The organism is Williamsia deligens, from assembly GCF_024171765.1.
Classification (GTDB): Bacteria; Actinomycetota; Actinomycetes; order Mycobacteriales; family Mycobacteriaceae; genus Williamsia_A; species Williamsia_A deligens.
In genome coordinates this window covers 1-114,307 of record NZ_JAMTCI010000003.1, presented here as the reverse complement: position 1 = coordinate 114,307, position 114,307 = coordinate 1, and the positions used below count along the sequence as shown (strand labels likewise).

The following is a 114,307-nucleotide window of genomic DNA, read 5'->3' as shown; positions in this document are numbered from 1 at the left end:
ATCCTGTCGCTGGTCCGCCTCGCCCGCAGCCCCGCCGAGACATTTCGCCGCCACCCGGCGTCGGTCGCGACACTGGTTGCAGAGTCGGCGATCGTGGGACTCCCGCTGCCGCGACCCGTCGCCACGCTCATCGCCGGATCACCGCGACTGCGACGTGCCGCCCTGGGGGCGTTCGTCGCCCGGCCCGACCTCCTCGATCCCGAGGTGGTGCGGGCGACGATGCAGGACCTGGGTGCGCCGGCGACCTTCCCGGTCCTGGCGTCGGCGGCGTGGGTCGATCCCGGCCGCGACCTCGCCGAGGTGCGTTGCCCCACACGGATACTGCGCGGTGACGGTGACGCGTTGTCGCCGCCGGAGGACGTCGAACTGTTCCTGTCGAGAGTGCCCTCGGCGGACGAGGTCCGCTTCGATCACACCGGCCACTGGCCGCACATCGAGCGTCCGCGCCGTTTCCTGGAGGAGGTACACCGGTTCGTGTCGCCGGAGGATGGACCTCTGGACTTCTGACGGCGATCGCGAGAACGCCTCGGCTGACAGATCACGACCCCGGGTCGTCACCGACCATCGCGCTCAGTCGGCCCACCATCTCGACAGCCACGGCGGCGTCGGCCCCGTCGAACACCGCGGCGTGGATGCCCCGCATCGCCCCGGTGATCACCGCGGCCGACGCGCGGACGTCGACGCCGGCGGCGATCTGACCGTTGTCGACGCCGGCCGCGATCAGCGCCGCCACGGCCTCGAGGAAGGCGGTGTGCCAGTTCTCCGCGGGCCCGTCCACCCGCGGGACGCCGGCGTCGCGGAACAGCACGTGCGCGGTCGGCGTCTCGTAGATGCTCCGGGCCGCGACGGTCAGGAACACGCTCAGCTGCCCGAGTGGGGTCTCCGGCCAGGAGACCTGGCCGGCCGCGGTTTTGATGACATCGACCAATCTCGCGGCGGCGTCGTCCACAGCCGCCTGGAACAGGTCCGCCTTGCCCGCGAACGTGTGGAACGCCGTGCGCGGTGCGACGCCGCTCCGGTCGGCAACCGCCTCGACGGTGACAGCCGCATAGGTGTTGTCGCGCAACATGTCCTGCGCCGCGCGGATGAGACGCACACGCGCCGAGCCGCCGGGATCGCGCTGCGATTCCTTCGCCCACCGGTACAGCGTGGCGCTGTGCACGCCCAGTTCCCGGGCGACCGCCTCGGCGTCCTCGGCGCCCCCGAACGCGCGGAGGACCGCCGAGTGTCGTTGGGCGGCGGAGAACCGCGACTGGCGTGCCACGACGACAACCTACGAGCCGGACAGCCCCACCCGCAATGCGCGAACTATTGCATGATGACTGCAGTTTTTGCATTATGGGTGTGCCCCGCCCTGCCGACACGCGAACCCCAGAGGAACCCCATGACCTTCACGCCGACGCGATCGCTGATCACCGGCGCCAGCTCGGGGATCGGCCGGGCCCTGGCACGTCAACTGGCCGATCGTGGGTCGGACCTCGTGCTGGTCGCCCGGCGCGAGGACCGATTGCGGGAACTGGCAACAGAACTCGAGGCGGCGCACGGCATCACCTGCGAGGTCGTCACCGCGGACCTGGCCGGGCACCGATCGGGTGCGCGATTGCGGCAGAGGATCGGCGGTGACGTCGACCTGGTCGTCAACAACGCCGGGGTCGCGACGCAGGGACCGTTCGTCGACGCCGGCGCCGCCGACCTCGACCGCGTTCTCGCCGTCGACGTGGCCGCGCTGGTCGACGTCTGTCACGCGTTCCTGCCCGAGATGGTCGCGCGGGGCTCGGGCACCATCGTCAACGTCTCGAGCACCACGGCGTTCCAGCCCGTCCCCACACTCGCTGTCTACGCCGCCGCGAAGACGTTCGTGCTGAGCTTCACCCAGGCACTGTGGGCCGAGGCCCGACCCCACGGCGTCCGCGTGATGGCTCTCGCGCCCGGTCCGACGCAGACCGAGTTCTTCGACGTCATCGGTGACAACGCCGCGATCGTCGGGGCGATGCAGACGCCCGACCACGTGGCCCGAACAGCTCTGGCGGCCCTGGACAAGCCTCGTCCACCGCTCTACGTCATCTCCGGCCGACGCAACACCCTCGCCGCAACAGGCGCCCGCGCGGTACCGAACAGGGTCCTGCTGCCCATGCTGCAGCGATCCATGCGCGCCTCCAGCTGACCCGACGTCGTCCCCGATCCCCACTCGTCCCGATCGACTCACAGAGGAGCCCGACCATGTCCACCGTTCTCGTCACCAGCGCCGCCGGCGGCGTCGGCCGACCCCTCGTCCGCGCCCTGAGCGCTGCGGGATGCACCGTCCGCGCACTGGTGAAGAACGAGGCGCAGGCATCGATCGCACGCCGGGACGGGGCCACCGAGTTCCGCGTGGGCGACATGCGTGAACCGACGACCCTCGACAACGCGATGCGAGGCGCGGACAGCATGTACCACGCTGCGCCGACCCAGATCATCGACGAGGGTCCGATCGCCGAGCGCATCATCGATCTGGGAGCGCGACATGGCCTGTCGCATCTGGTGTTCCACTCCGTCATCCACCCCGAGATCACCGACCTGTCCCACCACACTCAGAAGGAATCCGTGGAGAAGCTGCTCGCCGGGCAGCCCATCCCGACGACGGTCCTGCGGCCGTCGCACTACATGCAGAACTACCTGGAGTTCTGGCAGTTCATCCGCGGAGGCTTGATGCCCTACCCGGTCTCGACGACCAGCTCGATGGGCGTCGTCGACGTCGAGGACGTCGCCCAGGCCGCCGCCACCGTCCTCCTCGCACCCGACGAGCACGTGGGCAGGACCTACGACCTGTCGACCGAGACACTGACCCGCGACGCGATGGCAGAGGCGTTCGCCGACGCGCTGGGCCACCCGGTCACCGCGGTGCGACTCCCCCCGACGGTGGTCGTCTCACCTTTGTCCGCCGCCGGTGCCCTCGCCGGCGGGATCGCCCGGGCCATTCCCACGCTCTCGCCACGACGCAGCCCCCACCTGGTGCGGGGAGCACTGGAGGCGTCGAACGCGCGCGGCATCTCTTCCTGGCCGCGCGAGGCACGCGACAACTACGTGCAGATGATGACCTACTACGACACCCACGGCCTGGCCGTCGGCGACCTGACGCACCTCCCGGCGCTGCTCGGCCGCGCCCCGACCGGCTACCGCGAGTTCGCCCGACGCGAGGTGGCTCGACGCGTGCAGAACACCCACCGCTGACACTGTTCGTCCCGGTTCACGGCGTCGAGCGCGAGGCGACCACTACTGAACTGCTGTTTAATAGTGCTACGCTCGCCGTGCCACACAGTGATCGAAGAATCCAGGAGGCAGTCGATGCCCAGTCCCCTGCAGTCCGCACGTCGACGCGTGAACTGGCTGGCGACCCACGGTGTGGTGCGCGCCGTCGCTCCCGTCGGTGCACGGCTGGGTGATCTCCAGGCCCGCCTCATCAGCGACCCGCAGGTCCGTGTCGATCCCGGGCCCGTACACCGGGAGATCCGGTCGCGGGGGCCGGTCGCCCGGGGCAGGCTCGCGGACGTGACCGTCGACCACGGCGTGGTGCGAGATGTGTTGCGGTCCGACGACTTCCGCACCACCGGGTCGGGCCCGCAGGGGCCCAGGCTCATCGCCGCCGTCGAGCAGTGGACGCGGTCGGGCGGACTGCACCCACTGCGGCCGCCGTCCCTCCTGGCCACGGAACCCCCGTCGCACACCACCTACCGCAGGTTGGTGTCCTCGGTGTTCACGGTACGAGCGGTGGCGGCCATGCGCGACAACGTCGAGCAGACGGCGCACCGCCTCCTCGACGATCTCGAGGGCGACACGGGCGTGGTCGACATCATCGACCGGTACTGCGCGAGGCTCCCGGTGGCGGTGATCGGCGACATCCTCGGAGTGCCCGAGGACGAGCGCGACCTGGTCCTGCAGTTCGGCGAACTCGCCGCACCCAGCCTGGATCTCGGTCTGTCGTGGTCGGAACACCGCCGTGTCGACGAGGGCCTGAGCAAGTTCGTCGAGTGGCTCCACGGCCACCTCGCCCGGCTGCGGGACACCCCCGGCGACGACCTCATGAGCCAGCTGATCGCCGCGCGTGACGACGGCGTCGCCCTCACCGAGGAGGAGCTGCTGGCGACGGCCGGCCTCGTCCTCGCCGCTGGCTTCGAGACGACCGTGAACATCCTCGGCAGTGGCATCGACCTGTTGACCACGCACCGCGACCAGCTCGAGATCCTCTCCGCGCAGCCCGATCTCTGGGCCAACGCAGCCGACGAGATGCTGCGGTTGCGATCACCGGTGCAGATGACGGCCCGGACCGCCGTCCGCGCGACCGACGTCGCCGGGACCACCCTGCCCGCGGACCGGTTGATCCTGCTGGTGTTGGCCGGCGCCAATCGTGACCCGTCGGTGTTCCCCGACCCCGACCGGTTCGACGTGTCGCGTGAGAACGCCAACAAGCACCACGCATTCTCCGGCGGTCGGCACTTCTGCCTGGGTGCCGCACTGGCCCGCGCCGAGACCGAGGTCGGCCTGCAGACGTTGTTCGAGCGGTTCCCCACCCTCGTCCGAGACGGCGAGCCGGTCCGTCGCACCACGCGTGTGCTGCACGGGTACTCGTCGTATCCGGTGCGTCTGCGCGGATGACCGCGGTCATCCGGATGTCACGGGCTGTCGGTCGAACGGGTCGGCGGCGATGGCGGTCTAGCCGAAGACCCCGACCGCACAACGGACTCCGTGCGTCGGGTGACGGCCGACCGGGATGTCAGGCGAGGTGGTTCGTGTCGTTGACGAGACGGACGGACGAGCCGCCGTCGGCGTAGAACTCGGCGGTGGAGAGGGACGCCAGGTCGAGGTGGAGCTTGAAGAGGATCGACGGCCCGACGTCGAGGGCATGTCGCAGAACGGTTTTGATCGGCGTCACGTGACTGACCACGACGACGTTGCCGGGGCCGTACTCGTCGACCACCTGCGCGGTCGCAGCGCGGACGCGGTCGGTGACCGCGTCGAAGCTCTCGCCGCCCGGAGGGGCGACCGACGTGTCGGACATCCATGCGCGGTGCAGCTCCGGATCGCGCTGCGTCGCCTCCATGAACGTGAGGCCCTCCCACTCACCGAAGTCGGTCTCGGTGAAGCCCTCCACCTCGTGGACCGGCAGCCCGACGCGACGGGCGATCGCGTCGGCGGTGGCCCGCGCGCGGGACAGCGGGCTGGACACGATGGCCGCGATGCCGCCCTTCGACGCGATGCGATGGGCCACACGATCGGCCTGCTGCACACCCAGTGCCGTCAGCTCGGGGTTGCCGCGCCCGCTGTAGCGGCGATCCACCGACAGCGCCGTCTGGCCGTGTCGGACCAACAGCAGCCGGGTCGGCTTGCCCATGGCACCTGTCCAGCCGGGGCCGGTCTCGGTGGCGGGCTTCGTGGTCGGCGCAGACGGTGCCGTCTGCGCGGCCTTCTCGGCGGGAGCGGCCGTCGGTGCAGGGGCGGTCTTCTCGGCGGGGGCGGCCGGCTCGGGCGTCGTCGCGACCTGACCGTCTGCCTGAGCGTCCATGGCCTCGTTGGCGAGGCGGTCGGCGTGGGAGTTCTGCTTGCGCGGGATCCACGTGAAGTCGACATGCGAGAGGTCCGCGACGATCGCCTGGGCGCGCTGCGCCAACGGGATCATGTCCGGGTGCTTGACCTTCCAGCGTCCCGACATCTGTTCGACGACGAGCTTGGAGTCCATCCGGACCGACACCTCGTCCGCACCGAGTTCGAGCGCGGCCTCGAGTCCCGCGATCAACCCGCGGTACTCGGCGACGTTGTTGGTGGCGCGCCCGATGTACTCCTTGCGCTCGGCGAGCACAGCGGAGTGATCGGCGTCGAAGACGACCGAGCCGTAGCCCGCGACACCGGGATTCCCGCGCGACCCACCGTCGGCCTCGACGATCACCCGCACGCTCAGACCCCGGACTCGTGGGTGCGGACGATCACGGCGCCGCACTCCTCACAGCGCAGCACCTCGTCGGCGTCGGCCTTGGCGTAGCGGGCCAGCGTGCCCCGGTCGATCTCCATGCGGCAGGCACCGCACCGGGCCTGACGCAGCAAGCCGGCGCCGACGCGACCGCGGGCGGCCTGACCGTCGTAGATCGCCAACAACGCGGGCTCCACGCGCTCGCGGATCCCGTCGCGCTGTCGTGCCGCGGACGCCACCTGCACGTCGATGTCACCGACCACCGCATCGGCGCGCTCCCGCGCCTGCGCCAGCTGCTCCTCGGTGTGGGTGACCAGCGCGCCGGACCGCAGTTCCTCGGCGGCGGTGGCCTCCTGCTGCTCCATCACCTCGAGCTGCTCCTCCTCGAGCAGTCCGCGACGGCGGGCGAGGCCGGTGAGCTCGTGACCGATCTCGACCAGCGCCTTGCCCTGGAGCGTCCCGCTGTCGCGCAGGGCGGTGTCCTTGCTCTCCCGCGTCGTCAGCACGGCGATCTCGTTCTCGATCCGACGCACCTCGCGGTCGAGGTCCTCGGATGCGATCTGCGCAGCGACGGCGGCGTCACGATGCACGCGCAACGCCTCGACGAGTTCGTCGACGGCGGCGACCTCCGGCGCGTGACTGCGGCGGTGCGCTGCGCGCGCCACCTCCGCGTCGGCGTCGGCGAGTTCGAGCAGTGCGCGCTGGGCGGCGGGATCGGCCCTCATCGACGACAGGGGTCCTCTCGGTTGCGGAGATATCGGTGCAGGTACGGACCCGGCGACACTACTCGCCGTAGTCCGTCTCACCGGCGGCGTGGACGGTGAACGGATCGGTGGGCGCGGTGAACACGTCGACGACGAGCGACGCATCGTGCCCGCGCACCACACCCGCCACCTGCGCGCACCACGGGAACTCGGTGGCCCAGTGGCCGGCGTCGACCAACGCCGGACCGCCGGCGCGCAGGTGCTCGTCGGCGGGGTGGTGGCGCAGGTCGGCTGTGACGTACACGTGCGCGCCCGAGGCGGTGGCCTCGTCGAGCAGCGAGTCACCGGCCCCGCCACACACCGCGACGGTGGTGACCTCCGTGTCGGGATCGCCGGCCACACGGACGCCCCACGGCGCCAGACGCAGCGACGCCGCGACGTGCTCCGCGAACGCGCCGAGTGTGGTCGGGGCGGCGAGCCTGCCCACGCGGCCGAGCCCTCGGTCCTCGACCGGGGCGGCCTCCACGAGAACGTCGTAGGCGGGTTCCTCGTAGGGATGGGCGTCGCGCAGTGCGGCGCGGATCGCCTCGCGACGGGCGGGGTCGGCGACCATCTCGACGCGGTCCTCGGTCACCTCCTCCTGCTCGCCGACGGTGCCGATGTGCGGGGTGGCGCCGTCACCCGGCAGGAACCCGCCGGTGCCGGTGACCTGCCAGCGACAGCGGCTGTAGTCACCGATCGACCCGGCGCCGGCACGGAACATGGCGTCGGCGACAGCCTCGGTGTCGTCGACGGGGACGAAGACCACCCACTTGTCCAGCGGGCGTCCGGTGGTGGGCTGCAGCGGCCGGGTGTCGAGGACGCCCAGCGCGTCGGCGAGAGCGTCGGACACGCCGGGCCGCGCGATGTCGGCGTTCGTGTGCGCGGTGTAGAGGGCGCACCCTGCGCGCACGAGCCGGTGGATGATGCGTCCCTTGGGCGTGTGGGCGCCGACGGTGTCGACCCCGCGCAGCAACAGCGGATGGTGCGCGACGACCAGTTCGATGCCGTGGGCGATGGCGTGGTCGACGACGGCGTCGGTGACGTCGACGCAGACGAGCACCGCCGTGACCGTGTCCAGCGGGTCGCCGCAGACCAGTCCGACGCTGTCCCAGCTCTCGGCGAGGTGCGGCGGGTAGTGCGCGTCGAGCAGGTCGACGAGTTCTCCGACTGCGGCCATCGGGTGCGCCTTTCGTGAGCTGGGATGAGGTTGGGAACGGGTGAGCTGCTTCAGGACAGCGGCCAGGCCCGCAGGAGGGTGGCGACATCGTCGGGCGGACGCACCGCGAGCCGGAGGTGGCCGGGCCCGAGCCCGGGGAACGTGTCGCCGCGTCGGACCGCGATGCCGGCCGCCGCCAGGTGATCCCGTCGGCGCTGCGCCGACGCGTCCCGGACGAGCACGAAGGACGCCGACGGGTCGCCGCACACCTCGATCCCGCTCCCCCGCAACGCGTCCACCATCGCCTCGCGCTCGACGCGCACCGCGCGCGCCTGCTCGCGGGCATGGGCGTGACCCCGCTCGGAGAGTGCGGCGGTGACCACCGCGAGCTGCAACGTCCCGACAGGCCAATGCGGGCGCCCGGACACCAACCGCGACACCACGTCGCGGTCACCGATCACGTACCCGGCACGCAGTCCGGGGACGGCGAAGGTCTTGGTGATGCTGCGCAGGACGACGAGCCCCGGCAGCCGGCGGTCCGCGACGCTCTCCGGCTCGTCCACGAACCCGTCGACGGATCGTCCTGCCGCAGAACCCGTCTCGGCGAGGGTGACGTCGGCGAAGGCCTCGTCGACCACCACCACCCGGCCGGGACGGCACATCCCCGCGACCACATCGGCGGCGTGCAGCACGGACGTGGGGTTGGTCGGGTTGCCGATCACCACGAGGTCGGCGTCGTCGGGGACCACGGCGTCCTCCAGGTGCCACGGCGGCGGCAGGACCACCCGCGTCACGGGCACCCCCGACGCGCGCAGCACGCGTTCGGGCTCGGTGAACGACGGGGCGATGACCGCCGCGAGTCGAGGCCGCAGCGCGGCGGCGAGTGCGAAACCCTCCGCGGCCCCGGCCAACACGGCGATCTCGTCGGCGTCGCGACCGTGGGCGACGGCGATCGCGTCGACCGCCGCCTGCTCGTCGTCGGGAGTCGGGTACACCGACAGGTCGTCGATGCGGTCACGCAGGATGTCCCGGATCCACGACGGGGTACGGCCGCGGACGTTCACGGCGAAATCCAGCATACCGGGACGGACGTCGACGTCACCGTGGTGGCGGAGGTCCTCGACCCCGGCGTGATCGACCCAGCGGTCCCCGAGATCGTCGGACCTCGTCACACCGGGCGTCACGGCAGCCCAGCCTACGGGGACAATGGGACCGTGCCCGTACCCGCCGACCCTGCCGCGCCGTCCACCACCGTCCTCTTCGACCTCGACGGCACCATCACCGACTCGTTCGACGGCATCGCCGCCAGTTTCCGCCACGCACTGTCCGAGATCGGCGCGCCCGAGCCCGACCCCGAGGTGGTGGCAGGGATCGCCGGACCGCCGATGTCGGACACGTTCACAGCACTCGGTCTCGACGACGACACCGTCGAGGCGGCCATGACCGCCTACCGCGGCCGCTACACGACGATCGGCTGGCGCGAGAACTCCGTGTTCCCCGGGATGGACGACCTCCTGCGCGACCTCCGCGCGAGCGGACGCCGGATGGCCGTGTCGACGTCGAAGAACGAGACCACCGCGCGACGCATCCTCGAGCACTTCGGCCTCGACGGCCACTTCGACGTCATCGCCGGCGCGAGCGACGACGGCACCCGCCGCAGCAAGAGTGACGTCGTCGCCCACGCCCTCGCCGAACTCGGGGTCACCGCCGCCGGATCCGGGGACCCGACGGCCGACGTCATCATCGTCGGCGACCGTTCCCACGACGTGCACGGCGCCGGTGAGTTCGGGATCCCGGCGGTCTTCGTCGAGTGGGGGTACGCGCGCCCGGGCGAGGTCGACGACGCCCAGTGGTCGGTCGCCTCGGTCGCGGACCTGCGCGCGATCCTCGGCCTCGACGAGGCCACGACCTCCGGGGCGGCGACGCGATGACCGCACCGCTGCACATCACCTTCGTCTGCACCGGCAACATCTGCCGGTCCCCGATGGCCGAGCACATCGTCGCGGCGGCAGTCGAGCAGGCCGGACTCGCCGACGAGGTCCGCGTCGACAGCGCGGGCACCGGGTCGTGGCATGTCGGCGACCCCGCCGACGACCGCGCCCGCGCAGAGCTGCGCAAGGGCGGCTACGACGACACCCACAGCGCGGCGGTGCTCGGGCCGGAGCACGACGACGCCGATCTGTTCGTCGCACTCGACTCGGGCCATCGCCGCGCGCTCGCGCGCCGCGGCGACGGAGACCGGACCCGCCTGCTCCGCAGCTTCGACCCCGACGCCGACGGCGACGACCTCGACGTGGCCGACCCGTACTACGGCGACGCCGACGACTTCGCGGTCGTGCGGGATCAGGTGGAGGCGGCCACGCCCGGGATCGTCGACTGGATCCGAGAGCAGGTCAGGACGCGTCCGGACCCGGCGCGATGAGCTGGTGCAGGAACGACATCTTCTCCAGGACCTTCGCCGGCAGGACGAACGGGTAGAGATCCTGGTGGCCCATCGAGCGGTTGATCTGGTTCAGCGACCAGGACAGCGGTAGCCACAGCTCGATGATCCGGTCGAACCCGACCGCACCCGGCAGGTCCGCGTCGAGAGTGGCACCGGCGGGTGCCATGGCGAACGCGGCGGCGGTGTCGAGGGTGTCGCGGATGTGCAGGTAGTGCGCGAACGTCTCGGCCCAGTCCTCGAACGGGTGCATCGTCGCGTACGACGAGACGTAGTCGCGCTTCCAGTCCTCCGGCGGACCCTGGTTGTAGTGACGGTCCAGCGCGTCCTGGTAGCTCGCGTCGGGGTCGCCGAACAGCTCCTCGTAGCGCGGCCGGTGCGGCCCGTCGCCGACGAGCACCATCTGGTAGTAGTGCCCGATCTCGTGCCGGAAGTGGCCGATCAGGGTGCGGTAGGGCTCGTCCATCGACACACGGAGCTGCTCGCGGTGCACGTCGTCGCCCTCGGCGAGGTCGAGCGTGATGACCCCGTTGGCGTGACCGGTGATGACCTTCTCGTTCTCGCTCGACAACAGGTCGAAGGCGAGACCGGTCTCGGGGTCCTCGTCACGTCCCTCGATGGGCAGCCCGAGCTCGTCGAGCTCGAGGATCACCCGCCGCTTGGCCTTCTCGGCGCGGGCGAACTCGGCGAGCGCGGTGGTGTCGCCGTCCGCGGGACGGGTGCGCGTGAGACGGCAGGACTCGCACAGACCCTCGGGAGCGTCGGCGTCGACCAGCCAGTTGCACTTGGCGATGACCGTGTTCGCGCAGCGCGTCACCGTGGTGCCGTCGACCTCGACGTTCTCGTCGGCGTCGAGGACGTGGATGATCCGCGTCGGCAGGTGGAACCCCAGTGCGCTGCGGCACTTCAGGCAGAGGGTGTTCTCGAAGGAGAGTTGCTGACCGCAGTTGCGGCAGGAGAAGTCGCGCACAGGAGCGCTCCGTTCGGCAGGGGGCGGGACCGACGGGTCCGGACGAGACGCGGACCACCTCATGCGGAGGCTGGGTGCACGGGATCGGTATCGGTGACGCCTGCGTCACGACGTCCCGCCGGTCGGCTGCAGCGGGTGTGTCGGGACGGTCGGTGGACCGGGCGTCGAGGAGAAGCCTAGTCGACCTGCCGGGTCGCTCCTCCCACGTGCGCGGGGACCGCCCGACGGGCGCAGCAGTATCGTTGTGACATGCGGTTCCTGCGCACTTTCGCCCGCCCCGGATGGGTGGCGCTTGCCCTCGTGGTGGTCGCGTTCGCGGCCGCGTGCTTCTGGGTCCTCGCGCCGTGGCAGCTGGGCAAGAACTCGCGGACCGAGCACCAGAACTCGTTGATCAAGAGCGCCGTGTCCAAGGACGCCGCCCCGATCGACTCGGTGTGGCCCGGACGCGGGGCGTTCCCGCGGGATTCCGAGTGGCGCGAGGTGACCGTCTCCGGCCGGTACCTCCCCGCCGACCAGGCCGTCGTGCGCCTGCGCTCGGTGTCCGACGCACCCGCCTACGAGGTGCTGACACCGTTCCGACTCGACGACGGGCGAGTGTTCGTCGTGAACCGCGGATACGTCCGGCCCGCGCAGGGCACCGCACTCCCTGCGGTCCCCGATGCCCCGGACGGCACCACCACGATCTCGGCCCGCCTGCGCGCGTCCGAGGGGACCGCACCGGACCGGGGACCACGGGTGGAGGCCGGAGCGCTGCAGGTCTACACGATCGATCCCACAGCTCTCGGACGCTCGGTGGGTCTCGACGCGATGCCCGCCTACCTCCAGCTCTCCCCCGACCAGCCGGGCAGCCTCGGTGAACTCCCCATCCCCCAGCTCGACGCGGGTCCCTACCTCTCCTACGGCCTGCAGTGGATCGCCTTCGGCGTCATGGCGCCGCTCGGACTCGGCTACTTCGTGGTCTCCGAGGTGCGGCACCGGCGGGCCGCCGCAGCGGCGGCGAACGGATCCGGTGACGACGTCGCGGCCGGCGAACCGCCCCGCGACGACGGTGTCGCCGCCCGTGCCCGCAAGCGTCGTGACGAGCTCGTGTCCGCATCGTCGGCCGGACTGGGCAGCACCCGCGTGAAGACGGGTATCGGCGCCGGGCCGCGCCAGGAGCAGACCACGGCGTCGACACGCAGCAAACTCAGCGACCGCTACGGGTCCTGACGCCTCTCGCCCCGCCGCGGTCGGGCACGGCGAGGGCCGCCGCGCAGGCGATGGCGGCGACCACCGTCTGCGTGCGTCGCGACAGGTCCACCGCACGGCGGAGATCGGCGCTCGTCGGCGACGGCCCGTCGCCCAGGCGCGGCCGGTCCTCCACACCATGCGCGTAGACGGTGATCCCGCCGAGGCCCACGCCCAGCGCTCCGGCGAACGCGGCCTCGACGACGCCGGCGTTCGGGCTGGGATGGGCGGCGGCATCGTCGCGCCAGGCACGCGCCGCGGCCCGGCGATCCGGTCCGAGCGCGACCACCACCGTCCCCATGAGCCGCGCGGGCACCAGGTTGGCCAGATCGTCGAGGCGCGCGGACGCCCATCCGAACCGTCGATACCGGGGCGAGCGGTAGCCGACCATCGCGTCGAGGGTGTTCGCCATCCGATACCCCATCGCGCCGGGGGCACCGGCCAGGACCGCCCACACCAGCGGCCCCACGGTCGCGTCGGAGGTGTTCTCCGCCAACGACTCCACGGCCGCCCGCACCATCCCCGGACCGTCGAGGGACGCCGGGTCGCGTCCGCACAGGCTGGGGACCAGCACCCGGGCACCGTCGAGATCCCCCGACTCGACCCGAGCACCCAACTCGCCGGCGACGCGGGTGAGGGTGGTGCCGCCGAGCGCCGTCCAGGTCGCGGCCGCGGTGGCGAGCCCGGCGACCACCGGCGAGCGACGCTCCACCGGCGCGAGCAGGCCGACCGTGCCACCGACACACACGGCGGTGTGGATCGCACCGGCGAGGCGGTTGTCGGCGTAGAGGACTCGCTGCAGCGCGCCCGCGGCGGTGCCCATCCCGGCCACAGGGTGCAGGCGGGCAGGGTCGCCGAGGACGCGGTCGGCGGCGACACCCAGTGCGATCCCCACCGCTCGCGCCACACCTCGTCGTCGCGTCATCGCCGCCAGCCTGCCACGCCCCGCTCGGAGCGTGGCAGGGTCGTCGCCATGGCCCGTCGACGACAGTCCCGCCGCGCGGCGCCGGCCGACGCCCGCGACGACGCCGTCGCCGGGGAGTTCCCCATCGACACGGGGACGGCGCGGATCACCACCGACGCCGACGGACAGGGATGGCTGCTCGAGGTCAACGGGGTCCAGAGTTCGCATGTCGCAGCCGATCCCACCCGACTCGACTTCGAGTACATGCGGTGGATCGCGGCCGTCGTCGCCGACCGGCACGGTGAGGACCGGGCCGGGGCCGACCCGGGCATGCGTGTCCTGCACCTCGGTGCCGCCGGATGCGCACTCCCCCGCCACCTCGCCGCGGTCGACCCGTCCTCGCGCCACGTAGCCGTCGAGGTCGATGCCGCACTGGCCCAGCTGGTGCGGGACCGCTTCGACATCCCCCGCGCGCCGATCGTCCGCATCCGTGTCGGGGACGCCCGGGCGGTCACCGAGTCGTTGACACCGGACAGCCGCGACGTCGTGGTCGTCGACGTCTTCGCCGGCGCCACCACGCCGCCCCACCTGACCACCGTGGAGTTCGTGGACGCGGTCCACCGCGTCCTGCGACCGGGCGGGCTGGCCGTGATGAACATCGCCGACACCCGCGACCTGCGCTACGCGCGGCGCCAGATCGCCACGTTCGCGGCGCGATTCGACGAGCTCATGCTCGTCGCCGATCCCGCGATGCTCAAGGGTCGTCGGTACGGCAACGTCGTCCTCGCCGCCTCGGACGAGCCGATGACGGCGTCGGCCGCACTCACCCGGGGGCTGTTGGTCGACGCGGTCCCCGCGACGACCCGCGACACGGCACAGACACGGGACTTCCTCGCCGGAGCCCGACCCTTCACCGACGCCGACCCGGCCGGGGATCGGCCGGCCCCGTCGATCACGATCTGACGCAGACGATCTCACGTCGGGTCGAGCAACACCTTCTTCTGCACCTTGCCCATCGCGTTGCGGGGCAGCTCGGCGACGAACCGCACCTCCCTGGGCCGTTTGTGTGCCGACAGGTTCTCTGCGACCAGCGCGACGAGGCGCTCGGCGAGTGCGTCGTCCGCGTCGACGCCCGCCGCCGGCACCACCACAGCGACCACACGCTGACCCAGATCGTCGTCGGGGACGCCGATCACCGCGACCTCGGCGACAGCCTCGTGGGAGAGCAACGCACCCTCGATCTCTCCGGCGCCCATGCGGAATCCGCCGCTCTTGATGAGATCGGTCGACATCCGGCCCACGATGCGGTGCATCCCGTCGGGAGCGACGACAGCGGCGTCACCGGTCGCGAACCACCCGTCGGGAGACCAGGACTGTGCGGCGGCGTCCGGACGGCGGTGATACCCCGACGCGAGCATCGGTCCGCGCACGAGCAGTTCCCCCACCGACTCGCCGTCCGACGGCAGCTCGGTGCCGTCGTCGGCCCGCAGGCGCGTCTGCACCCCGTCGAGCGGCAGCCCGACCCACCCCGCCCGTCGCTCTCCGTCGACACGTGAGCTGAGCGTGATCAGGGTCTCGGTGCTGCCGTACCGCTCGACGATCCGGTGACCGGTGAGCTCCTCGATCCGGGCGAACACGCTCTCGGGCAGCGGCGCACTGCCCGAGACGAGCAGGCGCGCCGACGTCAGGGCGCGGGCGCTGTCCGGGTCGGCGGCGACCCGCGACCACACCGTGGGGACCCCGAAGTAGACCGAGCCGGGCGCCGCGGCGTACGCCTGCGGTGTCGGCGTGCCGGTGTGGACCAGCCGACCGCCGAGGCGCAGCGGTCCGATGACACCGAGGATCAGTCCGTGGACGTGGAACAGCGGGAGGCCGTGCACGAGAACGTCGTCCGCGGTCCACGCCCAGGCCGACGCGAGGGCGTCGATCCCGGCAGCGATCGCCCCGTGGGTGGTGACCACGCCCTTCGGGGCGCCGGTGGTGCCGGACGTGTAGAGGATCATCGCGGCGTGATCGGCGCCCGGTCGGGGATGCGCATGCCACGACCGCGCGTACAGACGCACCGGCAGATGCGGCAGGCCCGCGGCGTCCGCGGGTACCGGACCGAGCCAGCCCTGCGCGCCCGAGTCGTCGAGGATGTGACGCCGCTCCGCGTCCCCGGAGTCCGGCGGGACCGGGACCACCACGACACCGGCCGTCAGCGCGGCGACGACAGCGATCACGGTCTCGATCGACGGTGTCGCCTCCACCGCGACGACCCGCACACCGCCCAGGCGTTCGGCGGCGGCGGTCGCCGCACCGGCGACGTCGGCACGACTGAATCGGGTCTCGCCGATGACGACGGTGTCGGGGACATCGGGGTACGCGGCGACGGCCTGCGCCGTCAGCAGGGGCAGCAACACGTCGCCCACTGTCGCACAGCGTGATGGGAATACGGTTCGGGGCGTGCGCACCCTGGGAGTGGACCTGGCCGCGGAGCCGACGAAGACCGCGCTGGCGGTGTTGCGATGGACGTCCGGGCGCGCGGAGGTGGAACGGGTCACGCTCGGTGCCACCGACGCCGACATCGTCGACGCGGCGCGGGGGTGCGACCGCGTGGGGATCGACGCGCCGTTCGGCTGGCCGGACCCGTTCGTGGCCTTCGTGGTCGCCCACCATCGCCTCGCCGACCCGCTCGCCGCCGCCGGGGTGGGCGAGGCTGCGCTGTCGGACACCCGCGCCGCGCGAGCGGTCCTGGTGCGCCGCACCACCGACGAGGCGGTGCGCACCCGAACCGGTCTCATCCCGCTGAGTGTCTCCGCCGACCTCATCGCGCATGTCGCGATGCGCTGCGTCGGACTGTTACGGGCGCTCGGTGTGACCGACCGCCTCGACGGGCCGGTCGTCGAGGCGTATCCGGCTGCCGCGCTGCGCGTCTGGGGCCTGGACCACCGTGGGTACAAGGGTGCTGCGAAAGCGGCGATCCTCGACCGTCTCGTCGACGACGTCCTCGCGGCCGCACCGTGGCTCGACCTCGGCGCCTCCGCCGCGACGATCCGCGGCAACGACGACGTCTTCGACGCGGTGATCGCGTCGTGCATCGCCCGAGCAGCAGCGGTCGGGCGCACGCATCTCCCCGACGCCGACGTCACCGACCTCGCCCGCAGGGAGGGCTGGATCCACCTGCCGTCGCACGACCTGACCGGACTCGCCGCGGACTAGTCGTGCCGGCAGGTCACCGTCGTGCGGGGATCCCGGCCGTCCTCGTCACGTCGAGGTAGATGCCGCGCTGCGCGGACCGCAGCGGCGGGATCAGTTCCGGCAACCATCCGTCGAACTGGGTGGTCGCCCCGACGACCGGCAGCCCGGCCATGGTGAAGTCCGCGACGGCACGGCGGAGGTGGTTCGCGCTGGAGACGAGGATCGCGTTCCCCAGCCCGCGCGATCGGGCGATCGATGTCGAGTTGATCGCGTTCTGCACCGTCGAGCCGGACCTGTCCTCGACGACGATCCGCGACGCGGGGATGCCACGGCCCACCAACCAGTTCCGCATCACGACGGCCTCGGTCATGCCGGCGTGCGGCGCGCCGCCGCTGACGATGACCGTCGACCACGGGGCGGCGATCGCCTGCAGCCACGCCGCCTGCATGCGGGCGGTCAGTTCGTCGCGCATCGAGCCGTCGGGCATCAGCCCGTAACCGAGCACCACGATCGCGGTCCGCGGACCGATGATCCCGGGCAACGGGTTCGGGATCGTCCCGACCCCGGCACCGATCGCACCGAACATCCGGCCCACCGTGCCCGCCATCGCCGGCGACACCGCCGCGAGCCGGTTGAGCGCGTTCTGCCGCGTGATGAGGTCGAGGGTGAAGTCGGACCACAGCGCCTGCAACGCGAGTGCCTGCGCGTCGTTCGGCGCGATCCTCAGCAACGCACCGAGATCACCGAGCCCACCCGCGACGTCGCCGTCGGTGACCTTGGTCTGGGCGGAGTTGTAGAGCGTGGTGGTGGCGGCCGCCGCGACCGCCGGTGCGGCCAGACCCGCCTGCAGCGCACCGACCCCGCCGGTGAGGGCGACCAGGGCGATCAGGGCAGCTGTGCACCGCCGGACACGCTCGAACGACATCGCAGCTCCCTTCATCGCCTGTGCGACACAGCGACACTAACGAGGCCCATGAGGCCGAAAGGCACAGGTGGGACACGGGCTGGTCTCGAGACCGTCACCCACCGGCGTGTTGCGACCCCGTCGCCGCGTGTCCCTCGTTCGACGGACGCGGCCGTGGCGCAGGTGACCCGAAAGCGGACCGATCCTGTCCTCGATCGGTGCAATCATCGTCGGCATGCCCATCGAGTCGTCCGCACGTCTGTTGTCGCTGCTGTCGTTGCTGCAGATGCGCCAGGAATGGTCCGGCGCCGATCTCGCCGGTCGCCTCGACGTCACCACCCGCACCGTTCGTCGTGACGTCGACCGACTCCGCACGCTCGGATACCCCGTCGACGCGACCGTGGGTGTCGGCGGCGGCTACCGCCTGGGCGCCGGCGCCGAGATGCCGCCGCTGCTGCTCGACGACGCCGAGGTCCTCGCCGTCGCCGTCGCGCTGCAGTCCGGCGCCACCCGGTCGGTGACGGGCCTCGACGACGCCGCCTCGGGTGCGCTGTCGAAGTTGCGGCAGGTCATGCCGTCCCGCCTGCGCCATCGGCTCGACGCCCTGACCGTCGAGACCGTCTCCGGTCCGGCGCCCCGGTCGTCGGTGGACGCGGCGACGCTGTCCGACATCGCTCTCGCATGCCATCGACGCGAACGCCTCCGCTTCGACTACAGCGCGCGGTCCGGCGAGGAGACACGACGGGAGTGCGAGCCGTACCGCCTGGTCCGCAACGGCGCCCGGTGGTATCTCCTCGCGTGGGACCTCGGACGCGACGACTGGCGGACGTTCCGCGTGGACCGCATGACACCCAAGACCCCCACCGGCCCGCGTTTCGTCGCCCGGGACCTCCCGCCCGGCGGTGCCGCGGCGCATGTCGCGGCCAGCATCGGCGCCGCGACCCGATCCGCCGACGCGCGCGTGCGCATCCACGCGCCGATCGGGCGGGTGGAGCCGATGGTCTACCCGGAGTGGGGTGTCATCGAGACCGGTGACGAGAACACCTGCGACATCACGTTGTTCGGCTCCTCGTTGGACGCGATCGCGTGGTGGCTGCACCGGTTCGACGCGGACTTCACCGTCCTCGAGCCCGCGGAGCTCCGGGCCAAGTGCCTCGATCAGGCCACCGCACACGAGGAGATCGTCCAGCGGTACCGCGCCGCGGCCGCGGGGTGAGTGCGCGCAGAGGGATTTGAACCCCCGACCGCTGGTGTGTAAGACCAGAGCTCTGACCGCTGAGCTATACGCGCGCGAGCGACGACCCGACGGGGTCGAGCCGACAGCAGAATCTAACGCCCCCGCGGCACGCGGGGAAATCCGCGCGGATCCGCGTCAGGAGTCGAGGCGTTCGAGCACCTGACCCCACAGCGCGTCATCGCGCATCTCTCCGGGGCCGACCATGTGCGAGAAGGTGACCACGCCGTCGAGGTCGATCACGAAGGTGCCGCGGTTGGCGTATCCGCTGCGGGGGTTGAACACGCCGTACTCGATGGCCGTCGCCCCGTGCGGCCAGAAGTCGGAGAGGATCGGGAAGAGGAAGCCCTGCAGCGACGACCACACCTTGTGGGTCGGCGGCGGTCCCACCGACACCGCCAGCAGCGCGGTCGTGTCGTTCTCGAAGTCGGGCAGGTGGTCGCGGAGATAGCCCATCTCGCCCTCACAGGTGCCGGTGAAGGCGAGCGGGAAGAACACGAGGACGAGTTTCTTGCTCCCGACGACCGACCCGAGGGACACCCGCTGATTGTTCTGGTCGCGGAGTTCGAAGGCGGGCGCACGGGTACCGGGTGCGATCGGACCCGTGGGCATCGATGTGGGCTGATCGGTCGACACGGCCGGCGATGGCTCCGAGGACGTCGTGGGCAACGGCGAGGGGGTCATCTCTTGGGCGTACGGGCCTTCGGCTGCACGAGACGTGAGCCGGACCAGTCACCCAGGTTCATCGCGGAGGTCTGCGTCAGACCAGCGGTCGGAGCGGCCTCGGCGATCTCGGCGGGGTCGACGTAGCCGTCGGTACCGGTCTTGGGTGAGAACACCCAGACGTAACCGTCGTCGGCCAGCGGGCCGATCGCGTCGACCAGGGCGTCGACGAGGTCGCCGTCGGATTCGCGCCACCAGAGGATGACGACGTCCATGACCTCGTCGGAGTCCTCGTCGAGCAGCTCACCACCGGTGATCTCCTCGATGTCGATGCGGAGTTCGTCGTCGGTGTCCTCGTCCCACCCGAGTTCCTGCACCACCATGCCCGAGCTGAACCCGAGCGCCTCGGCCCGATTACCGTGCGCGGCAACCACCGCGGGCGACCTCCTTGACTGCGACCGACTGTTGACCTTCCACGGGCGCACAGGCCCGGGGTTGGAGTCCAGACAACAGTGTGACCGACCAACTTGCAAGCCGGGGCGGGATGTCCGCGCGCCGTGTCGGTGCAAGTCGTGGGGGCTCGGTCAGCGTGGGGCGGTGGGGGCCGGCGGAGGCGCGGCCGCGCTCGTCGACGGCACCGAGCTCGTCGGCGCGGCGACAGGTCGGCAGACGGCGAGCAGGTCGTCGCGGGCGCGGAGGAATCCGCCCGAGGCCGCGTTGAGTTCACCGCGACCCTTCGCCCGGACGACCCCGGCCAGCGCGTCGGACCTGTCGGCGACGGCCACGGCAGCGGATCGGACCTGCGGCCCGGTGTCCGTCGCCAGCGCCCCGCGGACAGCACCCGCACCCCGGGTGAGCGCGTCGACCGCGGCGAGGTCCGCGCCTTTGAGCGCTGCGTAGTCCTGCGTTGCGTTCAACGCCGTCACGAACGAGTTGTAACTGCGGAGCATCGTGACCACCGACGAGGTGGCGGTCGAGCAGGCGGTGTAGTCGGCCCGTTCCCGGGCCTGCGTCGAGGCGGCCTGCGCAGAGGACGACACGTCGGCCCGGTAGGCGCTGGCGTCGGCGGCGTCGACCCGCGCCGTGCCGTCGACCGCCGTCGAACACCCCGCGATCAGCGCAGTCGCCGTCGCGACCACACCCGCGAGACACGCCCGCGACGAGCGGCGACCGGCTGACTTCACGCAGCGCATCCTGCCCCAGTGCCCGCGTGGGCGACAACATGTTCCGGGCACCGGACACCGCGCACGGTGACGCCCCGGCGACCGGAGGCACCCGAACGTGTGCCCTGCCGCGTCACATACGGCACGATTGGTGACGTACCTCGCCCGGACACACCCGTCCGCTCGCGGGGTCGCACCGGTCGACGCACCCCGCCGACCGCACGGACCACGACAGGCACATCACGCCGCGAGGACACGAGGAGCCCCCCACCAGTGACACAGCAGATCAGCTCGGCATCGTCGACATCCGGCGGCGACCGGGTCCGGGTGATCAGGGAGGGCGTCGCCTCCTACCTCCCCGACATCGACCCCCAGGAGACCGACGAGTGGCTCGCGTCGTTCGACGGGCTCCTCGAGAACGCCGGCCCGGGCCGCGCCCGCTATCTGCTGCTGCGGATGCTCGAGCGCGCCAGCGAGCGTCGTGTGTCGATCCCCGCGCTGACCTCGACGGACTACGTCAACACGATCCCCACCGAGAGCGAGCCCTGGTTCCCCGGTGACGAGGAGGTCGAACGCCGGTTCCGCGCGTTCATCCGCTGGAACGCCGCGATCATGGTGCACCGCGCCCAGCGCCCCGGTGTCGGCGTCGGCGGCCACATCTCCACCTACGCGTCGTCGGCCGCGCTGTACGAGGTCGGCTTCAACCACTTCTTCCGCGGCCAGGACCACTCCGGCGGCGGCGACCAGATCTTCATCCAGGGACACGCGTCCCCGGGCATCTACGCCCGCGCCTACCTCGAGGGCCGCATCGACGAGGCGCGCATGGACGGGTTCCGACAGGAGCACAGTCACGCCGGCGAGGGCGGCGGGCTGCCGTCGTACCCGCACCCGCGCCTCATGCCCGACTTCTGGCAGTTCCCGACGGTGTCGATGGGCCTCGGCCCCATGAACGCCATCTATCAGGCCCGCTTCAACCACTACCTCGCCGACCGCGGCATCAAGGACACCACCGATCAGCACGTGTGGGCGTTCCTCGGCGACGGTGAGATGGACGAGCCGGAGTCGCGCGGTCTCGCGCATGTCGCCGCCACCGAGGGCCTCGACAACCTGACGTTCGTCGTCAACTGCAACCTGCAGCGGCTCGACGGCCCGGTGCGCGGCAACGGCAAGATCATCCAGGAGCTCGAGTCGTTCTTCCGCGGCGCGGGCTGGAACGTCATCAAGGTGGTCTGGGGACGCGAGTGGGACTCGCTGCTCCACGCGGACCGCGACGGCGCCCTGGTCAACCTGATGAACACCACCCCCGACGGTGACTTCCAGACCTACAAGGCCAACGACGGTGCGTTCGTCCGCGAGCACTTCTTCGGCCGCGACCCGCGCACCAAGGAACTGGTCAAGAACCTGACCGACGCGCAGATCTGGAACCTCAAGCGCGGCGGTCACGACTACCGCAAGGTCCACGCGGCCTACGCCGCCGCGATGGCACACAAGGGCCAGCCGACGGTCATCCTGGCGCACACGATCAAGGGCTACACGCTGGGCAAGCACTTCGAGGGCCGCAACGCGACCCACCAGATGAAGAAGCTGACGCTCGAGGACCTCAAGGACTTCCGCGACTCGACACGGATCCCCATCTCCGACGAGCAGTTGGAGAAGGATCCCTACCTGCCGCCGTACTACCACCCCGGCGCGGACTCCCCCGAGATCCAGTACATGCTCGACCGCCGCAAGACCCTCGGCGGGTTCCTCCCCCGTCGGCGCACGAAGTCGAAGACGCTGGCGATCGATCCGAAGCCGATCGTGAAGACCGCGGCGAAGGGGTCCGGCAAGCAGCAGGTCGCCACCACGATGGCGCTGGTGCGCATCTTCAAGGAGCTGATGCGCGACAAGGAGGTCGGCAAGCGCGTCGTGCCGATCATCCCCGACGAGGCCCGTACGTTCGGCATGGACTCGTGGTTCCCGTCGCTGAAGATCTACAACCGCAACGGTCAGCTCTACACGTCGGTCGACGCGGAACTGATGCTCGCCTACAAGGAGAGCGAGAGCGGGCAGATCCTGCACGAGGGGATCAACGAGGCGGGGTCGACCGCGTCGTTCACCGCAGTCGGCACGTCCTACGCCACGCACGACGAGCCGATGATCCCGCTGTACATCTTCTACTCGATGTTCGGTTTCCAGCGGACCGGTGACGGCCTCTGGGCCGCGGCGGACCAGATGGCGCGGGGGTTCGTGCTCGGCGCGACCGCCGGGCGCACCACCCTGACCGGTGAGGGACTGCAGCACGCCGACGGGCACTCGCTGCTGCTCGCGTCGTCGAACCCCGCCGTGGTGGCCTACGACCCGGCCTACGCCTACGAGATGGCCCACATCGTCGTCGACGGTCTGCGCCGGATGTTCGGCGAGGACCCGGAGAACGTCTACTTCTACATCACCGTCTACAACGAGCCCATCGTGCAGCCGCCGCAGCCCGACGATCTCGACGTCGAGGGTGTGCTCAAGGGCGTCTACCGCGCCCATCCGGCGGCCGAGCGCAAGCAGTACCCGGCCAACATCCTGGTCTCGGGCGTGACGATGTCCGACGCGGTGCGGGCGCAGGAGTTGCTCGCCGAGGAATGGGACGTCTCGGCCGACGTGTGGTCGGTGACGTCGTGGAACGAGCTGGCCCGCGACGGCGTCGCCCACGAACGGGCGAACCTGCGCGAGCCCGACGGTGACCACGGGCAGGCCTACGTGACGCAGGCGCTCGGGCAGTCGGAGGGTCCGTTCGTGGCGGTCAGCGACTTCATGCGCGCCGTCCCGGAGCAGATCCGCGCGTGGGTGCCGGGTACGTACCTCACCCTGGGCACCGACGGCTTCGGCTTCTCCGACACCCGGCCGGCCGCGCGTCGGTTCTTCAACGTCGACGCCGAGTCGATCGTCGTGGCGACGTTGCTGGCGCTGGCCCGTGAGGGTCACGTCGAGCACTCGGTCGCGGCGAAGGCGGCGGAGAAGTACGCCATCACCGACGTCCTCGCCGCGCCGAAGCAGACGAGCGACCCCGGGGTGGCGTGACGGGCGACTGATCGACGTCTCGCCACCGGCACGACGCTCTAGGGTGTGCTGGTGAGCGAGACGGCGTCGACAGAACATCCATCGGGCGACCCGCTCAGCATCCGGGGCGCCCGGGTGCCGGCGCCGGCGGACGTCCACGCCGCACTCCCGGACACGCTGCTCAAACGCGTGAAGCAGTACAGCGGCCGACTCGCCACCGAGGCCGTCCACTCGATGCAGGACCAGCTGCCGTACTTCGCCGATTTCGAGGCGCAGCAACGCGCGTCGGTGCAGTTGGTCGTGCAGACGGCGGTGGTGAACTTCGTCGAGTGGTTGCAGGATCCGGACGGCAACCTGACGTTCACGGTGCAGGCCTTCCAGGCGGTGCCCCAGGACCTGGCCCGCCGCATCACACTGCTGCAGTCGGTCGAGATGGTCCGGGTGGCGATGGAGTTCTTCGAGAAGTGGCTCCCCCTGCTCGCCCGCAACGACGCGCAGCTGCGCGCGCTGACCGAGGCGGTGCTGCGTTACGGCCGCGAGATCGGGTTCGCGGCCGCCGCCATCTACGCCTCGGCGGCCGAGTCCCGCGGCGCCTGGGATTCACGACTCGAGGCGCTCGTCGTCGACGCGGTCGTCCGCGGCGACACCGGACCGACGCTGCTGTCGCGGGCCGCCGCCCTGAACTGGGACACCGAGGCGACCGCGACCGTCGTGGTCGGCTACCCCCCGCCCGAGCAGAACGTCTCCGTCCCGCTGGCCATCCACACCACCGCGCGCAAACACGACCGCGCGGCGCTGTCCGTGGTGCAGGGCACCCTCCTGGTCGCGATCGTCAGCGGGGACATGACCTCCGGCGACGAGTTCGTGCAGGAACTGCTCACCCACTTCGCCGAGGGACCCGTCGTCATCGGCCACACCACCCCCACCCTCGGAGCCGCGCACGCCAGCGCGGCGGAGGCGTTGGCGGGCATGGAGGCGGTCGCGGGATGGCCGGGGGCACCCCGGCCCGTGCACAGCTGGGAGCTGCTCCCCGAGCGCGCGCTGCTGGGCGATGCGGCCGCCGTCCGCACCCTGAACGACTTCCTGGTAACGCCACTGGCCAAAGGAGGCGACACACTCACCAGCACCCTGGATGCGTACCTCGACTCCGGAGGGTCCGTCGAGTCGTGCGCGAGGGAACTGTTCGTCCATCCGAATACTGTCAGATATCGACTAAAACGGATCGCGGAGGTGACCGGGCGGGACCCGACCAACCCTCGCGACGGGTACGTCCTGCGAGTGGCCGCGACCGTCGGACGGCTAGCACGGGAGCGGCACAGAACGTTGACATGAGTACCTCTGTCAACACCAGTCACAATTTGGTGGAGTTTTGCCCACTCGATCGTGATCGGCGCTGTTCTATATCACGAGTTGCGATGCGGTGACGAACCGGACTCGCCCCGACAGTCGTTTGTGGGAACCCTACAAATAGCGCGACGAAGGTTCATCGGCGCCGACAGCCCGCCGACCCCCGCTCAGGGTGTTCTCTGTTCACGTGCTCACGTTGCTCGCGCCCGGACAGGGCTCGCAGACCCCGGGAATGCTCGAGCCCTGGCTCGAACTGGCCGGCGCTGCCGATCAGATCGCCACGTGGTCGAAGACCATCGGGCTGGATCTCGCGCGCCTCGGCACCACCGCGACGGCCGAGGAGATCACCGACACCGCGGTGACGCAGCCGCTCGTCGTGGCCTCCGCCCTGCTCGCGTTCGACGAACTGGCGAAGCGTGAGGAGCTCCCCTCGGACCTGGTCGTCGCCGGCCACTCCGTCGGTGAGCTCGCCGCGGCGGCGATCACCGGCGTCATCACCCGTGACGAGGCCGTCTCGCTGGCCGCCGTCCGTGGCGCCGAGATGGCGAAGGCCTGCGCGCTGGAGCCGACCACGATGGCCGCCGTCCTCGGCGGTGACGAGGAGCAGGTGCTCGCCCGTCTGGCCGAACTCGACCTGATCCCCGCCAACCGGAACGCCGCCGGGCAGATCGTGGCCGCGGGCAGCGTCGAGGCCATCGACGAGCTCATCGCCACCCCGCCGGAGAAGGCCCGAACCCGTAAGCTGTCCGTGGCGGGGGCCTTCCACACGCACTTCATGGCGCCGGCGCAGGACGCCGTCGCGGCCGCCGCTGCGTCGATCACCCCGCGGGAGCCCACCGCCGTGCTCCTCTCGAACTTCGACGGCCGTCCCGTCACGTCGGGGGCACAGGCCCTCGAGCGCATCGTCGCGCAGGTGACGAACCCGGTGCGGTGGGACCTCTGCTCGGCCACCATGCGCGAGCTCGGCGTCACCGGCCTGGTGGAGCTGCCCCCGGCGGGCACGCTCACCGGCATCGCGAAGCGCGAACTCAAGGGTGTCCCGACGCGGGCCTGCAAGACCCCCGACGACCTGGACGGGGCAACAGGACTTGGATAGCGGCTCCCGCACCTGCGGGAGCACCCGGAAGGCGTGACACGCCAGTCCAGACGATGCCGAGCATCGGTCCGGAAATCACAGCTCGAAGACGACGAACATGAAGGGAGCCACCCAGTGGCGACTCAGGAAGAACTCATCGCCGGTATCGCGGAGATCATCGAAGAGGTCACCGGCATTGAGCCCTCTGAGGTCACGATCGACAAGTCCTTCGTGGACGACCTCGACATCGACTCGCTGTCGATGGTCGAGATCGCGGTCCAGACCGAGGACAAGTACGGCGTGAAGATCCCGGACGAGGACCTGGCCGGGCTGCGCACGGTCGGTGACGCGGTGGCCTACATCCAGAAGCTCGAGGCCGAGAACCCCGAGGCCGCTGCGGCCATCCAGGCCCAGGTGGACTCCGCCAAGAAGGCTGAGTGACGTAATTGACCACCTCTCTTCGTGAGTTCTCGACCGCGGCTGGGAACTTCCCCAACGTCGTGGTGACCTCGATGGTCGCCTCGACATCCGTCGGTGAGGATCTCGACTCCACCTGGAAGGGTCTGCTCGCCGGCGAGACCGGCATCAGGGCCCTGACAGACGACTTCATCACCGAGTACGACCTCCCGGTCCGCATCGGTGGGAAGCTCGTCAAGGATCCGACCGAAGAGGTGTCACGCGTCGAGGCCCGACGCATGAGCTACGTCGAGCGCATGGCGCATGTCATGAGCAAGCGACTGTGGGAGCAGGCCGGCGAGCCGGATGTCGAGAAGGAACGCCTCGCGGTCGTTCTCGGCACCGGTCTCGGCGGTGGCGACGCCCTCATCGCGGCGCACGACGCCATGACCGGCACCAAGAACTACCGCAAGGTGTCACCGCTCGCGGTCCCCATGACCATGCCGAACGGCCCCGCGGCCGTCATCGGCCTCAACGTGGGGGCGCAAGCCGGCGTCATCACGCCCGTCTCGGCGTGCTCATCGGGGTCGGAGGCCATCGCTCACGCGTGGCGGCACATCGTCCTCGGTGACGCCGACATGGTCGTCACCGGCGGTGTCGAGGGGTTCATCGACGCCGTGCCGATCGCCAGCTTCGCGATGATGCGGGCGATGAGCACGCGCAACGACGATCCCGCCGCGGCATCTCGTCCGTTCGACAAGGACCGTGACGGCTTCGTGTTCGGCGAGGCAGCCGCGCTGCTCGTCCTCGAGCGCGAGGACCATGCCCGGGCCCGCGGTGCGCACATCCACGCGCGTCTGCTCGGGTCGGGCATCACCTCCGACGGGTATCACCTGGTCGCACCGCACCCCGAGGGGACCGGCGCGGCTCGTGCGATGACACGGGCGATGGAGACCGCAGGGATCTCCAAGTCCGACGTCACGCACGTCAACGCACACGCGACGTCGACCTCCATCGGCGACACCGCGGAGGCGTTGGCCATCAACGCGGCACTCGGGGACCACGTCTCCGTGTACGCACCCAAATCGGCGCTCGGGCACTCCATCGGTGCGGTGGGCGCATTGGAATCGGTCCTGACCATCAAGTCCGTCGAGGAGGGCGTCATCCCGCCCACGCTCAACCTCGACAACCAGGACCCGGAATGCGCACTCGACATCGTCGCCGGTGAGCCGCGGTACGGGCACATCGAATACGCGATCAACAACTCGTTCGGATTCGGTGGGCACAACGTCGCGCTCGCCTTCGGTCGTTACTGACCACGACCTGGGTGCGGGGGCGACTCCGCCGGAACTGCTAGGAGACCTGATGACCACAATGGCACCGCTCACCTCGACGGAGGAGACCGTGGATCCTCGTGATCCCATCCTGCGCTTGACCAACTTCTTCGACGAGGGATCGATGTCGTTGCTGCACCCCCGCGACAAGTCGGGTGTGCAGGCGGCCGTCGGTCGGGTCAACGGCGTCCGCACCATCTCCTACTGCACCGATGGCACCGTCATGGGCGGTGCCATGGGTGTCGTGGGGTGCGCGCACATGGTCAACGCCATCGACACCGCGATCGCCGAGCAGGCCCCGATCGTGGGCATCTGGCACTCCGGCGGGGCCCGCCTCGCCGAGGGCGTGGAGGCACTCCACGCCGTCGGCCAGGTCTTCGAGGCGATGGTCCGCGCGTCGGGCTACATCCCGCAGATCTCGGTCGTCGTCGGTTTCGCCGCCGGCGGCGCCGCCTACGGGCCGGCACTGACCGACATCGTGATCATGGCCCCGGCCGGGCGGGTGTTCGTCACCGGTCCGGACGTGGTCAAGAGCGTCACCGGCGAGCAGGTCGACATGGAGTCGCTCGGTGGGCCGCACACGCACGGCAAGAAGTCCGGCGTCAGCCACATCACCGCCGACTCCGAGCCGGACGCCCTCTGGCGCGCCCGTCGCCTCGTCGCGACGTTCAGCCAGCAGGGGCACTTCAGCCGTCGGCGTGCCGAGGCCGGGGACACCGACCTCAAGGCTCTGCTGCCGGAGTCGAACCGCCGGGCCTACGACGTCCACCCGGTCGTCGCCGGTCTGCTCGACACCGAACTCGCCGCCGACGGCGAGACCGAGATCTCCAGCTTCGAGGAGATCCAGGCCAAGTTCGCCCCGAACATCGTGGTCGGCTTCGGTCGGCTCTCCGGTCGCAGCGTCGGCGTCGTCGCCAACAACCCGCTCCGCATGGGTGGGTGCCTCAACTCGCTGAGCGCAGAGAAGGCCGCGCGCTTCGTCCGCCTGTGCGATGCGTTCGGCATCCCGCTCATCGTCATGACCGACGTCCCGGGGTACCTGCCCGGTGTCGGGCAGGAGTGGGACGGTGTCGTACGACGTGGCGCGAAGCTGCTCCACGCGTTCGCCGAGTGCACGGTCCCCCGCGTGACGCTGGTGACCCGCAAGATCTACGGCGGCGCGTACATCGCGATGAACTCCCGCGCCCTCGGGGCCACGGCCGTGTTCGCGTGGCCCGGCTCGGAGGTCGCGGTCATGGGCGCGAAGGCCGCCGTGGGCATCCTCCACAAGAAGGCGTTGGCCGCCGCTGCCGACGACGAGCGCGAGGCCCTGCACGACCGTCTGGCCGTGGAGCACGAGGCGATCGCCGGTGGCGTGGGGCGTGCCCAGTCGATCGGCGTGGTCGACGAGATCATCGACCCGGCGAAGACGCGCAGCATCATCGCCGAGGCCTTGGCCTCGGCCCCGGCCCGTCGCGGACGGCACAAGAACATCCCGCTGTGATCGGACGCTGAGGTCCGAGACGGACAGAAGAAAGGCCCTGGACCGCGAGGTCCAGGGCCTTTCTCATCGGGACAGGTCTGTCAGCCCATGCGCTGATGCAACCCGCGTGGCGTCAGCCCACGCGCTGATGCAGCCACGTGACCTCGGCGCCGGCGCCGCCCATGCGGTAGGACTCCAGGGCTTCGTCCCACGCGGTGCCGAGGGCCGCGTCGAGCCGACCGGCGAGGCCGATCGCATCGGGAGCGGAGTCGATCATCGACCGCAGCTGCATCTCCCCCACCACGACGTCACCGTTGGCACTCATCGAGCCGCGCCACAGTCCGAGGCCCGGCACATGGCAGTAGCGTTCGCCGTCGACACCCTCGCTCGGGTTCTCGGTCACCTCGAAGCGCAACACCGGCCACTCGCGCAGGGCGCTGGCGAGCCGGGCTCCGGTGCCGACAGGCCCGGTCCAGTCGACGGTGGCACGTTGGAGTCCACGACCCGCCTCCTGCGCCGACCACTTGAGGTTCGCGCGGGCGTCGAGGGTCGACGACAGAGCCCACTCGACATGTGGGCAGAGTGCGGTCGGTGACGAGTGGATGTAGACCACACCTGTCGTCACGTCCGCGAACTGTTCGAGTCTGCGCACCGGTTCTCACCCTCCGTGGATTCGACGAGGATCGTCTTCCCCAACGACCTGGCGACACCCACCGGAGATAGGTACGAGACCATTGTGCCTCACGGTGCGGGTGATACGCCAGTGGTACGTGTGTTCGAGCGTCAGTCCGTCAGCTCGGCGACCACGGCGTCCGAGAAGTCCGACCACAGCGGCTTGGCCCAGGAGCCGAAGGTCCGGTCGGTGAGGACGACGCAGGCCGCGCCGCGATCGGGATCCACCCACAGGAACGTCCCCGACTGTCCGAAGTGGCCGAAGGTCGTCGGCGACGTCCGTGTCCCGGTCCAGTGCGGCGACTTCTCCCCGCGGATCTCCGGGCCGAGCCCCCAGTCGTTGGGACTGTGGCGGCCGTATCCCGGCACGAACCCGTCGAGTCCGGGGAAGTGCACGGTCGTCATCGCCGCATGGGTGGCCGGGGCGATCAGTCGGGGGGTCAGGAGATCAGCGGCGAGCCGCGCGAGGTCGGCGACGCTGGACGTGGCGCCGTGGCCCGCGGGGCCGTCCAGGGTGGTCGACGACATCGACAGCGGCGCGCACACGGCGTCGCGGAGGTAGTCCGCGAAGTCGATGCCGGTGGCGTCGGTCAGATGCGCCGCGAGGACCGCGTACCCCTGATTCGAGTAGATGCGCTTCTCGCCGGGTCCGGCCTCGACCGCGTCCTCGTCGAAGGCGAGACCCGATGCGTGCGCGAGCAGGTGTTCGACGGTCGACCCCGGTGGGCCCGCGGCATCGGAGAGGGCGATCGCCTCCTCCTCGACGGCGACGGCGATCGCGTGGGCACTGAGCAACTTGGTCACCGACGCCAGGGCGAAGCGGCGGTCCAGGTCGCCGTGGGAGTCGACGACGGACCCGTCGGCGGTCACCACCGCGGCGGCGACGGTGTCGACGGGCCAGTCGTCGAGGTGCGCGAGAGCGTTCACGCACCCATCAGATCACGCGGACAGCGATCACCCGCCGAGGCGGATCAGCGGTCCTTCGCCGGAGGCGGATCAGCGATCCTCGTCCGTGAAGCGGATGACGCCGCGGATGTTGCGTCCCTCCAACATGTCGGTGTACCCGTCGTTGATCTGGTCGAGGCGGTACTGGCGGGTGATCATGTCGTCGATGTTGAGCTTGCCCATCTTGTACATCGACAGCAGCTGCGGGATGTCGAGCTTCGGGTTGGCACCGCCGAAGATGGTCCCCTGCAGGTTCTTCTGCAGGAGCGTGAGCATCGCGAGGTTCAACGTCACCTCGGTCTCCATCATGTTGCCCATGCCGGTCAGCACGCAGGTGCCGGCCTTCGCGGTGATGCCCATCCAGAGGTCGACGTCCTTGCCGTGGACCTCGCCGACGGTGACGATCACCTTGTGCGCCATGTGTCCGGCGGTCACCTCGGCGATGGTCATGGCGGCCTCCTCGACGGAGGCGAAGGCATGGGTGGCCCCGAACTTCATGGCCTGCTCACGCTTCCACTCGACCGGGTCGATGGCGAAGACGTTGCGCGCCCCGGAGATCACCGCGCCCTGCAGCGCCGCCGTCCCGACACCGCCGACGCCGACGATGGCGACGTCCTCGCCCGGCTTGACCGCGCCGCTACGGGTCGACGAGCCGTAGCCGGTGGGGATGCCGCACCCGCAGAGCGCCGCGACCTCGAACGGGATGTCCTTGTCGATCTTCACCGCGGACGCCTCGTGCACCACCATGTACGGCGAGAACGTCCCCAGCAGCGTCATGGGGTAGACGTTCTCCCCCGCCGGGGTCTGGATGCGGAAGGTGTTGTCCGACACGGCCTCCCCCTGCAGGAGCATCGCGCCGAAATCGCACAGGTTGGCCAGTCCGGCCTGACACGACGGACACTTCCCGCACGACGGGATGAACGAGAGCACGACGTGGTCGCCCACCTCGAAGTCGGTGACCCCCTCGCCGAGTTCCTCGACGACGCCCGCGCCCTCGTGCCCACCGAGGATCGGGAACCCGGCCATGGGGATGCCGCCGGTCACCAGGTGGTGATCGGAGTGGCACATCCCGGCCGCCTCCATGCGGATCTTGATCTCGTGGGCCCGGGGGTCGCCGAGCTCCACCTCTTCGATCTGCCACGGGGTGTTGGACTCCCGCAGCAGCGCAGCCTTCGTTCTCATCGGAAACCTCCATGCCTCACACGCGTCTGCCCGCACGGCGCCGGAGAAGACCGGCGGCGCCGTTGCCGGTGACACTAGTCACGATCGCGCAGAAATGGAACGTGTTCTACCTCGGCCGGGCGGAGTGTGTCGGACCGGGCCATAGACTGGGGGAACTCGTCGCGGGCCGAGTCCGAGAGGTACCCGTGCGCCCGCTGGTCGAACGTTTCCCCGCCCGCTGCCCTCACGGCCACCCCCTGGGTGCGCGACGGATGCTCGTCGGCTGGGACAACCGATGTGATCCGCCCCAACGGACATGGATCTGCTTGCGCTGCGGCGTGGTGATGCATCACCACGACTACCCGTGGCCGCTGTCCGAACACCCGCCCGACCGGGCATGATGTCGGATGTGCACCAGACCGGGTCCGAGTCGACGCGTCCTGCGTACGACTCCCCGGATGTCGCGCCACCGATCGTCATCGCGACGCGCAACCGTCTCGTGGCCCCGCGGATCCGTCGGGACCCACCGGCACCCCGGGATCGGCGGAGCAGGCCCGGCGCCGTCACCCGGTTCTGGCAACGTCTCGACGGTCGGTCGGCGGCGGTGCTGCTGTCCACCAGCGGTTCGTTGCCGCTGCCGCTGTTGGGCATGCTCGACCCGACGCTGCTCCGCCCGAACGGGCTGCCCGCGCTGCTCGTGGTCTGGGTGTTCACCCTCGTCGTCCTCACCACGACCGCTGTGGTCGGCCGTCTGACCGATTGGTTGTTCACGGTCTTCGGACTGATCGGCATGCTGGGCATCGCGGTGGCCGCCTGGGCGGTGACCGACCCCGTGGCCGCCGGAGTCGTCATGACCCTGCTCGGCGCGATCCCCGCCATCGCGGCGATGGCGTCGTCTCGGCGGGTGGTGGTGACGTTCGCCGGCGTCGCCATCTGCTGCGCGATCGTCGTGGCCCTGCTCAACGTCACCTCGTTCATCGGCATGCTGGTGACCTGTGGCGCCGGTGTCGCGAACGTCGTCATCCCGGTCTTCATCGTCTCCGCACTGCGGACGTCGCTCGAGGTCTCGATGCAGCGCTACGCCGTCCTCGGCGACACCGACCCCCTCACCGGGCTGCTGAACCGCCGCGGCTTCCTCGCCCGCAGCGGACGCCTCCTGTCGCAGATCGCCGACGCAGAGGTACAGGTCGGGTTCCTCCTCATCGACGTCGACCACTTCAAGACCGTCAACGACCGACTCGGCCACGCCGCCGGTGACGCGGTCCTCGTCGACACCGTCCGCGCGATCCTCGCCTCCGCGCCCCGCGGCAGCCTCATCGGCAGATTCGGTGGCGAGGAGTTCGTCGTCCTCTGCCCCATCCGCGGTCTGCCCGCGCTCACCGAGGCGGCGGAGACCATCCGCACGACGGTCGCGACGACGTCCGCGGTGACCGTCAGCATCGGGGCCGTCGCGGCGCCCCTGTCGGTCACCCGCATGGGCACGTCGAACATCTCCCACGTCGTCGATCACCTCACCCACCTCGCCGACCGGTGGGTGTACGTCGCCAAGAGCGCCGGTCGGGACCGCGTGGTGTGCCTGTCGACGTCGCCGATCCAGTTCGTCGACGGCGACGACGACCAGTCGCGCCTCTACGCGCCCGCCACTGCGTGACGCCCCGTCAGGCGGCCATGCGAGCCGCGACATCGCCGGATCGCATCCGCATGAGACGCACCTGATCCCGCATCACCGACAACATCCGGGGGTCGGCGTCGACCTCCATCGTCCGCGCGTCCCACCACATCAGTCGTGTGCTGTAGCGCTCGTCGGGATAGGCCGTCGCACAGACCGTCTCGTCGATGCGGCCTCCACCGGACTCCCATCGGCGCAGCGAGTGCTCGGCCGACGTCGCCATGATGTACCCGGCGCCGGTGACGGCGAACAGCGGCAACGCGAGCCGCGACAGCACTCCGGCCGTCGCGCGCGGGTCGGGCGCCGTCGGGTCCACCCACGCCGCCTTCACCTCGATCACCCCCTCCGGCAGTCGCGTCTCGATCGCACGGACGACCGCGTCGAGCCCGTCCGAGCCGGCCCACTCGACGACGGCGTGCGACTCGTCGGCTCGGAGGTAGGGGCCCTGCGCGCGGAGTCCACCCCGGCAGACCCCGGCCTCGTCGAGGACCGCGAAGAACACCGCGGTGTCGTGTCCGTCGGCGACGGCGTCGCGGTCGAGCGCCGCGGCCACGCCGTGGGCCGCGTAGCTCGCGTGCGCGCCGTCGAGGTAGTCGCGCCACAGGCGGGCGTCGCCGTCCGGGGTGGCGACGACGAGTCGGGCACCGCCCAGCGGGTCGTCGATCTCCACCCGCAATCCAGGTGTGACCGACCCGTGTGGAACAACCCCCGCGAATTCCGGTGTTGCGACGGACATGACGAATCCTTTCCCCCGAGGATGAATTCAGGAACTACCCGTGAAAATCGCCGATAACGAATCGAAAGTCATTGATCGCGAACATGATCGACGCACGTGACGTGCAGATTCACAAACAGCAACAATGCCGTCGACAATGCCCGAAAAGTCCGTCGGAAATGCACGAATGATCTCCCCCCATCCCCATCTAACAAATGCGCGCGGGAAGAGGCAATTGCCATGACCGTCCACCCTCGTCCCGACACCGTCGGAACGGAGATCCTCGACGAGTCCGACGCGGCGGACCGTCGGCGCCTCGCGGAGTTGTCGGCCGACCCCCTCGTGACCCGGCTGGACACCGTGGCGCAGCAGCGGGCGGAGTTGTCCGCGCTGATCCCGACTCCCGAGCAGGCCCTGCTCGACGAGACCGCGCGGTGGGTCCATCTGCCGTGGCGGCGCACGCTCGTGCACCTGCTGGGTCCGGAGTCGTTCCGGCGCGTGCGGCTCGACCGCAACCGCAACAAGATCACCCTCGAGGAGCAACGAGCGGCTGCGGCCACGACGATCGGGGTCGTCGGCCTGAGCGTCGGTCACGCCATCGCGCACACCATCGCCCTCGAGGGCATCACCGGGACGCTGCGTCTCGCCGACTTCGACGAGCTGGATCTCTCGAACCTCAACCGTGTCCCCGCGACCGTGCTCGATCTCGGGGTCGACAAGGCGGTGGTCGCCGCACGACGCATCGCCGAGATCGACCCGTACCTCCGTGTCGAGATCATGGCCGCACCCGTCGACGCCGAGACCGTCGAGGACTTCCTCGAGGGTCTTGATCTGGTGCTCGAGGAGTGTGACTCGTTCGCGGCCAAGTTCCTCGTGCGCGAGCGGGCCCGGCTCCGCCGGATCCCCGTCGTCACCGAGTCCAGCGACGGTGGCGTCCTCGACGTCGAACGCTTCGACCTCGAGCCGGATCGTCCGCTGTTCCACGGCCTCCTCGGCGACATCGACCCCGACGCCGTCGCCGCAGCGGGACCGGCGGGGCGCATCGGCGCCGCAGCGACGCTGCTCGACGCGAGTCGCATCACCCCCCGGATGGGCGCCTCGGTGCTCGAGGTGGGACGGACCCTGTCGACGTGGCCACAGCTCGGCGGGGACGTCGCGCTCGGCGGCGCGACGTGCGCGGCCGCGATCCGCCGGCTGGTCCAGGGGCTCCCGTTGCCGTCGGGGCGGACCCGCATCGACATCGAGGGTGCTCTCGACACGCTGGAACCGCCGCCTCTCCCCCGCATCCCGGACGGCGGACCATCGCCCGACCGGGTGGCCCTGTCCGACGTCGAGGCCATCGCCGCCGCACGCAGCCGGTCGGGGAACGCCTCGTGGACCTCCGTCGTCGATGTCGACGGCATGTCGATGCACGTGGCGCTGGACCACGACCGCCCGACGTCACGCGTCGACGTCGACCGGCGGGGATCGGCGTTCGCACTCGGGGCCACGGTCCGGGCGATGATCGTCGCGGCAGCCGGACGCGGGATGTCCGGCGAGGCCGTGGTGGACGGGCGCGACGACGACCCCGACGGCTCGGTGGTCTGGGGGCCCTCCGCGACGCGCGGGGACGACGGCATGGGCGGCGGGGCGAACGCCGCCCTGGACACCATCACCGATCTCTCCGACGACACGGCCACCGTCCGCGTCGTCGCCGACCGGGCCGCCGTCGAGCGCTACGCCGCCGCTCTGGCCGTCGGGGAGCGGATCCGGTGGCTGACACCGGATCTCCACGCCGAACTCGTCACGTCACCGCCCGTGCTCCCGCCCGGGGCCGCGGCGCTGCTCGGCGTCCTCACCCGTGCCGACGTGATGGCACACCTGTCGGACTGGGATGCCGGCCAGGCTCTCGGCGACCTCACCCGGGGTGCCGTCGCAGGATCGTCAGCCCTCGTGGTGGTGACCGCCGCCGGCTGGTCGGCGGCGGACTTCGCCCGTGCGGGGATCGTCGCCGAGACCGTGTGGGCCCGGCTCGCGGCGACGGGGAGGGATGTCGCGGCGGCGCAACCGATCACCGGTTACGCCCGCGACGACGACGAACGTCGGGGCATCGCGCCCGAGCGCGGCGATCAGCTGTGCGCGGCGGACCGGGACGCCCGGGACGCGCTCGGCCTCGCGCCCGACGACGCGCCGGCGCTCGTGATGCGGGTGGCCTAGTAGGCGCCGTCGCGGGAGACGACCGCCCGGGCCGTCCGCCACAGGATGATGAGGTCCTGCATGATCGACCAGTTCTCGACGTAGGTGAGATCGAGACGGACCGACTCCTCCCAGGACAGGTCCGACCGGCCCGACACCTGCCACAGGCCGGTGATGCCCGGCTTCACCAGCATCCGCCGGGTCACGATGTGGTCGTAGGTCTCGACCTCCTCGCGCAACGGCGGACGGGGTCCCACCAGGCTCATCGACCCGCCCAGGACGTTGAACAGCTGGGGCAGTTCGTCGAGGCTGTACCGCCGCAACACCTTCCCGACGCGGGTGACGCGGGGGTCGTCGGCGATCTTGAACAGGACGCTGTTGCCGGCGTCGCGGTCGGTGAGCAGGGCGCGCTGTGTGTCGGCACCGACGACCATGGACCGGAACTTCCACATCGGGAACGGCTCGTTGCCCAGGCCGATCCGTTCACCCCGGTAGAACACCGGGCCCGGGGACGAGAGCTTCACCGCGAGTGCGCACACCACCATCACCGGTGAGAGCGCCAGCAGCAGCAGTGCGGTCACCGATCGGTCGAAGGCGGCCTTGAGGAAGCGGTTGGCCCCCTGGTAGGCAGGCTTGTCGATGTGGAGCAACGGCAGACCGGCGACCGGTCGCACCATCATCCGGGGACCGGCGACATCCGTCACGCCGGGTGAGACGAGCATGTCGACGTCCATGCCCTCGAGGTCCCACGAGAGTTCGCGCATGGCGGAGTGCCCCAGCACCTCCGCCGAAGTGACGGCGACGGTCGTCGCCCCGGACAGGGCGACCGCCGTCCGCGCGTCGGAGAAGTCGCCGAAGACCGGGATGACACGAGCGCCCGACTGGATGATCTCGGGGTCGCTCGGCTTCTCGACGGGCAGGCACATGCCGACGACCTCGTAGCCGAGCTCCGGGTTCGCGTCGAGCCGCTCGATGAGCAGCTGCGCCGATCGGATGCCGCCCATCACCAGCACCCGCTCCAGGTAGCGCCCGGCACGACGCATCCGCGCGACGTGGCGCCGCAGGAGCCAGCGGGAGGTCACGAGCAGTACCGCACCGAGCGGGAACGCGACGGCGATGAACCCGCGGGCGACGCTGAGGCGGAGCAGCTGGTCGACGATGGCGAGCACGCCGAAGGTGGTGAGGGTGGCGGTGAGGACACGGCTGTACTCGGCCGGCCCACTGCCCAGCACCCGGCGGTCCGCGCTCTGGTTGACGCGCAGCATCGCGTACCAGAACAGCGCGATCAGCAGGGCGATGGCGACCGCGGGCCAGCGGAAGCGGCCGAGGGTGTGGACGAGGTCGTAGCCGAAGCGGACCACCAGGGCGATGAGCACCGCCGCCACGACGACGGCGAAGTCGATGACCCGGACGCGGGCGGAGTACTGGTACAGCCAGTGCTGCGACCGCGGCTGGACGAACTCGGCGCGGCGCGCGGGCTCGTCGCGGCGTCCGGCGCCGGGGAGGCGACGGACGGAGGGAGCGCGGGAGGGCCGGGTCATCGATGGTCCTTCGTGACGGGCGGGGGCGCGGACGGGCGGGCGCAGGAAGCCGAGCCGTCCCACCACGTCGTGGGCGTACCGGGGACCGGGGTGGAGCGGCCTCGAGGTCGTGGGGCCTTCCAGGCCAGGCGTCGCGGATGGGCGATCGCCGTGTCCCCGGGGACAGCATGGGCCGTGGCGCGGGATCGCCGCGCGTCGGCCGTCGACAGGGAAGTCGCTTCGCGCGTGCGTCGTGTTACGTCGTCGCGGTCAGAGCCTGGCCCGCCATGGCGGTCAGCAGTCGCGCGGCCGTGTCCGGCGGCAGGTCGGGCATGCGGGGGGCGGCGTTGATCAGACCGAAGACCGCGTGGGCGCGAGCGAGACCGTCCTCGCGGCCCACGCCCAGCACGTCGACGACGGTGTCCGCCCACAGATCGACGTAGCTGCGCTGCAGGCGGCGGACCACCGCCCTCGGGCCCTCGTCGAGCGATGCGAGATCACGGGACTGGACCGCGATGAGGTCGGGCTCGGTGAGCGCGAACCGGACATGGAAGGCGACCAGGTCGGCGAGCCGCTCGCGGGGAGCGTCGCCGCGCGCGACCACCTCGCTGCCTCCGTGCAGGAGACGTTCGGACACATCGGTCAGCAGTTGTGCGAGCAGGTCCTGCTTGTTGGCGAAGTGCCGGTACATCGCGGGCCCGCTGACACCGACCGCTGCACCGATGTCCTCGAGTCGCACCGCGGAGTACCCGCGCCGTGCCATCAGGGCCGCGGCGGCGGCGAGGAGATCACGACGCCGTTCGGCCTTGGCCTCGCTCCGGGAGGTGCGTTCCGACGACCCCCCGGTGGGCGCGGACGCGGTCATCGACCGCAACTCGTGGGTGCCGGGAGGCCCGCGAACCGGTCCCGCAGCCACGGCAGGGCGGTGGTGATGTCGACGTCCCCGTGTCCCCGGCCCGGCTGCTCGACGGCCTTGATCGTATCCCCGAGCGCGCAGGCCCGCTGGACGGCGGCGCGCGTCCAGGCGGCGTCGATGAAGGTGTCCGCGTCACCGAACAGGACCAACAGCGGCGCGGACGCGCGCCGCTGCGGCAGGGCGTACGACGTGAGCAGCGCCCGCAACCGGGCTGCGGCCTCCGCGGTGCGCGGCGCGATGTCACCCGGCCGCAGGGCGGCGATGGCCGCCGCGCGGTTCGCGCCGGCGGCCGCGCTGCAGGACGACAGGGTGTCCCACAGTCGTGCACCGTTCGCCGACCGGTAGTCGTCTCGGACGATCTGCGGGTTCGCGCGCGCCGCCGCCTCGATGAACAGCTGCAGCGACGGGGCCTGGTCGGAGGTGAGCGTCCCGGCGATCGACTTGTCGACCAGGCCGACGACGTCGGCGGCCGGCGCCGCGGCGACGACGCCCAGCGGTGTCAGATCCGGTGCGTAGCCGGCGCTCTCCTCGTCCGCGGCCCAGATGACCCCGCCGCCCTGCGAGGACCCGAACCCCGCCCAGCGAGCCGACACGGAACCGAACACCGTGCGGGTGGCGCGCACGGCGTCGAGGACGTCGCGACCCGCGGTGGGCGAATCGAGGTACGGGTGGACCCCCGGCGCGCCCAGACCCTGGTAGTCGGGGACGGCGACGGCGTAGCCGGCCCCCACGAGGGACTGCGCGATGGACAGCAGTCCGCCGAGCTCGGGTGACCGCGACGGCGCGCACGCCTGGTCGATGCCGGTGGTGCCGTGCGCCAGGGCGACCACCGGCCACCCACCCTGCGGCGGGGTACCGCCGGGGACGAACGAGGTGCCGGTGACGCGGATGGGTCGACCCGAGGGATCGGTCGACACATAGGTGATGCTCGCGCCCTGCGCGCGGACCAGCTTCATCGGCACGGTGAGATCGCCGTAGTCCGACGCAGCGACCACCGACCCGGGACTGTCCCCACCCGGGACCCGTAGTCGGGGGCTGTCGGGGAAGAACACCGGCCACAGCACCACGGACCCGACCGCGACGACGGCGACGAGCAGCACCGCGATCGTGACGAGCGCCCACCGGAGCGCGCGGGTCACGAGACCTGCACCCGGATCCGTTCCCCGAAGGGCTTACGCATGACGGCGTCCGCACATCGGACCACTCGCGTCTCGCCGTCCACGTACTCGTCGCTCGTCGGGAAGCCGTACTCGGGTCGCCATGCGTCCAGCATCTCACCGGTCAGGGAGTGCACGCCCGTCGCCGGCGACCAGAAGACGGTCATCGGTGTGATGCCCCGGGCGTCCTGCCGACCGTCGAGGAACGGTCCGTCCGGGACCGCGCGGCGCGCGGCCAGGTAGTCGACCACCGCCGACGGTGCGGCGTAACAGTCGTCCCGGCTGCAGATCACCTGGCCGCCCGCGAACTCCTGCCGCACCACGGGGATCCCGCGCGGCGAGATCTCCCGGTACCACGGCGTCACCGCCCCGCCGACCTTCGCATCGCCGGTCTCCGCCGCCGCGATCACGCGTCGGTGCACGTCGTCGTCGACCATGTGCCGCGCGATCAGCGCCTTCAGGCGGGTGTAGGCGGGCTTGGGTGAGAAGTCGGTGTGCAGGATCCCGAACGCGTCCTCCTTGTCGGTGCTACCGGTCCGGCGGTCCCGCAACTCGTGCACGATCACCGGACCCGCGTACGACAGCTGCGACCACTCCCGGACCGACGCGGTCACCACGTCGGCCTGCGCCTCCGGCGTCGTCGGGAACGCGCCGGCCGTCGGGTACCCGATCTCGGTCGCCCACATCTTCTTGGCCCCGTCCCCGTGGGCGCGCATCACCGCGTACATGTCGGCCACCATCCGCATGGCGGCCTCGGGGTTGTGCGGGTCGGACGAGAACGACGCGGGGTACGAGTACGGGTGCACCGACAGGGCGTCGAAGTACCCCTTGCCGCCGGCGGCGTAGATCCCCTTGAGGAACCGCAGGCCGTTGATGGTGGTGTCGCTGTCGACCGCGGTGGCGATCGACCCGCCCACCACGGTGATGTCCTCGTCGACGCTCTTCAGCGAGCGGTACGCCGCACGCAGCAGGGCCGTGTAGGCCGCGGGGTCGGGGCCGGGCCGGAAGTAGTAGCCCCCGTTGGGCTCGTTCCAGATCTCGAAGGTGTCGACACGTCCGGCGAGGTGGCGCGCTGCGTCGGCCGCGAACTCCCCGAAGCGAGCCGCCGAGGCCGGTCGCTGCGCGATCGGTCCGGGCTCACCCGCCGCCCACGCGGGCGTGTAGTCGAGGATGCCGAGGATCTCGATGCCGTGGCGTCGCGCCGAGTCGACGACGGCGTCGGTGGCCCCCCAGTTCCACACGCCCTCCTGGGGTTCCACGGCGGGCCAGGCGATGTCCATCCGCAGCAGGGAGACACCAAGGCCGTTCATGGCACGCATGGACCGGTCGATGACGGCCGGGCTCGACCCGATGATGTTGGTGCCCCCGCTGACCCCGACACGGGCCAGGGGGCTCGGCGGCGCGAGCGGCGTGGTCGTCGTCGGGGCCTGCGGCGCCGTACTCGGCGCCGTCGTGCACGCCGACATCGTCACGAACGCGAGGAGAACACCGACGACGGCCGTCGAGACGCTGACGCGACGGGGCCGTGACCGGCGCACGAGCGACCTCCGGGTCGGCCCCCCGCCGCGCTCGTTTCGATCCCTGTAAGCGTCGATGAGATGACTTTAGTCACTGTTCACGGTGGCGAACGACATTTGCGCCCCCGTGAAGAGGGGAATCTCATGCGTGCCCGTCAGCGGGTGCGGGACCGCTTCGCGACGGCGATGGCGGGCTTCTCCACGAAGCGATAGGTCAGGGACGCGCAGACCAAGGTGGCCGCGAACACGAGCACGAGGTTGCGCCCGAGACCTGCCCAGGTGTCCCCCGCGAGCAGTCCCCACCGGCCCAGCAGCATGAGCAGCGGGAAATGCCAGAGGTACATGCTGAGCGAGATCCGGCCGAGGTACTCGAACGGGCGCCAGTCGACCACCTCGGCGATCCGGGACCGCGCACCGTGGGCCAGCGGCAACACGATGACCGCGATGATGAGACCCGATGCGAGGGACGTGGCCGCCACCTGCTGGTTGCTGCCCGCCACCAGCAGGATCAGCATCAGCAGCAGCGAGGGCAGGAGCAGGATCGCCGCCCACCGACGCGCGCGGATCGCGAAGCGCGACGACAGCGCCCCGGATTCGACGGCGACGAACAGGACCGCCGCGATCATGCCGAAGGTGAAGGTCTGCGACCCACCCAGGAAGCTACGCAGGATGACCGCCGACCAGTTCGGCCCGAAGTTGGCCGCGACGACGTCGTCGATGCCCTGGTGGCGGGCGATGGCATCGGCGACGGCAGTGCCGGCGACGCCGAGCACCCCGAACGCCACAGGCGCGGCGAGCGCCAGGCGCAGGGCTGAGGTGGTGCGGCGGCGGCGACGGATCGCGAAGACGGCCCACCCGACCAGCGGCAGGCTGATGTAGAAGGCGTACTCCAGCGTCAGCGACCACGACGGGTTGATGCCGGTCTGGATCAGGCCCGGGATGTAGGTCTGGACCAGGAAGAGGTTGGCGAGCAGCGTGACGGGGTCGGTGATCATGCCGGTGCCCGCCTCGCTGCCGACGACGAGCGCCTGCTGGGCGTTGCGGACGAACACGGCCTGCAGCACGAAGTTCGCGATGAGGAACACGACCAGGTAACACGGCATGATCCGCAGGACACGGTGGACGACGAAGCTGCGGACGTCGGGCTGGTGGTCGCGTCCCGCGAACAGGTGTCGGACGATCGGCAGATAGAGCAGGAAGCCCGACAGGGCGAAGAAGAAGATCAACGCCTGCCCGAGGAGCTGCAACTTGCCCGACGTCGCGGTGTCGGGCGAGTAGTGACCCGCCACGTGCACGATGAGGATGCAGACACACGCGATGCCGCGGGGCCCGTCGAGTCCGCTGATGCGTCGGTACCGCCGGGGTGCGGCGGTGGGCTCGGATGTCGTGGGATCCGTGCCGTCCGCGGCGACCCCCTCGACTCGCTGCTCGGTCATCGGTGTCCCCTTGTCGGCCGAACAGAGCAGCGCCTCCCCCGAGCGCTCTCCGCGGTGTGTGCATGTGGATCATAGGTGGCCCGTGCTCCCCTGGCATGTCCAGCATCCGTGATTCACTCCTCGCGTCGGGTCCCCGTGTCCCGGTTGACCCCTCGCCCGTGAAAGGTCGCAGCATGCGTCGCCCGTTGCCCCGCCGCCTGACCACGGTGATCGTGGTGATCCTCGCGGCGCTCGGCCCGGTCGCGTGTGGCGCGGACGGGCCCTCCGGTGCGCCGCCGTCGTCGGCCGTGTCCCCGATCGTCCGCGACGCGCACGGGTTCGGTGTCGCGATGGGTGCCGAGGTCTTCTACGAGGCCGCCGCCGCCGCCTCCGCCGACCTGTCCGCGGCAGCCGCGGCCGGCGTCGGGTCGATCCGACTCCCCGTCTTCTGGGCCGCGGTGCAGCCGTTCGGACCGGACACCTTCACCTGGTCGGTCGTCGACCGCCTCGTCGACACCGCCCGGTCGAAGGGCCTGCAGGTGCTGGCCAGCGTCGGGGGGTCGCCGCCGTGGGCCGCGGACCCGACCGTCACCGGGCCCTACTCGGCGCCGCGTGACGTCGGCGCCTGGGACCGGTTCGTCGGTGCCCTCGCCCAGCGCTACCGGGGTCGCATCGCCGCATACGAGATCTGGAACGAACCGAACAGCTCGATGTTCTTCGCGCCCCGGGTCGACGCGTCGCTGTACACACGACTGCTCCGGGACGCCCACCGGGCGATCCGGGCCGCGGACCCCGACGCCACGGTGGTCGCCGGCGCACTCGGGACCGTGGTCGACACCACGACGACGAGCGATCCCGTCGACTTCCTGCGCCAGATGTACGCCGACGGGGCCGCAGGGTCCTTCGACGCCCTCTCGGTCCACCCCTACAAGTACGACCTCGGCCTGGGGCAGGCGTGGGCAATCCCGGACTCTCCCGGCAGGCAGATCGCCGAGATGCGCCGCCTGATGGGCGATCACGGCGACGGCGGGAAGAAGATGTGGGTGACCGAGTACGGGCTGCCCACCTCCGCCGTCGGTGTCGACCGCCAGGCGAGAATGCTCGCCGACTTCGGCCGCGACTGGGTCCAGTTGCCGTTCGCGGGCCCGGTGTTCTGGTACACGCTGCGGGACCGCGCGACCGGCAGGACCGACGACGAGGACAACTTCGGCGTCCTGCGCAGCGACTTCACCCCCAAGCCCGCAGCGTCGGTCGTCACCGACTACGCGCGCGACGGCGTCTCGCCCGGTGCCGACGCGGCCCGGTTCTCCGACGCACCACTGCCTCCCGATGGAGGTGAGGTCGTCAGCCCTGTCTTCCGCGCCACGCGGTCCGGGGTGCTCGCGCGGTTCCAGCGCGATGCCGCGGTGTACGCGACACCCCGCGGATTCGTCACCACCACACCGCAGGTGGCCCTCGCGGCGATCACCGCGGACACCTACCCGACGGGACTGTTCGGTGACGACCACCAGGATCTCGCCGACGGCACGACGGTGTTCACCAGCGACATCGGTGGCGTCCACGTGATCGGCAGCGGCGTCATGGACGGCTGGGTCCGCTCGCTCGGCGCCGCGGTGACCGACGAGATGCCGGCCGGCGGCGGATCGGTCAAGGTCGACTTCGACCACGGGTCCATCACCTGGTCGCCCGACCGCGGTGCGATGCGGTCGCAGTCGTGAACCGACGCGGGCCGGGATGTCCGGATCGGATCGGTCAGCTGCGCAGGCGCCGGTAGATCGAGGTGGCCAGCGGGCTTCGCGCGAGGATCTCGCGGGGGGTCCGGCTGACGTCGGCGACGAGGACCACCGGTGATCCGCCGAAGGTCGAGCGACGGAAGTGGTACAGCGTCCGTTTGTCGTAGTGCTCGGCGATCGCGGCGGAATACCGTTCGCAGAACTCCGACTCGGCGAAGAACACCTTGTTGTACCCGATCGCGAACGGACGCAACGCATCCGGACGCTCCAGGTAGCGCAGGGTGCCGGTCACGACCTCCGGCCAGGCGAAGTTGAACACGTCGTCGGCGATGACGATGCCGCCCTTGGAGAGCGTCTCCTCGGCCAGGATCATGTCGGACAGGACGACGTTCTCCGTGTGACCGCCGTCCACGCTGAACAGCCGGACGTCGCCGTCGACCATGGCGCGGAGTTGTTCGGCGGTCACCAGTGTGGAGTCGCCGGAATGGACCGCGACACGCCCGGGCTCGGTGAACCGCGAGACGTTCGCCTCGAAACGGGCCCGGTCCCCGCGCCCCGACTTGTCGACGTTGAGGTCCTGGTCCTCGAACAGGTCGATCGCGGCCGACTTCTCGTCGTCGCGGAGCAGGAGGTCGAGCCCGATCAGGAGCTGACCGTGGTGGACACCGATCTCGGCCGCCCCACCGCGGACACCGAGCGAGCGCTGACGGGCGTCGAGCACCTTCGTCAGTTCGAAGACCTCGGGTTGGACCCAGCCCCGCACCCGGCGCCGACCACGGCGTGCATAGACATCGAACTCCGTGCGCATGGACGCGACACTAACAGCGGGGCCCGGGCGGTGCAGAGGTGGAGCGGTGGCCCTGATCACCCTCGGCGTCACCGGCCGGGCGAGGGGCAGGTCGACGTCGCGGGCGTCCCCGCGAATCGTCGGGCGAGCCACTCGAGTGCCTGCTCGGTCGGGACGTCACCATGTCCCCGGTCGGGATCGAGTCGGTAGGTGACACTGCCACCGAGAGCGCACTGACGTGCCAGCGCCGCCGTCGTCCACCGCGGGTCGACGAACGTGTCCCGCCCGCCGTATTCGACGTACAGCGGGGTGGTCGACGGCCCCTGCGGCAACGCCCACGAGTCGAGCACCCGCCGCACGGTGTCGGCGGCCGCGGTCGTCCGGGGCGCGAGGTCCGCAACGCTCAGGTCGGCGACCGCCGCGTCCCGTCGATCGAGCAGCGGACCGGCGCAGGCGGACAACACATCCCAGTCGCGCGCGGCGTCCCCGCGACGGAAGTCGTCGCGGTCGACGTCGGGGTGTGTCCGGGCCAGCGACTCCACGACGGCCTGGAACGTGGGCCCCTGGTCCGGGGTCAGTGTTCGCGCCTGCGCCTTGTCGACGAGACCGGAGACGTCGGCCGCGGGCGAGATCGCGACAGCGCCGACGAGCGTCAGGTCGGGGGCTCGCCGGGTACCGAGTTCGGCCACCGCCCACGACGCGCCGCCACCCTGGGAACCGCCATAGGCCCCCCACCGGGTCGAGATGTCGGGGAACGTCGCACGCAGGGCCCGGACGGCGTCCACGGTGTTCAGCCCCGCCGTGCGCGCGTCGAGGTACTGGTGCACGCCGGGCGCACCGAGTCCCTGGTAGTCGGGCATCGCGACGGCGTACCCCAGCCGGATGAACGCATCGAGGACGCCGACCTGGCCTTTGAGCGTGTCCGAGTACGAGGGTGCGCAGGGCTCGTCGATCCCGGCCGTCGCGTGGGCGAACGCGATGACGGGCCACCCACCCGGCGGCGCCGTGCGCCGGGGGCTGAACACAGCGGCCGAGACCACGGTCGGCGCCGAGGTGTCCCCGGACCCCGAGCGGTAGAGCACGCGCGCCGACCGCATGGACGACCCCACGAGCGACCGCGCGAACCCCGGCATCGGCTCGGCGGACACCAGCGAACCCGGTGCGCTGCCACCGATCTGCGCCCCCGGAACGGAGGCGGCGGTGGGCGCACGCGTCTCGCTGCGCCTCGAGACGGTGAGCACCACGACCGCCACGGCGACGGCCACGACCACCGCGACGAGGACCACGACGAGGAGCCGACCGCACGGAGCGCGAGAGGTCACTGCTGGTCCGGGGCCGAAGCGCCGGGGATCTGGGCGGTGGGTGGCGGCACGCTGCGGCCGCATGTGTTCAGCGGGGGTGTGCCCCGCAGTCGGGCCTGGATCCAGGCCACCGCGAACGTGCCGTCGATGTCGTCGTGGCCCGCTTCGGGGAGCAGGTAGCTCTCCACGGTGTCCCCGCGTCGACACGCGTCACCGATGGCGTCACCGGTCCACTGCGGGTCCACCAGCTGATCTTTCGCGCCGTACACGACCAGCATGGGAGCACCCGCACGCTGCGTCGGCAGCCGCATCCGGGCGAAGTCGTCGCGCAGGGCGGTGGTGGCCGCGGGGGACGACGGGCGCAGGTCGTCGGGCGTCAGCTGCCGCACCACCGACGCCCGCTGTGCCGCCAGATCGCCCTGGCAGGCGGTCAGGACATCCCACCGACGCTGGGCTGTCCCGTGCCGGTAGTCGTCGAGGTCGAGGTCCGGGTGCATCTTGGCCTGCGCCCACAGGATCCACGGGTAGATCCCCTGCTGCTGCTGCGTCAGGGTGCCCGCCGCCGCCTTGGTGGCCATGTCGCTGATGTCGGTGACCGGCGCGAGGCTCACCGAGCCGAGGAGGTCGAGACCGGCTCCATAGTTCCCGGACAACTCGTTGGCCGCCCACGCCGCCTGGCCGCCCTGGGACGAGCCGATCGCGATCCACCGGTCCGAGGTACCGGACACGAGCTGCCTCGCGGCGCGCACGCCGTCGATCATGTTGTGCCCGACGGTCGCCGCGTCGAGATACGGGTGATACGTGTCGTCGAGACCGAGGCCCTGGTAGTCGGGCATGACCACCACGTAGCCGTCCTTGACGAGGATGCCGATCGCGTCGGCGGCGCCCAGCAGGGACGGCGACAGCGATGGTGCGCACTCGTGCTGCACCCCCGTGGTTCCGTGCCCGTAGGCGATCACGGGCCACCCACCCTGCGGTGCCGGTCCGATCGGGGAGAACACGGTCCCCGACACGACGACCGACGACCCGTCGACGCCCGAGGTCGACTGATAGGTGATGCGCGCGGCGGTCGACGTGAGGCGGGTGACCCGACGGTCCACGGTCGGCAGGGTCTCCGCCGACCGCAGCGAGCCAGGACCCGACCCGGAGAAGTCGCCCGCGATGGGCACCCCGGAGGTCGTCGACGGCGCCGACCGGGGGGTGTCGTCACCACAGGCGACCAGACCACCGACGGCGGCGATCGTGACGAGGACCGCGGCGATCGACCGCCGCAGTCGGGTCTGCGCGATCACGCGCCGGTTCCCACGGTGCGCGACCGGACGTCGGCGACGACGGCATCGACCTGACGCCGGTGCATCACGCGGTCGTTCAGGAGCCCCAGTGCGAGGACACCGACGGTCCCCCACACGAGACCGACCGCGGCAGCGAGCCCCATGTCGCGCACCAGGGAGGGGTGGACCGCGACCGCGGGGTCGGCGGTGCCGACCGGCGTGAGGAACGCCTGGGGACCGAGGTCGTCGTTGTTCTCCAACTGGCGCGAGACGGCGACCATCGCCCCCGCGAGCGCGGTGACGCGTCGTTCCGCGTCGGCGCGGTCGTCGGCTGCGACCGCCACCGTGAGGAGCGCCGAGTCCAGTCGTTGGGTCACGGTGACATGGCCGGCGAGGTCCGGCGCCGTTCCACCGAGGACCTCGTTCGCCTTCGCAGCCACCTCGGGCGAGGTCGCGAGGTCCGCGTAGGTCGGGATACGCGACCGCCCTCCACGGTCGTTCTCGAACGCGGCTCTCGGGTTGCTGGGACCGTCGACCACGGCGAAGAGGTCGAACGAGGCCGAGTACGTCGTCGTGTGCGTCGCCCAGACCACCAGTCCCGCCCCCGCCGAGAGGATCGTCGCGGCGAGGATCAGCGCCCAACCGCGCACCGCGATGCGGACGTAGTCGACGACGCCCGGAACGGGGTGGGGTGGTCTCACGTCCGCGCGGGACAGGAGTTGTCGGCCGCCTGCCCGGCGATGCGGTCCTTCAGCCAGGGCAGTCCGCGGGAACTCTCCAGGTCGCCGTGGCCCTCGCCCATCCGCTTGTCGATCTCGATCGTCCCGCCGATCCGACATGCCTGGTCGACGGCCTTCTCGGTCCACTGCCAGTTCACCAGTTCGTCCTTGGTGCCGAACATGACGAGCATCGGGGACGTGACCGGGTTCTTGGGCACCGCGAGTTGCTCCAGCAACGCGCGCAGACGATCGGTGTCGGCCGGGGTGTCCGGCTTGAGATCGGCGTTCGTCACGGTCTCCCGCGCCTTGAGGACGTCCGGCAGCGGCGCGGTGCAGTCGAGGAGGAGATCCCACTTCTGCGCGAGCGACGGAGAGCGGTACCGGTTGATGTCGAGCGTCGGGTTCGTCCACGACAGCGACTGCAGGGCGAAGATCATCGCGACCCGCTGGTCGGCGGTCAGCGTCCCGTTCTGCGCGGCGTCGGCCATGCCGGACATGTCGGCGGGCGGGGCCATCGCCAGGGTGCCCTTGAGTGTCAGGCCCCCGCCGTAGGTCGCGTCACGGTCGGCCGCGCCCCAGGCTGCGAGGCCACCGAGCGAGTGCCCGAAGGCGACCCAGGTGGTGCTCACGGCCGAGGGGTCGAGATTGTGGGCGGCGCGGACCGAGTCGATCATGTTGTTGCCGTAGGTCGCCCCGTCGAGGAACGGGTGGCGGTACCCGCGGACACCGAGTCCCTGGAAATCCGGGAGTGTCACCGCGAAGCCGCTCTGGACCATGCTGGCCATCATCGAGCCGTTGCCGACGAGGGTGCTGAAGTCGGAGGGTGCGCACTTGTCGAGCACACCCGTGGTCCCGTGACCGAAGGCCATGACCGGCCAGCCGCCCTTCGGCGGGGTGCCCGGCGGGATCGCCACGACGCCGGACACCTCGGTCGGCGATCCGTCCCGCGCGTCCGTCGACCGGTAGACGACGCGCTCGACACGGGCCTCCACGTCCTCGAGCTCGGCGTTGCCGTCCAGCGGCCGGACGGAGACGAGCGAGCCGCGCGCGGTGCCGCCGACCGCCGGCGGTGACACCGAGGGTGTCCCGGCGAACGGCGGGGCGAAACTCGTCGCCTGGGGGGTGTCACCCGGCGGGGGCGCCGGCGTACCCGTCGCGCACGCGGACACAACCGCCATCGCGGCCACCACGAGAGAGATGGCCGCGGTGCGGCGGGATGTCCGGCGAGTGGGCATGCGAGTCATCGACCTTCGGTCATGGGATCGTCGTCGGGGTCGTTCGCACGGCGGTGGTGTGCCCCCCGGTGATCGTCCCCGTCCTGGTTCGACGCCGACCCCGGATCGGATCGGTGCTGCGACTGATCGTCGGCTGCCCCGCGATCGTCACCGCTGCCGCCGCGGGTCTGCCCGGCGCCGGTCACGACCGCACCGAGGAACTGCGCGTGGGCTGTCGCGATCGACTCCAGACCGCGCCGCAGCGCCGTGCTGCGGGTGTGCCCGAGGCGGGCCAGGACGAGCGCGCCGTCGCCGAGAGCCGCCGCGACGGCGCCGTCGGTGTTGTCGGCGAGAGGTGGGGTGTCGACGACGACGTGGTCGTAGCGGACCGAGAGGTCGGCGAAGACCTGCTGGGCGCGGTCACCGCCCCACAGCTGACCGCGCGAGGCCGGGACCGGCCCAGCGGGCAGCAGCGAGAACGACCGACCGCCGACGCGGTTGATCACCGCGTCGTCGAGGGTGTCGTCGCCGAGCAGCACCGTGCTCAGTCCCGACACCGGCTGCGACCGACCGCCCGGACCGCCGACGATCAGGCGGTCGGCGAGCGTCGGCGAGACGAGGTCACCGTCGACGAGCAGGACACGACGACCCGATTCCGCGAGCACCGCGGCGAGGTCGACGGCAAGGGTGGAACGACCGTCACCGTGCGCCGGGCTCGTCACCGCGATCACGACGGGACGCGTGCCGTCCGCGCTGCGGGCGAACCGCAGGTTTGTCGCCAGCTGACGGGTGCGTTCGACCAGTTCACCCCCGGCGGCGGGGTCGACGACCGCGACACCGGGACGATGCGCGTCCGCCGGGATCTCCCCCAGCACGAGCGAGCCCGCGATCTCCTCCACGCGCTCACGGCGCCGGACCCGGGTGTCCACGAGCGCCAGCACGATGACGGCGATGACGCCCAGGGCCAGACCCGCGACGGCGCCGAGCCCGATCCGGGTCACCAGCGACGGCCCCGAGGCCGACGACGGGTAGTCGGCGTCGTCGACGAGGATCGCACCGGCGGCGGGCGTGCCTCCGCGGCGTGACGTCTCGAGCTCGCTGACGAGCTGCACCAGCTGGTCGGCGACGGCGTTGGCGTAGGTCTGTGCCGCGACGGGATCGGAGTCGGACGCGGTCACGTCGAGCAGGACGGTGTTGAGCACCGGCGCGGCGGTGATCTTCGCGCGCAGGTCGTCGGCGGACATCGACGACTTCAGCTGCTCCACCGCGCGGGCGGCCACCTGGCGACTCGTGGCGAGCCCCGCGTAGGACTTGACCCGTTCCTGCGAGAAGAGGTTGTTCTGGTACGCGTCGCCGACGGAGGTGCCGCTCTGCGTGGTGACGAAGAGCTGCGCCGTGGACGCGTACTTCGCCGGCGCCACCAACGACCACACGTAGCCCCCGGCGGCGCCGATGACGGCGACCACGACGATGAGCCACCAGAACCGCCGGAAGGCCCGCAAGTAATCCCCGATCGCCAAGGGGCGACTCCGTTCGTGTGTGGGTTGCCGATCCTTCATCGTTGTGTGCGGTCGGCAACGACCGTCGTGACGGTGCCACCCTAGCCGGGGGTGGACGGGGACACACTCCCGACGAGGCCGGAGTGTGACGACCCCGACTGGCGGCCCACCGTTCATGCGCACAGCCGGGCACCCGGCCGCGCACTCCCCGGTGCACGGTCGCCAGGCGGGTGTCACCATGTACCCGTGACAGACGGTGTCCGCTCGCGATCCGCGACCTGGGGTGTGGTGGCGGTCCTCGTCGTCAGCCCGCTCGCCGCGGCCGCCGCGGTCCTGGGCGGCAAGCTGGCCCTCGTCGGGGTCGTCGGACTCATCGGCCTGGTGGTCGGCGCCTATGTCGGTCTGCGACACCCACTCTGGCTGTACTACGGACTCGCGATCACCGTCGGTTTCCTGCCGTTCGGTGTCGTCCCCCTCGCTCCGCTACCGCTGTATCTGGTCTTCGCCGGCTCCGTCGTCCTGGCCGCGGCACTCCACCCGAGTGCCGGGTCACGGTGGCACCCGATCGAGAAGGCCGTGATGGCGTTGGTCGCGGTCTCCGCAGTCTCGGTGGTGTTCACGGCCCTGTCCGTCTCCGACTACGTCGACTACGTGAAGTGGACGATCGTGACCTTCGCCGTCATCGGCCTGTTGCGGTTGTCGACCGAGAACATGCGTCGCGTCGGCGTCGTGTTCGTGGTCGCCGCCGCGTTCAACGCGCTGGTCGGCATCGCCATCTTCGCGGTTCCCGGATTACCGATCCGAAAACTGTTCAGCCCGTTCGGCTACGGGATCGTCGACGCCTCGACGCGCTACGTGTACAACTCGCAGGGCGTGGAGCAGTCGGCGCGGCTCGGCGGGATGTGGGTGGAACCCAACGCCGCCGGGATCGGACTGCTCACCGCCCTGTGCGTCTGCCTCGTCGTCATCGAGGGATGGCGTCGGTGGGCGATCGCGGCGCTGCTGGTGTTCGCCCTCGTCCTCACCCTGAGCCGCGGCGTCATCGTCAGCGTGGTCCTCGGTGTCCTGCTGGTGATGCTGTTCCACCGCATGCGGCGTCGACTCCGTTCCGCCGTCGCCGCCCTGGGCGTGCTGGTCCTGATCGTCGGCGCGGCGACACCACAGGTCCGCAACCGTCTCCTGCAGTCCTTCGTCGGCGAGGACGTCAGTTCGTCCTCACGTCAGGACGCGCTGAGCAACTTCCCGCACCAGTTGGCGGGCCACTGGTTCTTCGGGCTCGGGTGGGCGCGACCGGAGTTCAAGGACGGCGCCCTGGCCTTCCAGGTGAACTACGTCGCGAACGCGCCCCTGCTCACCGTCTACCGGGGAGGCGTATTCGCCGGGCTGGCGTTCGTCGCGGTCCTGATCGTGGGAGCCGTCGTCGGCTGGCGGCTGATCACCGGTCGGTCGCTGGCCCGCGCGCTCGTCGGCGGCATCTTCATCGGGTTCTGCGTCATCGGACTGCAGCTGGACCACCCGGTGGTCGCGACCCTGCCGGTGACCGTCACGTTCTCGGTGCTGCTCGCGTTCCTCGCCCATGCGGATCGTCTGCGACGCGCCTCCGATCCCCCAGACCGCTCGGTCAGCGGGACGCGGCCATGGCTTGCTCCAGCAACGCCCCGACCGCTGCATGCGGACGCCGTTCCCGCCACCGGCGGGCGTTGACCTCGTAGAGCGCCCGACCGTCGGCGGCCGCCGACGCGGGGTCGAGCAGGAGGCGCCGCGCCGCGGCGACCACCGCGTCGTCGTCGTCGCAGGTCTGCAGCCCGAACACCTCGTCGAGTGATCCGACGGCCGCCCGGGTGCCGACGACGGGCAGACCGATGCGCGCGGCGTCGAGGAACTTCACCCGGACCCCACCGCCGGTGCTGATGGGCGCGACCATCCCCCGACAGCCCGCGAGGAACCCGTGCAGGTCGTCGACGAAGCCGAGGTCGCGCACACCGTCCGGGAGGTCGAGCGGCGCCGCCGACGCGCTGCGGCCGCCCACGACGCACAGTTCGGCATCCGCGATGCCCGCGGCGATCCTGGGCCAGAGGGCCACCGCGCGCTCGTAGGCCTCCTGGTTCGGGGGCCAGTCCCGTGTGCCGAGGAACACCAGGCGTGGTGGCGTCGCGGCCACGTCGACCTGATCGCCGGGCGGCAGTGTGAGGTCGAGCCATCGCGCGGTCTCGACCCCGCGGTCGCGGTACTCGCGGGCCTCGTCGGCGTCGAAGGTCGCCACCGCGCCGGCCGCACGGGCGACGCGGAGTTCGTCCCGGACCAGCCGTGGGGCCTCCACCCGCCCCAGCAACCCGCGGGTGGCCCGCCAGACCAACGACTCCGACACGTGGGTGTTCACGGCGAGACGGTCGCGGCCGGCCCGTCGGGTGTTCAGGAACGCCTCGGCCATGTAGCTGTGTTCGGCGAGGTACACGTCGGCGTCGAGTCCTTCGATGGCCGAACGCAGTTCGGGACTGTCGAAGCGGACGTGGACCAGGCTGCGACGACCGAGCAGTGCGCGCGCGGCGAGACGTGCCGGCGCGATCGCGGGTTTGCGCACCCGGTGCAGGACGAGCCCGCCGGGGACGAGATCGGTCTCGAGCACCCCGGACTCCTCGGACAGACAGATCGCGGTGACCGAGAACGCATCGGCGGCCAACGTCATGAGCAGCCGCGTGAGTTCGACGTCGCCGCCGCGTTCGAGGACGGGATCCTTCGACAGCAACAGCGCAACGGTCGGCCGGTCGCTCATCGCAGCGGCCTCCGGTAGATGGCCCAGCCGTAGATGCCCAGCAGGATCGCGTCGGCGCCGACCGAGGCGATGCTCGCACCGACCGCACCGATGGGTGCGAGCGCGGCCACCGCGCCGAGTTTCACCGGCACGAGTCCGAGGTTCGCGGCCAGCCGCATGATGTCGCGACGTTGCGCGTAGAGGATCACCTGGAGGATCGAGATCATCGTCCGCATCCCGGTGAACAGGGAGATGATGAGCATGGCGACGGCGAGCTCGGTCGGCGCGGGTGAGATCAGCAGTGCCACAGCGAACAACGCCACCGCCGCGGTGGATGCACCGCCGATGATCAGCGTCAGTCTCGGGGGCGGCCCGGACGACAGTCGCCCACCCGACAGGCGCAATGGCTCGTGGTACGTCATCCCGAACGACTGCCCCACCGCGGCGAGTGCCGCGGCGACGGTCCAGCACAGGGTGTAGTAACCGGCGGTGGTGCTGTTCGTCAGGAAGCCGAGCAGGAGGACATCCCCCTGCAGGTACAGCGCGGTCCCGAGCATCTCGCCGACGAGCGCGGCGGTGAGCCGCGGTGGGCCCGGAAGCGACGGACGGTGCCCGCGCGCCTCGATCGCCGCGAGCACGAGGATGACGTAGTAGGGCGCCACATAGAGGGCGCTGGCCCCGAGCAGCGTCGGATGGTCCGTGCCGAACAGGTAGATGCACGCCAGCCCGACGCTGACGACCTGCCGGATGCTGTCGAGCCGCCACACACGGTCGGCCTTGCCGTCGCGGGCGAACCGGCTCGAGTACGACTTGTAGGCGATCTCGCCGCCGGCGACGGTCAACCCGAACCAGGCGATGTAGCTGACGCCGACCACCGCGGTGCCCGAGGCGACGAGCGTGAGCCCCATGAGGAAGCGGCTGACCCGTTCGGTGACGAACCGTTCCTCGCTCTCGCGCATCGAGCGGACGACGTACGGGTTGTCCAGCGGCGGGCCGATGACCGCCGCGAGCGCGAAGGCCATGCCGTACTTGCCGTAGTCGGCGACGCCGAGCTGCGACAGCAGCACGACGGTCCACAGCATCCCGACACCACGACCGCCGTACAGCCAGAGCACGGCGACGGCAGTGGTCATGAGGTTGCTCTTGGACGCCGACGCCGACGCCGTCGTCGTGGCGAGCGGCTCCTCGCTCACCGGCCGGACTCCAGCAGGCGCGTCCAGGTGTCGCGGAACGTCCGCGCCACCGCCTCGTGGGACGCCTCGCGCCGGACCCGCTGCACCTGTTCGCCCGCGGTGCGTAGGCGGTCGGGGTCGTCGACGAGCGCGGTCACCGCAGCGGCGACCACGGTCGCGAGCTGTTCGGGTTCCTCGGGTGCGTCGCGCAGGACGGTCACTCCGTCGCCGTCGCCGTGGTCGGCGAGGGCTCCGTGGTCGGTGCACACCACCGGGGTCCCGTACGCGACAGCCCGTGCCATGACGCCCGACGCCGGGTACCCCATCCCGTACGGGGAGCGACGCCCGTACGGCATGACCAGCACGCGGATCGACGCGAAGAACGCATCCTCGTCGGCGCCGTCCACGCCGCCGACGATGTCCACCCCGTCGATCGGCGGCAGCGACTCGGTCCCGCGGCCCGCCACCCGGATGGCGATGTCGGGGTCGAGGAGCCGGCGCAGGTGTTCGAGCTGTTCGAACCCCTTGCCCCGGTAGACGAGTCCGAAGAACCCGACGGCACGCGGACGATCCTGCGGCGGCGCGATGTCCGGACGCCGCGCAACGACGTGCGGTACCTCCACCACGTCGACGTCCGGGTACAGCGGGCCGATCGACCGCGCGCCGCTGCGGGTCAGGACGAAGAGCGTCTGCGCCCGCAGGTGTCGCCGCTGGACGCGGTGGGACACGGGACGCAGCGGGAAGTGCACGGCGTGGTTGAGCATGCGGTGATGGGTGAGGAACCGGGTGCGTGCCGGCCACCAGATGGGATGCGGCGGGTCGTGGACCGTGGCGGTGACGGGCACGTGCCGGGGCAGGCCCGCCGTCCCCCAGAACCCCGCCACCGCACCACCACTGAGTTCGGTGTGGACCACGACCGGCCCGGGGGCCTCCTCGACCGACCGTGCGACCTCGGTTCGCAGGCGACGGAGGTCGGCGACGGTGTCCTCGCCGGGCATACCGGTCCGGTGTTCCACGACCTCCCCGACGAACGGGGCGACGGCGTCGATGACGTCCTGCGAGTAGTCACCCACGCCGCCCACACCGACGCGCGGGGCGACGACCACCAGGCGCGCCCGCTGCAGCGGCTCGGACATCAGTAGAACAGTGGGCGATAACGTCCCGAGTACTGCAGCGCGTCGGGGTTGCGGGTGGTGAACGGCTTCGCGGGGTTGCCGCCCACGACCTCGAGTTCACCGACGTCCTTGTTCACCATGGCCTGCGCGGCGACCACTCCCCCGCGACCGACGCGGCACGGCAGCAGCAGCGCGCGGGTCCCGATCCAGGCGTAGTCCTCGATGATCATGGGTTTCGGCATCGGGAGGAAGTCGGGGCTGTTGATGTCGTGACCGCCGCCGAGCAGGTGCACGTCGCTGGCGATCACGACGTTGTCTCCGATGAGGATGCCGGCCCGGGCGTCGAGGACGCAGCGGAAGCTGACGTTGCTGTTCTCGCCGATGGTCAGGTACGGCAGGTCGAACACCGTCGTCCCCCGCAGCACGGTCGACCCCTTGCCGATCTTGGCCCCGAACGCACGCAGCCAGCCGACCCGGATGGTGTGGCTCGGGATGTAGGTGACGATCAGGTTGTACCCGACGAGGCCGATGCGGTTGTAGAGCTTCTGCAGCAGCGAGATGTCCTGCATCTTGTACTTCTTGACCGTCTCACCGTCGACCACGGTCTCGGTCATCCGCGGTGGCGGCGGGACCCTCAGCGCGCGGGTGTACTTGTCGTCGACTGGGCTGCTCACGCCTACCTGTGCTCCTGTTCGTACTCCCGGGGCGGGGATCGGTGGATCGGGGGACAGCACACCACGCCGCGGTGCGTCAGGCGGCGGGCGGGTCGAGGCGGTCGACGATGTCGTGCAGCTGCGCGGCGAAGTGCGCGTCGCCGAAGCGGGACACGTGGTCGACGATCTTCTCGGGATCCCACGTCATGCTCTCGAAGCGGGCGACGGCGGCGCGGATGGCCGCGGGTTCCGGCTCGTCGAAGTACACCGCCGTCACGTCCTCCACCGCGGTGTCGAGGAAGCCCCCGAACCGCAGCAGGATGGACGGCTTGCCGTGTGCTGCGCCCTCCAACGGGGTGAGGCCGTAGTCCTCGTAGCTCGCCGCCATGACCGCGGTGCAGTGGCGGTAGAGCCAGCCGATCTGGCGGTCGGTCAGGTCGGAGACCATCGTGACGTTGTCCGGCTTGGTGGCCAGCAGTCGGTCGCGCTCCGGACCGCGACCGACGACGACCAGGTGGCGGTCGGTGCCGCGGAAGGAGTCGATGACGGCGTCGACGTTCTTGTAGGCGAGCAGACGCGAGACGCAGAGGTAGAACCCGCCGCCGGCGGAGACGACACCCTCCACCTCGGGTACGGGCTCGAACTCGTCGGGGAGATCGAGCGCCACCGGGGCCGGCAGCACCGGAGCGGTGATCCCGTAGGCCGACTCGATGCGATCGCGCACGACGTTCGAGTTGGCGAGGTAGCGCTCGCAGGCCAGGGCGGCCCTGCGGTCCCACCGCCGCAGCCCCGACGACATCAGGACGAGCGCGACCTTCTTCATCCAGCTCGCCGACTCACCGAGGTAGGACTGCTCCTGGTAGAGCCAGCGTGCGGGCGAGTGGCAGTAGACGACCTTCTGGCCGGTGGTCGGGAAGGCGTGCGCCCACCCGCTCGAGCTGACGATCACGATGTCGGCGTCCGGCCGAACCCAGGAGCAGGCGAACGGCAAGAGGGGCAGCGCGGCCCGGTGGTTGCGGCGCAGGAAGCCGAGCCGGTTCATCGGCGACACACGGATGTCCATGTCCGAGAACTCCGGGTAGGTGTTCTCGGGGTCGAAGAGGGTCGTGTAGATGACGGCGTCCGGGAACGCCCGCGCCATCGACAGCACCACCTTCTCCGCGCCGCCGCGTTGTGTCAGGTAGTCGTGGGCGATCGCGATCCGCGGCCGCGGCAGCGCGGTGCGCTGCTCCGACTGCGCCTGCGTGACAGTCATGTCCTGGCTCCCCGTATGGCCTCAAGGTCGAGCAAACTGGGCGGTCCCACGACGCCGCTCGTGGTCGGTCCACGCGTTCGGGTTCATTGTCACGCGAATGGACCACACTGCATGTCTCTAACTGCGTTCCGTGATCATTATCACCAGGTGTAACGAAACATCCGAACGAACGATGCCCGACCCCGGTGTGAGCACGATGATGACATCTTCACACCGCTAACGACGATCCGCCGACCGAACGCGCGGTTTGGAGCTGAACGCGGCGAACGGATACAGTCTCGTATCGGTTCGTGGTGAGACATCACCACCGATCGGTCGACCTTCCCCCATAGCTCAATTGGCAGAGCTTCCGACTGTTAATCGGACGGTTACTGGTTCGAGTCCAGTTGGGGGAGCCACGTACCGGGGGCGGTAGCTCAGTCGGTCAGAGCCGCGGACTCATAATCCGTAGGTCGCGGGTTCGAGCCCCGCCCGCCCCACTCCCGCCAGGTCGGGCAGGATGGCCCACAGGGAGCACAGCCCGCGACGATTTGGGAGAACCGCACACGATGGTCCGACTGTTGGCATTTCTCGGGGTCGGTTACGTGCTCGGCGCGAAGGCGGGCCGCCGCCGCTACGACCAGATCGCCGGGGCATACGAGGCCGTGTCCGGCTCCCCCGCCACCCGCAAGGTCATCGACGTCGGTCGGCAGAAGCTGTCGCAGGCGATCAGTCCGACCGCGCCGCTCACCGAGGTCCACCAGATCGACGACACCACCACGGTCTACGCGCCGCGCGACCCGCGCGACTGACCCCGCGGGTCCCGCCTACGCGCTCTGCGACGGCGGGTCCATCGCCTGCTCGAGCAGGCTCCGTCGGTACGCCTCGAGCGCGACGAGGTCCCCGAAGACCGAGTTGTAGCCGTCCGGGTCATCGCCCGGGGACATCCTGCGCAGCCGGGACTTGATGTCGGCGATCTGCTCGCCCACCCAGATCTCCTGCAACCGCGCCAACACACTCCCGACGTACCGCGGGATCGCATGCTCGTCGACCGGCATCGGCTCGACCGCCAGCTCGGTGACGAGCGAGGACAACATGGGCCCGGCGGCGGTCGACTCGTCGGTGCCCACCGGTGCGGCGGACTCCGCGGCCCGGCCCACGGCGTCCACCCATTCGGCGCCACCCATGCCGGAGCCCGTCCCGCCGACGCGGTCGATGGCGGCACGCACCAACGCGTAGGCCGGCTCCGGGAAACACTCCGGCGGCAGCGAGTCGAAGACCGTGCCGGCGATGGACGGGTACTGCAGTGCACCCTTGAGCGCCTCCCGTTGCGGCCACAGCCGGGGGTCGGCCGGGGACGGTCGCGCGGCACCGGCGACACCCCCTGTCGGACTCGCGCCGCGGACGCCACCCCGGTCGCGGACCTGGGCGCGGGCCGACGCACCGGTGGTCGCGCGCGCGGTGCCACCCGCCTGCTCACGGACCCGGCGGAGCACCTGCCCGACGTCGTCCCAACCGACCCATCCCGCGAGCTGCCGGGCGTACTCGTCGCGCAGGGCCACGTCCTTGATCCGCGACACGACGGGCACGGTGTCCCGCAGCGCGTGGACGCGGCCCTCGGCGGTGTCGAGGTCGTGGCGCGCGAGGACGGCCTTGATCGCGAACTGGAACATGGGTATCCGTCGGGCGACGAGATCGCGGACCGCTGCGTCACCCTGCTGCTGGCGCAGCTCACACGGATCCATGCCGTCGGGGGCGATGGCCACGAAGGTCTGCCCGGCGATGCTCTGTTCGCCCTCGAACGCCTTCAGTGCGGCGGCCTGACCGGCGTCGTCGCCGTCGAAGGTGTAGATGACCTCGCCACGGAAGTACGAGTCGTCCATGAGCAGGCGTCGCAGGAGGGCGAGGTGGTCGTCGCCGAACGCCGTCCCGCAGGCGGCGACCGCGGTGGTGACCCCGGACAGGTGCATCGCCATGACGTCGGTGTAGCCCTCGACGATCACGACCTGGTGTCCCTTGGCGATGTTCTTCTTCGCATGGTCGAGACCGAACAGCACCTGCGACTTCTTGTAGAGCATCGTCTCGGGCGTGTTCATGTACTTGCCCATGGTGTCGTCGTCGAACAGCTTGCGGGCGCCGAAGCCGATGATGTCGCCGGCGAGGTTGCGGATCGGCCAGAGCAGGCGTCGCCGGAAGCGGTCGCGCGGACCGCGCTGACCCTGCTGCGACAGCCCTGCGGCCTCCAGTTCGGCGAACTCGAATCCCTGCGACAGCAGGGTCTTCGTCATCGCGTCCCAGGCGAGCGGAGCGAACCCGCACCCGAAGGTGGTGGCCGCGGCGCCGTCGAAGTCGCGCTCGCGCAGATAGTCCCGGGCGGGCTTGGCGTCCGGCGTCAGCAGTTGCTCGGCGTAGAACTTCTGCGCCGCCGCGTTCGCCGCCACGAGGCGCGCGCGCGTCCCCCGGTCACGGGCGACGCTGGTGCCGCCGCCCTCGTAGGAGATGCGGTACCCGATGCGGTCGGCGAGCTGCTCGACGGCCTCGACGAAGGTGATGTGCTCCTGCTTCTGCAGGAAGCTGTAGACGTCGCCGCCCTCCCCGCACCCGAAGCAGTGGAAGTGCCCGTGGTTGGGACGGACGTGGAACGACGGGGACTTCTCGTCGTGGAAGGGGCAGAGACCCTTGAGGCTGTCGGCGCCGGCGCGCCGCAGCGCCACGTAGTCGCCGACGATGTCCTCGATCGCGGTGCGCTCACGGATCTCCGTGATGTCGCGATCAGGGATTCGGCCGGGCACCCGACGAGTGTATTCGCTGGAGCGACCTCCGCGGCCCGCCCGTGCCGGTCGGCGCCGCTCAGGGGACCGGCGTCGGGACCACGGGCGCGGCGAGTTCGCGCGATCCGGGGTGACCTGCGACGACACCGCACACGGCCAGCGGCACCATCACCGCCGCGAGGGCGATCAGCGGCACCGACCACCCGTCGGTGAGCGAGTGGAGCACGCCCATCACGATCGGTCCGGTGGCCGCGAGCAGGTAGCCGACGGTCTGGGCGAACGCCGACAGCGCCGTCGCCTCCGCGGCCGAGGCGGTGCGCAGGTTCATCAGCACGAGGGCGAGCGACAGCGCCCCGCCCTGCCCGAGTCCGATCAGCACGGCGCACGGCCACGCACCCCAGGTCCCCGTGGCCAACACCCCGAGGATCCCCGCTGCGGCGAGGGCGACCACGACGACGGCGAGCACCCGCTGGGAGCGCATCCGCGTCGCGAGGACCGGCACGCCCAGCGCGGTGACGATGCTGCTCACGCTCAGCACCGCGAAGATCAGCCCGGCCTTGTCGGCGCTGACACCGCGGTCGCGGTAGATCGTGGGGAGCCACGCCACCGTCGCGTAGGCCAGCAGCGACTGGATGCCCATGAAACCGGTGATCGCCCACCGCATCCGGGCGCCGATGCCCGCCGTGGGGACCACCGGTGGCATCACCGGACCCTCGGTCGCCGCGCGTGCCTGTCGGCGCAGCCCGCGCGCCCGACCGGCGGTGAGGACGGCCATGGCGGCCGCGGCGAGGACCGCGGGGACGGCCCACACCCCCAGACCGACGCGCCAGCTGTCGCCGACGGCCCGCGTCAGGGGCGGGGTGATGCCCGATGCGATGCCCGCGCTGACACAGATCAGTGAGGTGAGCAGTCCGGTCATGACCCCGATGCGGTGCGGGAACAGCAGCCGGACGATGACCGGACCGAGCACGTTCGCGACCGCGATCCCGAGACCGCCGAGCAGTGTGCCGAGCACGAGGACCGGCCAACCCGGGATGACGCGGAGTCCCGTGCCGACGGCGAGGACGGCCATGGCGACCGTCGCCACCGACAGCACCGAGAACCGGCGAGCCAGTCGCGGGGCGACGCTCGCGCCGAGTCCGAGGCACACCACGGGGCCCGTCGTCAGGAGTGCGACCTCGACGGAGTCCAGGTGGTAGCCGTCGCGGATCTCGTCGATGAGCGACGACGCGCTGCCGAACATCAGACGCAGGCTCACACCGAACGTGATGACGGCGGCCACCGCGACCGCACCCGCACGCCACACTACGTCCGGGGTGGGGGTGGACGAGGTCCGGTCCTCGACCACCCGGGCCGCCGGCGCGTCAGCCAAGATGCGCCTGCGCCCCGGAGTTCTGCCGGTCGGTGCGCTCGAGGCGGCCCTCGGTCATCGACGCGATCTGGTCGACGACGACCCGCAGGCGCGCGGCGTCGTCGACGGCGTCCTCCCACGCCGGGACCAGGAGCGGGTCCAGACCACCGGGTGCGGCGTGGACGAGCCAGTCGGCGACACGGTGGATCCGGTCTCGTTGGCGTTCCTGGTGTGCGCGGTGCCGGGCGTCGGAGAAGATGAACTGCAGGGCGATGGTCTTCAGGACGGCCACCTCGGCGGCGACCAGCGGCGGCACCGACAGGCTCGCCCGGCGACGGTCCACCGGGGCACCGTCCCACTCCCGGCGGGTGCCCGCGACGGCAGCGGAGGCGAACCGGCCGACCAGCTCACTGGTCAGACGTTTCAGGGCCACCGAGCCCCGCAGCGTCCCGTCGTAGCCGACCGCGTCGGCGACGACGTCGAGGGCCGCGAGCCGCACCGCGGCCTCGTCGAGCGACGCGGCGTCGAGACCGGAGAACTCGCGGACACCGATCTCCGCCAGCGCGGCCCGGTCGGAGGGATCGGCCAGCGTCCGCAGGTCGATGCGACCGGCGATGACCCCGTCCTCGACGTCGTGGACGGAGTAGGCGACGTCGTCGGACCAGTCCATCACCTGCGCCTCGAGGCACCGGGCACGACCGTCGACTCCGTCGCGAACCCACTCCAGGATGTCGGCGTCGTCGGCGTACGCACCGAACTTCCCGCCGTCGGGGGGACGCGTCCACGGGTACTTGAGTGTCGCGTCGAGCGATGCCCGGGTCAGGTTCAGTCCGGCGCTCTCCCCCGTCGGCGCGAGCACCTTGGGTTCCAGACGCGACAGGATGCGGAGGTTCTGGGCGTTGCCCTCGAACCCACCGACGTCCCGGGCGACCTCGTCGAGCGCCCGCTCCCCGTTGTGCCCGTAGGGCGGGTGCCCGATGTCGTGCGCGAGGCCGGCCAGTTCCACCAGATCCGGGTCACAGCCGACGCCGGAGGCGATGCCCCGGCCGATCTGCCCCACCTCGAGGGAATGGGTCAGGCGGGTGCGCGGGGTGTCGCCCTCGCGAGGTCCCACCACCTGCGTCTTGTCGGCGAGGCGACGCAGCGCGGCACAGTGCAGGACCCGGGCGCGGTCGCGCGAGAAGTCTCCGCGGTCGTCGCTGTGGGTGCCGGCGAGGATCGATGACTTCGGCGCCTCGTCGACCCTGCGCGCACGGGCGTGCTCGTCGTACTCGACGGGACGCACCGGGCGCGGGGAGGCGGGATTCAGTCGGTCACCCATCCGCGTGCCACGGCGAAGTCGATGACACGGCGGCGGATCGCGATGATCTGCGAGGCGGTCAGCGTGCCGGACGCGTCGAGCAGGAGTTCGGTGAGCTCGTCGCTCAGACCGGCGGCGTCGACGGGGCCGTCTCCGGCGCGGGGCGTCCGCGCCGGGCGACGCTGATCGCGGTCACGACTGTCGTTCCGGTGGGCGGGGCGCTCACGGTGGTCGTCGCGGCGGTCGTCCCGACGATCGTCGCGGCGGTCGCGTCCGCCCTGCGCTGCGGGCGCCGAACCGGTGATCGAGACGTTGACCGCCTTGGACCCGCGGTCGGTCTCCTCCACGTCGAAGGACACCCGCGCACCCGGCTTGAGCGCCGACTCGTCGAGGTCGAGGTCGTTGATGTGCACGAACACATCCGCACCGCCCGACTCCGGCGCCAGGAAACCGAACCCACGGTTCGGGTCGTAATGCACCACAGTGCCCGTCACGGGCCCGTCACCACTCACCACGCTCACCACTCTCCACACTCACACAGCTCATCGTCAGACCCCGACTATCCCAGACCGGGACGGGGCAGGGAACGCTCACCGTCGCCTCAGGCGCCCAGCAGTTCTCCCGCGAGGTACCCCGCGACCCGGTCGAGCGCGACGCGCTCCTGGCGCATGGTGTCGCGCTCACGGATCGTGACGGCCTGGTCGTCGAGGGTGTCGAAGTCGACGGTGACGCAGAACGGCGTCCCGATCTCGTCCTGACGGCGGTACCGCTTCCCGATGCCCTGAGCGTCGTCGAAGTCGACGTTCCAGTGCTTGCGCAGTTCGGCCGCGAGGTCGCGGGCCTTCGGCGACAGCTGCTCGTTGCGCGACAGCGGCAGCACCGCGGCCTTCACCGGCGCGAGGCGACGGTCGAGGGCGAGAACCGTGCGGGTGTCGGTGCCGCCCTTGGCGTTCGGCACCTCCTCCTCCTTCAGCGCGTCGACGAGGAACGCCATGAGCGACCGCGTCAGGCCGGCCGCGGGCTCGATGACGAACGGGGTGTAGCGCTCACCGGACGCCTGGTCGAAGAACGAGAGGTCCTCACCCGAGTGCTTGCTGTGCGTCGACAGGTCGAAGTCGGTGCGGTTCGCGACGCCCTCGAGCTCACCCCAGGGGTTGCCCGAGAAGCCGAACTTGTACTCCACGTCGACGGTGCGCTTGGAGTAGTGCGAGAGCTTCTCCTGCGCGTGTTCGTAGAGGCGCAGGTTCTCCGGGTCGACGCCGAGATCGACGTACCAGGCCAGGCGATGGTCGATCCAGTACTGGTGCCACGTCTCGTCCTCGCCGGGCTTGACGAAGAACTCCATCTCCATCTGCTCGAACTCGCGGGTGCGGAAGATGAAGTTGCCCGGCGTGATCTCGTTGCGGAAGCTCTTGCCGATCTGCGCGATGCCGAACGGCGGCTTCTTGCGGGCCGTCGTCATCACGTTCTTGAAGTTCACGAAGATGCCCTGGGCGGTCTCCGGACGGAGGTAGTGCAGACCCTCCTGATCGTCGACGGGACCGAGATAGGTCTTCATCAGTCCGCTGAAGGCGCGGGGTTCGGTCCAGCTGCCCGGCTGCCCGGTCTCGGGATCGTTGATGTCGGCGAGGCCGTTCTCCGGCGGGTGGCCGTGCTTGATCTCGTAGGCCTCGATGAGGTGGTCCGCGCGATACCGCTTGTGCGTGTGCAGCGACTCGACGAGGGGGTCGGAGAACACCTCGACGTGGCCGGACGCCTCCCACACCTGACGCGGCAGGATCACCGACGAGTCGAGACCGACGACGTCGTCACGGCTGGTCACCATGCTGCGCCACCACTGCCGCTTGATGTTGTCCTTCAGTTCGACACCGAGGGGGCCGTAGTCCCACGCCGACTTGGTACCGCCGTAGATCTCGCCGCACGGGTACACCAACCCCCGGCGCTTGCAGAGATTGACGACGGCGTCGACACGATTGCTTGGACCGGCCACGGTGGACAGCACTCCATGGGTGTGAGGGGAACGGGAACCCTGGGAACTCTAGTCGCGCCGGGGGCCTGCCCCGACCCCGCCCGGGGACGGTCGTGCGCACGCCGGACGATTGACATGGCGCGGTGTGCATATGAGAATCGTTTCCGATAAGGAGGTGGCGACACCCATGACCGAACACACCGTCGGGGTCGATGCACCCGGGGTCGGCGGACACGGCGCCGAGGACGAGACATCCGCTCGCCCGGCACCCGTCGTGCTGGAGGGCGCCGGCGAGCTGCTGCGCGCACTCGCGGCGCCCGTCCGCATCGCGATCGTCCTGGCCCTGCTCGACCGCGAACAGTGCGTGCACGAGCTCGTCGGCGTCCTCGGTGTCACCCAGCCGCTGGTCAGCCAGCATCTGCGGGTGCTGAAGTCAGCGGGTGTCGTCGTCGGCCAACGGACCGGTCGCGAGATCCTCTACCGCCTCGTCGACGACCACCTGGCGCACATCGTCACCGACGCCGTCGCCCATGCCCGGGAGAACACCGCGCGAGAGGTCCGGTCGTGAGCCGCGACGGCGCGGTCGCCCCGGTGACCCCCGGCGTGCGGTCCACCCGTCAGCGCAGCGCGATCGCCGACCTGCTGGGCACCGTCGACGAGTTCCGGTCGGCGCAGGAACTCCACGACGCCCTGCGGGCCGACGGCCAGTCGATCGGGCTGACCACCGTCTACCGCAACCTGCAGGCCCTCGCCGACGCGGGCGAGATCGACGTGTTGCGCACCGACTCCGGCGAGAACCGGTACCGGAGGTGTTCGACGGGCCACCACCACCATCTGGTGTGTCGTCGGTGCGGCTCGACCGTCGAGGTCCAGGCCGACCCGGTCGAGGACTGGGCGCGGACGGTGTCCGCGGAGTTCGGGTTCCGCGACGTCAGCCACACCGTCGAGGTGTTCGGCACCTGCTCGGACTGCGCCGACTGACCACGGCCGACTGATCACCGCCGACTGACCACCGCCGGCGGCCCGCGGCCGCCGGGGTCCGCTCAGTCGGTGAGTCGCCGGGACAGGTCGGCGCCGATGGACAGCACCAGCGTCACCATCGTGATCAACGCCGAGTCACCGAGGCCGCCCGCGGGGAACGTGTAGTGCTGCAGGACGTCCGTCGTCACGCCGTCGGACGCCCGACGCACCGTCCCGAAGCTCATCTCGGCGGCGAGGGCCTCGATGTCGTCACGCAGTGCGTCGGTGTTGGGCAGGTCCCACGCCAGCACCTGCGTCAGGGACAGCACATCGAGGCCATCCGCCAGCGACATCGCCTGCACCGCGGCGCGGGTGCCGTCGAAGGCGAGCGTCAACGAGACCCCGTCGTCGCCGCGGATCACCTCGAGCGAGGACTCCAGCAGCTGGGCGAGACGCTCGGCGAGTGCGGGCGCACCGCCCTCTCCGGGCGCGGTCACGTCGCCGGCCGGGACAGGTCGACGCCGCCGAAACGGCGGTCGCGCGAGGCGTATTCGACGCATGCGGCCCACAGGTCGCGGCGGTCGAAATCGGGGAACAGCGTCTTCTGGTAGACCATCTCGGCGTAGGCCGACTGCCACAGCAGGAAGTTGGAGATGCGCTGCTCCCCCGACGGACGCAGGAAGAGGTCCACGTCGGGCATGTCCGGCTCGTCGAGGTGACGGGCCACCGTCTCCTCGGTGATCCGGTCCGGGTCGAGTTCGCCCGCGGCGACACGACGGGCGATGTCGCGCACCGCGTCGGCGATCTCGGCCCGACCGCCGTAGTTCACGCACATCGTGAGGTTCATGACGGTGTTGTCCCGCGTCATCTCCTCGGCCACCTCGAGTTCCTTGATGACGCTGCGCCACAGGCGCGGTCGGCGTCCGGCCCAGCGGACCCGGACACCGAGGGCGTGCATCTCGTCGCGGCGTCGGCGGATGACGTCGCGGTTGAACCCCATGAGGAACCGGACCTCGTCCGGGCTGCGCGACCAGTTCTCCGTCGAGAACGCATACGCCGACAGCCACGTCACGCCGAGTTCGATGCAGCCCTCGACGGTGTCCATCAGCACGGCCTCACCGCGCTTGTGTCCCTCCGTGCGCGGCAGACCACGGTCGGTCGCCCAGCGGCCGTTGCCGTCCATCACCAGAGCGACGTGCCGGGGGACGAGTTCCTTCGGCAGTGCCGGGGGGCGCGCCCCCGAGGGATGCGGCGTCGGGGGGCGCACGACGTGCGCTTCCCGGTCAGCCTGCCGCGTCGCGGAGCGGCGTCGGACCACCATCGGTGACGTCCTTCCCGGCGCGGTGCGGCGCCTCACGTTCGATCAGCGGCAACGTGCGCAGCTGACGTTCCAGATGCCACTGCAGATGCGCCGCCGTCAGACCACTGGTCTGCTTGCGCACGGTCGCGGACACACCCTCGGTGTGTTCCCACCGACCGCGGTGCAGATCCTCCATCAACTCCAGGACGCCCGGCGCGGGGGTGGCCGACCCCTGCGGCCGACAGTGCAGGCACACCGCACCTCCGGCGGCGGCGTGGAACGCACGGTGCGGGCCGGGGGCTCCACAGCGGGCGCAGCTCGTGAGGGCCGGCATCCATCCGGCGAAGTCCATCGCCCGCAGCAGGAACGCGTCGAGGACGTAGTCCCGGGGCCGCTCCCCCGCCGCGATCGCCCGCAACGCACCGACGGTGAGCGTGTGCAACCGGTCCGCGGGCGCGCGCTCCTCGCCCGCGAGTCGCTCCGCGGTCTCGAGGACGGCGCAGGCGCTGGTGTAGCGGCCGTAGTCGGCGACGATCGGCGACGCGAACGCGTCGAGGCTCTCGACCTGGGTGACGATGTCGAGGTTGCGCCCCGGGTGCAGCAGCACGTCGACGTGGGCGAACGGCTCCAGCCGCGCGCCGAATTTCGACCGCGTCCGACGCACCCCCTTCGCGACCGCTCGGACGAGTCCGTTGCCGCGGGTGAGCAGGGTGACGATGCGATCGGCCTCGCCCAGCTTGTGCTGACGGACCACCACCGCCTGATCCCGATACACCCTCACGGGGTCAGTCTCCCACCGTGCGCGGCTGCGCCGTGGCGGACACGGCCGGGGCGGCCGCCTCCGGTACCGGCTCGCGTCGCCAGTTCCTGCCGTCGTAGAGGCGCGTCGCCACCGACCCCAGCAGCAGACCGAGGAGCAACCCCACCCCGGTGCTCACCAGCGAGTGCCCGAGGCCGGCGCGGAAGTCGCCACCGAAGTAGAGGATCGACCGCACACCGAGGTAGATCTGCCGCATGGGTTCGACCTCGGCCAGCCACCCGAACACCCGCGGACTGGCCTCCAGCGGCACCGCACCGCCCGAGGACGGGAGGCCGAGGATGACGAAGAAGATCAGGTTCGCGATCATGCCCGGCGTCCCGAACAGTGCCATCACCGACGACGCCGTCACCCCGACCGCCGTGATCGCCAGGGTCGAGTACATCCACAGCGTGAACGGGGCCGGGTTGTCCATCCCGACAGCGGCGCAGACACCGATGTACAACGCGGACTGCACCATCGCGATGACGAACATGATCCACCACTTCGCGACGAGCGTCCCCCGCCGCGAGATCGGCAACCGCGGCCGGAGACGGAACCGCGGCCCGATCTCGATGGGGATGAACCCGAGCATCCCGTCGACCAGCGAGTGCACGATCAGCGCACCGGTGAACCCGGCGAGCACCAGCAGGATCGTGAAGTAGAACGCCGACAGGCCGTTCGCGGCTCCGCCGGGCAACGGATCGGCGTCGACGACGTCGAACACCACAGGGGCGGCGAAGGCGTAGGACGCGAGACCGGGGAACGCGATCCGGTTCTGCGACAACCGGTCCCGGACGGTTTGGGTCAGCTGCTTGCCGAACTGCTCGTTGACCTGGGTCTTGATGCGGTCGATGGCGGTGGTGGTGATCGACGACGCGAATGTCCCCGACCGTCGGTTGGTGAGCACCTGGATCGTCGGCGGGGTCGGGGTGTCCCGGCCGATCACGGACCCGGCGAGATCGATGGCCTGCTGGGAGAAGTCGGCCGGGATGACGATCGCGCCGTAGGACTGCGCCGACCCGAGACGGTCGATCGCGGTGCCGCGGTCGGTGACACGGACGTCGATGCCGGTGCCCTTCGTGCCCTCGACGACGCCCTGGGTGACCTGCTTGCCGAACTCCGCCCGGGGGGCGTTCTCCCCCTGGGAGGCGCCCGCGTCGTCGTTCACCAGGTCGATGGAGAAGTCGTGCAGGTTCTTCTCCGTGTCGACGATCGCGCCCATGTACATCGCCGCGAGCAGCGACATCACGGCGAGCACAGCCGCGATGGGCGCGATCCAGAACCGGGGCGTGGAGATCAGGTGCAGGACCGCATCACGGGAGGAGCCGGAATCCTCCCCGGATTCGTGCCGACCCACTCAGAAACCCATCCGCCGCAGCTGACGTGGGTCACGCTGCCAGTCCTTCGCCACCTTGACGTGCAGGTCGAGGTAGACCTTCGTGCCCAGCAGCTTCTCGATCTGCGTCCGGGCCGCGGTGCCGACCTCCTTGAGCCGGGACCCACGGTGGCCGATGATGATCCCCTTCTGGCTGTCGCGCTCGACGTAGAGGATGGCGTGGACGTCGACCATCGGCGGCGCGTCGGCCGGACGGTCCTCGCGCTCGATGACCTCCTCGATCACCACGGCCAGGGAGTGCGGCAGCTCATCGCGCACACCCTCCAGCGCCGCCTCGCGGATGAACTCGGCCATCAGGACCTGCTCGGGCTCGTCCGTCAGCTCGCCGTCGGGGTAGAACGCGGGGCCCGGCTCCATCATCCCGACGAGCACGTCGGTCAGGATGTCGAGCTGCTGGCCCGACTTCGCCGACACGGGGACCACCTCGCGCTCGGGACCCAGCAGGGCCGAGAGCCCCAGCAGCTGCTTGGCGACGCGGTCCGGGGTGACCCGGTCGATCTTGGTGACGACGCCGAAGATCGGCGTCTTCGGTGCCATGCGGGTCACCTGGTCGACGATCCAGCGGTCACCGGGCCCGATGTTCTCGTCGGCCGGGATGCAGATGCCGACCGCGTCGACCTCGGAGTAGGTGTCGCGGACCAGATCGTTGAGACGCTGCCCCAGCAGCGTGCGCGGACGGTGCAACCCGGGGGTGTCCACCAGGATGAGCTGGGCGTCGGGCCGGTTGACGATGCCACGGATGGTGTGGCGGGTGGTCTGCGGCCGGTTGGAGGTGATGGCGATCTTCTCGCCCACCAGCGCGTTGGTCAGCGTCGACTTCCCGGTGTTCGGGCGTCCGACGAAACACACGAAGCCCGAACGGAACTCGGGATCCGGCCCGGTCATGCCCGGCCCGCCGCATCCGCGTGGTCGTCGGCATCGGCCGTCTCCCGACGATCATGGTCGGTGTCCACGGTCGTGTCGTCGTCGGAGTCCCGCGGGGCGACACGACGTGCCAGCGCGGAGGTGATCCGCAGCCGGCCCTGGCGGTTGGGGCCGCCCTCGGCGACCAGTTCGAGTCCGTGGGTCTCGATCCGCGCACCGGGCAGCGGCACACGGCCGAGTTCCAGGGCGATGAGACCCCCCACGGTGTCGACCTCGTCGTCGTCGATCTCGACGTCGAACAGCTCGCCGAGGTCCTCGACGGGCAACCGGGTGGAGACGCGGAACCGCTCGTCGCCGAGATCGTCGACCGGCGGCACCTCGTCGGTGTCGTACTCGTCGTTGATCTCGCCGACGATCTCCTCGAGGACGTCCTCGATGGTCACCAGGCCCGCGATCCCGCCGTACTCGTCGACGAGCATCGCCATGTGGTTGCGCAACCGCTGCATGTCGGCGAGCACACGGTCGAGCGGTTTGGAGTCGGGGATGAACTCGGCGGGTCGCATGACGTCGGAGACGCGCACGCTCGCCTCCGACCACCGCGAGGAGACCACGTGCTCGGCGAGGTCCTTGAGGTAGACGATGCCCGTCACGTCGTCGGGGTTCTCGCCGATCACCGGGATCCGCGAGTGGCCCGACCGCACGGCGAGGCTCATCGCCTGTGCCGGGGTCTTGTCGGACTCGATCCAGATCATCTCCGGACGCGGCACCATCACCTCGCGGGCCGAGGTGTCGCCGAGGTCGAACACGGACTGGATCATGCGGCGCTCACCGGCGTCGACGACACCCCGCGCCTCGGCCATGTCGACCAGCTCGCGCAACTCGACCTCCGTGGCGAAGGGACCGTTCCGGAACCCCTTGCCCGGGGTGATCGCGTTGCCCAACAGGATCAGCAGACGCGTGACCGGGCGGATCAGGAACCCCAGCGCCTGCAGCACCGCCGCCGAGGACAGGCCGATCGAGTAGGCGTGCTGGCGTCCGAGGGTGCGGGGACCCACGCCCACCACCACGTAACTGATGATCGCCATCACCACGACGGTCACCAGCACGGTGACGGCGGGCGAGAACGCGTCGAAGAGCACCACGGCGACGATCGCGGTGGCCGCGATCTCGCACACGATGCGCAGCAGGGTGGTGAGACCGACGTAGGTGGCGCGGTCGACGAGGATGTCGCGCAGACGGGTCGACCCCGGACGGTCCTCGCGGATCATCTCGTCGACGCGGGCGACGGAGACGGTGAGCAGCGCGGTGTCGATGGCGGCGAACAGGCCGCCGAGCGGCACCAGGACGATCGCCACGACGATCAACCAGAGATCGGTCAGGACCATCGGGTCACCGGTCCCGGCGGGTGTCGCCGCCGGTGAAGCCGATGCGGTCGAGCAGACTCGAGTCGCGGGCCTCCTGGCGTCGTCGACTCTCGTCGCGGCGCTGCTCGACGTACCAGTCGTCGACGATGCGGCCCTGCAGACCGAACATCTCCTTCTCCTCCTCGGGCTCGGCGTGGTCGTAGCCGAGGAGGTGCAGGACGCCGTGCACGGTGAGGATCACCAGTTCGTGGTCGACCGGGTGCTGCGCCGACGCGGCCTGGGCCGCGGCGAACGACGGGCACAGGACGATGTCGCCGAGCATGGCCGGTCCGGGGTCCGGCGCATCCGGTCGACCACCGGGGGTCAGCTCGTCCATCGGGAAGCTCATGACGTCGGTCGGTCCGGGAAGGTCCATCCAGCGCAGATGCAGTTCGGCCATGGTCTCGTCGTCGACGAGCACCATCGACAACTCCGCGGCGGGGTGGACGTCCATCGCCTCCAACGCGAACCCGGCCACCGCCACGAGCATCACCTCGTCGACGTCGACGCCCGACTCGTTGGAGATCTCGATGCTCATGGGGTCCATCCGATCACGAATCGGACCCTGATCACGAACGGCGGGCGGCCGGACCGGCACGCCGAGCGGTGCGATTGCCGCCGCGCGCGATGTCCTGCGCCTCCTCGAACCTGCCGTAGGCGTCGACGATGTCGGCGACGAGACGGTGCCGGACGACGTCGGAGCTGGTCAGGGTCGCGAAGTGGATGTCGTCGATGCCGTCGAGGATGCGGGCCGCGGTCCGCAGACCGCTCTCCGCAGCACCCGGGAGGTCCACCTGGGTGACGTCACCTGTGACGACCACTTTCGAGCCGAAGCCCAGACGCGTGAGGAACATCTTCATCTGCTCGCCGGTGGTGTTCTGCGCCTCGTCGAGGATGATGAACGCGTCGTTGAGTGTCCGACCGCGCATGTAGGCCAGCGGGGCGACCTCGATCACGCCGGCGGCCATCAGCTTCGGGATCGCGTCGGGGTCCATCATGTCGTGCAGGGCGTCGTGCAGCGGCCGCAGATACGGGTCGATCTTGTCGTTGAGGGTGCCCGGCAGGAACCCCAGACGCTCGCCCGCCTCCACGGCGGGACGCGTCAGGATGATCCGGCTCACCGCCTTCGCCTGCAGCGACTGCACCGCCTTGGCCATGGCGAGATACGTCTTGCCGGTGCCGGCGGGTCCCATCCCGAACACGATCGTGTTCGTGTCGATGGCGTCGACGTAGCGCTTCTGGTTCAGCGTCTTGGGGCGGATCGTCTTGCCGCGCCGGGAGATGATGTCGAGGCTGAGCACGTCGGCGGGCGACGCGCCGGATCCGTCCGACATCATCGTCACGCTGTGCCGGACCAGGTCGGGTGTCAGCGTGGTTCCGTGGCGGACGATCGAGATCAGTTCGGCCAGAACGCGTTCGGCGAGGGCGACATCGGCGGGGATGCCGGTCAGCGTCACCCGGTTGCCCCGCACGTGGATGTCGGCGGTGAGCAGTTCCTCGAGCGCGCGCAGGTTGCGGTCGCCGGTTCCGAGCAGTCCGACGACGACGTCCGGCGACACCTCCATGCTGGATTCAGCCCGCTGGGGTGCACCCGCGGTGATGGCGTCGGTCACGAAGGTGGTCGCTCCTACTCGTCGTCTGCTGCGACACCCGGCGTGGGTCGACGAGTGTTCGACCTCCCAGTCTACCCGTGTGGACCCGCACGGGTCCCGCTCGTTTCCGCAGGACTAGATCCCGAGGTGTCGCAGGGTCTCCCGGTGCGACCGGCTGGAGGGCTCCAGGAACGCCTCGTGGCCCTCGCCGCGGACGGTCACGAGCTCGGCGGACTGTCCCCGCGCCGTGACGGTGTCGACGTAGGCCGCGCTGAGCTCGAGGGGGACGGCGGTGTCGGCGTCGCCGGCGACGACCACGACGTGCGCCGGGAAGGGGTCGAGGTGAGCCGGTGAGGCACTGCGGTACCGGTGTGGGGTCGACGCGTAGTCGGCGCCCATGAAGGCGGCGAGCCGCTCGTGGCCGCGCTCGCCCACGAGGACGAGGTCCGACGCGGGAGCCTGGGCCACCACCGTCGCGATGGTGAGGAATCGGGTGCGGGCGCCGATCCTCGCGACCGCCCAGAGCGCGAGTTGGCCCCCGGCCGAGTGCGCGACGACGGAGACGTCGCGGTCGACGCGGGCGAGCAACGACCGGCCGACGGCGTCGCGCACCGGACCGTCCAGTGCGAGCAGAGCGTTGGTCACGTCGTACCCCGACTGCGGCCAGCCGCCGCCGTCCTCGCCGGCGCGCCGGTACTCCACGTTCCAGACGATGGCACCGCGCTCGGCGAGGTCCCGTGCGACCGGCGTCTGCACCATCAGGCCGAAATCGGTGGACCAGTAGCCGCCGTGGACGATCACCACCACGGGGACGCTCGGCGCGTCCGGGTCGTCGACCGCCGGTTCGTCGGGCAGGTACAGGTGACCGAACTGGGACTCCTGGGGTCCGTAGGGCACCTTCACACGTCGCATCGCGCTGACCCCCTCATGGCGATGATCCTGTCATCGCGCACCGGCCTCAGCGAGCCGACGACCACCGTCGGGTGCGTACCCCGATGGCGCCGAGGGCGACGGCCGCGGCGGTCGAGGTGCGGAGCACCTCGGGGCCCATCCGCACCGCGCGGGCACCCAGCGCGACGAGGTCGTCGAGCTCACCGGGGTCGAGCCCGCCCTCGGGTCCGACGACCAGCACGATGCCGGTGGCGTCGCCCAGGGGGAGGTCGGCGAGGTCGGCGGGCGCCGACTCGTGCAACACGAGCGCGACCCCGCCGGCGCCGACCACGTCGGCGACGATCCCGCGGACCTCGGACGTCGCGACGGGCCCGTCGACCACCGGGATCCGGGGACGGCGGCTCTGCTTCGCGGCCGTCGCCGCGGTCGCAGACCACTTGCGGATCCCCTTCTCGGCCCGCGATCCCACCCAGCGGCTGACACAGCGCGCGCTCTGCCACGCGACGATCCGGTCGACACCGGCCTCGGTGGCGAGCTCGACGGTGAGTTCGGACCGATCCGACTTCGGCAGCGCCTGCACCAGGGTCACCGGGGGCTCGGGCTGCGGTACGGCTCGGCGCGACACCACGCGGTACCGGAGCCGGTCCTTGGCCAGGGTGGTGTCGACATCGCACTCGGCGATCGTCCCGACACCGTCGGAGACGGTGATGCGGTCTCCGGCCACGATGCGCGTGACCGTCACCGCATGATGACCCTCGGTGCCGCCGAGATCGGCGAGGGCACCGACCGCGGGCACCTCCTCGACCCAGAACAGCGGAGGTGTCATCGGACCGGTCCCGTCATTCCCGCCGACCGATCAGCGGCCGGCGAAGGCGTTGCGCAGTCGGGAGAAGAGTCCACCGGTCGTGGCCGACGCGGTGTCGACGAGTTCGATGTGTTCACCCGTCGCGACCGCCCGGTAGGCCCTGAGCTTCTCGGTCTGCTTGTGGTCCAGGCGGGTGGGGACGACCACGTCGAGGTGGACGTGCAGGGTGCCGCGCACGCCGGTGTGCAGGTGCGGCATGCCGTGACCCTTCACGGTGACGACCTGGCCGGGCTGCGTCCCGGCGTCGACGGTCACGGTGGCCCGCCCGCCGAGGACGGTGTCGATGTCGATCGACCCGCCCAGTGCGGCGTCGACCATCGGGACCCGCACGGTGCAGTGCAGGTCGTCGCCGTCGCGCAGGAACACCTCGTGCGGCTTGGCGATCACCTCGACGTACAGGTCACCCGCCGGACCGCCACCGGGGCCGACCTCGCCCTGGCCCTGCAGGCGCACACGCATGCCCTCGCCGACGCCGGCGGGGATCTTGACCGTCAACGTCCGGCGCGAGCGCACGCGTCCGTCGCCGGCGCACTTGCGGCAGGGGTCGGGGATGATCTGGCCGGCACCGTTGCAGGTCGGGCACGGACGCGACGTCATCACCTGTCCGAGGAAGGACCGCTGCACCGACTGGATCTCGCCGGCACCCTTGCAGATGTCACAGGTGACGGGCTTGCTGCCCTCGTTGCCGCCCTGGCCCTTGCACACGTCGCACAGCACGGCGGTGTCCACGGTGACCTCCTTGCTGACGCCCGCGGCGCACTCCTCGAGGTCGAGCTGCAGGCGCAGGAGCGCGTCGGACCCGGGCTGCACACGCCCGCGCGGACCGCGTCCGCCGCCGCCCGCGCCGGCACCGAAGAACGCCTCGAACACGTCACCGAGACCGCCGCCGCCGAAGCCGCCGAACCCACCGCCGGATCCTGCCGTCGCCAGCGGGTCCCCACCGGCGTCGACGATGCGGCGCTTCTCGGGATCCGACAGCACCTCGTATGCCGTCGAGACCTCGGCGAAGCGCTGCTGGGCCTGGTCGTCGGGGTTGACGTCGGGGTGGAGTTCGCGGGCCAGCTTGCGGTAGGCGCGCTTGATCTCCGCGTCGGAGGCACCGGGAGCGATGCCCAGGGTGCCGTAGTAGTCACGTGCCACGGTGGAAGCCATGTCTTTCACTCGGTCGATCGGAGGAACGGTTCGTCGGGTGCTCGGGGGCGTCGGATGCTCGGGGCGCGCTCAGCGCTCGGCCAGCACCTCACCGACATATCTGGCAACGGCGGCGACCGACGCGATCGTTCCCGGGTAGTCCATCCGGGTGGGCCCCACGACGCCGAGGCCACCGAACACCGTGCCGGAGGCACCGTACCCGGTGGACACCACCGAGGCGCCACGCAGGTTCTCGGTGTTCGTCTCCTCCCCGATCTGCACGGTGACCCGCCCCGGCATGCCGGCGGCCGCCAGGAGTTTGAGCACCACGACCTGCTCCTCGAGTGCCTCGAGCACCGAGTCCATCGACCCCTGCACGGGGGTGAAGTCGGCCGCGGCGCGCGCCAGGTTCGAGGTGCCGCCGAGGACGAGACGGTCGTCGGACCGCTCGACGAGGGTGTCGACGAGGACCGTCGCGATCCGGATGACGGCGGGCCGGATGTCGTCGGGGGCGTCGTTGGCCAGCTCGGCGACGGCGTGGGAGGCCACCTCCAGCCGGCGACCGTGCAGCGCGGAGGAGAACATGTCGCGCATCCGCGCGATGTCGGTGTCGTCGCGGGGTTCGCCGAGATCCACCATCCGCTGCTCGACGCGACCGGTGTCGGTGATGACCACCAGCAGCAGTCGCGACGGACTCAGCGAGACCACCTCGAGGTGGCGCACCGTCGCCGACGAGAGCACCGGGTACTGGATGATGGCGACCTGCCGGGTGAGCTGGGCCAGCAGCCGGACCGACCGTCGCAGCACGTCGTCGAGGTCGACCCCGGAGTCGAGGAAGCTCAGGATCGCGCGGCGCTCGACCGACGAGAGCGGCTTGACCTCGGAGATGCGGTCGACGAACAGGCGATAGCCCTTGTCGGTGGGGACGCGGCCGGAGCTGGTGTGCGGCTGGGCGATGTACCCCTCGGCCTCGAGCACGGCCATGTCGTTGCGGATCGTCGCGCTGGAGACACCGAGGTGGTGACGGTCCACCAGCGCCTTCGACCCGATCGGCTCCTGCGTCGCGACGTAGTCGGTGACGATCGCGCGCAACACCTCGAACCGTCGTTCGTCCGTACTCGACATGGGCGACACCTCCGTCCGCGTGCGGCACAGACCCCGTCGGGGTGCTCGGGGCCTGGCGTCGAGTTTACGGGGACGCGCAGGTCGCATCCGTCGCGGACGTCGGCGCGGCACGACCCCCACGCCCACCTCGCGGCGATCGCCTACCGTGGTCTTCTCGACCGAGAGGGGACGTGTCCGTGATCTTCAAGGGTGTCCGCAACGGCAAGCCCTACCGCGATCACGGTCTGTCGACCCGCGACTGGGCCAAGATCCCGCCCCGACAGTTCCGCCTGGACCAGCTGACCACCGTCACCACGGCGCTGGCGCTGGACAAGCTGCTCTCCGAGGACTCGACGTTCTACGGCGACCTGTTCGCCCACGTCGTGCGCTGGCACGGCGAGATGTACCTCGAGGACGGTCTGCACCGGGCCGTGCGGTCGGCGCTGCGCAACCGTCACGTCATCCACGCGCGGTTGCTCGACCTCGACGCGCTCGGCATGGACGCACCGGCATCGACGGGGGCATCCGACGCCGACGCGGTGACCACCGAACCGATCGCGACCCCGCAGGCCGCGACCGGGCCCGTCACGTCGCGGTCAGCAGATCCCGGACCACAGCATCGGCGAGCAGACGCCCACGGGTGGACAGAACCACCCGATCGTCGCGCCGCTCGATGAGGCCGTCGGCGACGAGCCGATCGGCCTCGGCCACCTCGGCGGGGTGCAGGTCGGCGATCGCCAGCCCCTCCCGTCGACGGACGGCGAGCATCACCCGCTCCGTGTGACGTTCGTCATCCGTCAGCATCTCGACCACCGAGATCGGCAGGGTGCCCTGCGCCAGCGCGGCGGCGTGACGCGCCGGGTGCTTCACCGTCGCGAACCGGACCCCACCGATGTGCGAGTGCGCGCCCGGGCCGACACCCCACCAGTCGGCGGAGTCCCAGTAGCCGAGGTTGTGACGACACCGCGCGGACGGGTCGCCGGCACGCGCCCAGTTCGACACCTCGTACCACTCCAGACCTGCGGCGGTCAGTCGCGCGTCGATGGCCTCGTATCGGTCGGCGAGGACGTCGTCGTCGGGCGCGGGGAGTTCGCCGCGCCGGACCCGTCGGGCCAGGGCGGTCCCGTCCTCGACGATCAACGCATACGCCGACACGTGGTCGACGCCGGCGGAGAGCACCGCGTCGAGGGTGTCGTCCATGTCGGCCGGCCGCTCCCCCGGCGTCCCGTAGATCACGTCGAGGTTGACGTGGGCCAGCCCGGCGGCGCGCGCCTCGCGGGCGGCGGCGACGGCGCGTCCGGGACTGTGCACGCGGTCGAGCGTGGCCAGGACGTGCGGGGCCGCGGACTGCATGCCGAGCGACACCCGGGTGAACCCCGCCGCGACCAGTCCGTCGAAGAACTCCGGCGAGGTCGACTCCGGGTTGGACTCCGTGGTGACCTCGGCGTCGACGTCGAGCTCGAACGCGTCGCGGACCGCGTCCATCACCGCACCCAGCCCGTCGGCACCCAGCAGCGACGGCGTCCCACCGCCGACGAACACGGTCGACACGGGTCGTGCGGGCTGCAGCGCGGCGGCCGCGAGTCTCAGCTCGACGGTGATCGCCGACAGCCAGGACGCGGGCGACGAGGACGAGCCGAGCTCCCCCGCGGTGTAGGTGTTGAAGTCGCAGTAGCCGCACCGGGTGGCGCAGAACGGGACGTGGACGTAGACGCCGAGGGGTGTCGTCGGGTCGACCCGGTCGAGGTGCAGGGTCGGCGTCGACGCCTCGGATGTGCTCACCTCCCCATCATCGGCCTGCGGTCCCGACCATCGCGAACCCGCCGCACGTCGGGTGGTTTCGCTCACAGTGAACCCAAATCGGCCCAAGTAGACCCCCCGGTGGGGCCCGTGGCACCATGGACCCGTGATCTCACCAGGGGTGTGGCTGGCGCAGCGTCGGCACATCGATCTCAAGCGCGTCTGCAGCGCATTCTGTCGACCCTGACCGCCCGCTCGTCCCTCGTCACCGCTCGCCCAGGGCACGACGACCACCGGACCAGCCGGCGATGACCGACCCCCGGATCAGATTTCCCCGGTAGTGCGCGTCTGCGTGCGCCGACAGCCCCAGGAGCATCAACGATGACGTCGTCCACCGACGCCGAGAACGCGGCACCACGCGCCCGCCGCCCCCGACCGGCCAAGCGCCGGGCCGAGGGCCAGTGGAAGCTGGGCTATCGCGAGCCGCTGAACCCCAACGAGCAGGTCAAGAAGGACGACAACCCGCTCAACGTGCGGGCCCGCGTGGAGAACATCTACTCCAAGCAGGGGTTCGACTCGATCGACAAGCAGGACCTGCGGGGCCGACTGCGCTGGTGGGGTCTCTACACCCAGCGCGCACAGGGCTACGACGGCACGTGGACCGGGGACGAGAACATCGACATCCTCGAGGACAGCCACTTCATGATGCGGGTCCGCTGCGACGCGGGCGCCCTGACCGCGGAGCAGCTGCGGACCATCGGGCAGATCTCGACGGAGTTCGCCCGGGACACCGCGGACCTGTCCGATCGCGAGAACGTCCAGTACCACTGGATCCGGATCGAGGACGTCCCGACCATCTGGGAGCGCCTGGAGTCGGTCGGGCTGAAGACCACCGAGGCGTGTGGCGACTGCCCGCGCGTCGTGCTGGGGTCACCGCTCGCCGGTGAGGCCGTCGACGAGGTCCTCGACCCGACCCCGGCGATCGACGAGATCGTCCGCCGGTACATCGGCGACCCGACCTACTCCAACCTCCCGCGCAAGTTCAAGACCGCCGTCTCGGGTCTGCAGGACGTGGCGCACGAGGTCAACGACATCGCGTTCATCGGTGTCGAGCACCCCGATCACGGCCCCGGGCTCGACCTGTGGGTCGGCGGCGGGCTGTCGACGAACCCCATGCTGGCGCAGCGCGTCGGTGCGTGGATCCCGCTCGACGAGGTCCCCGACGTGTGGGAGGCGGTCGTCAGCCTCTTCCGCGACTACGGCTACCGGCGCCTGCGCGCCAAGGCCCGCCTGAAGTACCTGCTCAAGGACTGGGGGATGGAGAAGTTCCGCCAGGTCCTCGAGGACGAGTACCTCGGCCGGAAGCTCGTCGACGGTCCGGCGCCCGAGCCGCTCGCGGCCCCGCGCGACCACGTCGGTGTGCAGCCGCTGAAGAACGGGCTCAACGCCGTCGGGTTCGCGGCCATCGCCGGTCGCGTCTCGGGGTCGACGCTGTCCGCCGTCGCCGATGCGGCGCAGCGCGCCGGGTCCGACCGCATCCGGTTCACCCCGTACCAGAAGCTGGTCGTCCTCGACGTCCCCGACGACGCGGTCGACACACTCATCGTGGAGCTGCGCCCGCACGGCCTCGACGGCCGTCCGTCGCGGTGGCGCCGCAACCTCATCGCCTGCTCGGGGATCGAGTTCTGCAAGCTCTCGTTCACCGAGACGCGCAAGCGCAGCCAGGCCCTGGTGCCCGAGCTGGAGGACCGTCTCGCCGACATCGACGCCCAGCTCGACGTGCCGATCACGGTCAACATCAACGGCTGCCCGAACTCGTGCGCGCGCGCCCAGATCGCGGACATCGGGTTCAAGGGCCAGCTGATCGAGGACGACAACGGCGACCACGTCGAGGGCTTCCAGGTGCACCTGGGCGGCAGCCTCGGTCAGGACGCCGGCTTCGGTCGCAAACTCCGTCAGCACAAGGTCACGACCGGCGAACTCGGTGACTACATCGATCGCGTGGTGCGAAACTTTGTGAAGTATCGCGAAGACGGCGAGCGTTTCGCCCAGTGGGCGGTCCGCGCCGACGAGGAGGATCTCCGATGAGCACTGCACTCCGGGTGGAGGCCACCCTGCGGGACATCGCCGAGCAGGGCGCCCGCGACCTCGGTCCCGATGCCGACCCCGCCGACCTGCTCCGCTGGACGGCGGCGACGTTCGGCACCGACTTCGTCGTCGCGTCCAACATGCAGGACGCGGCCCTGGTCGACCTCGCCGTCGACTCGATCGCGCCCGAGGCACTGCACGGCGAGAAGCTCAAGGTGCTGTTCCTCGACACCGGTTACCACTTCGCCGAGACCCTCGGCACCCGCGACGCCGTCGAGCAGGTCTACGGCGTCGAGATGGTGAACGTCCTCCCCGAGCACTCCCCCGCCCAGCAGGACGAACTCCTCGGCCGCAACCTGTTCGCGTCCGACCCCGCGGAGTGCTGCCGCCTGCGCAAGGTGGTGCCGTTGCAGAACACGCTGTCCGGCTACAGCGCGTGGGTCACCGGCATCCGGCGCGTCGAGTCACCGACGCGCGCGAACGCCCCGCTCATCTCGTTCGACGAGACCTTCGGGCTGGTGAAGATCAACCCGATCGCCGCCTGGACCGACGAGCAGATGCAGGACTACATCGACCGGCGCGGTGTGCTGGTGAACCCCCTGGTGGACGAGGGGTACCCCTCCATCGGGTGCGCGCCGTGCACCGCCAAACCCGCCCCCGGGACCGATCCGCGCAGCGGCCGCTGGGCCGGGCGCTCGAAGACAGAATGCGGGTTGCACGCATGACCGTTCCCGACACCGACATCGCGTCGGTGCCCCCGGCCGCGCACGACGACGATCGCGTGTACGACACCCTCGACGCCCTGGAGTCCGAGGCCGTCCACATCATCCGGGAGGTGGCCGGCGAGTTCGACCGACCGGTCATCCTGTTCTCGGGTGGCAAGGACTCCACCGTCCTGTTGCACCTCGCCATCAAGGCGTTCTGGCCCGCGCCCGTGCCGTTCGCCCTGCTGCACGTCGACACCGGACACAACCTGCCCGAGGTGCTCGCGTTCCGCGACGAGGTCGTCGCCCGCCACGGTCTGCGACTGCACGTCGCGAAGGTGGAGGACTATCTCGCCGACGGTCGACTCACCGAACGTCCCGACGGCGTCCGCAACCCGTTGCAGACCGTGCCCCTGCTCGACGCGATCACCGGGAACCGCTTCGACGCGGTGTTCGGCGGAGCTCGGCGCGACGAGGAGCGCAGCCGCGCCAAGGAGCGGATCTTCTCTCTGCGCAACGCCTTCGGCCAGTGGGACCCCAAGCGGCAACGCCCGGAACTGTGGAACCTCTACAACGGTCGTCATGCCGCGGGTGAGCACGTCCGCGTGTTCCCGCTCTCGAACTGGACCGAGCTCGACGTCTGGCGCTACATCGCCCGCGAGCAGGTGCTGCTGCCGCCGATCTACTACGCGCACGAGCGCGACGTGTTCGAGCGCGACGGCATGTGGATGACCCCCGGTCCGTGGGGCGGACCGCGCGACGGCGAACAGCTGCAACGACTCTCGGTGCGCTACCGCACCGTCGGCGACGGCTCCACCACCGGCGCGGTCCTGTCGGACGCGGCCGACAACGAGGCGGTGCTGGCCGAGGTGGCCGCGTCGCGACTGACCGAGCGCGGGGCCACCCGCGGCGACGACCGTGTGTCCGAGGCCGCCATGGAGGACCGCAAGCGAGAGGGCTACTTCTGATGAGCGACCTGCTGCGCATCGCCACCGCCGGCAGCGTCGACGACGGGAAGTCCACCCTCGTCGGCCGCCTGCTGTACGACACGAAATCCGTTCTGGCCGACCAGATCGACGCGGTGACCCGCGCCTCGGTCGACCGCGGCCTCGACACGCCCGACCTGTCGCTGCTCGTCGACGGCCTGCGCGCCGAGCGGGAACAGGGCATCACGATCGACGTCGCCTACCGCTACTTCGCGACGCCGCGGCGCAGCTTCGTCCTCGCCGACACCCCGGGCCACGTGCAGTACACCCGCAACACCGTCTCGGGCGCGTCCACCGCCCAGCTGGTGATCCTGCTCGTCGACGCGCGCAACGGCATCGTCACCCAGACCCGTCGGCACGCCGCGGTCATGGCGCTGCTCGGCGTCCCGCGACTCGTGTTGGCGGTCAACAAGATCGACCTCGTCGACGACGCCGAGAGCGTCTTCGCCCGCATCCGGGACGACTTCGCCGATCTCACCCACGCGTTGGGTTGGGATGACGAGCACATCCAGGCGATCCCCGTGTCGGCGCTGCGCGGCGACAACATCGCCGCGCGTGCGACGACCTCCGACTTCTACGACGGCCCCACGCTCATCGAGCACTTGGAGTCGGTGCCGAACGAGGCCGACCGCGCACCCGTCGGCGCCCGGTTCCCGGTGCAGTACGTGATCCGGCCGCGTACGGCGGAGCACCCCGACTACCGCGGGTACGCGGGCCAGGTCGCCGCGGGCGAGATCCACGTCGGCGACGAGGTCGTCGTGCTGCCGTCGGGGCAGCGCACCACGGTCACCGGCATCGACACCGCCGACGGCTCGCTGCGCTCGGCACACACCGGACGCAGTGTCACGGTGCTCCTCGCCGACGACCTCGACGTCTCGCGCGGCGATCTCATCGCCGCGGTGTCCGATGCCCCCGAACCCACCTCCGCCTTCACCGCCACCCTGTGCTGGCTGGGGGACAAGCCGCTGGCACCCGGGGCGCGCCTGCTGCTCAAGCACGGGACCCGCACCACCCCGGCGATCGTCGGCACCCTCGACGCCCTCTTCGACGAGCAGGACCTGCGGATCGACGATGCGCCGGAGTCGTTGGCCCTCAACCAGATCGGTCGCGTCTCGCTGCAGACCGCCGAGCCGATCGCGGCCGACGACTACCAGGTGAACCGCGAGACCGGCAGCTTCCTGCTGATCGACCCGCAGGGCGGGAACACGCTCGCCGCGGGCCTCGTCGGAGACGCGCTGTCCGGACTACGGCTCGCAGCACTCGTCTGACCCCGGGTACGTGATCCCCGCGGCCGGGACCCCACCGCACGCCGACCCCGGCGGCGTCACGGTGGTCCTCGTCGCCCACGGCAGCAGAGATCCGCGCTTCGCGGTGACCGCGCGTCGTCTCCGTGACTCCGTGCGGGTCGCCCTCGCTGCGTCGGCCCCGGGTCCGTCGTCCCCGGGTCCGTCGACCGTTGTGGAACTGGCCTACCTCGACTTCGGCACCCCGACCGTCGCCGAGATGCTGGGCGGCCTCGACGGCGAGGTCGTCGTGGTGCCGTTGCTGCTCGGGGACGCGTTCCACAACCGCGTCGACCTGCCGGGGATCATCGCCGACACCGCCCGTCCCGGCCTCCGGGTACACCACACCCCCGTGCTGGCGGACCCGTCGCTCACCGATGCACTCGTCGACCGTCTCGACGAGGTGGGCACACGCCCGGGCGACGGCGTGCTGATGGCCGCCGTCGGCGCATCCGATCCCGACGCCGACGCCCGGACCGCCGATCGCGCAGCCGATCTCGAGGACCGCCTACGACGACGCGGACACCCGGTCCCCGTGACGGTGGGCTTCGCGACGCGGACCGCGAGCGTCGAGGCCGCCGCGGACGACCTCCTGGTGCGGGGGTGCCGGCGTCTCGTCGTGGCACCGTGGTTCCTGGCCGCGGGGACCCTGACCGACCGGCTCGAACGAACACTCGACAGCCGGGATCCACCCGTCGTCTGGGTGACCGCCGGCCCGCTGGGTGCGCACGCCGCCGTCGTCGACGTGGTCGTCGCGCGCGTCCGGGACGCCCTGGATGTCCACCTCACCCGGTCGTCGGGGAACTCTCCGGGAAGCCTCAGCTGATCGGGAGGACATTCTCGGCACCCTCTCAGGTGCGCGGCGGACGGTGGTCTGCATGGACGAACAGCCGCTCCCGCACCGTCACCAGCAGCCCGAGAACTGGGATCACCCCGCGTCGACGCCCGGTGCGTCCGACCCCACCCAGCGGATCCCGTTCTCGCCGTACGCCCCTCCCCCGGCGCCGACCGCGGCCCCGACGGCCCATCGCCGCCGCACCGCGCCGGTGGTCGTCGCCGTCGTCGCGGCCGGACTGCTCGGGGGCGGTCTGGGCGCCGGCGGTGTGGCTCTGCTCGACCACGGCTCGTCCGCGGCCCCGGCAGCTCTGACGGCGCAGACGGCATCGGCGACCGTCACATCCGCGTCACCCGGGTCCATCCCGTTCGCGGCGCAGGTGGCGTCGAAGTCGACCGCCGACATCACGGTCACCGGCCAGTCCGGCGAGGCGGTGGGCAGCGGGATCATCCTGACGCGGGACGGCTACGTGCTCACCAACAATCACGTGGTCTCCGGCGTCGGGCAGGGCGGTCGGATCCAGGTGACACTCCCCGACGGATCGACCCACTCGGCGAGCGTCCGCGGGGTCGCGCCGTCGTACGACCTGGCCGTCGTGAAGGTCGAGGGCGTCTCGAACCTGACCCCCGCTGTCCTCGGACAGTCGTCGGGCGTCCAGGTCGGACAGCAGGTGGTGGCGGTCGGCAGTCCCGAGAACCTCTCCAACACGGTCACATCCGGGATCGTCAGCAACCTCAGTCGCACGGTCACCGCCTCCGACGACAGCGGTCAGGCCGTCGCCGTCTACAACGGACTGCAGACCGACACACCCATCAACCCGGGCAACTCCGGTGGGCCGCTGGTCAACCTGCAGGGACAGGTCGTCGGCGTGAACTCCGCCGTGGACACCGGCCAGGCGTCGCAGGGCGGCGTGCAGGCCTTCGGTCTCGGCTTCGCGATCCCCGTCGACACGGCACGACGCGTCGCCGACCAACTCATGCAGGACGGCTCGGCGACGAAACCCGTTCTCGGGGTGAGCGGATCACTGCAGGACAGCTCGGGCGCATCGGTGACCGGCGCCCAGATCACCGGCGTGACCTCCGGGGGTGCGGCCGCCCGAGCCGGCATCGCCCGGGGCGACGTCATCACCAAGGTCGCCGGGACGCCCATCGGCAACTACGCCGACCTCATGGCGCAGGTCCTGACACACCAACCGGGACAGTCGATCCCGCTCACCGTCACGTCAGGGGGCTCCACGAAGACGGTGACCGTGACCCTGGGCAGCGCAAAAGACACCGAGACCACCACGGTGCCGGCCCGCGAACAGCAGCAGCAACAGCAACAGCAGGAGTCACCGTTCGGTGGCGACTCCCCGTTCGGGGGATTCCCGTTCGGCCAGTGACGATCAGCCGGCGATCGCCGGGACCCTCGTCGCCCGCACGAAGACGTCGTCGCCCTCGGACAGACCGAGAGCGGCGGCGTCTCCGCGTGTGATCTGGGCGTGGAACTCGTCCCCGGTCGCGGCATTGGTGAGCTCGACACGCACCTCGAACCCGAGGTGGACGACACGGACGACCGTCGCCTTGAAGACGCCCGTCTCCGCACCAACGGGGTCGACGTCACCGAATGCGAGGTCCGGTGTGCGCCCGAGGCGGAGGTCGTGGGGACGCACCAGGTCTCCGTTGATGCGCGCCACCGAGCCGAGGAACGACATCACGAACTCGTTGGCCGGGCGGTCGTAGAGATCGTCGGGGCTGCCCACCTGCTCGATACGACCCTTGTTCAGGACGGCGATCTTGTCGGCCACGTCGAGAGCCTCCTGCTGGTCGTGCGTGACGAGGACCGTCGTGACGTGGACCTCGTCGTGCAGACGACGCAGCCAGCGACGCAGGTCCTCACGCACCTTCGCGTCCAGGGCACCGAACGGCTCGTCGAGGAGGAGCACCTCGGGGTCGACGGCGAGGGCCCGCGCCAAGGCCATGCGCTGACGCTGTCCGCCGGACAGCTGGGCGGGATAGCGGGTCTGGAAGCCCGCCAGTCCGACCACCTCGAGGAGGTCGTCGACCTTGCGGGCGACCTCCGCCTTGGGGCGCTTGCGGATCTTCAGCCCGAACGCGACGTTCTCCCGCACCGTCATGTGTTTGAAGGCGGCGTAGTGCTGGAACACGAACCCGATCTCGCGACGCTGCGGCGACAGGCGGGTCACGTCGGCGCCGTTGATGGACACCACACCGGAGTCGAGTTCGTCGAGACCGGCGATGGCCCGCAGGAGGGTCGACTTCCCGGACCCGGACGGTCCGAGCAGCGCCGTGAGGGAGCCCTTCGGGATGTCCAATGAAACGTCGTCGAGTGCGGCGAAGTCGCCGTACCGCTTGTTGGCGTTGATCACCGAGATCGTCATCGTGCGTACTCCTTCTCGCCGGGCGCGGACCCGGGTGGTGTGGACAGTTCGGTCGCGTCGTCGGTGGTCTCGTCCCGGCGGGCCGTCCGACTCGGTCTGCGGGTGGACCCGCGGCGCTCGACAAGGGTCATCGCGACGAGGACCAGCAGTGCGATGAGCATGAGCAGGGTGGCGGCCGCGTAGGCGCCGTACTCGTTGTAGTCGTCGGTGTACCGGGAGGACACGAGCAACGTCAGCGTCTGTGAGATGCCGGGGTACCCCGACGAGACGATGATGACGGCCCCGTACTCGCCGAGGCTGCGGGCAACGGTGAGCACGATCCCGTAGGTGAGCCCCCAGCGGATCGCCGGCAGGGTGATCCGCCGGAACGTGACCCACCCCGTGGCCCCGAGCGTCGCGGCCGCCTCCTCCTGCTCCGTGCCGATCTCCCGGAGCACCGGTTCGACCTCGCGGACGACGAACGGCAGCGTGACGAAGATGGTGGCGAGCACCATGCCGGGCAGGCCGAATATCACCCGGAAGCCGAGTGACTCGATCCCGCCGAACCACCCGCCGTACCCCCACAGCAGGACGAGGGAGACACCGACGACCACCGGCGACACGGCGAACGGCAGGTCGATGATCGCCTGCACGATCCCGCGGCCCGGGAACCGGCCGCGCACGAGCGCCACGGCGGTCGCCACACCGAAGACGACGTTGAGCGGGACCACGATGACGACGATCAGCAGGCTCAGTTGGAGGGCGGAGATCGCCGCGGGGGTGGTGATCCAGTCCCAGAACTGGACGATGCCGTGCTCGAAGGAGCGCCAGAAGATTAGTGCCACCGGCACCACCAGCAGCACGAGCAGATAGAGCAGCGCGACGGTGCGCAGTCCGAGTCGCGCGAACGGGGAGACCCTCACGAGTCGACCCCCTCGCGTCGGGCACCGCGACGACCCACGATGCGCAGGACGAACAGGACGGCGAACGCGATCAGCAGCAGCACCACCGACACCGCCGACGCGTCGACAGGCGCGTCGACCTCGAGCTGTTGCTGGATGTACTGCGACGCGACCTGGGTGTCGTTCGGGATGTTGCCGCCGATGAGCACCACGGACCCGAACTCCCCGATCGCCCGGGTGAAGGCCAACCCCGCACCGGTGAGGACGGCAGGCGCGAGCGACGGGAAGATGATCCGCCACCACGTCGTCCAGTTCGACGCACCCAGCGACGCCGCGGCCTCCTCGACCTCGCGGTCGACCTCGATGAGCACCGGCTGCACCTGGCGCACGACGAACGGCAGCGTCACGAAGGCGAGCGCGATGACGAGAGCGGGCTTGGTCGCGTTCAGACGGATGTCGATGGGGCTGTCCGGCCCGTAGAGCGACAGCAGGACGAGGCTGGCCACGATGGTCGGCAGCGCGAACGGCAGGTCGATCAGGGCGTTGACGATCTTCTTGCCGGGGAACTCGTCGCGGACGAGCACCCACGCGATCACCGTCCCCATCACCACGTTGATCAGGGCCACGACGATCGACACGAGGACGGTGACCTCGATCGCCCCGACGGCGGCGTCGGCGGAGATGGCGTCCCAGAAGCCGCTCCACCCGTCGTCGAACGACTTCACGGTGATCGCGGCCAACGGCAGCAGCACGATCACGGTCAGCCAGAGACCGGCCACGCCCACCCCGAGCGGGGTGGTGCCGACGCGGCGGCGCCCGGCGGTGCGCACCACCTGCGCCGGGGGTGTGGGATCGACCTGCACCGTGCTCATGACCGGCCTCCGGCGTCGTAGATCGCACTGATGGCGCCCGAGGTGCCGAAGAGCTCGGTGTCGACGGCCTTCCAGCCCGTGGTGGCCGGTGCGCCGGTGCGCTGCGCAGCACTCGCGCCGAGGACCCTGCCCAGGTCCGAGATCGTCCACAGCTTGTCGATCCGGCCGGGGAACTCCGCGGCCGTGGCCGCGATCACCGACGGCGTCACCGGACGGAATCCCTGGCGCGCCCACACGCGCTGCCCCTCGTCGCTGAAGAGGAAGTCGACGAACTGTCGGGCCGACGCCTTCTCCGTGCTGGTCGACACGATCGCGACGGGGTTCTCGATCTTGAACGTCTGCGGGGGGATGACGTAGTCGATGCGCTGCGAGGGCGGGGCGGAGTCGTTCTTGCGGGCCAGCATGATGGCCTCGTTCTCGTAGCTGATGAGGACGTCGCCCTGTCCCTGTTCGAACGTGGTCGTCGCCTCGCGACCCGACTTGGGGTTGACGCGGATGTGTCCCGACACGAGTCGTCGGATGTAATCCAGACCCGCGTCCATGTTCCGCCCGCCGCCGCTCTCGGCGGCGAACGGGGCCAACAGGTTCCACTTCGCCGACCCCGAACTGCCGGGATTCGGCGTCACCACCTCGACGCCCGGGCGGAGCAGGTCACCCCAGTCGCGGATGTTCTTCGGGTTGCCCTTGCGCACCACCAACGCCACCACCGACCCGAACGGCGTGCTGTTGTTCGGGAACTGCTTCTTCCAGTCGTCGTCCACCACACCGGCTTTCACCAGACGCGTGACGTCGGGTTCGACGGAGAAGTTGACGATGTCGGCGGGGACCCGACGGGCCACCTTCCGGGACTGGTCACCGGATGCCCCGTAGGACTGGGAGAAACCGATGTCGCGGCCGGCCGGTGTGCTCCGGAACGCCGGGATGACGGCGTCGAAACCCGGTTTGGGTGTCGCGTAGGCGACGAGGTCGAGATGGTGGGAGCCGCTGGAGATGTCGATGCCACCCGGCACGTCCGTCGAACCCGCGCCGCACGCCGAGACGCACAGCGTCGTCACCACGCCCAGGACGAGCGCGAGCAGCCCCACACCGCGCGAGCGGGTGGACGCGCGGACGACGACTGACGGGAACACGGAGGACCTCTCGGGGACGGCACCGGCGGGGACGCGCACGCCCCGTGGGGATCGACGTGCGGACGACGACGGTCAGCGACAGAGTGCGTCCGTGACGCAGCGGTACTCCACCGCGAACAGCGCGAGGGCGAGCGGACTGCGCTGCCACACCGGATCGGTCACAGCGCGGAGATTATCAGCCCTCGCGGCGCGTCCACGACGCGCGCGAGACCGCCCTGACCTGCGTCACAGCGTGATCAGCCAGGCGATGACGACCAGCGCGATGAGTGCGATCAGCGCGATGGTCACACGGGATCGGACCATGTCAGCCCTCCCCGGAGTCGTCGGCGACAGGGCGGCGACCGAACGCGACATCCAGGACGACGCTGACCAGCGCGTTGAGCGCCACCGCCACGATGACCGCCGCGGGGACGAGCACCGCCAGGCTCACCAGCAGCTGCGGGAGGAACGAGAGGCCGGTCAGCCACGCCTCCACGCCGTCCCACCAGGTCCGGATGCCGTTCACCCGGTCACCCTAGCGCGCGGACTTTAAATCATCCTGAGCGCAACCCGACTCGCCGACCCGCAGAGGTGTCGGTGTGTTCGCGTGCGAACACACCGTCGGCTCGCGATGATGGTCCGATGACTTCCACGCCGGGTTCGCACGAGATCCCCGACCACGCCGTCGACGCACCGTCGGGTCCACCGGTCCCGGCGCCGCCCGCCCTGGGCGTCGTCGAGCAGAGCGCGGCCGTGCACGGCGGCACCGGGACCCTCGCCGACGCCAACTCGTTCACCCCGGCGACGGCCACCCGCAACGTCTTCCCGCCGATCGACGACTACGCCTTCCTGTCCGACTGCGAGACCAACTGCCTCATCGCCCGCAACGGCTCGGTGGAGTGGCTGTGTGTCCCCCGCCCGGACTCGCCGAGCGTCTTCGGTGCCGTCCTCGACCGGTCCGCCGGTCACTTCAAGCTGGCTCCCTACGGTGTGAACGTCCCCGTGGACCGTCGCTACCTCCCCGGCAGTCTGATGGTGGAGACCACGTGGCAGACGGACACGGGGTGGATCATCGTCCGCGACGCGCTGGTGATGGGGCCGTGGCACGACAACGACCGACGGTCCCGGACCCACAAGCGCACCCCCACCGACTGGGATGCCGAGCACATCCTCCTGCGTACCGTCCGCTGCGTCAGCGGGACCGTCGAGGTGGCGATGAGCTGCGAACCGGCGTTCGACTACCACCGCGGGACGACGACGTGGGAGTACTCCGGGCCCGCCTACTCCGAGGCGATCGCCACCGCGTCGGGGACGACGCATCCCGCGCCGACGCTGAAACTCACAACCAACTTCAAGCTCGGCCTCGAGGGACGCGAGGCGCGCGCTCGCAGCCGACTCACCGAGGGCGACAACCGGTTCATCGCCCTGAGCTGGTCGCCGCAGCCCGCCCCGCAGAACTGGGAGGAGGCGGCGCAGAAGATGTGGGCCACCTCGGAGTCGTGGCGGCAGTGGATCAACATCGGCTCGTTCCCCGACCACCCGTGGCGCGGTCACCTCCAGCGCAGTGCGCTGACACTCAAGGGACTCACCTACTCCCCCACGGGGGCACTCCTCGCCGCGGCGACCACGTCGCTGCCGGAGACCCCGGGCGGAGAACGCAACTGGGACTACCGCTATGCCTGGGTCCGCGACTCCACCTTCGCCCTCTGGGGTCTCTACACCCTCGGTCTCGATCGCGAGGCCGACGACTTCTTCTCGTTCATCGCCGACGTGTCGGGGGTGACGAACGGCGAACACCATCCGCTGCAGGTGATGTACGGCGTCGGCGGTGAGCGCGAGCTCGAGGAGGAGGAACTGCTCCATCTCTCCGGGTACGACGGTGCCCGGCCGGTCCGCATCGGCAACGGCGCGTACAACCAGTCACAGCACGACATCTGGGGCACCATGCTCGACTCGGTGTACCTCAACACCAAGTCGAACGACACCATCTCCGAGACGCTGTGGCCGGTGCTGAAGGCGCAGGTCGAGGAGGCGATCAAGCACTGGCACAAGCCCGATCGCGGCATCTGGGAGGTGCGTGGCGAGCCACAGCACTTCACCTCGTCGAAGGTCATGTGCTGGATCGCGCTCGACCGTGGCGCGCGCCTGGCCACGATGCACGGTGAGAAGTCGTACGCGAAGACGTGGGCGGAGAAGGCCGACGAGATCAAGGAGGACATCCTCGCCCACGGCGTCAACGAGCGTGGGGTGTTCACCCAGCGATACGGCAGCGATGCCCTCGACGCGTCACTGTTGCTGGTGCCGCTGCTGCGTTTCCTGCCCTCCGAGGACGAGCGCGTCCGCAACACGGTCCTCGCCATCGCCGACGAGCTGACCGAGAACGGACTCGTGCTGCGTTACCGCGTGGAGGAGACCGACGACGGATTGTCCGGCGAGGAGGGCACGTTCACGATCTGTTCGTTCTGGTTGGTGTCCGCGCTGGTCGAGATCGGCGAGCTGACGCGGGCCAAGCACCTGTGCGAACGGTTGCTGAGCTATTCCAGCCCGTTGAAGCTCTACGCGGAGGAGATCGACCACCGCACCGGGCGCCACCTCGGCAACTTCCCGCAGGCGTTCACACATCTGGCGCTGATCAACGCCGTCATGCACGTGATCCGCGCCGAGGAGGCACACGCCCACGGTGGAGGGTTCATCCCCGCCAACACCTGACCACCCATCTGGTGGACAGCGGGCACCGTCTGTTGGGCAGCAGGAACCGTCTGTTGGGCAGCAGGAACCGTCTGGTGGGCGGTCGGGACTCACATGCGGTGTCCGCGGAGGGCCAGAGCGCTCTCGATCTTCGCCATCTCCGCGGACGGGTTGTCGGACAACGCCGCGGCGGTCGTGCGCAGCGGGATCCAGCCGCGCCGGCGGAGACCGTTGTCCCGCCGAGCATCGTGCGCCCTCTGCTCGTCGCTCGAGTGGAACTCGACACCGTCGTAGTCGACGCCGATCTTGTAGCGCCGATAGCCCAGGTCGAAGCGCCCGATCAGTGCACCGCACTCGTCGAACACCTCGATCTGACTGTCCGGTCGCGGCAGTCCGCGTCGGTGCATGATGAGACGTGTCCAGCTCTCGCCGGGGGATTCGGCGGCGGGATCGATCAAGCCCACCAGTTCGCGCAGCTGACGGACACCGGCGGTGTGGGTGTGGTCGCGGGTGTAGGCCCACAGCGCACTGATGTCGAGCGGAACGGTCCGCGCCATGTCGTCGAGATGGCCGAGAGCGAGGAGATCAGGCCGACGGCGGCCGAGGTCGAAGGCGGTGCGCACCGGGCTCGTCACAGGCATCCCCGCCCTGTCGACGATGTCGCCGGGACCGAGCTGATCCGTCCGCATGATGCGGACGCCGGGACGCCGCCGCCCCTGACCACGGAGATCGCGGATGATCTCCACGTCGCCGTCGAGAACCGGATACGCGACACCGTGCAGGAACTGCGCACTCAACCCCGCGACGACCGATCCCGGTCCCGCGCTGAGGTGTCCGGCGCGGATCCGATCGGTGTGGGTCAGGGCGACCCGGGGGTCGGCGAACACACCGCGGTGCAGTCGGACCATGTCACGGCGCGCGGTGCGATCAGCCCGGCCCGTCGTCGTGAGGTGGTCGGGGTGCTCGGTGTGTGACAGCTCGGCGTAGCCCATATCGATCGGACGCACGTGACAGCCGGACGGTTCCACCTGCACGCCAGATCCGCTCCGGCCGCCCAACAGGCGGTTCCTGGCGCCCAACAGACGGGTGGGGCGCGGGGTCAGTCGAGGCGCCAGGGCTCGTAGGCCCGGGGGTCACCGATGGGTTCGAGGTGGATGGTGACGTGCAGGTGGTCGAGCGTCCCGACGAGGTCGCGCTCGACCTTCTCGACGAGGTCGTGCCCACGCTGGACCGACCACTCGCCGGGAACGAGCATGTGCAGCTGCAGGAATCGCTCGTGGCCGGCCTCACGGGTCCGGACGTCGTGGAAGTCGACGTGGTCCGCGCGGTAGCGGTCGAGCACGGCGTCCAGCGCCGCGCGGTCGTCGTCGGGGAGCGCCGTGTCCATCAGCCCCGCACCCGATCGCCACACCAGGCGACCACCCACGACGAGGATGTTCACGGCGACAGCGATGGCGACGAGCGGGTCGAGCGGCAGCCATCCGGTCACCGCGACGAGGACGACCCCGACGATCACACCGCCCGTGGTCCACACGTCGGTCAGCAGGTGTTTGCCGTCGGCCTCGAGCGTCAACGACCGGTGCGCGCGCCCGACGCGCACGAGCAGCGCACCCACGAGAGCGTTGATGACGGTGGCGGCCACCGAGATCCCCAGGCCGAGTCCCACGGACTCGAGTCCGCTCGGGTGGAGCAACCGGTCCACCGCCGCCACGATGATCAGCGCGGAGGCCACCACGATCATGGCGCCCTCGAACACCGCCGAGAAGTACTCGGCCTTCGTGTGTCCGAAGTTGTGGTCGGCGTCGGCGGGACGCGACGCCACCCGCAGCGCGATGAACGCACCCACCGCGGCGACCACGTTCACCATCGACTCCGCCGCGTCGGACAGCAGGCCCACCGATCCCGACACCCGCCAGGCGACGATCTTCAGCGCGATGACGACGATCGACGCGACGATGCTGAGCACCGCGTACCGCGTGAGGTCCGCGCGCACACCCGGCGCGGCGACGGTCTGGTCGTCGGCGGTCACGACGCCGCTGCGGCCAGACCGCGGCGCGCGAGCAGCGGTTCGATACGAGCCGGGCGCCCCAGCAACCTCTGGTGGGCAGCGATCGGGTCGACGCTGTCCCCCCGCGACAGGGTCGTGTCGGCGAATTCCCGTCCCGCCGCGCGACTGAGCCCGCCACGCTCGGTGAACCACAGCTCGGTCTCCGCGTCGAGGATCTCCGACCAGATGTAGGAGTAGTAGCCGGCCGCGTACCCGCCACCGAAGATGTGGTTGAAGTACCCGGTGCGGTAGCGCGGCGGGATGAGGTCGCTCCCGACACCGGCCTGCGCGAGAGCCCGTTGCTCGAACGCCTCCACGTCGTCGATGACGCCGGATGCGGCGTCCTCGACGGTCACCCGGTGCCAGGCGAGGTCGAGGACCGCCGCGGCCAGGTATTCGATGGTGCTGTGGGCGCTCTCGGTGGCCGTGGCCGCGCGCGCGGCGTCGGCGAGGTCGGCGGGCATCGGCGCCCCGGTGACGTGGTGGCGGGCATAGTTACCCAGCACCGACGGGTGCAGTGCCCACATCTCGTTGACCTGTGAGGGGAACTCCACGAAGTCACGCGGCACCGACGTCCCCGACTGGGACGGGTACCGCACCGTCGACAGGAGTCCGTGCAGGGCATGGCCGAACTCGTGGAACAGCGTGGTGAGCTGGTCGAAATCGAGCAGGCAGGGCTCACCCGCCTGCGGCTTGGTGAAGTTGCAGACGTTGACCACGACCGGCTGCGCTCCGAGCAGCTGCGACTGGTCGACGACGTTGTTCATCCATGCGCCACCACGTTTGCTGCGACGGGCGTAGTAGTCGCCGAGGTACAGCCCGACCGACACGCCACCGTCGTCGAACACCTCCCACACACGGACGTCGGGGTGGTACCCGGCGAGATCTGCGCGCGGGACGAATCGGAGACCGTAGAGCTGCCCCGCGGCATGGAACACCCCGTCCCGCAGCACAGTCTCGAGGTCGCAGTAGTCGGTGAAGTCGTCCAGGGAGACAGCGGAGGTCGCGCGACGGTCCTGCGCCAACCAGTACGTCAGGTCCGCCGCCCCGATCTCCTCGCCGGCGAGAGCGCGCAGGCGGGTCAGCTCGCGTCCTCCGGCACGCATCGCCGCGCTGACGAGGTCGCGCAGCACCGTCTCGACCGCCTCGGCGTCCGGGGCCGTCTGCTCGGCGATCTCGTACTCGGCGTGGTCGCGGTAGCCGAGGAGGCGCGCACGGCGTGCACGCAGGCCGACGATCTCGGTGACGATGTCGCGGGTGTCGAAGTCGCCGCCCCGTGTTCCGCGCGACGTCGACGCGGCGAAAACCGTTGCGCGCGTGTCGGGGTCGGTGAGAGAGGTCAGCACCGACTGGCTCGTCGGGAGCTCCAGGGTGATGAGGTACCCGTCGTCGCGTCCGGCGTCGCGGGCCGCATCGCGTGCGGCCGCGACAGCGGATGCCGACAACCCGTCGAGGGATGCGGCGTCGGTGACGTGCACGGCAGCGGCGTTGCTCTCGTCGAGGACGTGCTGGGAGAACATGGTCGTCAGCACCGACAGACGCGACGAGATCTCCCGCATCTGCCGTTGACCGTCGTCGTCGAGGCCCGCGCCGGACCGGACGGACTCACGGAAACGCTTCTCCAGCAGGCGCAGTGATGCCTCGTCGAGGTCGAGCTCGGCGCGACGGTCGTGCAGGTCGGCGATCTTCGCGAACAGTCGCGGATCGAGCGCGATGGTGCTCGCGTGCTCCGACAGGCGCGGCGCGAGGTCGGTCGCGATGCGGTTGCGCTCGGGGGTGCTGTCCGCGCCGACGAGGTTGAAGAAGATCCCGGCCGCGCGGGCCAGGTCCTGTCCGGATCGTTCGAGCGCCTCGACGACGCCGGCGAAGGTCACCGGCGACTGGTCGGCGGCGATGACGTCGACCTCGCGGAGGTGGGTCGCCATCGCCTGCTCGAACGCGGGGACGAAGTCGTCGTCGGCGATGGAGGCGAAGTCGGGCAGACCGTGCGGCAGGGAGCTGTGCGCGAGAACAGGATTCGTCGCCACGGGCCTACTTCCCCTTCGCCTTGTCACCGGGGGCGTCGGCGGACAGGGCGGCGACGAACGCCTCCTGCGGCACCTCGACCCGGCCGATGGTCTTCATCCGCTTCTTGCCCTCCTTCTGCTTCTCGAGCAGCTTGCGCTTGCGGCTGATGTCACCGCCGTAGCACTTGGCCAGGACGTCCTTGCGGATCGCGCGGATGTTCTCGCGCGCGATGATCTTCGAACCGACGGCCGCCTGGATGGGCACCTCGAACTGTTGGCGTGGGATGAGCTCCTTGAGCTTCAGCGTCATCTTGTTGCCGTAGGCGAACGCGGAATCCTTGTGCACGATCGCGCTGAACGCGTCGACGGCCTCGCCCTGGAGCAGGATGTCGACCTTCACCAGCGCCGACTCCTGTTCGCCCGCCTCCTCGTAGTCGAGGCTGGCGTAGCCGCGCGTCCTGGATTTGAGGGCGTCGAAGAAGTCGAAGATGATCTCCGCCATCGGCATCGTGTAGCGCAGTTCGACGCGCGTCTCCGAGAGGTAGTCCATGCCGCCGAGTTCCCCACGGCGGGACTGACACAGCTCCATGATCGTGCCGACGAACTCGCTCGGGGCGATGACCGTCGTCTTGACGATCGGTTCGAAGATGGCCTGCGCCTTGCCGTCCGGCCAGTCCGACGGGTTGGTGACCGTCATGTCGGTCCCGTCCTCGCCGACGAGTCGGTACACGACGTTCGGTGCGGTCGAGATGAGGTCGAGGCCGAACTCCCGCTCGAGCCGTTCGCGCGTGATCTCCATGTGCAGCAGACCCAGGAAGCCGCAGCGGAACCCGAATCCCAGTGCGACGGAGGTCTCCGGCTCCCAGGTCAGGGCGGCGTCGTTGAGCTGCAACTTCTCCAACGCGTCGCGCAGGTCGGGGTAGTCCGAGCCGTCGACCGGGTAGAGGCCGGAGTAGACCATCGGGCGGGGCTCGCGGTAGCCGGTCAGCGCCTCGGTCGCCCCGTTGCGTGCGGTCGTGACGGTGTCGCCGACCTTCGACTGCCGCACGTCCTTGACGCCGGTGATCAGGTACCCGACCTCGCCGACGCCGAGACCCTTCGTCGGTTTCGGCTCGGGCGAGACGATGCCCACCTCGAGACACTCGTGCGTGCTGCCGGTCGACATCATCTCGACCTTCACGCGGGGTTCGAGGCGGCCGTCGACGACGCGGACGTAGGTGACCACGCCGCGGTAGGTGTCGTAGACCGAGTCGAAGATCATCGCGCGCGCCGGCGCCGCGTCGTCCCCGACGGGCGCCGGGATCAGGCGCACCACCTCGTCGAGCAGTTCGCGCACCCCGGCACCGGTCTTGCCGGACACGCGCAGGATGTCGTCGGGCTCGCACCCGACGATGTGCGCGATCTCCGCGGCATAGCGATCGGGGTCGGCGGCGGGGAGGTCGATCTTGTTGAGGACCGGGATGATCGTGAGGTCCTTGTCCATCGCGAGGTACAGGTTCGCCAGCGTCTGGGCCTCGATGCCCTGTGCCGCGTCGACGAGCAGCACCGCGCCCTCGCAGGCCTCGAGCGCACGCGACACCTCGTAGGTGAAGTCGACGTGGCCGGGGGTGTCGATCAGGTGCATCACGTACTCCGTGGTCACGCCGTCCTCGGTGACCTCCCACGGCAGCCGCACGTTCTGCGCCTTGATGGTGATGCCGCGCTCACGTTCGATGTCCATGCGGTCGAGGTACTGCGCCCGCATGGCCCGTTCCTCGACGACGCCGGTGAGCTGCAGCATCCGGTCGGCCAGGGTGGACTTCCCGTGGTCGATGTGGGCGATGATGCAGAAGTTCCGGATCCGCGACGGATCGGTGAACGTCGTGTCGGCAAAACTGGGAATCGAACTCACTCCTCGTCGATGGGTCGCGCTCCTGCAAGTTTCGCACGGGCCGGTAGCGTCGCCGGACATGACCGCGACCGCCACCACGCCGTTCGTGGGCGACGGTGTCGAGGGCGTTCTGCACCGGCCCACGGGCGCGGTCGTCGCGGGCCTCGTCCTCACCCATGGTGCCGGGTCGAACCGGGATGCGCCCCTCCTGCGCCTGCTCGCCTCCGCGCTGGCCGATCGTGGCGTGGCGACCGCCCGGATCGACCTCCCCTATCGACAGCGACGGCCGAAGGGTCCGCCCAGCCCGTCCACGTCCCCGGCGGACCGCGACGGGATCGTCGCAGCGTGTCGCCTCGCGCGGGAACAGATCGGTGCCGCCGTCCCCCTGATCGTCGGTGGGCAGTCCTACGGGGGCCGTCAGGCGTCGATGGTCGTCGCCGAGGACCCCGGGATCGTCGAGGGACTCCTGCTGACGTCGTATCCCCTGCACCCCCCGGGCAAGCCCGAGCGCGCCCGAGTCGAGCATCTCCCCCGCATCATGTGCCCGACGGTCGTGGTCCACGGCTCGTCCGACCCGTTCGCCACCACGGCAGAGATCACCGATGCGATCGCCCTGATCCCCGGCCCGACGACCCTCGTCGAGATCGAGAAGACCGGCCACGACCTGCGGCCCGACCGGGCCCCGACCATCGAGCGCACGGTCGTCGCGGTCCTGGACCATCTCCTCGGACATCGGGGCCCGGGCGGCGCCGACTAGATTCGCCCCATGCCCGCATGGAAGACCGCACTCCGACTCGCCCAGCAGTACGGCCCCCGCGTCTACCGGGAACTGCAGCGCTCGGGCGCCATCGACAAGGGCCGCGACGCCCTGACCAGCCGGCTGGGCAGCAGCGGCGGCGCCACGACTGCCACCGGCCGGCCGGTCACCGACACCTCCCGCCCGACGGCCGACGCCGCCCGCCACATCGAGTACGCGCCGAAGCTCGACGGCGCCGCCGACCCGGGCGAGATCGTGTGGACATGGGTGGCGTTCGAGGAGGACGCGAGCCAGGGCAAGGACCGGCCGGTGCTGGTCGTCGGACGTGACCACGACCGACTCCTGGGCCTCATGCTGTCCAGTCAGGCCCACCGGGCCGACGACGCGAACTGGTCCCCGATCGGCCGGGGCGCGTGGGACGGCGGCCACAAGGACAGCTACATCCGCCTCGACCGCGTGCTCGACGTCCCCGAGCAGGGCATCCGGCGCGAGGGCGCCATCCTCGATCGCGGTCGTTTCGACGAGATCGCCGATCGTCTCCGCCGCGAGTACGGCTGGAGCTGACCGCCCGCACGCGACCTCACGCGAGTCGGGTGATCTCCACTGTGACCACTCCCTCGATGGAGATCACCGCCGTACCCGGCCTCATGCGAGTCGGGTGATCTCCACCACGACGTCGAGGTCGGTGGCACCGCCACCGGTGTAGATCCCCTTGAGCGGCGGCACATCCGAGTAGTCCCGGCCGATACCCACAGACACGTGCTGCTCGCGGATGGGCACGTCGTTGGTCGGGTCGTACCCCCACCAGCCTCCGGTCCACGCCTCGACCCATGCATGGCTCTGGCCCTCGACCGCCTCGTCGACGACCGCGTCCCGGTTCGGGTGCAGGTACCCCGAGACGTATCGCGCCGGGATCTTCAAGGCGCGCAACATCAGCAGCGTCAGGTGGGCGTAGTCCTGACAGACACCCTTGCGTTCGCCCCAGGCGTCGACGGCCGTCGTGTGCACACCGGTGGTGCCGGGCACGTACTCCATCTCCGAGTGCACCCACGAGCAGACGGCGACGACGGCGGAGGCGGGATCCAGACCCTTGGCCAGTCGACGCGCGGTCGTCGCGAGTTGACGGTTGCGCGGCACGTAGTCCGTCGCACCGAGATACTCGTCGTAGCGATCGATCACGTGCGGCGTGCGGAGGTCGTCCCAGTCGAATTCCTCGGCCTCCGAGGGGCGTTCACCGGCCTCGGTCTCGACCACCGACGATCCCGACACCTCCATCTCCTCGTGGGGGGCGTGGAGGTCGAACGCGGTGACCGCTGTGCCCCAGTAGTCGGTGTACCGGTAGGACCGTGTCGCCGGAACGGTCTCGACGCGGTTGACGATCACGTTCTGTCGGTTGTCGCTGCGCGGGGTCAGGCGTGCCTCGTTGTACGAGGACGTGACCGGCGCGTTGTAGGCGAATCCGGTGGAATGGACGACGCGCAGACGCCAGCTCACAGTTCACTCTCCTCGATGAAGTGCTCCTCGGCGGAGCTGGCGCGGACATCAGCCCACGCGACGTACGGCGACACGTGGAAGTACTGCAACGTCACGGCCTCGTTGACGTCGCGGCAGGTCTCCTGCAGATCGAGCAGACGGACCTGCAGATCCTGGAGCAACAGACCGGGCTGCATGAACTCCAGTGCGCTGCGGGCCCGTCCGAGCAGACGCTGCGCCTCCGCCCGCGCCCCGACCCGGCTGTTGGGTCGGTTGTCGAGCTCCATCAGGCACTGCTCGGCCTGCGTGATCGAGTGGAACACCGACCGCGGGAACAGTCGGTCGAGCAGCATGAACTCGACGACGCGGCTGGCGTCGAGTGCGCCGCGATAGGTCCGCAGGTAGGTGTCGTGCGCGCCGGCGGACCGCAGCACGGTGACCCACGTCGGTGACCCGGACCGGTCGCCGGCACGCGACAACAACATCCGGATGGTCATGTCGACCCGCTCCACCGAACGGCCGAGCAGCAGGAACCGGTAACCGTCGTCGTGGCTGAGTGTGGCGTCGGCCAGCCCGGCGAACATCGCCGCGCGGTTCTTCACGTACGCCAGGAACTCGTAGGGTCCCAGCTTGCGCGCGGCACGTTCGGCCTCGGCGAGCCCGTTGTAGGTGGTGTTGAGGCACTCCCACATCTCGCTGGACGTGACCTCTCGTGCGCCACGGGCGTTCTCACGTCCCGCGGCGATGCAGTTCACGATCGACCCCGATGCCTTCGGGTCGTAGGCGACCTGCTCCGTCAGCGACCAGACGTCGTACTCGTCCACGCCGGGGTCGGGCTCCATGCCCAGCACCTGCAGCACCAGGCGACAGGTGCGATCGGGGTCGACGGTGGCGTCCTCGAGCAGCTGATGCACGGCGACGTCGAGGATGCGCGCCGTGTCGTCGGCGCGTTCGACGTAGCGGCCGATCCAGTAGAGCGACTCGGCGTTACGGGCCAACATCACGAGGAAACCCCTTCGGTCTGCGACTGCGACTGCGTGCCCTGCTGCTGTTGTTGTTGCTGCTGTTGCTGCGACTGGGTGGCGAGGGGCTCGGGTCCGTGTTCGGTCTGATGCTGGGCCGGCAGGTCCTTGGTGCGGACCAACTCCTCGCCGCTGAGCTCCCGCTCGGACGCCGACGCACGAGAGGCCAGCACCCAGGTGTCCTTGGATCCGCCGCCCTGCGACGAGTTCACGACGAGCGATCCCTCGGGCAACGCCACACGGGTGAGACCACCGGGCAGCACCCACACCGAGTCGCCGTCGTTCACCGCGAACGGACGCAGGTCGACGTGGCGGGGTGCCAGCTTGTCGCCGATCTTCGTCGGCACCGTGGACAGCTGCACCACCGGCTGCGCGATCCACCCACGCGGATCGGACTTGATCTTGCGCGCCAACGTGTCCAGCTCGGCGCCGGTCGCGTCCGGGCCGAACACGATCCCGTACCCGCCGGAACCCTCGACCGGCTTGACGACCAGTTCGTCGATCCGGTCGAGCACCTCCTCGCGTTCGTCGTCGAGCCAGCACCGCAGGGTGTCGACGTTGGCCAGCGACGGCTTCTCGCCGAGGTAGTACTGGATGATCTCGGGGACATAGGTGTAGACGAGCTTGTCGTCGCCGACACCGTTGCCGACGGCACTGGAGATGACGACGTTGCCGGCGCGGGCGGCGTTGAGCAGTCCGGCGACCCCGAGCATGGAGTCCGGCCGGAACTGCATGGGGTCGAGGTACTCGTCGTCGATGCGTCGGTAGATCACGTCCACGCGCTGCTCACCCTCGGTGGTACGCATGTACACGACGTTGTCGCGGCAGAAGAGGTCGCGGCCCTCCACCAGTTCGACGCCCATCTGACGCGCGAGCAGCGAGTGCTCGAAGTAGGCCGAGTTCGCGACGCCCGGGGTGAGGACGACGACGTTCGGATCGGCCTCGTTGAACGCCGCCGACGCGCGCAGGGCCCTCAGCAGCTGACTGGAGTAGTCGGCGACGGCGCGCACACGGTGACTGGAGAACAGATCGGGGAAGACCCTGGCCATGGTGCGTCGGTTCTCCATGACGTAGGAGACGCCCGACGGCGACCGGAGGTTGTCCTCCAGGACGCGGAAGTCGCCGTTCTCGTCACGGATGAGATCGATTCCGGCGACGTGGATCCGGACACCGTTGGGCGGCTTGATCCCCGCGGCCTGGCGATGGAAGTGCTCACAGGAGGTGACCAGCCGCTTGGGCACCACACCGTCGCGCAGGATCTCCTGCTCGCCGTAGATGTCGTCGAGGAACATCTCGAGCGCCCGCACCCGCTGCGTGATGCCCTTCTCCAGCCGCGACCACTCCGCGGCCGAGATGACGCGCGGAACCACGTCGAGGGGGAACGGTCGCTCCTGGCCGGACAGCGAGAACGTGACGCCCTGGTCGATGAAGGCCCGCCCCAGAGCCTCGACCCGGGTCTCCAGATCGTTCCGGTCCGACGGGGCCAGCGCCTTGTGGATGCCCCGGTACGGTGCCCGGATCTCGTCGGCGTGGTCGAACATCTCGTCGAAGGCGTTGGCGTACGGGCCTTTCGAGTAGCCCTCGAAGAGACCCGTCGTCCCCGACGGTTTCGCCTTCGCCGCCCGTGTCGCGGTTGCCCGCTTCGGGGGTGGCTTCTTCTCGGGCACCTTCTTCTCGGGCGCCTTGCGCACCTTGCCTCCCCCTGACGCCTTGTCGTCCCTGCGGGTCGTGGAGGTGCTGGTGGACGTGGACCGCTTGTCGACCGAACTGGCGGGGCTCATCGCCCCATCGTGCCCCAGATGTCGCGCGGGGGCAGGAGGTTGCCCCCCAGCATGTCGGTTCCGCCCCGGCGCGATCAGCCGCGGTGGGCGCGGATGCCGCTCGCGACGACGCGCCGATACCCCCGCCGCAGAACGGACTTCGCCCGGCCGGTGACACCCCGGTGTTCCTCGGGGAGCGGCAGACGGCGGAGGGTCTCGGCCAGGGTGGCGACGGTGGTCTCGAGGACCTCGGTGGCGTCGGGCTCGCGGGCGGCGCCGGCGCGCACAGTGGCCGGCCGCAGGTCCGCGAGGTCGCCGACGACGTCGAAGCCGGCGGCGTCGACGGCGTCGATCATCTCCTCGGCCTGGTCCGCCGCCCACGCCGTCTGCTCGGCCGTCAGGATCCGGCCGCTCCTGTCCGTCGAACCGAACAGCACGTCACCGATGAGATGGCGCTTCACGGCACGTTCGTACCGATCCCACCCGACGTCCTGCGGCTGGAGGTGTTCGTTGAGACGTCGCAGCATCTCGGTCTGCGTCGGCGAGAGGGCAGTGTTCGACGGCGGGACCTCACGGTCGAGCAGTGCGGGATCGACGCCGAGCAGCCCGCAGAAGCGTTCCCACAGCGCACCGCCGGGGGCGCCGGGTGGCGGGACCGTGACGACGTGGACGTGCGCGGGCGGGAGGTCGCGGCCCCAGGTCCGCAGGATCGCGACGTGATCCTGGAACTCCCAGAACGGGTCCTGCTCCTCCCGGGGCAACTCCTGCAGCCCACGGACGAAGTCGTCGAGGGTCGCGCGGTGTTGGTTCTTGACGTTCTCCTGCCACACCGACGGGATCTGTCGTCCGAGGTCGCGAACGGTCGCGACGACGTGCACCTCGAGACCGGCGAGGTCACCCATCACCCGCGCGACGACCGCGTCGTCGGCCGTCGACAGCAGCTCGTGCGAGATCAACGAGGTGCCCGGCCAGCGGCGGATCTCCTCGAGGAGGCGCTCCCAGGTCCCGGCCCGCGCGGGATCCACCCAGTCGAGGTAGCGGTGCGGCTGCAGGTGCACCGCGGCGTGGAAGTGGTCGTCGACGCTGGTCCCGGGGTACAGGAGATGCCCGGTCCGCATCGCCGTGTCGCGGTTGCGCCACAGACGGTCCTGCAGATAGGTGGTGCCCGTCTTGGGCACGCCCACGTGCAGGAGGACGATGGGACGCGACATCAGCGCACCGTGATCGCAAAGGTGGACAAATCGGAGGCGGTCACTCCTCGACCATGCCAGATCCGCCCGAATCGCGGCGTTCCGCACAGCGGACACACAGCCGATCCGTACCCGTACGGGGCGGCCCGCCACGATTTGGGGCGGACACCGGCGCGCTGGTAACCTGGCCGGTCGGTGCCCGCGCCGGGGTCTGGAGTTCCTCGAGACCCACCTGCGGGCGGTGAGCGATCACCACAGACTTCCGTGACGACCCGCTCGACGGGACGTCACCGATTCGACAGACACCGCGGCCGCCAGGTCGCGACACGATCACAGCGGCCGACCGGCCGCGACGACGAGCATGAGGTGCTAGACGCGTGGCAAACATCAAGTCGCAGATGAAGCGGATCCGTACCAACGAGATCGCCCGTCAGCGGAACCAGTCGGTCAAGTCGTCGCTGCGTACCGCGATCCGCAACTTCCGTGAGGCCGTCGCCTCCGGCGAGAAGGACAAGGCGTCGGAGCTGCTCGTCACCACGAGCCGCCAGCTCGACAAGGCCGCCAGCAAGGGTGTCATCCATGCCAACCAGGCCGCCAACAAGAAGTCGGCGATGGCGAGCGCGGTCAACAAGCTCTGACCTGTTCCGTCGCCCTCGAGGTGACGTAGACGACTCTCGGCCCGGATCCGCCTCGGCGGTCCGGGCCGATGTCGTGCTCCGGGCAGGTGCGTCCCGCCGGAGTCAGCGGGAGTTCCTCATCGACGGACGGAGATCGGCGACCGCGGCGACGGCTCGCTGCAGGCTGTAGTCGGCGTCGGCCGCCTGCCCCTTCACGTCGCCGTTCAACGTCGCGACGACCCCCATCGCCGTCGCCACGGCCTCCGACGTCCACCCCTGCGCCTGTCCGGCCACCTTCCGGACCCGCCACGGTGGCATACCCAGCTCGGCCGCCGACGAGTTCGCATCTCGGCCGCCGACGGACCGCACGCGAGCGATGGCGTGCACCGCCTCGGCCAGGGCGTCTGCCACCAGGACATGCGGGACCCCGTGGTGTCCCGCCCAGGCCAACGCCTCGAGCGCCGCGGCCTTGTCGCCGGTGACCGCCGCGTCGGCGATCTCGAACCCGGTGACCTCGGGCCGGCCCGAGTAGTAGACGTCGATCGCGGCGAGGTCGATCTTCCCGTCGGTGTCGGCGACGAGTTGACTGCACGCGGCGGCGAGCTCCCGCAGATCGGACCGGACCGTCTCGACGAGCCGCGCCGCGACCTCGCCGGAGACCTTCACGCCCAACGACGAGAACTCCTTGGTGACGAAGGCGATCCGGTCCCCCACCCGGGTGACGGGTGCGCAGTCGTGCACCTGCGCCCCTGCTTTCCGCAGTTCCGCGGGCATCGTCTTCGTGCGACCGCCGCCGGAGTGGGCGACCGCCAGCGTGATGCCGTCGGGGAGATCCCGGGCCGCCGTGGTGATCGCCGCCGCGGGTTCCTTGCCGGCCTCGGCGGCCGACTCGACCACGACGATGCGTGCGTCTCCGAACAGGGACGGGCTGAGCAGTTCGACCAGCTCGTGCTCACCGACGTCACCGGCGCGCACGCGGGTCACGGGCACGTCGGTCCCCGCGTCCTTCACCGCGCGGGACCGTACCTCCGAGACCGCGCGCTCGATGAGGAAGTCCTCGTCGCCGAGGAGCAGATGCAGTCGGTCACTCACGGCGACCATGCTGCCAGCGTCCCCCGACACCCGCGCGGGCGGTGCGACGCCTCGCCCACCACAGCGGCAGGCCCACCACGACGACACCCGTCGCGGTCATGAGCAGCGCCCCCGGGACACCTCCGGGGACCGTCACCGCCGCGCCGGGCGCGCGGGCGAGACGCTGGGCGACGACTGCCATCCACCACAGCTCGGGGCCGCACACCCGTGCCGCGAGACCCGCGACGACGGTCGAGAACTGGGTGCTCACGGCGGCCACCGTGCCGAAGACGGTGATCGGGGCGACGACCGGCGCGATGACGATGTTCGCGACGACCCCGACGACGCTGACCGATCCGGCGAAGGCCACCACCAGCGGGGTGGTGACCAGCTGTGCCGTGGCCGCGATCGCCACCGGATCGGCGATCACCCGCGGGACGTGGCGGTCGACGAGGCCGTCACGGAGTCGGGGCGCGAGCACCACGAGACCCGCGGTGGCCGCCACCGACAGCGCGAAGCCCGGGTCGACCGACATCGCCGGCCACACCCCCAGCACCACGATGATCGCCGCGCACAGGGCCGGCACCGGTTGGGTGTCGCGTCGGGCGGCGAGCGCGAGCATCCCCACGACCCCCATCACCGCGGCCCGCACCACACTCGGCGACGGGCGCACCACGAGCACGAAGACGGCGATCACGGCCACCGCCACCGCGACGGACACGGCGCGGGAGGCGCCGCAGACGCGGAGCAGGGCCAGGACCGATCCCCCGATGATGGCCACGTTCGCGCCGGACATTGTCGGTAAGGAATCGTATGTTCCTGGGGTGCAGGCGATCATCTACTGCCGAGTCTCCTCGGACCCCAACCAGCGCGGCAAGTCCGTCGACGAGCAGGAACGTGAATGCCGCGCCGTCGCGGCTTCCTCGGGCTGGGACGTGGGCGACGTGCTCGTCGATAACGACCGCGGCGCATCGCGATACAGCCGCGGCGACCGTCCGGCGTACGCCCGGTTGAAACTGCTCCTTGCCCCCGGTGACGTCCTCATCACGTGGGAGGCTTCCCGGGCGCAGCGTGACCTCGCGGCCTACCTCGAGCTGCGCGAGCTCTGCGCTGAGCGAGGGGTCTTGTGGTCCTACTCGGGTCGCACCTACGACCTGACGCGCGGCGACGACCGGTTCACCACCGGCCTCGACGCGCTGCTGTCTGAGAAGGAAGTTGAGCAGACACGGGAACGCGTACTGCGCGCGGTGCGCGCCAACGCCCACGCCGGGCGTCCACACGGGAAGGTCCCTTTTGGGTACCGGCTCGTTCGCGACCCTGACACCGGGGAGTCGATCGGCCGGGTCGAGCACCCTGAGACAGGGCCGATCTTCCGGGAGGCGTTCCGCCGCGTGCTCGCCGGTGAGGCGCTCTACTCGGTGTGCAAGGACTTCGAGGCCCGCGGGATCCCCGCGCCCCGGCCGCGTCGCGACGGCTCACCCGCCCCCTGGATCCAGGTCACCCTCCGCCACATCCTCGAGTCGCCCACATACGCCGGCCTTCGCCAGCACCGCGGGGTGGTGATCGGCCCGGCCACATGGGAGCCACTGATCACCATTGAGGAGCACCAGCAGATGCTCGCGCTGCTGAACGATCCCGCCCGGCTGACGCACCGGGGGTCGAGCCCACGATGGCTACTGACCGGGATCGCGACGTGCGGGGTGTGCGGTGGTCGCATCGTGCGGGCCAAGAACCGCGGCTGCGACTCCTACATGTGCCACGAGAAGTTCTGTGTCGCCCGCAAAATCGCGACTCTCGACGAGTTCGTGGTCGAAACCATCCTCGCTCGCCTCGAGCAACTCGACCCCGCGGCGCTCGCCGCCACCGATCCCACGACGGCCGCGGCGTTCGATGAGGCGCGAGCACTGCGCGACCGCCTCGACGACTTCGTCGACCAGGCCGCCGCCGGTGAGCTGACCGCGGCGTCACTCGCGCGGATCGAAGCTCGGCTACTCCCGCAGATCGCCTCGGCCGAGCGCCGCGCGAACGCGGGCGCCCGTCACCCCCTCGTGGCCGCAATGGTCGGCGACGGTGCACGTGAGCACTGGGCGTCGTTGGACATCGTCGAACGTCGCACCGTCGTGCGATCCATGCTATCGGTGACGATCCACCGGGCCGGCGTCGGTCGCACCGTCTTCAACCCGGACCTGATCACCCTCGAGTGGGTCAGCTAGCCCGACGCACCGCACGCGCGTCACGGATCCGCTGCAGCCGCCGGACGAGCACGGGGTCGTCGGCGAGCGCCTCCGGGTTGTCGAGGATGCGCGTGAGCCGCTGGTAGTAGCGCGTCGTCGAGATCCCGAACTGCTCGCGGATCGCGTTCTCCTTCGCGCCGGGTGTCCGCCACCACTGCTTCTCGAACGCCAGGAGCGCCCGGTCGTCATCGGTCATGCCGCACCCGCCTCGAGCTGGTCGTCGATCCATGTCCGCTCCTCGTCCGTCAGCGACCGCACCAGCGCGACGAGCATCGGCACATCGACCCACAGCTCGTCGGCGACCTCGTCGGTGTGCCGAGTCCACCGCAGGACATCGAGGAGTCGCTCGAGCGCCACCAGACGGCGCGCAGCGATTCGCTCCACCGCGACCTCTTCGCGGGCGCGCAGGGCGGGATCGCGCGGGAAGACGCGGCGCTCGTCGTGCACGAGCTCGTGGGCGATCGTGCAGCGACGCTCGGCCTGGGACTGACGGCTGTCGACCTCGATGCGCCCGGGGCTGAACGAACCGCGCCAGCAGTCGGCCGACGACTCACCGAACGCGATCTCGAGGTGCTTGCGACTGCGTGCATCCCGCCACGGGTGGTAACTCATGCGCCAGACGCTAGGGCGCAGGTCCGACAGAAAAGCACCTGACCAGGAATTACACCGATGTAACCCTGCCTCTAAGCGCCATCATCGGAGCCGGGCTCGTCGACTCCTTCCGACTCCGCCTCACGGTCGTGCTGCTCGCGGATGAGCTGGCCCTGCGACTTGCCCGGCGCAGTTCGGCGCGCGAGGTCATAGTCCGACTGCAGCTCGCCCGTCAGTGCATCAGCTGGCGGCTCGGTCGCGACCGGCCGGTGCGACCGCAACCGATAGCCGCCGTTTCCCATCCGCTCGACGTCGTACCGCGGATCCTCGCCCAGCTCCCGCAGGATCGTGTCGACGACGGTCGACACATACAGCGCGGCCGCGGCGGGGAGCCGCGATATTCGCGGCCGAAGACTGACGAGTTCGTCCCAGCGGGTGTCGACCTCCGCCTCAAGTGCCCGCCAGTCGCCAACGACCACTCCCGACTGGCCCACGTCCAGATCGTCAGAGCCCCGCACAACAGGCTCCCCGCCATTCGCCACAGCTTCGACGGATCCGGGTTCCCAGCCGAGCGCCCGCTCGATCTTCGCGACCGTGCTGTCACGCGGCCACCGGTCGCCACCTTCCATGGAGCGGATCGTCTTCGCGTCGACGCCCGCGGTTCGGGCCAGCTCGGCAACGTCGAGACCCAGTGCGCGCCGGCGGAGGCCGACCTTCGCGCCAACCTCAGCGGCAGTTCGTTTCATGCCCCTGAGCGTTGCAGGAACAATTGGGAACAGCAACCAACGCCAGCGCGCGCCAGAGGCCGATTTTTCGGGAAAACACCCTCGTAGTTACGTTGATGTGACATGAGCTGACCTGCATAGATGCGACTTGTTCCCGTTGTTCCCGCCAGTTCCGTTGACGTGTTCCCCGTTGTTCCGCTACCTTCTTGGCCATGCAGAAGGAACTTCAGGGCACTTCCTCCCGATCGGCGGAAGACGTTCGGGTGGGCAACACGCTGCGTGTGATGCGCGAGATGCGCGGATACCGCCCCGACGACTTCGCGTCGTCGATCGGGATCTCGCGGCCCTACCTGGCGAACATCGAGGCGGGTCGCAAGCACCTCACGGACGTATTGCTGGCGCGTGCCGCGAAGGCGCTCGACGTTCCGCAGATCGCCATCCGCCGCCCCGACGTCGTGCTCGACGAGGTGGCGGTCTGATGCCGGCCTCCGGTCGTGAGGACTCGGTGCGCGAGTCCATCCGCGCCGCGGCGCGACGCATCGCCGCAGACGCTCCCCCGCTCACCCCGGCGCAGCGCGACCTGCTCGCCCGCATCTGGGTGAAGCCGACCGACAAGGCGGCCACAGCGTGAGCCCCGCGCCCGTGTCGACCGGGTCGTCCACCGACGCGCCGCTCGCGCTGCACCGGGTCGTCAACGACGAGCTCGTCCTCTGCTGGTCGGGTACGGGCGATGTCGTCGAGGCGCGCTACGACTCGCACGTCCCGCACCCGTCCGGCGGTCTCGAGCCGATCGTCGAGCTGCGCGCGACCGTGCGTCTGCACTCGCGGCCCCGCAACTGGGCGGAGTCACCGCTCGTCTGGCTGGACCCGCACGAGAACGCCGTCGAGCTCCGCGACACCCTGCGCGACACCGCCTGGAACCGAATCGCCTACGTGCAGCACGGCGGCGGCCTGGTGCGGGTGAAGGAGTGGCGTCAGGACTTCGAGGCCGTGACCCTCATCGCCACCACCGGTCACGTCACGCTCGCGACCTACCCCGACGGCCACTTCGTCGACGACTTCTCGTCGCCCATCCCCGCTGTGGACGGCCTCGTGCTCGCGACGCCGCGCGCGTATCGCCTCGCGACGGTCGCACTGTCCGAGCCGCCGATGCCGGTCCCGGCCGACCAGTGGCTCCCGCAGCAGCGCCGCCTGGCGTCCGACCGCCTCCTCGCCGATGCCGGCCACCTGTGCCGCCCGTCGACCGAGCGCAGCACCACGCCCGAGCCCGCCACTTCTCCCTGATCTCTCCCCCGCGGGCGGATGGAGGAAGCCGCCCGCGGCCGGAGCGCCCGAGACACGTCATCCCGGGCACGGCCCGCCGCCTCATCGGCGGCGGGCCACCACCGACCACCACAACCACCGAGATCGGACTGCAAATGGACACCATCTACTGGCTCCTCGGACCCGGGGTGCTGCTGTACCTCGCGGGCATCGCCACCGGCGTCAGCCTGCACGGACACTCCCACGTCGACAACCCCTTCGAGATCGCCGGCGGTGACGAGCGATGAGCAGCGCCGTCCACTGGCCGAACGGCATGAAGGAACCCGAGTTCCTCACCACGCCAGACGAGTTCCTCGACGTCACACAGAAGGCGCGGGTCGCCGCGCTGTACGTCGCACACTCGGTGCTCCGCTCGACGGCCCTCTTCTCGACCACTGGAGCGCCCCTAGATGGGCTGGTCGAGATCGCCGAGTACGTCGTGAACGGGCTGACATCGGAGCCCGTCGACGCGCAGGTCGTGCACATCACCGAACAGCAGACGAGCGACCTCGACGACGCAGCGCGGGGTGTGGCGCGCGACTTGAGCGATTACGGCGGTGGTCGGCGATGAGCGGGCTGTCCGACTCGCAGTTGCGCCGCGCTCGCCTGAACCGCGCGCTGCTGGCACAGGACCACATCTACGCCGACACCGCCGCCGACAACGCCGTCGAGAAGCGCCGTGCGAAGAACCGCGCCGCGAAGCAGTCCCGACGGATCAACCGGGGGCGGCGATGACTGAGACGACGAACGCGCCTCTCACTGCGGCGACCGTCCGGACGATCCGCGACGCCTCCGCCGCCGGCGACAGCATCACCGACATCGCAGGGCTCGCCGCAACCACGAACGCCGTAGCGGCACGTATCGCGCACGCGGACTCCGAGGACGAGGCGATTCGTGTTGCGAAGGCGATCTGGGCCCGCGACGCCTACTGGCACCTCAGCGGCCACGTCGTCGCGGACGACATCAGCGACGCGGCCCTCGCGGTCTGGACGGTCATCGTGCGCGGAATCGAGGAGGCCACCGCCGTAGGCCTGGACCCCGCGAAGCTCATCGACGCCGTCACGAACGGGGTGGGGTGCTGATGCGCGGCGTGATCAGCCAAGCGCCCCGCAGCCGCGCCGCCGGCATCGGCGAGTGGCTGCTGACGATCGTGCTCAGCGGCATCGTCGGCGGACTTATCGGTGTCGTCATCCTGGCCGCGCTGGTCTGGTTCGGCGGTCTGCAGTGGATCGCGGAGGTGGCCCGGTGATCACGGTCGACTTCTCCGAGACGCTCGAATCGCTCCCCGTCCCTGACGGTTTCGCCTGGCTCGTCGTCAGCGACCGCCAGTACGACCAGGCGTGCCGGGACGGCCTGCCGACGCTGTACCTCGAGTTCAAGTGTGACGACGACCTGCAGATGCACTACCTCGTTGGGCAGGCACTCGTTGGGCCGGAGGTGGCCCGGTGAGCGCGCCACAGAACCCGTTCCAGCACCAGGTCGTCGACGCCATGGTCCCGCTCGCACTGCGCATCGTCGGCGCGGTCCGGGACGACGATCCCGCCGAGCTGCTCGACGCGATCGCCACCGCCCACACGATCGGCGACGGGACGGCGTGGATGACGGCGCTGCTCATCGCGATCGCCGGTCTGGTGCCTGACGACCGCACTGTCGGCGAGCTCACCGAGTGGCTGCGAGTTCCCGCATGAGCAACACGACGATCGAGTCCGCGAAGAAGTTGCTCGCCCAGCACGGATACGTCGTGCTGCGCGAGAAGTCGTATCGGCAGGCGCAGGAACGCCAACGGTGCGCCGAGGCACTGCGGCGCGCGGCTGAGGAGCACGCCGCGCGAAACCAGCGGTGGGTCGAGGACAAGGTCGGCCCAGAAATGCGCTTCTACCGCGACCGGTGCGAGTT

114 protein-coding genes and 3 tRNA genes (1 of these 117 cut by a window edge) are annotated in these 114,307 nt (G+C 70.4%); 48 read left to right on the top strand and 69 right to left on the bottom strand.

Going from position 1 to position 114,307, the window contains the following annotated elements:
* On the top strand, positions 1-507 hold the 3' portion of the coding sequence (locus LX14_RS17760; RefSeq protein ID WP_253648705.1) for an alpha/beta fold hydrolase. 444 nt of this gene lie to the left of the window's left edge; 507 of the gene's 951 nt are visible here — the last part of the coding sequence; its start codon lies beyond the left edge, outside the window; the stop codon is at positions 505-507.
* 31 nt (positions 508-538) lie between these two features.
* Here the strand turns inward: LX14_RS17760 and LX14_RS17755 are convergent, their stop codons facing one another.
* On the bottom strand, positions 539-1,264 hold the full coding sequence (locus tag LX14_RS17755; protein ID WP_253648704.1) for a TetR family transcriptional regulator: 726 nt from the start codon (positions 1,262-1,264) through the stop codon (positions 539-541).
* A gap of 120 nt (positions 1,265-1,384) precedes the next feature.
* On the opposite strand from LX14_RS17755, the gene LX14_RS17750 reads away from it, so the two are divergent.
* The 3 genes from LX14_RS17750 (at position 1,385) to LX14_RS17740 (ending at position 4,632) form a co-directional block, all read left to right on the top strand.
* The gene (locus LX14_RS17750) at positions 1,385-2,164 is read left to right on the top strand and encodes an SDR family NAD(P)-dependent oxidoreductase (protein WP_253648703.1); all 780 of its coding nucleotides are present in this window, start codon (positions 1,385-1,387) and stop codon (positions 2,162-2,164) included.
* A gap of 56 nt (positions 2,165-2,220) precedes the next feature.
* On the top strand, positions 2,221-3,210 hold the full coding sequence (locus LX14_RS17745; protein ID WP_253648702.1) for an SDR family oxidoreductase: 990 nt from the start codon (positions 2,221-2,223) through the stop codon (positions 3,208-3,210).
* Between the two features lie 114 nt (positions 3,211-3,324).
* On the top strand, positions 3,325-4,632 hold the full coding sequence (locus tag LX14_RS17740) for a cytochrome P450 (protein ID WP_253648701.1): 1,308 nt from the start codon (positions 3,325-3,327) through the stop codon (positions 4,630-4,632).
* Positions 4,633-4,750: 118 nt separating this feature from the next.
* Here the strand turns inward: LX14_RS17740 and LX14_RS17735 are convergent, their stop codons facing one another.
* Genes LX14_RS17735 through cobC form a run of 4 tightly spaced genes read right to left on the bottom strand, consistent with a single transcriptional unit; the run spans position 4,751 to position 9,027 of the window.
* Positions 4,751-5,926, bottom strand: coding sequence for a bifunctional RNase H/acid phosphatase (locus LX14_RS17735; protein ID WP_253648700.1), 1,176 nt, complete (start codon positions 5,924-5,926; stop codon positions 4,751-4,753).
* Between the two features lie 2 nt (positions 5,927-5,928).
* Positions 5,929-6,666, bottom strand: a complete 738-nt coding sequence (locus LX14_RS17730) for a zinc ribbon domain-containing protein (protein ID WP_253648699.1) — start codon at positions 6,664-6,666, stop codon at positions 5,929-5,931.
* Positions 6,667-6,724: 58 nt separating this feature from the next.
* Positions 6,725-7,864: a Nif3-like dinuclear metal center hexameric protein gene (locus LX14_RS17725; protein ID WP_253648698.1), complete on the bottom strand. Its 1,140-nt coding sequence runs from the start codon at positions 7,862-7,864 to the stop codon at positions 6,725-6,727.
* Positions 7,865-7,914: 50 nt separating this feature from the next.
* Positions 7,915-9,027: an Rv2231c family histidinol phosphate aminotransferase CobC gene (gene cobC, locus LX14_RS17720; RefSeq protein ID WP_253648697.1), complete on the bottom strand. Its 1,113-nt coding sequence runs from the start codon at positions 9,025-9,027 to the stop codon at positions 7,915-7,917.
* Positions 9,028-9,057: 30 nt separating this feature from the next.
* On the opposite strand from cobC, the gene LX14_RS17715 reads away from it, so the two are divergent.
* Both LX14_RS17715 and LX14_RS17710 read left to right on the top strand, forming a co-directional pair.
* Positions 9,058-9,774, top strand: a complete 717-nt coding sequence (locus LX14_RS17715) for an HAD hydrolase-like protein (RefSeq protein ID WP_253648696.1) — start codon at positions 9,058-9,060, stop codon at positions 9,772-9,774.
* Positions 9,771-10,265, top strand: coding sequence for a low molecular weight protein-tyrosine-phosphatase (locus LX14_RS17710; RefSeq protein ID WP_253648695.1), 495 nt, complete (start codon positions 9,771-9,773; stop codon positions 10,263-10,265). Before LX14_RS17715 ends, LX14_RS17710 begins: the two co-directional genes overlap by 4 nt.
* On the opposite strand, the gene LX14_RS17705 is transcribed toward LX14_RS17710, so the two are convergent.
* Positions 10,237-11,253: a zinc-binding metallopeptidase family protein gene (locus LX14_RS17705; RefSeq protein WP_253648694.1), complete on the bottom strand. Its 1,017-nt coding sequence runs from the start codon at positions 11,251-11,253 to the stop codon at positions 10,237-10,239. The genes LX14_RS17710 and LX14_RS17705 overlap by 29 nt on opposite strands.
* A gap of 249 nt (positions 11,254-11,502) precedes the next feature.
* On the opposite strand from LX14_RS17705, the gene LX14_RS17700 reads away from it, so the two are divergent.
* The gene (locus LX14_RS17700; protein ID WP_253648693.1) at positions 11,503-12,462 is read left to right on the top strand and encodes an SURF1 family cytochrome oxidase biogenesis protein; all 960 of its coding nucleotides are present in this window, start codon (positions 11,503-11,505) and stop codon (positions 12,460-12,462) included.
* On the opposite strand, the gene LX14_RS17695 is transcribed toward LX14_RS17700, so the two are convergent.
* Positions 12,440-13,405, bottom strand: coding sequence for a cobalamin biosynthesis protein (locus tag LX14_RS17695; RefSeq protein WP_253648692.1), 966 nt, complete (start codon positions 13,403-13,405; stop codon positions 12,440-12,442). The two genes, LX14_RS17700 and LX14_RS17695, sit on opposite strands and share 23 nt — an antisense overlap.
* 48 nt (positions 13,406-13,453) lie before the next feature.
* Here LX14_RS17695 and LX14_RS17690 point away from each other — a divergent pair, with 48 nt between their 5' ends.
* Positions 13,454-14,347: a spermidine synthase gene (locus tag LX14_RS17690; RefSeq protein WP_253648691.1), complete on the top strand. Its 894-nt coding sequence runs from the start codon at positions 13,454-13,456 to the stop codon at positions 14,345-14,347.
* An 11-nt stretch (positions 14,348-14,358) separates the two neighbouring features.
* On the opposite strand, the gene LX14_RS17685 is transcribed toward LX14_RS17690, so the two are convergent.
* Positions 14,359-15,786, bottom strand: coding sequence for an acyl-CoA synthetase (locus LX14_RS17685; protein ID WP_253648690.1), 1,428 nt, complete (start codon positions 15,784-15,786; stop codon positions 14,359-14,361).
* Between the two features lie 43 nt (positions 15,787-15,829).
* Between LX14_RS17685 and LX14_RS17680 the strand changes: the two genes are divergently transcribed.
* On the top strand, positions 15,830-16,585 hold the full coding sequence (locus LX14_RS17680) for a DUF429 domain-containing protein (protein WP_253648689.1): 756 nt from the start codon (positions 15,830-15,832) through the stop codon (positions 16,583-16,585).
* A 13-nt stretch (positions 16,586-16,598) separates the two neighbouring features.
* Here the strand turns inward: LX14_RS17680 and LX14_RS17675 are convergent, their stop codons facing one another.
* Positions 16,599-17,489 carry a YdcF family protein gene (locus tag LX14_RS17675; protein WP_253648688.1) on the bottom strand — a complete coding sequence of 297 codons (891 nt, stop codon included), beginning with the start codon at positions 17,487-17,489 and terminating at the stop codon, positions 16,599-16,601.
* A 214-nt stretch (positions 17,490-17,703) separates the two neighbouring features.
* On the opposite strand from LX14_RS17675, the gene LX14_RS17670 reads away from it, so the two are divergent.
* The gene (locus LX14_RS17670; protein ID WP_253648687.1) at positions 17,704-18,684 is read left to right on the top strand and encodes a helix-turn-helix transcriptional regulator; all 981 of its coding nucleotides are present in this window, start codon (positions 17,704-17,706) and stop codon (positions 18,682-18,684) included.
* 1 nt (position 18,685) lies between these two features.
* Here LX14_RS17670 and LX14_RS17665 read toward each other — a convergent pair.
* From LX14_RS17665 to LX14_RS17650, 4 genes are all read right to left on the bottom strand, one after another.
* Positions 18,686-18,758: transfer RNA gene (locus tag LX14_RS17665), tRNA-Val, on the bottom strand.
* Positions 18,759-18,840: 82 nt separating this feature from the next.
* On the bottom strand, positions 18,841-19,314 hold the full coding sequence (locus LX14_RS17660; protein ID WP_253648686.1) for a peroxiredoxin: 474 nt from the start codon (positions 19,312-19,314) through the stop codon (positions 18,841-18,843).
* A gap of 68 nt (positions 19,315-19,382) precedes the next feature.
* Positions 19,383-19,799 carry a DUF3052 domain-containing protein gene (locus tag LX14_RS17655; RefSeq protein WP_308214137.1) on the bottom strand — a complete coding sequence of 139 codons (417 nt, stop codon included), beginning with the start codon at positions 19,797-19,799 and terminating at the stop codon, positions 19,383-19,385.
* A 150-nt stretch (positions 19,800-19,949) separates the two neighbouring features.
* Positions 19,950-20,549 (bottom strand): Rv2240c family protein, encoded by a 600-nt coding sequence (locus tag LX14_RS17650; protein ID WP_253648685.1) that lies wholly within the window; start codon positions 20,547-20,549, stop codon positions 19,950-19,952.
* 252 nt (positions 20,550-20,801) lie between these two features.
* Between LX14_RS17650 and aceE the strand changes: the two genes are divergently transcribed.
* From aceE to LX14_RS17620, 6 genes are all read left to right on the top strand, one after another.
* Positions 20,802-23,579 (top strand): pyruvate dehydrogenase (acetyl-transferring), homodimeric type, encoded by a 2,778-nt coding sequence (aceE, locus tag LX14_RS17645; protein WP_253648684.1) that lies wholly within the window; start codon positions 20,802-20,804, stop codon positions 23,577-23,579.
* Positions 23,580-23,630: 51 nt separating this feature from the next.
* Complete coding sequence (locus LX14_RS17640; RefSeq protein WP_253648683.1) at positions 23,631-24,890, top strand: PucR family transcriptional regulator; 1,260 nt, start codon at positions 23,631-23,633, stop codon at positions 24,888-24,890.
* A 202-nt stretch (positions 24,891-25,092) separates the two neighbouring features.
* The gene (locus LX14_RS17635) at positions 25,093-26,001 is read left to right on the top strand and encodes an ACP S-malonyltransferase (protein WP_253648682.1); all 909 of its coding nucleotides are present in this window, start codon (positions 25,093-25,095) and stop codon (positions 25,999-26,001) included.
* A gap of 114 nt (positions 26,002-26,115) precedes the next feature.
* Complete coding sequence (gene acpM, locus LX14_RS17630) at positions 26,116-26,421, top strand: meromycolate extension acyl carrier protein AcpM (protein ID WP_253648681.1); 306 nt, start codon at positions 26,116-26,118, stop codon at positions 26,419-26,421.
* A 5-nt stretch (positions 26,422-26,426) separates the two neighbouring features.
* Positions 26,427-27,692 carry a KasA/KasB family beta-ketoacyl-ACP synthase gene (locus tag LX14_RS17625; RefSeq protein ID WP_301283864.1) on the top strand — a complete coding sequence of 422 codons (1,266 nt, stop codon included), beginning with the start codon at positions 26,427-26,429 and terminating at the stop codon, positions 27,690-27,692.
* Positions 27,693-27,741: 49 nt separating this feature from the next.
* The gene (locus tag LX14_RS17620) at positions 27,742-29,193 is read left to right on the top strand and encodes an acyl-CoA carboxylase subunit beta (RefSeq protein WP_253648679.1); all 1,452 of its coding nucleotides are present in this window, start codon (positions 27,742-27,744) and stop codon (positions 29,191-29,193) included.
* Between the two features lie 112 nt (positions 29,194-29,305).
* On the opposite strand, the gene LX14_RS17615 is transcribed toward LX14_RS17620, so the two are convergent.
* The 3 genes from LX14_RS17615 to LX14_RS17605 form a co-directional block, all read right to left on the bottom strand.
* Positions 29,306-29,824, bottom strand: a complete 519-nt coding sequence (locus LX14_RS17615) for a DUF3145 domain-containing protein (protein WP_253648678.1) — start codon at positions 29,822-29,824, stop codon at positions 29,306-29,308.
* 131 nt (positions 29,825-29,955) lie between these two features.
* Positions 29,956-30,771, bottom strand: coding sequence for a serine hydrolase domain-containing protein (locus LX14_RS17610; protein ID WP_253648677.1), 816 nt, complete (start codon positions 30,769-30,771; stop codon positions 29,956-29,958).
* Positions 30,772-30,840: 69 nt separating this feature from the next.
* Positions 30,841-31,971, bottom strand: a complete 1,131-nt coding sequence (locus LX14_RS17605; RefSeq protein ID WP_253648676.1) for an NDMA-dependent alcohol dehydrogenase — start codon at positions 31,969-31,971, stop codon at positions 30,841-30,843.
* A 388-nt stretch (positions 31,972-32,359) separates the two neighbouring features.
* Here LX14_RS17605 and LX14_RS21015 point away from each other — a divergent pair, with 388 nt between their 5' ends.
* Positions 32,360-33,601, top strand: a complete 1,242-nt coding sequence (locus tag LX14_RS21015) for a GGDEF domain-containing protein (protein WP_308214136.1) — start codon at positions 32,360-32,362, stop codon at positions 33,599-33,601.
* A gap of 7 nt (positions 33,602-33,608) precedes the next feature.
* Here LX14_RS21015 and LX14_RS17595 read toward each other — a convergent pair whose 3' ends face one another.
* A complete protein-coding gene (locus tag LX14_RS17595) occupies positions 33,609-34,289 on the bottom strand; it encodes a hypothetical protein (RefSeq protein WP_253648675.1) in 681 nt (226 codons plus the stop codon).
* Positions 34,290-34,574: 285 nt separating this feature from the next.
* Between LX14_RS17595 and LX14_RS17590 the strand changes: the two genes are divergently transcribed.
* Positions 34,575-36,530: an Rv1355c family protein gene (locus tag LX14_RS17590; protein WP_253648674.1), complete on the top strand. Its 1,956-nt coding sequence runs from the start codon at positions 34,575-34,577 to the stop codon at positions 36,528-36,530.
* Here LX14_RS17590 and LX14_RS17585 read toward each other — a convergent pair.
* From LX14_RS17585 to LX14_RS17565, 5 genes are all read right to left on the bottom strand, one after another.
* Positions 36,527-38,050 (bottom strand): sugar transferase, encoded by a 1,524-nt coding sequence (locus tag LX14_RS17585; RefSeq protein ID WP_253648673.1) that lies wholly within the window; start codon positions 38,048-38,050, stop codon positions 36,527-36,529. The genes LX14_RS17590 and LX14_RS17585 overlap by 4 nt on opposite strands.
* 235 nt (positions 38,051-38,285) lie before the next feature.
* Positions 38,286-38,894 carry a TetR/AcrR family transcriptional regulator gene (locus tag LX14_RS17580; RefSeq protein ID WP_253648672.1) on the bottom strand — a complete coding sequence of 203 codons (609 nt, stop codon included), beginning with the start codon at positions 38,892-38,894 and terminating at the stop codon, positions 38,286-38,288.
* A complete protein-coding gene (locus LX14_RS17575; RefSeq protein ID WP_253648671.1) occupies positions 38,891-40,084 on the bottom strand; it encodes a lipase family protein in 1,194 nt (397 codons plus the stop codon). The genes LX14_RS17580 and LX14_RS17575 overlap by 4 nt, the downstream gene beginning before the upstream one ends.
* On the bottom strand, positions 40,081-41,640 hold the full coding sequence (locus LX14_RS17570; RefSeq protein ID WP_253648670.1) for a beta-galactosidase: 1,560 nt from the start codon (positions 41,638-41,640) through the stop codon (positions 40,081-40,083). Before LX14_RS17570 ends, LX14_RS17575 begins: the two co-directional genes overlap by 4 nt.
* Before the next feature lie 134 nt (positions 41,641-41,774).
* Positions 41,775-43,055 (bottom strand): acyltransferase family protein, encoded by a 1,281-nt coding sequence (locus LX14_RS17565; protein WP_253648669.1) that lies wholly within the window; start codon positions 43,053-43,055, stop codon positions 41,775-41,777.
* 173 nt (positions 43,056-43,228) lie between these two features.
* On the opposite strand from LX14_RS17565, the gene LX14_RS17560 reads away from it, so the two are divergent.
* Positions 43,229-44,752 (top strand): cellulase family glycosylhydrolase, encoded by a 1,524-nt coding sequence (locus LX14_RS17560; RefSeq protein ID WP_253648668.1) that lies wholly within the window; start codon positions 43,229-43,231, stop codon positions 44,750-44,752.
* 34 nt (positions 44,753-44,786) lie between these two features.
* On the opposite strand, the gene LX14_RS17555 is transcribed toward LX14_RS17560, so the two are convergent.
* The 6 genes from LX14_RS17555 to LX14_RS17530 all read right to left on the bottom strand — a co-directional run bounded on the left by LX14_RS17555 (position 44,787) and on the right by LX14_RS17530 (position 51,579).
* Positions 44,787-45,575: a class I SAM-dependent methyltransferase gene (locus LX14_RS17555; RefSeq protein ID WP_253648667.1), complete on the bottom strand. Its 789-nt coding sequence runs from the start codon at positions 45,573-45,575 to the stop codon at positions 44,787-44,789.
* A gap of 68 nt (positions 45,576-45,643) precedes the next feature.
* Positions 45,644-46,876, bottom strand: coding sequence for a lipase family protein (locus tag LX14_RS17550; RefSeq protein ID WP_253648666.1), 1,233 nt, complete (start codon positions 46,874-46,876; stop codon positions 45,644-45,646).
* On the bottom strand, positions 46,873-48,147 hold the full coding sequence (locus LX14_RS17545; RefSeq protein WP_253648665.1) for a lipase family protein: 1,275 nt from the start codon (positions 48,145-48,147) through the stop codon (positions 46,873-46,875). The genes LX14_RS17550 and LX14_RS17545 overlap by 4 nt, the downstream gene beginning before the upstream one ends.
* Positions 48,144-48,827, bottom strand: coding sequence for a YveK family protein (locus tag LX14_RS17540; protein ID WP_253648664.1), 684 nt, complete (start codon positions 48,825-48,827; stop codon positions 48,144-48,146). The genes LX14_RS17545 and LX14_RS17540 overlap by 4 nt, the downstream gene beginning before the upstream one ends.
* Entirely contained in the window at positions 48,824-50,080 is a 1,257-nt protein-coding gene (locus LX14_RS17535) for an alpha/beta hydrolase family protein (protein WP_253648663.1), read from the bottom strand. The genes LX14_RS17540 and LX14_RS17535 overlap by 4 nt, the downstream gene beginning before the upstream one ends.
* A gap of 5 nt (positions 50,081-50,085) precedes the next feature.
* On the bottom strand, positions 50,086-51,579 hold the full coding sequence (locus LX14_RS17530) for a tyrosine-protein kinase domain-containing protein (RefSeq protein ID WP_253648662.1): 1,494 nt from the start codon (positions 51,577-51,579) through the stop codon (positions 50,086-50,088).
* Positions 51,580-51,804: 225 nt separating this feature from the next.
* Here LX14_RS17530 and LX14_RS21010 point away from each other — a divergent pair, with 225 nt between their 5' ends.
* Positions 51,805-53,262 carry an O-antigen ligase family protein gene (locus tag LX14_RS21010; protein ID WP_253648661.1) on the top strand — a complete coding sequence of 486 codons (1,458 nt, stop codon included), beginning with the start codon at positions 51,805-51,807 and terminating at the stop codon, positions 53,260-53,262.
* On the opposite strand, the gene LX14_RS17520 is transcribed toward LX14_RS21010, so the two are convergent.
* The 5 genes from LX14_RS17520 to LX14_RS17500 form a co-directional block, all read right to left on the bottom strand.
* The gene (locus LX14_RS17520; protein WP_253648660.1) at positions 53,180-54,331 is read right to left on the bottom strand and encodes a glycosyltransferase; all 1,152 of its coding nucleotides are present in this window, start codon (positions 54,329-54,331) and stop codon (positions 53,180-53,182) included. The two genes, LX14_RS21010 and LX14_RS17520, sit on opposite strands and share 83 nt — an antisense overlap.
* Complete coding sequence (locus LX14_RS17515; RefSeq protein WP_253648659.1) at positions 54,328-55,503, bottom strand: lipopolysaccharide biosynthesis protein; 1,176 nt, start codon at positions 55,501-55,503, stop codon at positions 54,328-54,330. The genes LX14_RS17520 and LX14_RS17515 overlap by 4 nt, the downstream gene beginning before the upstream one ends.
* A complete protein-coding gene (locus LX14_RS17510) occupies positions 55,500-56,618 on the bottom strand; it encodes a glycosyltransferase (RefSeq protein ID WP_253648658.1) in 1,119 nt (372 codons plus the stop codon). The genes LX14_RS17515 and LX14_RS17510 overlap by 4 nt, the downstream gene beginning before the upstream one ends.
* Positions 56,618-57,271, bottom strand: coding sequence for an acyltransferase (locus LX14_RS17505; RefSeq protein ID WP_253648657.1), 654 nt, complete (start codon positions 57,269-57,271; stop codon positions 56,618-56,620). The genes LX14_RS17510 and LX14_RS17505 overlap by 1 nt, the downstream gene beginning before the upstream one ends.
* Before the next feature lie 76 nt (positions 57,272-57,347).
* Complete coding sequence (locus LX14_RS17500) at positions 57,348-58,505, bottom strand: glycosyltransferase (RefSeq protein WP_253648656.1); 1,158 nt, start codon at positions 58,503-58,505, stop codon at positions 57,348-57,350.
* Positions 58,506-58,827: 322 nt separating this feature from the next.
* On the opposite strand from LX14_RS17500, the gene LX14_RS17495 reads away from it, so the two are divergent.
* The 3 genes from LX14_RS17495 to LX14_RS17485 all read left to right on the top strand — a co-directional run bounded on the left by LX14_RS17495 (position 58,828) and on the right by LX14_RS17485 (position 59,296).
* A tRNA-Asn gene (locus LX14_RS17495) sits at positions 58,828-58,903 on the top strand.
* 7 nt (positions 58,904-58,910) lie between these two features.
* Positions 58,911-58,984, top strand: a tRNA-Ile gene (locus tag LX14_RS17490).
* 69 nt (positions 58,985-59,053) lie between these two features.
* Positions 59,054-59,296, top strand: a complete 243-nt coding sequence (locus LX14_RS17485) for a hypothetical protein (RefSeq protein ID WP_253648655.1) — start codon at positions 59,054-59,056, stop codon at positions 59,294-59,296.
* 15 nt (positions 59,297-59,311) lie between these two features.
* On the opposite strand, the gene dnaG is transcribed toward LX14_RS17485, so the two are convergent.
* The 5 genes from dnaG to LX14_RS17460 all read right to left on the bottom strand — a co-directional run bounded on the left by dnaG (position 59,312) and on the right by LX14_RS17460 (position 65,896).
* Positions 59,312-61,276: a DNA primase gene (dnaG, locus tag LX14_RS17480; RefSeq protein ID WP_253648654.1), complete on the bottom strand. Its 1,965-nt coding sequence runs from the start codon at positions 61,274-61,276 to the stop codon at positions 59,312-59,314.
* 58 nt (positions 61,277-61,334) lie between these two features.
* On the bottom strand, positions 61,335-62,627 hold the full coding sequence (locus tag LX14_RS17475; protein WP_253648653.1) for an MFS transporter: 1,293 nt from the start codon (positions 62,625-62,627) through the stop codon (positions 61,335-61,337).
* Positions 62,620-63,927, bottom strand: coding sequence for a deoxyguanosinetriphosphate triphosphohydrolase (locus LX14_RS17470; protein ID WP_253648652.1), 1,308 nt, complete (start codon positions 63,925-63,927; stop codon positions 62,620-62,622). Before LX14_RS17470 ends, LX14_RS17475 begins: the two co-directional genes overlap by 8 nt.
* Positions 63,912-64,400, bottom strand: coding sequence for a cold-shock protein (locus tag LX14_RS17465; RefSeq protein WP_253648651.1), 489 nt, complete (start codon positions 64,398-64,400; stop codon positions 63,912-63,914). The genes LX14_RS17470 and LX14_RS17465 overlap by 16 nt, the downstream gene beginning before the upstream one ends.
* Before the next feature lie 107 nt (positions 64,401-64,507).
* Positions 64,508-65,896 carry a glycine--tRNA ligase gene (locus LX14_RS17460; RefSeq protein ID WP_253648650.1) on the bottom strand — a complete coding sequence of 463 codons (1,389 nt, stop codon included), beginning with the start codon at positions 65,894-65,896 and terminating at the stop codon, positions 64,508-64,510.
* A 166-nt stretch (positions 65,897-66,062) separates the two neighbouring features.
* Here LX14_RS17460 and LX14_RS17455 point away from each other — a divergent pair, with 166 nt between their 5' ends.
* Together LX14_RS17455 and LX14_RS17450 are read left to right on the top strand one after the other, a co-directional pair.
* Entirely contained in the window at positions 66,063-66,443 is a 381-nt protein-coding gene (locus LX14_RS17455) for an ArsR/SmtB family transcription factor (RefSeq protein WP_253648649.1), read from the top strand.
* Complete coding sequence (locus tag LX14_RS17450; protein WP_253648648.1) at positions 66,440-66,856, top strand: Fur family transcriptional regulator; 417 nt, start codon at positions 66,440-66,442, stop codon at positions 66,854-66,856. Before LX14_RS17455 ends, LX14_RS17450 begins: the two co-directional genes overlap by 4 nt.
* A 62-nt stretch (positions 66,857-66,918) precedes the next feature.
* Here the strand turns inward: LX14_RS17450 and LX14_RS17445 are convergent, their stop codons facing one another.
* From LX14_RS17445 to hrcA, 12 genes are all read right to left on the bottom strand, one after another.
* The gene (locus LX14_RS17445; RefSeq protein ID WP_253648647.1) at positions 66,919-67,332 is read right to left on the bottom strand and encodes a hypothetical protein; all 414 of its coding nucleotides are present in this window, start codon (positions 67,330-67,332) and stop codon (positions 66,919-66,921) included.
* Complete coding sequence (locus LX14_RS17440) at positions 67,329-68,156, bottom strand: isoprenyl transferase (RefSeq protein ID WP_253648646.1); 828 nt, start codon at positions 68,154-68,156, stop codon at positions 67,329-67,331. The genes LX14_RS17445 and LX14_RS17440 overlap by 4 nt, the downstream gene beginning before the upstream one ends.
* The gene (gene recO, locus LX14_RS17435; protein WP_253648645.1) at positions 68,119-68,916 is read right to left on the bottom strand and encodes a DNA repair protein RecO; all 798 of its coding nucleotides are present in this window, start codon (positions 68,914-68,916) and stop codon (positions 68,119-68,121) included. Before recO ends, LX14_RS17440 begins: the two co-directional genes overlap by 38 nt.
* Before the next feature lie 4 nt (positions 68,917-68,920).
* A complete protein-coding gene (locus LX14_RS17430; protein ID WP_253648644.1) occupies positions 68,921-70,291 on the bottom strand; it encodes a YhgE/Pip domain-containing protein in 1,371 nt (456 codons plus the stop codon).
* Entirely contained in the window at positions 70,292-71,215 is a 924-nt protein-coding gene (gene era / locus LX14_RS17425) for a GTPase Era (protein ID WP_253648643.1), read from the bottom strand.
* Entirely contained in the window at positions 71,212-72,579 is a 1,368-nt protein-coding gene (locus LX14_RS17420; RefSeq protein WP_253648642.1) for a hemolysin family protein, read from the bottom strand. Before LX14_RS17420 ends, era begins: the two co-directional genes overlap by 4 nt.
* Before the next feature lie 4 nt (positions 72,580-72,583).
* Positions 72,584-73,135 carry an rRNA maturation RNase YbeY gene (gene ybeY / locus LX14_RS17415; RefSeq protein ID WP_253648641.1) on the bottom strand — a complete coding sequence of 184 codons (552 nt, stop codon included), beginning with the start codon at positions 73,133-73,135 and terminating at the stop codon, positions 72,584-72,586.
* A 31-nt stretch (positions 73,136-73,166) separates the two neighbouring features.
* Positions 73,167-74,162, bottom strand: a complete 996-nt coding sequence (locus tag LX14_RS17410; RefSeq protein WP_253648889.1) for a PhoH family protein — start codon at positions 74,160-74,162, stop codon at positions 73,167-73,169.
* Positions 74,163-74,324: 162 nt separating this feature from the next.
* On the bottom strand, positions 74,325-75,101 hold the full coding sequence (locus LX14_RS17405) for an alpha/beta hydrolase family protein (RefSeq protein ID WP_253648640.1): 777 nt from the start codon (positions 75,099-75,101) through the stop codon (positions 74,325-74,327).
* Between the two features lie 46 nt (positions 75,102-75,147).
* Positions 75,148-75,906: a 16S rRNA (uracil(1498)-N(3))-methyltransferase gene (locus tag LX14_RS17400; RefSeq protein WP_253648639.1), complete on the bottom strand. Its 759-nt coding sequence runs from the start codon at positions 75,904-75,906 to the stop codon at positions 75,148-75,150.
* Positions 75,907-75,936: 30 nt separating this feature from the next.
* Positions 75,937-77,085, bottom strand: coding sequence for a molecular chaperone DnaJ (gene dnaJ, locus LX14_RS17395; RefSeq protein ID WP_253648888.1), 1,149 nt, complete (start codon positions 77,083-77,085; stop codon positions 75,937-75,939).
* Between the two features lie 81 nt (positions 77,086-77,166).
* On the bottom strand, positions 77,167-78,201 hold the full coding sequence (hrcA, locus tag LX14_RS17390; protein ID WP_253648638.1) for a heat-inducible transcriptional repressor HrcA: 1,035 nt from the start codon (positions 78,199-78,201) through the stop codon (positions 77,167-77,169).
* Between the two features lie 176 nt (positions 78,202-78,377).
* On the opposite strand from hrcA, the gene LX14_RS17385 reads away from it, so the two are divergent.
* The gene (locus LX14_RS17385) at positions 78,378-78,857 is read left to right on the top strand and encodes a type II toxin-antitoxin system VapB family antitoxin (RefSeq protein ID WP_253648887.1); all 480 of its coding nucleotides are present in this window, start codon (positions 78,378-78,380) and stop codon (positions 78,855-78,857) included.
* Here the strand turns inward: LX14_RS17385 and hemW are convergent.
* Entirely contained in the window at positions 78,766-79,962 is a 1,197-nt protein-coding gene (gene hemW, locus LX14_RS17380; RefSeq protein WP_253648637.1) for a radical SAM family heme chaperone HemW, read from the bottom strand. The two genes, LX14_RS17385 and hemW, sit on opposite strands and share 92 nt — an antisense overlap.
* Before the next feature lie 339 nt (positions 79,963-80,301).
* On the opposite strand from hemW, the gene LX14_RS17375 reads away from it, so the two are divergent.
* From LX14_RS17375 to LX14_RS17350, 6 genes are read left to right on the top strand one after another with little or no spacing between them, the layout of a single operon-like run.
* Positions 80,302-82,008 (top strand): nitrite/sulfite reductase, encoded by a 1,707-nt coding sequence (locus tag LX14_RS17375; protein WP_253648636.1) that lies wholly within the window; start codon positions 80,302-80,304, stop codon positions 82,006-82,008.
* Positions 82,005-82,733, top strand: a complete 729-nt coding sequence (locus LX14_RS17370; RefSeq protein WP_253648635.1) for a phosphoadenylyl-sulfate reductase — start codon at positions 82,005-82,007, stop codon at positions 82,731-82,733. Before LX14_RS17375 ends, LX14_RS17370 begins: the two co-directional genes overlap by 4 nt.
* Positions 82,715-83,680 (top strand): sulfate adenylyltransferase subunit CysD, encoded by a 966-nt coding sequence (cysD, locus tag LX14_RS17365; RefSeq protein ID WP_372505429.1) that lies wholly within the window; start codon positions 82,715-82,717, stop codon positions 83,678-83,680. The genes LX14_RS17370 and cysD overlap by 19 nt, the downstream gene beginning before the upstream one ends.
* A complete protein-coding gene (locus tag LX14_RS17360) occupies positions 83,680-84,966 on the top strand; it encodes a sulfate adenylyltransferase subunit 1 (protein WP_253648633.1) in 1,287 nt (428 codons plus the stop codon). Before cysD ends, LX14_RS17360 begins: the two co-directional genes overlap by 1 nt.
* 10 nt (positions 84,967-84,976) lie before the next feature.
* Entirely contained in the window at positions 84,977-85,807 is an 831-nt protein-coding gene (locus LX14_RS21005) for a sirohydrochlorin chelatase (protein WP_253648632.1), read from the top strand.
* 52 nt (positions 85,808-85,859) lie between these two features.
* Complete coding sequence (locus tag LX14_RS17350; protein ID WP_253648631.1) at positions 85,860-87,197, top strand: S1C family serine protease; 1,338 nt, start codon at positions 85,860-85,862, stop codon at positions 87,195-87,197.
* A gap of 3 nt (positions 87,198-87,200) precedes the next feature.
* Here the strand turns inward: LX14_RS17350 and LX14_RS17345 are convergent, their stop codons facing one another.
* The 5 genes from LX14_RS17345 to LX14_RS17325 all read right to left on the bottom strand — a co-directional run bounded on the left by LX14_RS17345 (position 87,201) and on the right by LX14_RS17325 (position 91,584).
* Positions 87,201-88,196 carry a sulfate/molybdate ABC transporter ATP-binding protein gene (locus LX14_RS17345; RefSeq protein WP_253648630.1) on the bottom strand — a complete coding sequence of 332 codons (996 nt, stop codon included), beginning with the start codon at positions 88,194-88,196 and terminating at the stop codon, positions 87,201-87,203.
* Positions 88,193-89,098: a sulfate ABC transporter permease subunit CysW gene (gene cysW / locus LX14_RS17340; RefSeq protein ID WP_253648629.1), complete on the bottom strand. Its 906-nt coding sequence runs from the start codon at positions 89,096-89,098 to the stop codon at positions 88,193-88,195. Before cysW ends, LX14_RS17345 begins: the two co-directional genes overlap by 4 nt.
* Positions 89,095-89,949 (bottom strand): sulfate ABC transporter permease subunit CysT, encoded by an 855-nt coding sequence (gene cysT, locus LX14_RS17335; RefSeq protein ID WP_253648628.1) that lies wholly within the window; start codon positions 89,947-89,949, stop codon positions 89,095-89,097. Before cysT ends, cysW begins: the two co-directional genes overlap by 4 nt.
* The gene (locus tag LX14_RS17330; RefSeq protein WP_372505427.1) at positions 89,946-91,079 is read right to left on the bottom strand and encodes a sulfate ABC transporter substrate-binding protein; all 1,134 of its coding nucleotides are present in this window, start codon (positions 91,077-91,079) and stop codon (positions 89,946-89,948) included. Before LX14_RS17330 ends, cysT begins: the two co-directional genes overlap by 4 nt.
* A 304-nt stretch (positions 91,080-91,383) precedes the next feature.
* Entirely contained in the window at positions 91,384-91,584 is a 201-nt protein-coding gene (locus LX14_RS17325) for a hypothetical protein (protein ID WP_253648627.1), read from the bottom strand.
* A 116-nt stretch (positions 91,585-91,700) separates the two neighbouring features.
* On the opposite strand from LX14_RS17325, the gene LX14_RS17320 reads away from it, so the two are divergent.
* Positions 91,701-93,767, top strand: a complete 2,067-nt coding sequence (locus tag LX14_RS17320) for a glycoside hydrolase family 15 protein (protein WP_253648626.1) — start codon at positions 91,701-91,703, stop codon at positions 93,765-93,767.
* An 89-nt stretch (positions 93,768-93,856) separates the two neighbouring features.
* Here the strand turns inward: LX14_RS17320 and LX14_RS17315 are convergent, their stop codons facing one another.
* From LX14_RS17315 to lepA, 4 genes are all read right to left on the bottom strand, one after another.
* Positions 93,857-94,753 (bottom strand): hypothetical protein, encoded by an 897-nt coding sequence (locus tag LX14_RS17315; protein ID WP_253648625.1) that lies wholly within the window; start codon positions 94,751-94,753, stop codon positions 93,857-93,859.
* Positions 94,754-94,845: 92 nt separating this feature from the next.
* Positions 94,846-95,775: a cation diffusion facilitator family transporter gene (locus LX14_RS17310; protein WP_253648624.1), complete on the bottom strand. Its 930-nt coding sequence runs from the start codon at positions 95,773-95,775 to the stop codon at positions 94,846-94,848.
* On the bottom strand, positions 95,772-97,820 hold the full coding sequence (locus LX14_RS17305) for a M3 family metallopeptidase (RefSeq protein ID WP_253648623.1): 2,049 nt from the start codon (positions 97,818-97,820) through the stop codon (positions 95,772-95,774). The genes LX14_RS17310 and LX14_RS17305 overlap by 4 nt, the downstream gene beginning before the upstream one ends.
* Before the next feature lie 4 nt (positions 97,821-97,824).
* Positions 97,825-99,750 (bottom strand): translation elongation factor 4, encoded by a 1,926-nt coding sequence (lepA, locus tag LX14_RS17300; protein WP_253648622.1) that lies wholly within the window; start codon positions 99,748-99,750, stop codon positions 97,825-97,827.
* On the opposite strand from lepA, the gene LX14_RS17295 reads away from it, so the two are divergent.
* Positions 99,749-100,426, top strand: coding sequence for an alpha/beta hydrolase family protein (locus tag LX14_RS17295; protein WP_253648621.1), 678 nt, complete (start codon positions 99,749-99,751; stop codon positions 100,424-100,426). The genes lepA and LX14_RS17295 overlap by 2 nt on opposite strands.
* A gap of 9 nt (positions 100,427-100,435) precedes the next feature.
* A complete protein-coding gene (locus tag LX14_RS17290; protein WP_253648620.1) occupies positions 100,436-100,990 on the top strand; it encodes a type II toxin-antitoxin system PemK/MazF family toxin in 555 nt (184 codons plus the stop codon).
* An 81-nt stretch (positions 100,991-101,071) separates the two neighbouring features.
* Here LX14_RS17290 and LX14_RS17285 read toward each other — a convergent pair whose 3' ends face one another.
* The 4 genes from LX14_RS17285 to LX14_RS17270 form a co-directional block, all read right to left on the bottom strand.
* Positions 101,072-101,920, bottom strand: a complete 849-nt coding sequence (locus LX14_RS17285) for a transglutaminase family protein (RefSeq protein ID WP_253648619.1) — start codon at positions 101,918-101,920, stop codon at positions 101,072-101,074.
* Entirely contained in the window at positions 101,917-102,900 is a 984-nt protein-coding gene (locus LX14_RS17280) for an alpha-E domain-containing protein (RefSeq protein ID WP_253648618.1), read from the bottom strand. Before LX14_RS17280 ends, LX14_RS17285 begins: the two co-directional genes overlap by 4 nt.
* Positions 102,900-104,702 carry a circularly permuted type 2 ATP-grasp protein gene (locus LX14_RS17275; RefSeq protein WP_253648617.1) on the bottom strand — a complete coding sequence of 601 codons (1,803 nt, stop codon included), beginning with the start codon at positions 104,700-104,702 and terminating at the stop codon, positions 102,900-102,902. The genes LX14_RS17280 and LX14_RS17275 overlap by 1 nt, the downstream gene beginning before the upstream one ends.
* A 74-nt stretch (positions 104,703-104,776) precedes the next feature.
* Positions 104,777-105,892: a sulfotransferase family protein gene (locus LX14_RS17270; protein ID WP_253648616.1), complete on the bottom strand. Its 1,116-nt coding sequence runs from the start codon at positions 105,890-105,892 to the stop codon at positions 104,777-104,779.
* 356 nt (positions 105,893-106,248) lie between these two features.
* On the opposite strand from LX14_RS17270, the gene rpsT reads away from it, so the two are divergent.
* Positions 106,249-106,509, top strand: coding sequence for a 30S ribosomal protein S20 (rpsT, locus tag LX14_RS17265; RefSeq protein ID WP_253648615.1), 261 nt, complete (start codon positions 106,249-106,251; stop codon positions 106,507-106,509).
* Positions 106,510-106,611: 102 nt separating this feature from the next.
* Here the strand turns inward: rpsT and holA are convergent, their stop codons facing one another.
* Both holA and LX14_RS17255 read right to left on the bottom strand, forming a co-directional pair.
* Positions 106,612-107,589 (bottom strand): DNA polymerase III subunit delta, encoded by a 978-nt coding sequence (holA, locus tag LX14_RS17260; RefSeq protein ID WP_253648614.1) that lies wholly within the window; start codon positions 107,587-107,589, stop codon positions 106,612-106,614.
* On the bottom strand, positions 107,573-108,355 hold the full coding sequence (locus LX14_RS17255) for a ComEC/Rec2 family competence protein (RefSeq protein WP_253648613.1): 783 nt from the start codon (positions 108,353-108,355) through the stop codon (positions 107,573-107,575). The genes holA and LX14_RS17255 overlap by 17 nt, the downstream gene beginning before the upstream one ends.
* A 28-nt stretch (positions 108,356-108,383) precedes the next feature.
* Here LX14_RS17255 and LX14_RS17250 point away from each other — a divergent pair, with 28 nt between their 5' ends.
* Positions 108,384-109,772 carry a recombinase family protein gene (locus LX14_RS17250; RefSeq protein ID WP_253648612.1) on the top strand — a complete coding sequence of 463 codons (1,389 nt, stop codon included), beginning with the start codon at positions 108,384-108,386 and terminating at the stop codon, positions 109,770-109,772.
* On the opposite strand, the gene LX14_RS17245 is transcribed toward LX14_RS17250, so the two are convergent.
* From LX14_RS17245 to LX14_RS17235, 3 genes are all read right to left on the bottom strand, one after another.
* A complete protein-coding gene (locus LX14_RS17245) occupies positions 109,765-109,989 on the bottom strand; it encodes a DUF3263 domain-containing protein (protein WP_253648611.1) in 225 nt (74 codons plus the stop codon). The two genes, LX14_RS17250 and LX14_RS17245, sit on opposite strands and share 8 nt — an antisense overlap.
* Positions 109,986-110,405, bottom strand: a complete 420-nt coding sequence (locus LX14_RS17240; protein WP_253648610.1) for an ImmA/IrrE family metallo-endopeptidase — start codon at positions 110,403-110,405, stop codon at positions 109,986-109,988. The genes LX14_RS17245 and LX14_RS17240 overlap by 4 nt, the downstream gene beginning before the upstream one ends.
* A 71-nt stretch (positions 110,406-110,476) precedes the next feature.
* Positions 110,477-111,130 carry a helix-turn-helix domain-containing protein gene (locus LX14_RS17235; protein WP_253648609.1) on the bottom strand — a complete coding sequence of 218 codons (654 nt, stop codon included), beginning with the start codon at positions 111,128-111,130 and terminating at the stop codon, positions 110,477-110,479.
* A gap of 242 nt (positions 111,131-111,372) precedes the next feature.
* Here LX14_RS17235 and LX14_RS17230 point away from each other — a divergent pair, with 242 nt between their 5' ends.
* From LX14_RS17230 to LX14_RS17185, 11 genes are all read left to right on the top strand, one after another.
* Positions 111,373-111,588, top strand: coding sequence for a helix-turn-helix transcriptional regulator (locus tag LX14_RS17230; RefSeq protein WP_253648608.1), 216 nt, complete (start codon positions 111,373-111,375; stop codon positions 111,586-111,588).
* The gene (locus tag LX14_RS17225) at positions 111,588-111,740 is read left to right on the top strand and encodes a hypothetical protein (protein ID WP_253648607.1); all 153 of its coding nucleotides are present in this window, start codon (positions 111,588-111,590) and stop codon (positions 111,738-111,740) included. Before LX14_RS17230 ends, LX14_RS17225 begins: the two co-directional genes overlap by 1 nt.
* Positions 111,737-112,393, top strand: a complete 657-nt coding sequence (locus LX14_RS17220; protein ID WP_253648606.1) for a hypothetical protein — start codon at positions 111,737-111,739, stop codon at positions 112,391-112,393. The genes LX14_RS17225 and LX14_RS17220 overlap by 4 nt, the downstream gene beginning before the upstream one ends.
* Before the next feature lie 134 nt (positions 112,394-112,527).
* On the top strand, positions 112,528-112,659 hold the full coding sequence (locus LX14_RS20760; protein WP_301283861.1) for a hypothetical protein: 132 nt from the start codon (positions 112,528-112,530) through the stop codon (positions 112,657-112,659).
* Positions 112,656-112,982 carry a hypothetical protein gene (locus LX14_RS17215; RefSeq protein WP_253648605.1) on the top strand — a complete coding sequence of 109 codons (327 nt, stop codon included), beginning with the start codon at positions 112,656-112,658 and terminating at the stop codon, positions 112,980-112,982. The genes LX14_RS20760 and LX14_RS17215 overlap by 4 nt, the downstream gene beginning before the upstream one ends.
* Entirely contained in the window at positions 112,979-113,146 is a 168-nt protein-coding gene (locus tag LX14_RS17210; protein ID WP_253648604.1) for a hypothetical protein, read from the top strand. Before LX14_RS17215 ends, LX14_RS17210 begins: the two co-directional genes overlap by 4 nt.
* Positions 113,143-113,493, top strand: a complete 351-nt coding sequence (locus LX14_RS17205; protein ID WP_253648603.1) for a hypothetical protein — start codon at positions 113,143-113,145, stop codon at positions 113,491-113,493. Before LX14_RS17210 ends, LX14_RS17205 begins: the two co-directional genes overlap by 4 nt.
* Before the next feature lie 8 nt (positions 113,494-113,501).
* On the top strand, positions 113,502-113,660 hold the full coding sequence (locus LX14_RS17200; protein WP_253648602.1) for a hypothetical protein: 159 nt from the start codon (positions 113,502-113,504) through the stop codon (positions 113,658-113,660).
* The gene (locus tag LX14_RS17195; protein WP_253648601.1) at positions 113,657-113,860 is read left to right on the top strand and encodes a hypothetical protein; all 204 of its coding nucleotides are present in this window, start codon (positions 113,657-113,659) and stop codon (positions 113,858-113,860) included. Before LX14_RS17200 ends, LX14_RS17195 begins: the two co-directional genes overlap by 4 nt.
* Positions 113,857-114,099: a hypothetical protein gene (locus LX14_RS17190; protein WP_253648600.1), complete on the top strand. Its 243-nt coding sequence runs from the start codon at positions 113,857-113,859 to the stop codon at positions 114,097-114,099. Before LX14_RS17195 ends, LX14_RS17190 begins: the two co-directional genes overlap by 4 nt.
* Positions 114,096-114,307, top strand: a 212-nt coding sequence (locus LX14_RS17185; RefSeq protein WP_253648599.1) for a hypothetical protein, incomplete at its 3' end; no start/stop codon positions are given. The genes LX14_RS17190 and LX14_RS17185, both read left to right, overlap by 4 nt.

Coding starts and splice junctions, on each gene's coding strand:
- cysT (WP_253648628.1), bottom strand. CDS start 89,949: ATGAGCACGGTGCAGGTCGATCCCACACCCCCGGCGCAGGTGGTGCGC.
- LX14_RS17245 (WP_253648611.1), bottom strand. CDS start 109,989: ATGACCGATGACGACCGGGCGCTCCTGGCGTTCGAGAAGCAGTGGTGG.
- LX14_RS17700 (WP_253648693.1), top strand. CDS start 11,503: ATGCGGTTCCTGCGCACTTTCGCCCGCCCCGGATGGGTGGCGCTTGCC.
- LX14_RS17345 (WP_253648630.1), bottom strand. CDS start 88,196: ATGACGATCTCGGTGATCAACGCCAACAAGCGGTACGGCGACTTCGCC.
- LX14_RS17455 (WP_253648649.1), top strand. CDS start 66,063: ATGACCGAACACACCGTCGGGGTCGATGCACCCGGGGTCGGCGGACAC.
- LX14_RS17695 (WP_253648692.1), bottom strand. CDS start 13,405: ATGACGCGACGACGAGGTGTGGCGCGAGCGGTGGGGATCGCACTGGGT.
- LX14_RS17270 (WP_253648616.1), bottom strand. CDS start 105,892: ATGTCGCGTCCCATCGTCCTCCTGCACGTGGGCGTGCCCAAGACGGGC.
- LX14_RS17520 (WP_253648660.1), bottom strand. CDS start 54,331: ATGAGCGACCGGCCGACCGTTGCGCTGTTGCTGTCGAAGGATCCCGTC.
- LX14_RS17485 (WP_253648655.1), top strand. CDS start 59,054: ATGGTCCGACTGTTGGCATTTCTCGGGGTCGGTTACGTGCTCGGCGCG.
- era (WP_253648643.1), bottom strand. CDS start 71,215: ATGACCGGGCCGGATCCCGAGTTCCGTTCGGGCTTCGTGTGTTTCGTC.
- ybeY (WP_253648641.1), bottom strand. CDS start 73,135: ATGAGCATCGAGATCTCCAACGAGTCGGGCGTCGACGTCGACGAGGTG.
- lepA (WP_253648622.1), bottom strand. CDS start 99,750: ATGTCCGGCGACGCTACCGGCCCGTGCGAAACTTGCAGGAGCGCGACC.
- LX14_RS17555 (WP_253648667.1), bottom strand. CDS start 45,575: ATGCGCACGGAGTTCGATGTCTATGCACGCCGTGGTCGGCGCCGGGTG.
- LX14_RS17745 (WP_253648702.1), top strand. CDS start 2,221: ATGTCCACCGTTCTCGTCACCAGCGCCGCCGGCGGCGTCGGCCGACCC.
- LX14_RS17320 (WP_253648626.1), top strand. CDS start 91,701: ATGACTTCCACGCCGGGTTCGCACGAGATCCCCGACCACGCCGTCGAC.
- LX14_RS17205 (WP_253648603.1), top strand. CDS start 113,143: ATGACTGAGACGACGAACGCGCCTCTCACTGCGGCGACCGTCCGGACG.
- LX14_RS17660 (WP_253648686.1), bottom strand. CDS start 19,314: ATGCCCACGGGTCCGATCGCACCCGGTACCCGTGCGCCCGCCTTCGAA.
- LX14_RS17725 (WP_253648698.1), bottom strand. CDS start 7,864: ATGGCCGCAGTCGGAGAACTCGTCGACCTGCTCGACGCGCACTACCCG.
- LX14_RS17350 (WP_253648631.1), top strand. CDS start 85,860: ATGGACGAACAGCCGCTCCCGCACCGTCACCAGCAGCCCGAGAACTGG.
- LX14_RS17375 (WP_253648636.1), top strand. CDS start 80,302: ATGACGTCGTCCACCGACGCCGAGAACGCGGCACCACGCGCCCGCCGC.
- LX14_RS17585 (WP_253648673.1), bottom strand. CDS start 38,050: ATGACCCGGCCCTCCCGCGCTCCCTCCGTCCGTCGCCTCCCCGGCGCC.
- LX14_RS17690 (WP_253648691.1), top strand. CDS start 13,454: ATGGCCCGTCGACGACAGTCCCGCCGCGCGGCGCCGGCCGACGCCCGC.
- LX14_RS17400 (WP_253648639.1), bottom strand. CDS start 75,906: ATGACACCTCCGCTGTTCTGGGTCGAGGAGGTGCCCGCGGTCGGTGCC.
- hrcA (WP_253648638.1), bottom strand. CDS start 78,201: ATGTCGAGTACGGACGAACGACGGTTCGAGGTGTTGCGCGCGATCGTC.
- LX14_RS17535 (WP_253648663.1), bottom strand. CDS start 50,080: ATGCCCACTCGCCGGACATCCCGCCGCACCGCGGCCATCTCTCTCGTG.
- LX14_RS17670 (WP_253648687.1), top strand. CDS start 17,704: ATGCCCATCGAGTCGTCCGCACGTCTGTTGTCGCTGCTGTCGTTGCTG.
- LX14_RS17740 (WP_253648701.1), top strand. CDS start 3,325: ATGCCCAGTCCCCTGCAGTCCGCACGTCGACGCGTGAACTGGCTGGCG.
- LX14_RS17560 (WP_253648668.1), top strand. CDS start 43,229: ATGCGTCGCCCGTTGCCCCGCCGCCTGACCACGGTGATCGTGGTGATC.
- LX14_RS17605 (WP_253648676.1), bottom strand. CDS start 31,971: ATGAGAACGAAGGCTGCGCTGCTGCGGGAGTCCAACACCCCGTGGCAG.
- LX14_RS17710 (WP_253648695.1), top strand. CDS start 9,771: ATGACCGCACCGCTGCACATCACCTTCGTCTGCACCGGCAACATCTGC.
- LX14_RS17440 (WP_253648646.1), bottom strand. CDS start 68,156: ATGGTGGTCCGACGCCGCTCCGCGACGCGGCAGGCTGACCGGGAAGCG.
- LX14_RS17750 (WP_253648703.1), top strand. CDS start 1,385: ATGACCTTCACGCCGACGCGATCGCTGATCACCGGCGCCAGCTCGGGG.
- LX14_RS17280 (WP_253648618.1), bottom strand. CDS start 102,900: ATGTTGGCCCGTAACGCCGAGTCGCTCTACTGGATCGGCCGCTACGTC.
- LX14_RS17370 (WP_253648635.1), top strand. CDS start 82,005: ATGAGCACTGCACTCCGGGTGGAGGCCACCCTGCGGGACATCGCCGAG.
- LX14_RS20760 (WP_301283861.1), top strand. CDS start 112,528: ATGGACACCATCTACTGGCTCCTCGGACCCGGGGTGCTGCTGTACCTC.
- LX14_RS17730 (WP_253648699.1), bottom strand. CDS start 6,666: ATGAGGGCCGATCCCGCCGCCCAGCGCGCACTGCTCGAACTCGCCGAC.
- cysD (WP_372505429.1), top strand. CDS start 82,715: ATGCGGGTTGCACGCATGACCGTTCCCGACACCGACATCGCGTCGGTG.
- LX14_RS17410 (WP_253648889.1), bottom strand. CDS start 74,162: ATGGAGGTGTCGCCGGACGTCGTCGTCGGACTGCTCGGAACCGGCGAC.
- LX14_RS17235 (WP_253648609.1), bottom strand. CDS start 111,130: ATGAAACGAACTGCCGCTGAGGTTGGCGCGAAGGTCGGCCTCCGCCGG.
- LX14_RS17275 (WP_253648617.1), bottom strand. CDS start 104,702: ATGAGCCCCGCCAGTTCGGTCGACAAGCGGTCCACGTCCACCAGCACC.
- LX14_RS17565 (WP_253648669.1), bottom strand. CDS start 43,055: ATGACCGAGCAGCGAGTCGAGGGGGTCGCCGCGGACGGCACGGATCCC.
- LX14_RS17675 (WP_253648688.1), bottom strand. CDS start 17,489: ATGTCGTTCGAGCGTGTCCGGCGGTGCACAGCTGCCCTGATCGCCCTG.
- LX14_RS17500 (WP_253648656.1), bottom strand. CDS start 58,505: ATGACTGTCACGCAGGCGCAGTCGGAGCAGCGCACCGCGCTGCCGCGG.
- holA (WP_253648614.1), bottom strand. CDS start 107,589: ATGGTCGCCGTGAGTGACCGACTGCATCTGCTCCTCGGCGACGAGGAC.
- LX14_RS17255 (WP_253648613.1), bottom strand. CDS start 108,355: ATGTCCGGCGCGAACGTGGCCATCATCGGGGGATCGGTCCTGGCCCTG.
- LX14_RS17590 (WP_253648674.1), top strand. CDS start 34,575: ATGACCGTCCACCCTCGTCCCGACACCGTCGGAACGGAGATCCTCGAC.
- LX14_RS17420 (WP_253648642.1), bottom strand. CDS start 72,579: ATGGTCCTGACCGATCTCTGGTTGATCGTCGTGGCGATCGTCCTGGTG.
- LX14_RS17405 (WP_253648640.1), bottom strand. CDS start 75,101: ATGCGACGTGTGAAGGTGCCCTACGGACCCCAGGAGTCCCAGTTCGGT.
- LX14_RS17215 (WP_253648605.1), top strand. CDS start 112,656: ATGAGCAGCGCCGTCCACTGGCCGAACGGCATGAAGGAACCCGAGTTC.
- LX14_RS17360 (WP_253648633.1), top strand. CDS start 83,680: ATGAGCGACCTGCTGCGCATCGCCACCGCCGGCAGCGTCGACGACGGG.
- LX14_RS17620 (WP_253648679.1), top strand. CDS start 27,742: ATGACCACAATGGCACCGCTCACCTCGACGGAGGAGACCGTGGATCCT.
- LX14_RS17580 (WP_253648672.1), bottom strand. CDS start 38,894: ATGACCGCGTCCGCGCCCACCGGGGGGTCGTCGGAACGCACCTCCCGG.
- LX14_RS17510 (WP_253648658.1), bottom strand. CDS start 56,618: ATGTCCGAGCCGCTGCAGCGGGCGCGCCTGGTGGTCGTCGCCCCGCGC.
- LX14_RS17210 (WP_253648604.1), top strand. CDS start 112,979: ATGAGCGGGCTGTCCGACTCGCAGTTGCGCCGCGCTCGCCTGAACCGC.
- LX14_RS17290 (WP_253648620.1), top strand. CDS start 100,436: ATGCCCGCATGGAAGACCGCACTCCGACTCGCCCAGCAGTACGGCCCC.
- LX14_RS17240 (WP_253648610.1), bottom strand. CDS start 110,405: ATGAGTTACCACCCGTGGCGGGATGCACGCAGTCGCAAGCACCTCGAG.
- LX14_RS17295 (WP_253648621.1), top strand. CDS start 99,749: ATGACCGCGACCGCCACCACGCCGTTCGTGGGCGACGGTGTCGAGGGC.
- LX14_RS17225 (WP_253648607.1), top strand. CDS start 111,588: ATGCCGGCCTCCGGTCGTGAGGACTCGGTGCGCGAGTCCATCCGCGCC.
- LX14_RS17470 (WP_253648652.1), bottom strand. CDS start 63,927: ATGGGTGACCGACTGAATCCCGCCTCCCCGCGCCCGGTGCGTCCCGTC.